We start from the raw sequence: 115,343 nt of genomic DNA on the forward strand, positions 1-115,343 counted from the left end.
AAGCTTACTCGTTCTACCATAATGAGCTGAAGATTTTTATTACCCTGCTGGGACGTCGTGGTTTTCAAATCGAAGGGCAGGAAGAGCTGTTCCTGCAGACGTTTCTGACAAAGCTTCGGGAAAATAACTTCCGTCGTCTGCTGGACGTATACGGTGATTTTATTCCTGAAGATGCACTGATTACAGAAGCGTTTGCTCGTTATGTCGATACGGTGGATGCCTCCAGTAAGTACGAGAGCGGTCACCTTGATTTCTTTGCAACGTATTTAAATCACAAAAACATTGCTGACTTTACGTGGACAAAGGGCCGGCTGAAGCGTAAGTTGAAGCAGTTCGATAAAGCGAGCCGTGAAGAAAACAAGCTGAAACAGCTGGAGCGGAAGCTGCAGAACATCAGCTGATCGGAAAACCTGCCAGCCGTGTGAACGGCGTGGCAGGTTTTTTCTGTGAACTAAGCATTCTCTTAGTTATAAAAACGATCTGATACACATTCCATTTTCTGTGTCTCTTTATGTTACGATAATAGCAGCGAAACAGGAGAGGATGACAGCTATGGGGAGTTCTATATTGTTTATCGGCGCCGGACGAATGGCAGAGGCCGTCATTGCAGGTATTGCAGCAGACCGCGAGTCTCCATTTGAGCGTATAACGGTTGCGAACAAATCAAATCAGGAGAAGCGTGACAGGCTTGCTGCGGAGTACGGTGTACATGCGACCGACGACTGGCTGCAGGTGATTCAGAACCACGACGTTATCGTTCTGGCAGCACCGCCTTCCGCACACGGTGATCTGCTGAATGCTGTGGCTCCACTGTGGAAAGGACAGCTGATTGTGACTCTTGCTGCTGGGATCGACCCGGAGTATATGGAAGCAAGACTCCCCGCTGAGGCACCAGTATGCTGGATCATGCCGAATACGGCGGCTCAAATAGGAGAGTCCATGACTACCTTCGTTTGTGGCAATGCGGTGACGTCAGCCCACCGGCCGCTGATTGAAGGACTGCTTCAGGCAATTGGTCCGGCAGAAGAACTGACGGCTGCGCAGGTTCATGAGCTGACTGCTGTCACAGGGAGTGCACCGGCTTTTATGTATTATATCGCCTCAGCTCTTCAGGAGGCGGCAGCAGCAACAGGCATTTCAGAGGAGCAGGCGCAAAGGCTGGTCGTGCAAATGATGAAAGGATCTGCCGCGATGCTTGCCACCGGCAAGGAACCAAAAGATCTGATGCAGCAGGTTGCCTCCCCGGGCGGCTCTACAGCTGAAGGCCTGCACGTGCTGGAAACGTATCACGTAGATCGTATTATTAAACAGGCGGTTGAAGCAGTCAACCGCCACGCAGGGGGGAATACGTAATATGCTGAAAACGCTTGAGGTCTCCACATCGTCCAGGGATGAAATTCTCGATTTAACTGGACGTGTTCAGCAGGTGATTGATGAATCAGGTATCGAAGAAGGACTTGTTTATATTCAATCTGCCCATACGACAGCTGGCGTCACGGTGAACGAGAACGCAGATCCGGATGTGAAAACGGATATGCTGAATCGATTCAATGACGTATATCCATGGGAGCATCCGCAGGACCGGCATATGGAGGGAAACACGGCATCCCATTTAAAAGTGTCAACGGTTGGAACGCTGCAAACGCTGATTGTCCATGAAGGCAGGCTGCTGTTAGGCACCTGGCAAGGTATTTATTTTTGTGAATTCGACGGCCCGCGCAAGAGAAACGTTCATGTGAAAGTCTCGGCAGGCTGATAAACAGGCAGGAGAGAAGGTCATTATGTCAGATCAACAGCTGATCCGGGGGACGATGGTGCTGACCGCAGGCATCTTTTTAACGAAGTTTCTCGGATTTATTTACATATTCCCATTCACGTATCTCGTTGGACACCAGGGGCTCGCACTGTATGCCTATGGCTATCTGCCTTACACGGTGCTGCTCAGCCTGGCGACACTCGGTATTCCGCTCGCGGTATCCAAGTTTGTTTCCAAATACAATGCATTAGGCGATTATCATACCGGTCAGCGGCTGTTAAAGTCGGGTTTGATCGTGATGAGTGTCACTGGTTTCATCGCCTTTCTGGCGTTGTTTTTTTCAGCAGAGGTCATTGCCAACCGAGTGCTTGACCCGGATAACCTTGAAGGAAATACGGTAGCAGATGCGGTGTTCACCATCCGGATGGTAAGTGCTGCCCTGCTCGTCGTGCCGCTTATGGCGATCATACGCGGGTTTTTCCAGGGAAATCAGTCGATGGGGCCGACAGCCGTTTCCCAGGTGATTGAACAGATCGTGAGAATCGTCTTTATCTTGATCCTTACGTATCTAATCCTCTACACGTTCGATGGACAGCTCGGTACGGCGATCGGCTTTGCTGTATTCGGCGCGTTTGCCGGTGCGCTCGGTGGACTGGCTGTTCTGCTCTGGTACTGGAAAAAGCGCTACGCTGGGTTGCAGGAAATGGTCAGCCGGAGCACGGTTGATCATAAGCTGCCGCTTGGAAAAATGTATCGCGAGCTGCTTCGGTACGCGCTGCCGCTCTCATTCGTAGGTCTTGCGATTCCCCTGTATCAGATGATAGATCTGTGGACGTTTAATCCGGCCATGATGGCAGCCGGCTATACCGATACACAGGCAGAAACGTATTTTGCTTCTTTCACACAGACCTCCCACAAGCTGATCATGATTCCGGTATCGCTTGCAACAGCGATGTCGCTGACGATTCTGCCGACGATTACGGCTGCCTACACGCAGAAAGATACCGAAAAACTGCAGAGAACCATCACGCAGACGTATCAGATCATTTTGTTTCTGACCGTTCCGGCAGCAGCCGGTTTGATGATTCTGGCAGTCCCGGCTTACGGCGCACTGTTTGCTGAAGAAGTAACCGCAGGGGCCTCCATCTTACGAAACTATGCACCTGTTGCCGTCTTTTTTGCCGTGTTTGCGGTGACGGCTTCACTGCTTCAGGGGATGGAGAAACAGCGGATGGCTGTCGTCTCACTTGCCGCAGGCCTGTTATTCAAGGTCGTGTTTAACAGCCTTTTCATCGGCTGGTTCGGACCAGAGGGCGGGGTCTATGCAACTTTCGGCGGGTACCTGCTTTCTGTGTGCATAAACATTTGGGCTATCGGATATTACGCCTCATTTGATTACAGGCTCGTCAGGAAGCGATTCCTGCAAGTATCGGTATATTCGCTGGTGATGGTGCTTGTCACCTGGTATATTTCATTCGGCCTGCAGCGCATCTGGCCGGTTACAAGCCAAGGAAATGGCCTGCTCGTTCTCGGTATATCGGTAACAGCGGGTATCATTGTTTATTTGAACCTGGCGTTTCGTTCAGGACTTGCGGGAAAAGTACTCGGTCATCGGTTTTCGATGCTGAATAAATAAGATGGGTAATCCAGTACGACAGGATCAGGCACACTCATTCTTAAGAGAGTGTGTACCGCCTGGTCCGTAACAGTTCAGGCTGCAGCGGGCGTGACCAAAAAGACAGTGCCGGAGATCGTAAAACGATCTCCGGCACTGTCATGCAGGCTGTCTGTATAAATACGCCTCTTACTGCATCAGTTTTGAACGGACTCCTGCGGTGTTTCACCAGGGACCCATGCTTCTGCCCAGGCCTGAATTTCATCGAGAGCAGGTTCAAGCGCTCTTCCTTTATCCGTAAGTGTATATTCTATGCGCACCGGCGTTTCCGGGTAGACGTGACGTTTGACGATTCCGATCTCTTCCAGCTGCTTCAGCCGGTCGACAAGCATTTTATCGCTCATATTAGGAATGTTGGATGATATATCGCGGAAGCGGGCCGGGCCGTGAAGCAGTACACGAATAATCAGACCGTTCCAGCGTTTACCGAGAAGTTGAAAAGCCGACTCAAACTTTGGGCACATCGCTAACTCTTCCATCAGATTCACCTCTCTTTATATGCTAAAGCATATACCTAAACAATTGTTTAACTATTATAACACATATCACCTTGCTGCGGAATAGAATGACAACAATGAACTTTTTTAAAGAAACAAACTTTTGTTTAATAACCGCTGTGTTGATTTGAAAGCGCGAAGCATTATGAGATTTCCTCTTTACCTGCCAAAGTACCTTTCGGGGGTAAAGGGCATCTGCTATAATGGGAGCATTGGACAACAGGGTGCAGAAGGGGGGCGGAACAGTGGAGGAAAGCAGATCGAAGCTTTACATAGACTGGTATTTAATTACGGCAGTCGTCATCATGACAGCATTTGGACTGATCATGGTTTACAGCGCGAGCTTCGTGCAGGGATATCAAAATTACGGCGACGTCACGTACTTTTTCGATCGGCATTTGATCTGGGTTGTGCTCGGAAGTCTCGGGTTCCTTTTTTTTATGTTTTTTCCGTACCGTCATTTCAGGCGTCTCGTTCCGTTTATTCTGCTTGCTTCTGTTGCGATGCTGATCATCGTGGCGCTTCCCGGCGTCGGTCATACTGTAAACGGTGCGACCCGCTGGATTGCGATCGGCGGCTTTACAATCCAGCCGTCCGAGTTTGTCAAGCTTGGGATGATTATTTACCTGGCATACATTTATTCACGGAAACAGTCGTACATTCACGATTTTAAGAGCGGCCTTTTTCCCCCGCTTGTGATTACGGCCGGGGTCTTTATATTAATTATGATGCAGCCGGACTTAGGCACGGGGACCTCGATCGTACTTGTGGCAGGTCTGATCGCTTTTTATTCGGGCGCCCGCTTCTTTCACATGATTTCGCTCGGGACGCTTGCAGCTGCTGGTTTGTATTATTACGCGAGTTCTGCTGAATACCGGATGAACCGGATTACCGGATTTGTGAACGCGTTTGAGCTGGAACAGTCTGACGGCTTTCAGCTGGTGCAGTCGTATATTGCGATTGCGCACGGAGGAATCACCGGTGCAGGCTTTGGTCAGAGTGTACAAAAGCTGTTTTACCTGCCGGAAGCCCATACCGATTTTATTCTCGCTATCGTAAGCGAGGAGCTCGGTTTTCTGGGAATTCTGCTCGCACTCGGCGGAGTCGGATTCATAATCGGGCGCGGCTTTTTGATCGGTGTTCGCTGCCGGGATACGTTTGGAAGTCTCCTCGCATTTGGTATCGTCTCACAGCTTGCTATTCAGGTGATATTTAACTCTGGTGCTGTCAGCGGCTTTCTGCCGATTACAGGAATCCCGTTTCCATTTTTAAGCTACGGCGGTTCATCACTTCTCGTCACGCTTGCAGGAATCGGCATTCTCGCCAATATTTCGAGAAAGACAGAAAAGGAACGGGAGAGTTATGCTTCCGATAATAAGGAAATGCACGACGAAGGAACATTAGCAAAGACTTCTGTTTCCCGGGGCGTGTAAGAGGGTGGAACTATGCAGGAACGAAAAAGTCCATTTCAACAGCTGGACTATACATTATTATTCTTTTTATTTGTTCTGATGTGTATCAGCCTTGTGGCGATTTACAGCGCTGCTACATCAGGACAGTACGGCGTGGCGCCGTCCTATTTCGTCCAGCGTCAGATCCTCTGGTTCTCGGTCGGAATGGTATTGATGATTTCGGCAATGGTGATCGACTATGATCTGTTTAAACATTTGTCTATACCGCTTTACGCGGTGAGCATGATTTTACTGGTCGCCACGCACTTATTTGGAATTGAAGTGAACGGCGCTCAAAGGTGGCTCGGCATACCGGGTGTGTTTACGTTTCAGCCGTCGGAATTCGTCAAGATTTTCATCTTAATCTCGCTGGCGCATCTGCTGTTCACGATTACGCGGGCACCCCGGCCGAAAACATTTAAATCAGACGTGATTGTTGTTGCCAAAATACTGGGTGTCGGGCTTCCGCCATTCGCGTTTATTCTGATTCAGCCGGACCTTGGAACAGCACTCGTCATCATGGCCATGATTGCGATTATGATTCTAATGGCAGGGGTCACTTTCCGGATGATTGGTCTGCTCGTAACGCTTGCAGTATCTGCGGTGGCAGGACTTGTCTGGCTTCATAACAATGCGTTTGAATTGTTTACCCAGGTCATCCGACCGCACCAGCTTTCCCGCATATATGCGTGGCTGGACCCTACAGCGAACATCGGCGGCGAAGGCTACCAGCTGTATCACGCTCTCCAGGGAATAGGGGCAGGTCAGCTTTACGGCAGCGGCTTCACTCAGGGAGTTAAATCACAGAGCGGTGTTATTCCGGAGCTTCATACAGATTTTATTTTCACGGTGATTGCCGAGGAGTTCGGATTCATTGGAGCTACTGTGCTGATGGTGATTTACTTTCTGCTGCTGTACAGGATGGTGTTGATCGCATTCACGTGCAACAATTCATTTGGGACATATTTAACGGCAGGTGTTGTCGGACTGCTCGTGTTTCAGATTTTCCAGAATGTCGGCATGACGATCGGCGTTGTTCCGATTACAGGGCTCGCACTTCCATTTATCAGCTATGGGGGAAGTGCACTCGTCACAAATATGCTCGCGATTGGTATTGTGCTGAATGTGAACATACGAACGAAGCACTACATGTTTGGCGAAGAAGAATAAGGAAAGGCAGAGGCTTCGGGGCGTTCCCTGGAGCCTTTAGCTCATCGTTATAGTAGGAGGGCAACACCATGAGAGCAGACAAACTGCTGGCTAATCTGGGGTACGGATCCAGGAAAGATGTAATAAAACTTTTCAGACAGAAAGCGTTAACTGTCGATGGAGAAGCAGTGACGAATGGAAAAACGCACGTGTATCCAGATAAACAGACGCTCGAAGTATTCGGAGAAGAGGTTACGTACAAAGAATATATTTATTTAATGATGAATAAGCCCGATGGTTTGTTATCGGCTACAGAAGATGCGGTGCAGGAAACTGTCGTGGATATTCTTGAGCCGGAGGACCAGCTGTTTGAACCGTTTCCAATTGGCAGACTCGACAAAGATACGACGGGCCTTCTGCTTTTGACGAATGACGGCAAATTGGCACACCGGCTTACCTCGCCGAAGCATAAAGTGGATAAAGAATACCGGGTGCACCTGGCCCGTCCTCTCTCCGCAGAAGGCGAACAACGCTTAAAAGAAGGGATGACGCTTGAAGACGGCCTCGAAACACAGCCGGCGCAGGTCAGCCGTACGGACGATCCACGCGTGATCTTTTTGACCATTCAGGAGGGCAAATATCACCAGGTAAAGCGAATGATTGCAGCCTGCGGTAGTCATGTCGAGGAGCTGGAACGGGTCAGAATGGGGCCGCTTGTTCTAGATGAGGACCTGGAACGAGGAGCATACAGAGAGCTTACGGACCAGGAGCTGGCCAGGCTGAAACGCTGAAGCTTTTACAGCTTTCAAATCAATGAACAAAAAAAAGAAGCTGCGCTCATATAACGCTGCTTCGAGGTATTCGAGATTACGATACTTTTGTTTTTTTACCGGTAGTCGTCCAGACCCCACGCTCAAGCGTGGTGACGAGACCGTTATATTCCAGCACGTTTAAGTCGCGCTGTATCGTTCGTTCTGTCGTGCCGAACTCTTCCGTGAGTTCTTTCGTCGTCACGTTTCCTTTCTGATTAATGTAGAGATACACAGATTTAATGCGAGTTAACATACGATCGGTTGACGGCTTCAAAAAACCACTCCTTCAAGTTTGTTACTCCAGTGTAAATCGCGGACACATCAAGCGCAGAAAGACCAGGAAGGGCTTCTACACGCTTACGTCCACACGTTTTCCGGCATAGGGATGAGGAGCCTCCTGGGCGGCGGAATCCAGTGCTTCAAGCATTTTCATGCTCTGAGCAGCCTGGGTGGACAGTGTGCTTTGCATCAGGCTTAAGCTTACGGTATGCTGAAGCTTGTTCGTCTGAGTGTTCACCATGGAAGATATATCCAATAGCTTTCCCCTCCTTTGACGTTTATTTTACCTAAAGTAATCTCTTACGTAAAGCGAATTGAATGTAAAATTCGTAAAACTTTCATGAACCGGACGTTAAACGTTCGGTTTTTATTGTGGGAATGCCGTGTTCGTTGACGTATACTGGTAATCGTCATGCAAAATACATAGAAAGTCAGGGATGTACTTATGAAACAACGTAATCCGGTTTTTCATATGAAAGGCTATTTCTTTTTCATTTATTTTGGATTTGGCGGGCTTTTTCCGCTGCTTACCGTATATCTGCAGGATGAGGTGCAGCTGAGTGGAGCGCAGATTGGTGTGATCACTTCCATCGGGCCGATCGTCATGATCCTGATCCAGCCGCTGTGGGGGATGCTGAGCGACTACACAAAGCGGCCGAAGCTGCTGTTAACTGTCGCCTCAATTGGAGCCGGTGTTTCCGGTTTTACTTATTTATTTGCTCAGGAGTACCTGATGTTCGTGCTTACGGCGTCAATGATCGCGCTTTTCCAAAGCGCACTCATTCCGCTTTCAGACAGCATTGCGATGAATTATACGAAGCGCGAGGGCGGAGACTACGGCCGGATCCGGATGTGGGGGGCTGTCGGATTTGCCGTTGCCGTATGGATTATGGGAAATGCCTCTGATCTGTTTGGTCTGGAAGTGATCTTTTATGGATTTGCTGTTGTTATGTTTGCAGGAGCTTTCTTTTCACGGCATATGCCGAACGAGGCAGGATCCGCGGTTGTTGATGTCCGGGGCGGACTGAAGCGGCTGATGAAAGTAAAAGGCTTTCCGCTGTTTTTAATTATTACGTTTCTCGTATACGGTCCGATTATGGCGAACAACTTTTACTTTGGTGTGCTGATTCAGTTTGCAGGTGGAACGCTTGCAGGGGTCGGCTTTGCATTCCTGCTGGCAGCAGGCAGCGAAGTGCCGTTTATGCGCTGGGCAGGAGCCTGGATACAGCGCCGCGGAATCCTGACGATTTTATTTGCGGCTGCCTTCATTTCCGGGGTGCGCTGGATTTTTTACTCCTTTGAGCCGGATCCTGTATGGATCTACGCCACAACGATCATGCAGGGCTTCAGCATCGGGCTGTTTGTACCTGCTGCACTGCAGTACGTGACAGACATAGCTCCAGCTGAAGTAAAAGCAACAGCAGTAGCTGTATACGCTGCTGTCGGAAACGGCGTCGGTGCCTTTTTCTTCAGTATGTCAGCGGGACTCCTAATCGACCTCCATTCCATTCTGGCAGTCTATTTATTTTACGGCATCATGACACTGTCTGGTGCACTGCTATTATTTCTGCTGGCATGGCGACAGCCGCACGTCGTAAAAAAAGAAACTGCATAACGGAAAAAGAAGAAATCCGGGCAGAAAGAAAAGGGAATCATCCGGGTTTAAGGACAACATCTGCGTCTGAACTTTAATTAAAGAAAGACTATAGAAAAAACCGGCGATCAAAAAATGATTGCCGGTTTTATTCATCATGTTCAGTCGAATTGAAACAAGTCTGTACTTAAATAGCGTTCACCGGTGTCACAGGCAATGGCAATGATAACATCGTCAGGACCAAAGTTTTTTGCCGTTTCCATTGCTGCATAGCAGGCTGCGCCGGAGGATGGGCCGACGAGAATGCCTTCTTCTCTTGCCAGTCCCCGTGCCGCTTCATACGCGTCTTCATCGGAAATTTGATGAATGCGGCCGTAAACCTCTTCGTTCAGAATGGGAGGAACAAAGCCTGGAGACGTACCGACAAGCTTATGCGGGCCGGGTTTGCCACCAGAAAGGACCGGTGATCCTTTCGGTTCTACGACATGAATTTCAATATCCGGATAAGATTTACGAAGCTCCTCGCCCGTTCCCGTGATCGTTCCTCCAGTACCTGATGTCGCTACAAATGCAGCGAATTGGCCATCGATCTGCTTCATTGCTTCTTCAATCTCCACAGCCGTCGTCTTTCGGTGCGCATCCGGATTAGCTCCATTTTCAAACTGCATCGGCATAAAGCCGTTTGGTATTTCTTCTGTCAGCTGACGAGCCTTTTCGATGGCGCCCGGCATTTTTTTATCTCCGGGTGTAAGAACGACTTCAGCCCCATATGCTTTTAAAAGGTTTATTCGCTCCTGTGACATCGTATCGGGCATCGTTAAAATAGCTCGATAGCCTTTTGCGGCCGCGTTCATTGCAAGACCGATGCCGGTATTGCCTGAAGTTGGTTCAATGATGACAGAGTCAGGATGCAGGATTCCGTCCTTTTCTGCCTGTTCAATCATATTGGAAGCGGCTCTGTCTTTAACGCTGCCGCTTGGATTCATGAATTCAAGCTTAAGATATACTTGTGCTCCATCAGCATCGGGAAGTCGCTGAAGCTTAACGAGAGGCGTGTCCCCGATCAGTTCATCCATATAGTTAACTACTCTGCTCAAGCCGGTTCACCCTTTCTAAAACGAAGTATTTTTATCAGTATGCTTACTCTATCAGTATAGCACAGCCACTCAGCGGGATAAATGCGGCCGTTCGGTGGAGGTTTTTCTGGCCCCTGAGAGAGGAATAGGAAAAACAGATGGAAGTGAAAGAGGTGAAAATCATGTCAGCGCATTATTTTCTCGGGTTTCATGCCGATATAACGGTCAGGGAGAAAGCCGTACAGATGCAGCATAAGCTGCAGGCAGCCGATTATTTCCGACACCTGACTGGTCCGCAGGATTTTCATGTCACGCTCCTTTTTTTGGGAGGCTGGGTGCAGGGCAGGAGGGAGAAGCTGTGGACACAATTACAGGATAAACAGCTGCCGGCTTTCTCACTTACGTTCAGCCGGTATGCTGTTTTTGGAAGATCCGAGAGGCCGCGAGTGCTTTTTCTGCGGCCAGATCCGGAAGGAGCTCTGGATGAGATCTACCAAACCGTGATCCGGGAAGCAGCCAGGCTCGACTTTCCCGTGCCTGCAAGAGGATATCACCCGCACCTGACGTTAGCCAAAAAAGCAGGAAAGCGTCCGTTTCCCGAACCGGTGTACGGCGATATGGAGCCGGTGACGATGCCGGTTCAAAAGTTAACGTTATATAAAGTCCGGCCTGAAAGCAATCCGCGTTACCAAGCCGAAAAAACAATCGATTTAGGTGAAAGGAGGTAAGCAGATGGCGCAGCTCGTCAAACTTGCTGATTACGTATCACGTTACGAAATAGACATTTACCGTTACCCGAGCCGCTATGTACGTTTAAAAAAAGAACGATGGCAGCGGATTAAAGCCGACTGGGAAGCAACGAGGCGTGAGGGAGAGGGACCTCTGTTTCAGCATTACGAAGAAAAAGGAGCATGGCAAAAAGCTCGTACGCTGTTTTCAAAAAGCTGGAAAAAGAGAACGCAGGAGGAGATGGACCTCCCGTCAAACTGGGAGCTCAGGCATCAGTCTGTAGAGGCTTTGCGGGAGCAGTTTGTCAGGGAATTGCTGTCTTTTCAGCTGAACTGGGCGAGTTCCACAGTATCAGAGATCTCGACAGTTCATCCGTCTCACCGGAAAGACTCTTTGCTGAAATGGTTTCTCACTGATTTTCCTGATACATTTTTTCTGTTCTACGAGCCGGTGCTGATCGCCGGACAGGCACCGGTTGAATGCGACACGCTGCTGCTGACGCCGAATGAGCTCTGGGTGCTTCACGTACTTCCCGGAGATGGAACGACCATATACTCCTCACAAGGAACACGCTACTGGGAAAAACGCGAAGGAGAAACCCGTGAGACGGTTTTACATCCTTCCTTATCCATACGCCGAACGGTAACGGTATTGCAAAATATTCTGAAGGGCAGCGGGATGAAACTGAAAACAGCCGTTATTTGTCCGGAAGGCTATATTGATACTGGAAAAAGCAGCAGGCTTGAATTTTATGACAGGCGGTCAATGTCCAAGTTTCAGGAGAGTCTCAGCAAAATGACAACGCCGATTAAAGCCGATCAGCTGAAGGCTGCAGAACAGCTGCTGGATGCAGGGCTGACCGTATCAGAAAACAGAATGGATGCCGAACCGGAAAATGCCGTTGATTCAGAAGAAGAATTCCGTTAAGATGAATAAGGCACTTACCAGTATGAAGGAGCGGAATCCTTTTGATGACATTTACAGCAATAACGTATATCCGCCGCGCCCCGGATTGGAACGGCGGCTTTGGTGTGGAACTGCTGATGGACGGAGAAGCATATTTTTATGAAAATATGCACGCGCTTCGGCAGTCATGTCATGACAACACTGTGTTTTTCATTTGCCCGCCGATGGCAGATGAAGAGTTTGACGAAATCAATGAGCACGTCATCAGAATGCAGGATGAACAATTTCCGGGCTGATCCAGTCTATGAATGACGATGACAAAAAGACCGGCAGGAAGCATTTTGCTTCCTGCTGGTTTTTTTCTGAAGTTTTACGCTTTTGGAACCGGAGACAGCCTCCAGATTTCTGAAGCATATTCGTGAATCGTCCGGTCACTTGAAAACTTTCCGGAGTGTGCGATGTTGATTGTGCTCATCTGCTGCCACTGCCGGTGATTCCGGTAGCGCGATTCCGCAAGTTCGTGCGCGTCGATATAGGAGTCAAAGTCTTTAAGCACGAAATACGGATCATTGTTATACATGATGTTATAGAAAATGTCTTTAAATTCAATCTCCTGCGAACCAAACTCTCCACCATAAAGCTGGTCCAGAATACGACGGATTCGATCATCTGCGTGATACATATCCTTTGCGTTGTATCCGCCGTTTGCATAGTAATCATGCACCTGCTCACTGGAAAGACCGAAAATGAAAATGTTATCACGGCCGACAAAATCGTTTATTTCAATGTTTGCGCCATCCATCGTTCCGATTGTCAGCGCACCGTTCATCATCATTTTCATATTGCCTGTTCCTGAAGCTTCTTTGCTTGCAGTGGAAATCTGTTCGCTTAGTTCCGCTGCAGGAATGATTTTCTCAGCAAGGCTGACATTGTAGTTTTCCAGGAAAATAACCTTCAGCCTGTCGCCAACTGCCGCATCATTGTTAACGATAGAAGCGACGTGGTGAATAAGCTTGATGATTTCCTTTGCCATATAATACCCTGGTGCGGCCTTAGCTGCGAAGATAAACGTACGCGGCGTCATATCCATCATTGGATTATCTTTCAGTTCGTTATAGAGGTAAATAACATGAAATATATTCATCAGCTGACGCTTGTATTCGTGAAGCCGCTTAATCTGTACATCAAAAATTGAATTCTCATTAACGGTGATCCCGGTCCGCTTGCGAATAAGGTCTGCGAGTGCTTTTTTATTTTCTTTTTTAACATCCGCAATTTTATCCAGAAATGGAGAATCATTTGAATAGCGGACAAGGGTGCTAAGCTTGGACGGCTGCTCCACCCACCCTCTGCCGATTGCATCTGTGATGAGAGACGAGAGCCCTGGATTCACCTGCAGCAGCCAGCGCCGATGCGTAATGCCGTTCGTTTTATTGTTGAACTTCTCAGGGAAAATCCGGTAAAAGTCATTCATTTCAGAGCGCTTCAGGATTTCTGTATGCAGCTTGGCAACACCATTGATGCTGAAGCTGCCGACAATCGCAAGGCGCGCCATATGGACCTGATCATCTGCGATGACAGCAACCCTGGGAATCAGGTCACGGAAAGCCGGCTTGTCATAATAGATGCCGAGACAGAAGCGTTCGTTGATCTCATTTATAATCATAAAAATTCGCGGGAGCAGGTTTTCCATCATGCTGACCGGCCATTTTTCCAGGGCTTCGCTCAGCGTCGTATGGTTCGTATAGGCAATTGTTTTAGTCGTGATATTCCACGCATCATCCCATGAGAAGCCTTCTTCATCCATCAACAGACGCATTAGTTCCGGAACAGCAAGAGACGGATGGGTGTCGTTAATCTGAATCACGGTTTTTTCATGCATGTTCTTTAACGATTTCGTACAGCGGGTTTTATGATCTCGGATGATGTTCTGGATGGTTGCGGACACGAGGAAATACTGCTGCTTCAAACGCAGCTCTTTTCCTTCATAACTCGAGTCATCAGGATACAAAAATCCGGAAATTTGTTCGACCGAATGCATGTGGTCAAGATGGTGGTAATATTTTCCTTCTGCATCAGCCAGAATGTCGGTGTTTTCAGGAGCGAGCTCGGCACTCCAGAGGCGCAGTGTGTTGACAACATCATTTTGATACCCGGCGACAGGTACATCGTAAGGGACAGCTTGAACTTCATCTGTGTCGTAATAGGAGAATTCAAGCGATCCATCGGAGCGTTTGTGAGGAATGACTTGACCGCCGAAATGAATCGTTAATGATTCATCTGCGCGGCGCGTTTCCCATGGGTATTCTTCTTTCAGCCAGTAATCCGGAAGCTCAACCTGGTTTCCATGAATGATCCGCTGCTCAAACAGGCCGTAGCGGTACCGTATTCCGCTTCCGTGGCCTGCGTATCTGAGCGAAGCAACAGAATCGAGAAAGCAGGCCGCAAGACGTCCCAGTCCGCCATTTCCCAGTCCTGCATCGTGCTCCTGGCCGTAAACAAGCTCCGGCTCAAAGCCGAGCTTTTTCAATGTAGTCGTACACGTGTCAAGCAGACCGCAGTTTTGCAGGTTGTTTTCCATGAGTCGCCCGATGAGAAATTCCATCGAAATGTAGTACATCTGACGTTCTTCCCGCTTATCATAATGCTTGCGGGTGTCCTGCCAGGAAGCGCTAAGCTGTTCCTGGACGATGGAAGCCACTGCATAATACATGTCTTTTTCGCTGGCTTCTTCTACTCCGGTTCCACGGAGACTGCGGAGCTTTTCCGTCAGTTGTTCTTCAAATGATTGCGTTGTAAGCACGATGGTTCCTCCTCTTTCGATTCCACGGCGCAAAGGCCGTATTGAGTTTACTCAGCGGACAGCAGCTGGTCGGCGCAGAGCGGTCAAGCAGCTCTGATTATCAAACGTTGTGATAAAAACATTCAGCAATACCGGAGATATAGCTTTAGCTTTCACCTCACGAGGGTACAAGCTCTGCGTAAACACCATTATAAAGCTTAGCTGAATCCTTCCAGCTGAAGCGGCTCTTATTGACATTTTTCAGAAGCGGCTTAAACAAATCTTCCCGATGGTATGCAAGAAGGGAATAACGCATTGCATACAGCAGTTCATGAGCATTGTAGTTTGCAAAGCTGAAGCCGTTCCCTTCGCCGGTTACTTCATTGAACGGGTGGACGGTATCTCGCAGTCCGCCGGTTTCACGGACAATCGGGATCGTCTTATACTGCAGGGAGATGAGCTGGGAAAGTCCGCAAGGCTCAAATTTTGACGGCATGATGAAGAAATCAGATGCTGCATAAATCTGGCGTGCAGCAGCTTCACTGAACTTCAGCTGCAGCGACATTTTATTCGGATATTTGTTGGCAAAATAAGCAAACGATTGTTCAAATGCATAGTCGCCGGTACCGAGCATGACAACCTGCACATTTTCCTGCAGAAACTCCTCCAGAATACGCTCCAGCAGATGGAAGCCTTTCTGTTCGACAAGTCTTGAAACGACTGCATACATAGGCACATCCGGATCTTCTGTCAGGCAGAGTTCACGCTGCAGAAACCGCTTGTTTTCCCGCTTCTTTGCACGGGAAGAGGTATACGGCGCGTAAATATACGGATCCTTTTGAGGATTGTATTCATCGGTGTCAATTCCGTTAATGATGCCAATCAGATCGACAGCCCGGTCGTTCAGGATGGAATCAAGGCCTTCGCTGTAGTAAGGCTGCTTGATTTCCTCTGCGTAAGAAGGGCTGACGGTTGTAATCTTATCAGCGTGAAAGAGAGCAGCTTTCATGCAATTAATCATCCCGTGCCATTCGAGACCGGCAAAGTGTTCCAGACCAATATTCATCAGATCGCTGAACGCTTCATGGGTCATCCAGCCCTGATATTGAATATTGTGAATCGTAAAGACGGTGCGGATATCCGTTCGCATAATGTTGGCGAACGCTACAGCGAGTCCTGTCTGCCAGTCGTGTGCATGCAGAATGTCAATGTCCCGGTCAAGCAGCGGAAGTGCTTCAATAACAGCCCGGCTGAAAAAGACGTAGCGTTCACCATCGTCAAAATAGCCGTAGACACCCTGGCGGCCAAAGTAAAATTCATTACGGATAAAATAGTGCGTCACACCGTCATGGTCAAGACGGTGAAGGGAAGCAGGCTGATTCCGCCAGCCGACCGGAACGGTGAAATCAGCTACTTTTTCCAGCTGATCTTTCCACTCAGCGTCCATTTCTTCATAAAGCGGCAGAATGACTCGCACTTCTGTTCCGCGTTCTTTCTCCAGTGCTCTCGGCAAAGAGCCGATCACGTCGGCAAGGCCTCCTGTTTTCATAAACGGGGTACACTCTGAAGCAGCAAAAAGTATCGTGCGCATGAAATGCTCTCCTCCTGATACGAATAAGTAATTGATAATGGACAGGAGCCGGCGGGCAGGGCCCGCCGGCTTTTCTAACAAATGTGTGACGGCTGACTCAAATGACAGGCGCACCGGGACGAAGTATGAAACAGCCTACGGTACGGCTTTGCTGATCAGATCTGCTTACGTTTTGCTACAACGAACGGCTTGTCTTTTGACCCGATAAACGTTTGACCGCTACTGATTCTGACGTCTTTGTCGAGAATGACGTTTTCCAGATGAACATCTTCCTCGATGATACAGCGCTGTAAAATGATCGAATTTTTAACGACAGCACCTTTCTTCACCTTTACACCTCTGAACAGCACACTGTTATGAACGTCGCCGTCGATCACGCTGCCGTTTGCCAGCAGAGAATCTTTGACGTCCGCGGTTTCGCGGTACTTTACGGGCGGTTCGTTACTGATTTTCGTACGGACATACTCGTTTTTAAAGAACAGCTCCCGGTACGGGTCCGGATCGAGCAGGTTCATGTTGTGCCGGAAAAAGCTTTCAATCGAATTCACAAAGAAGCTGTAGCCTTCATACTGATAATATTCGGCGTGCAGATCATGCAGATTTTCTTTAATCCCGTGAAAGAGAAAGTGGTCTTTATGAAATGCGATGCATTGATCGACGAGACGAAGCAGAACTTCTTTTTTGATAATATACACGTTCGTGAACGCATGCTTGTTTTCCTGGTCATTTGTCAGGTTTATCACCTGGCCGGCTTCATTTGTTTCAAGTCGGAGCTGAGGGACGTGTTCCGGAAGTGACTTGTCCAGCTGCACGCTGACCAGTGTTACATCGGCGCCAGTATCAAGATGATGCTGGAATGCTTCGTCGAAGTCAGTGTTCGCAACAAACTGGCTGCCGCTTACGAGCACGTGATCGGCTTTTGAGCGGTGAAAATAGTCGCGGTTGTTATGAAAATGACGAAGGTCCCCTCTTGAAATATCAGTCGGATCATTCCAGTCCGGGGGCAGAATGAACAGTCCGCCGTGACGTCGCGCCAGCTCCCAGTCGGCGCCGGTGCCGACATGGTCCATCAGTGACCGGTATTTCGTATTTGTAAATACTGCTACTTCCTCGATTCGAGTTTTAACCATATTGGAAAGCGTAAAGTCAATCAGCCGATAGCGGCCGGCAAATGGTGCAGCTGCTCCGCAGCGGAAGTAGGTAAGCTCTTCCAGAAAATCGTGTTCATGCTCCAGGTTTATGAGTCCCATCAGTGTATTCATCGGCACATCCTCCTTTAGGTTAACTGTTCCACGTATTCATCATTGATGACGACCGGTTCGGTTTCTTTCGTCCCGTCAATGACCGTATTATCAGGAATAACGACATTTTCCATGATAATCGCCCGTTCGATCGTGCAGTTTTTACCGATTTTCACGTGCGGGTGAATGATCGATTTATTGATAGTCGTGCCGGTTCCTACTTCCACACACTGGAATAAAATGGAGTTTTTCACCGTGCCGCTGATCCATGATCCAGAGTTAATCAGAGAATTTTCGACAACAGCCCGGCTGTCGAGAAACTGCGGCGGATAGTTGACGTCCTGAGAATACGTGCGCCATTCTTTGTTGTTGAGAGAGACCGATAAATCTTCTTCTAACAGGTCCATGTTGGCTTCCCAGTAGCTTTGAATGGTTCCGACATCTTTCCAGTAGCCTTCAAAGCGGTAGGCAAACATCCGCTTTCCGTCGTTTAGCATGGCAGGAATGATGTCTTTCCCGAAGTCGTGGTCGGAATCAGTTTGTTCTGCATCATCCAGCAGGTAGCTGCGAAGCGTTTTCCAGTTGAAAATGTAAATCCCCATCGATGCCAGGTTGTTTTTCGGCTCTTTCGGCTTCTCATCAAACTCATAGATTTCAAGGTTATCCTTCGTATTCAGGATCCCGAATCGGGATGCTTCCTCCCACGGAACTTCAATAACCGAAATGGTCGCGTCCGACTGCTTTTCCTCGTGATGCTGAATCAGGTCGTCATAATTCATTTGATAAATATGGTCGCCGGAAATAACGAGAATGTAGTCCGGATCGTACTGATCGATGTAATGAATGTTCTGGTAAATGGCATCCGCTGTTCCGGAATACCAGCTTCCGCCCCGTTTGGCCGTATATGGCGAGAGAATGGTCAGACCGTCAAACTGGCGGTCCATGTCCCACGGTTTACCGATTCCGATATGCTTGTGCAGGACGAGCGGCGAATACTGGGTCAGCACCCCGACCGTCTGAATACCGGAATTGGAGCAGTTTGACAGCGTAAAATCAATAATTCGATACTTACCTCCGAAAGGAACCGCGGGCTTTGCCAGGTCCTTTGTCAGCAGGCCGAGTCTTTTACCTTCTCCGCCGGCCAGCAGCATTCCTACACACTGTTTTTTCATGACAAATTCCTCCTCTTAGATAAAGCGTGCCTGTTTATTGTCTGTCAGGAATTTTCCCTGTACCTGATTAAGAACGGAGGGCAGCATGTGATTTCTTAAAGATGCTGACCGCAAATGGCGGTACTTTGACCTGTATATGCTGCGGCATGCTGTGCCACTGTTCAGGAAAACTGAAGTGCTTATCTTCATTTACCTGGCCGGAGCCTCCGTAACGGTCGAGATCTGAATTAAAAACCTCCTCGTACGTGCCTGGTTCCGGAACCCCGATTTTGTAGTCGTAGTGAACGACCGGCGTAAAGTTGCAGACAACGAGCAGCGTGTCTTCCGGATTGCGTGATTTACGCTGGAAACATATAACGCTCTGTTCACTGTTGTGCGGGTCGACCCATTCAAATCCTTTGCCATCGTGGTCCAGTTCATGAAGAGCAGGAAGCTCTTTATAAAGGTGATTAAGTTCCTTGACGTAGGACCTCATGGCGTCATGCAGCGGATAATCAAGCAGCAGCCAGTCAAGCCCTTCCTGATCACGCCATTCGGCATACTGAGCGAATTCGCCGCCCATAAACAGCAGCTTTTTACCGGGATGGGTCATTTTATAACCGTAAAGAAGACGAAGCTGGGCAAACTGCTGCCACTGGTCACCCGGCATTTTATCAACGAGCGCTTTTTTTCCGTGAACAACTTCATCGTGGGAAAGCGGCAGCACATAATTCTCACTGAAAGCGTACATAAAGGAGAATGTAAGCAGGTTGTGATGCCACTTGCGATAATAAGAGTCGTACTCCATGTATTTGAGCATGTCATTCATCCAGCCCATATTCCACTTGTAGTTAAAGCCAAGTCCGCCCGTATAAGTCGGAGCTGTGACAAGCGGTATGTCGGAGCTGTCCTCTGCCATCATGAGAGCAGTTGGATTGAAAGCGAAAACGGCTTCATTCAGTTTGCGCAAAAAGGCGAGCGCTTCCAGGTTCTCTTCGCCGCCGTACGTATTGTAAAGCTTCGGTTTGTCGTCTCCGCGGTCGAAGTTTAAATAAAGCATACTTGCCACAGCATCGACACGAATACCGTCGACATGGCACTCGTCAAACCAGAAAAGCGCATTGGAGACGAGAAAGCTCTGAATCTCCGGTCTGCCGAAATCAAACGTGAGCGTTCCCCAGGATGGTTTGTCGGCTTTTTCAATATCTGCATATTCAAACAGCGGCTCGCCGTCGAACATGCGCAGACCGTGGTCATCCCGGCAGAAATGGCCTGGCACCCAGTCCATAATCACTCCGATGCCCTGCTGATGGCACTCGTCAACGAACGCTTTAAATTCATTGGGGGTGCCATAGCGGCTCGTAACGGAAAAATAGCCGGTGATCTGATAGCCCCATGATAAGTCAAAGGGATGTTCAGCAAGCGGCATCAGCTCTATGTGGGTATAGCCCATTTCTTTGACATACGGAATCAGAAGCTCAGCCATTTCCTTATACGTATAAAGAGAACCGTCTTCTTTCTGCTTCCATGTTCCAAAATGAACTTCATAAATGTTGACAGGTTGTTCGTAGCTTGGGGTCTTTCCTTTTGAAGCCATCCATTCGTCATCATTCCACGAATAGTCGGCATAGTCATAAGGCACGACAGAAGCAGTAGCAGGTCGCAGCTCTGACTGGCGGGCAAATGGATCCGCCTTGAGACCGCTCCAGCCATTGTCGTGGCGAAGGGCGTACTTATAAGAAGAGCCGGCTTCTATGTCTTCAAAAAAACCGCACCATAAGCCAGCTTCCGAACATTGCTCCAACGGGTGGCTGTCCCAGTTCCAGTCGTTAAAGCTGCCGGTTACGCTGACCGAACGAGCGTGCGGAGCCCAAACGGCGAAACGGAAGCCTTCTCTGCCGTCGCTCTGGTGAGGATGGCAGCCGAGGATCCGGTGGGAGAAATAATTTGTACCCTGATGAAACAAATAGATATCGTCTTCAGTGATGAGATTCGGCATGCAGGGCATTCCTCCTTTCATAGAATCAACGCGTAAAAAACGCATATTACACTTATTCGATTTTAATAGGAAAAAGTCCTGTATGAATTTTGATTAAATTCAGAAAATTATTGAATGATCATTCATTTTATGCTTTGGCTTGAAACCTGTCCGAAAAGGGAATAGCATGGAACAGAATTCGAAGAGATGAGGGTGGGCAGCATGATGAAAGCATGGCTTGATGAACGTCACATTGTGACGATAGAAGCAGATCGTTTTGAGGACAGGGCAGAACTAATGTCGGAGAGCGGTCTTGTATACAGCTTGTATTATGAAAAGGCGCTTGATCATGAAACAGCCGTTTACCGCTGTAACGATCTGCTGCCTGTCGAACGCAGCATGCGAGTGAAGCTGGGAACAGGAGAAGCGCCGGTTTACCTGCGTCGTATCGTCAGGGACCCTGCATTTGATGCAGAATTTCCTGGAGATTTGGAGAAGCTTGGCGCTGTGCTTGAAAACGAGGTGACTGTTTTCCGGGTCTGGTCGCCGTGTGCTGACTCCGCTTCGGTGCGGACAGGCGGCACCAGGATGGAGATGACGATCAACGCGAATGGGACCTGGGAGGCGGTTGCAGACCGTGACCTTTCCGGCACTCCTTATTTATACGAATGTATCGTCCACGGCGAGGAGGTCGTAGCTGTTGATCCGTATGCCAAGGCATTGACTGCCAATGGCGAAGCAGCGGTCGTATATCACCCTGAGAGCCGGGAAAGCGCTCCGGCGCGTCCGTTTATAGAGCACACGCAGGACAGCATCATTTATGAGCTGCACATCCGGGACGCGACGATCCATCCCGACAGCGGGGTAACATGGAAAGGCAAGTATAAAGGATTGACGGAGCGGGGAACGGTGAACCGAAGCGGTGACAGCACCGGCTTGAGCTATATTAAAGAGCTCGGCGTCACCCATGTGGAATGTCTGCCGTTCAATGATTTTGCCCGGGTCGACGACAATCATCCGGACGATTATTACAACTGGGGCTATGATCCGCTTTTCTTTCAAGTACCCGAAGGAAGCTACGCGACGGACCCGCGGGACCCGTTCTGCCGGATACACGAGCTTCAGGAGATGATCGATGCTTTTCATGAAGAGGGGCTCGGCGTCATCGCGGATGTCGTGTTTAATCATGTGTTTATCCGGGAAGAGTCTTCGTTTGAAAAGCTGGTGCCAGGCTATTATTTCCGCTTTCATTTGGACGGATCGCCTAGCAACGGAACGGGAGTCGGAAACGATTTTGCGTCTGAGCGTCATATGGCGAGAAAGTTTATCCTGGATACGATCGATTACTGGCTTACGCACTTCCGCCTGGACGGCTTCCGGTTTGATTTAATGGGGGCGCTCGACAAACTGACAATGCGGCTGATATCGGCGCGCTGTCAGGAAGAAGAAGTGCCGGTTGTACTGCTTGGAGAAGGCTGGGATCTTCCGACAGCGCTTGCCTCCGATCAGAAAACGGTCAACACGCAGGCGGGAGATGTGCCCGAAGTCCGTTTCTTTAATGATTTTTTCAGAGATACCGTAAAGGGCGGATTGTTCGACTTTAATGACTTCGGATTTGTGAATGGGAAGGGGCGCTTTATTGAACGGATGCCTCAGCTCGTGAAAGGATCTGCCGATACGATGGAATGGGCGGAGCCGCACGTTTCTGAGGTGACACAGACGGTTAATTATGTGGAATGCCATGACAACCATACGCTTTGGGACAGGCTGCGACGATCGAATGAAGAAGAAAGCGAAGCAGACCGCAGAGCGATGCATGAGCTTGCAACGGCGCTTGTGATTATCAGTCAAGGCGTGCCGTTTCTGCATGCAGGCCAGGAGTTTTTCCGCACCAAATTCGGGGAAGGAAACAGCTACATTTCCGGAGACAGGATTAATCAGCTGGACTGGGAACGGCGGACGGAGTTTGATCCGCACATCGATACTGTCAAAGAATTGATCGCGGTCCGAAAGAAATATGGAGTCTTCCGGCTTCGCTCTGCTGAATCAGTCCGCAGCAGGCTTCATATGTTAAGTACGCCTGCTCCTGTGTTCGGTTTTCTGCTGCTTGCCGCAGAAGGAGATATTGCGTTTTACATTAATCCAACAAAGCGGCGCTATGAGCTCCAGCTTCCTGCTTCAGGGATCTGGAGACTGCTCGTATCGAATAAAAAGGTGGAGCGTGTTCCGCTCGAAGGGGAATTTATGCACCTGGAGCCGTATGAATTTATGCTCGTAAAAAAATCCCGTCAGTAGTTGAACAAACGGTAAAACTTATTTACAATGATATAAGGCTTTTCCTGCGCTTTTTGAGCGTAAGTACGGAATCGGATAAGGGTGAAACGATTGGAACATTTCAGCATGGGGGAAGGATGGCACCTGCGCCCCGCCGGTGGAGCAACCGGTGAAGCGTATGTGGCAGAACAGGGACAACAAAAAATATTCGTGAAACGTAATTCTTCACCGTTCCTGGCAGTCCTTTCAGCTGAGGGAATTGTTCCAAAGCTGCTGTGGACGAAGCGTCTTGAGAACGGTGATGTTATTACTGCCCAGCAGTGGATCAGCGGCCGGGAGCTTAAGATTGCGGAAATGAATCAATCCCGCGTAGCTGAGCTTCTCGCCAAAATCCACCAATCCCAGGAACTACTGGACATGTTTAAGCGAATGGGCAACCGTCCGCTTATTCCGGGCAACATTTTCCGGGCGCTGCAGACACACGTGCGTCATAAAGGCATGGACCAGGGCAGCTTGCAGCAGGCGTTGCAGCAGCTGGAAGTCAGATTCCCGAATCTGACAGAACAAGACTTTGTCGTCTGCCACGCAGACGTGCACCATAACAACTGGATAGAGGATGAGAAAGGGAATTTATTCCTGATCGACTGGGACGGAGCGCAGGTAGCAGACCCTGCGCTCGATTTAGCCCCGCTGCTTTATGCATATGTGCCGGAGGAGAGCTGGGAACTATGGCTTCAGGCATACGGTCGGACACCGGACAGCAGCATGTGGTACAGGCTGTGGTGGTACCGGATGGTGCAAAGCATTGAAAACGTCCTCTGGTACGATGAACGCGGAGAAGTGGAACAGGCCGCAAACTGGACCCGCAAAGTGGAACAACTTCTTCATAAAGGAAGCGGTGCCGGGAACTGAGTCCGGCGCTGCCTGAGGGCTTCATGACGCAACGTCGTCGTGAAGCCGTTTTACTGTTTATGTTGGAAAGGGCCGGAATCTATGCTGCGAGCAGGAGTTCCGCAGCATGATCATTAATTTATAAGGAGAGAAAACGATACATGAGACTGCGCAACAAACCATGGGCACCTGAGTATTTAAAGGAAAACAATGATATCGTCGTGGAGGAAGCTTCACGATGGAAGGGAAAATGGCATGATCATTTTGGCAACAATCATCCTCTCTATGTCGAAATCGGTTCCGGTAAAGGGAAGTTTGTAAACGAGCTGGCAGAAGCCAATCCGGATATAAATGTCATCGGTCTCGAACTCTATGAAAGTGTGATTGTAAACGGTGTGGAACGAGCCGTGGAAAATCGTAAACCGAACCTTCGTTTTTTACAGGAGAATGCTGCAGATTTGCCGCAAATGTTTGCTGCAGGAGAAATCGACCGCCTGTATATAAACTTTACTGACCCTTGGCCCAAAAAACGACATGCCAAGAGACGGCTGACGCATGAAGGATTTCTTGAGCTCTATCGAGAAGTACTACACAGAGAAGCAGAGATCCACTTTAAAACCGATAATCAAGGGCTGTTTGAATTTTCGCTGGAGTCGTTATCCAGTTCGGGAGCACAATTAAAAAATATCAGCCTGGACCTTCATCAAAGCGAAATGGAAGGGAACATCATGACTGAATATGAACAGAAATTTTCGCAGAAGGGGATGCGGATTTACCGTCTGGAAGCTCGGCTTCATCATGATTAATAAGGTGGGGAAAGCATGGCATTGGAACAGCTGAACGTTGGAAGTAATATCACGCTTACTTGGCTTGACGGCGGCGACACGTTTATGGATGGCGGCGCTATGTTCGGAGTTGTACCAAAACCGCTCTGGTCCAGGAAGTATCCTGTTAATGAGCGAAATCAGATTGAGCTTCGCTGCGATCCGGTACTCGTGCAGATGGATGAACAGATTCTGCTTATCGACAGCGGAATCGGGCGGGGCAGACTTTCTGAAAAAGCCCTGCGGAATTATGGTGTAACCGGAGAATCCAGGGTAGAGGAAAATCTCGCAGAGCTAGGCCTGACGCCAGCAGATATTACCGATGTTGTTATGACACACATGCACTTTGATCATGCGTGCGGACTCGTAGCAGAAACAGAAGAAGGGCCTGTTCCTGCTTTTCCAAATGCGGTGATTCACGTAAACGAAACAGAATGGGATGAGATGCGCAATCCGAATATGCGTTCCAAAAATACCTATTTCAAAGAAAACTGGGAGCCGGTTGAACAGCTCGTCCGTACATATACAGATACGCACGAGCCGGCACCGGGCGTACGCATGATTCATACAGGCGGCCACAGCGCAGGTCACGCGATCATTCGGATTGAAGGCCCTGACAGTGTGTTCTGGCATATGGCGGATATTATGCCGACGCACGCCCATCAGAATGCTCTCTGGGTGCTCGCGTATGATGATTATCCGATGGACTCGATTTACGCAAAGCAGAAATATGTAACGGATGCTCTGAAAGCAGGCGACTGGTTCTTTTTTTACCACGATTACAAATATCGTGCCATCCGCTGGGATGAAACGGGTAAAGAAGTGCAGGATGCGGTTAAACGGAAAGCAGCAGCCGAAAGTCCTTCCCGGCGTTAGCAGTTGAATTAGCGAGAAAGGCGCTCCAGGATCATTTGATCCTGGAGCGCCAGGCTGTTGAAAAAGTCTTACAACTTACATGTTTATTCGTTTGGTTGTATTTCCCCTCTGTTTACCGGCGGAAGCTTGCCGTGGGCTGGCCTTCAGCTATTTCTCAGGGTGACCCCTGTATGAAGGGGAAGAAAGGCACGTAGGATGGCGCGGCTTCACTCGGACACAGGCTTCTCGCGAGAAGCCTTTAAGACCCGGTCCGGCTCCGCTCGCGCTTTTCATGCCGTTCAAAATCGAACGGCTATGAGGCTTCACTCGGACACAGGCTTCTTACAAGAAGCCTTCAAGACCCAGTCCGGCTCCGCTCGTGCGTTGATGCCGTTCGCAGATCTGAACGGCACGGAATCTTCAGGCTGCGCGGCTTCCACTGGCATCTCCGCCGGACACATCGGGGAAACGGCTCTGCTTCGTGGAAAACAACGTCACAACAGGCAGACGCGACTGCTTTTTTACGTTTATCATGATTTCTAGGAAGTACGGACACCCCTGTTCAACATTGAAACGTCTCATCGGGAAAGTTCTATCCGTATGGAAGCCGATCGTGCATTCATAACCAGGCACTTGAAACGCACTGCCAGCTGCCGACATCGGAGGACCTCGACTCCAGGAGGATCAGAACGAGGCGAAGATCCAGCGCTTCCGGCAGCAGGAGGGAAAGCCGAGCCCGTTCCCTCCGGAAAGCGAGTGTCCGCAGATACAGGCAGATGCAACGTTATTCACTTAAAATGACTTTATCCACACTCTGGCGCTCCAGGATCATTTGATCCTGGAGCGCCTTTTTAAACGTGCCTATTCCTGTTTTTTGAAATCGAGAATGGAACCTGTTGCAGCATCAACGTGGAATTCGTATGCAAAAACCCCGTCTTCTTCCTCAATTGTTACGCCACCCCGGTAAACATCATATACGAGCTGATCTTTTTCATACCGCTCTGTAATCATGTGTACCCAGGAACCTTCAATTTTTCCGATATCGGCGGCCTTTTTTTTCACCAGCTTCAAGGCCTTTTCCGGTGCAAGAATCGTTTCTTTCTGATCCAGCGTGTTTTTCGCGATCATCGTGACGGCCACTCCGGCCCCCACTCCCGCAGCAAAGCGTTTCCAGCTCATGTTGAACACTCCTCTTCCTTCACATTCATTTCCTACAGTATAGCGAAAGTGAAGCTGGTTGCCAATGGAAATCAAAGCGGTTTCATGAAAAAAACGGCAGAGACAGCGATTTATTTCGAATAACGAAAAAAACTGGAATCCGTGCAGCTGCTCCGGTAAAATAGCAGGTGGAACCATAATAGAAAGGGAGTGCACGCATGCATAAGGATACATACCAGCTTTTCGAAACGTTGACTCAGCTTCCGGGTGCACCCGGCTTTGAACACGAAGTGCGCAGCTTCGTAAAAGAGGAACTTGGAAAATACAGTGATGAAGTCGTTCAGGACCGTCTTGGAAGCGTGTTTGGTGTGAAGCACGGATCGGAAGAAGATCCGCGCGTTATGGTAGCCGGACACATGGATGAAGTTGGATTTATGGTCACCTCCATTACTGACAAAGGGCTGATCCGCTTTCAAACGCTTGGCGGCTGGTGGAGCCAGGTGCTGCTTGCACAGCGCCTGCATATTATCACGGATAATGGACCGGTAACGGGTGTAATCGGATCAATACCACCACATCTTCTTGATGAGGCGAAGCGCAGCAAGCCGATGGAGATAAAAAACATGTATATCGATATCGGAGCTGATGATAAAGCCGACGCAGAGAAAATCGGCATCAAGCCGGGACAGCAGATTGTTCCAGTCTGTCCGATGGAAAAGCTCGCCAATGAGAAAAAACTGCTCGCTAAAGCATGGGACAACCGTTACGGTGTCGGGCTTTCGATCGAGCTGCTAAAGGAACTTCAGGGAGAAACGCTTCCGAATACGCTTTATTCAGGAGCGACAGTACAGGAAGAAGTCGGGCTGCGCGGTGCGCAGACAGCAGCTTCCATGATCCGCCCGGATATTTTCTACGCTTTGGATGCAAGTCCTGCAAACGATGCTTCTGGTGAGAAAGATGCATTTGGAAAACTTGGTGCAGGAGCACTGCTGCGCATTTTTGACCGGACGATGATCACTCATCGCGGCATGAGGGAATTCATCCTCGACACAGCCGAATCGAATAACATTCCGTATCAGTTCTTTATTTCACAAGGGGGAACTGACGCGGGACGCGTTCATATCTCCAATAACGGTGTTCCGTCAGCTGTTATCGGAATCTGCTCACGCTACATTCATACTGCTGCGTCGATGATGCACGTCGATGATTACGCTGCAGCGAAAGAGCTGCTCGTTAAGCTCGTAAAAGCAACAGACCGTACAACGATGCAGACGATCCGTGATAACGTGTAACCTGGAAATGAAAGCAGCCTGCTGCAGCATCTCGCTGCGGCAGGCTCTTTTTGATGCGCCGGGCTATTCCGTTTCGAAAATGTAGGACAAAGCCTGCAGCGCTTGCTCAGGTGTCTCAACAGTCACTTGTGCTTTTTCAGAGAGCTCTTTCAGCGCATGATGCAGCTTTTCCGGCCGCACGAGGATGAGCGGCTTGTTTAAAGCAATTGCCGCACCAGCATCCATCGCGCTGTTCCACTGACGGTATTCTTCACCGAAAAGCGCGAGAACGACGTCGGACCGGTTCAGCAGCACACGCGTGCGCAAGTTGTTCATCTGGGAAGCAGCTTCATCTTTTGCGATCTTATTTGGCTGCTCTCCCAGAATTTCTTCTCCGATATTGTCTGAGCGGCTGTGATTTTCCATTGGCCCGGTAAAATGAATCGGCAGTCCTTTTTCCTGAGCTTTTTCCTTCAGCTCACGCCGCCAGTCATCATGAATCTGTCCTGCAAGATAAACGGTGATCTCCATTATGAACACTCCTTCTAAAGAATGTAATGCCCGGTTGCAGGGGCTGTTTCTACTATCACCAAAAAGAGGCGGGTGTGTCAACTCATTGGAAATCATACGACGATGATTCGCCTTTTTCCGACAAATGTTACAAAAATGTTTCGCGTTTGTAACATAACTGTGATATGATTACGTAGGATTAAAAAGCCGGATTGATATCCGGTCCGTATAAAGCTGATGCGTTTTTTTCATGAAGACGTTTCAGGAGACTAATGAAACCGATTGTCTGGATTGGAGGAATTCCCGTGTGGTGGATGGGAAAACCAGCTGGCATTACGGCTGCCTGCATCCTGCTGGGTGCTTGCAGCTTAAGCGATGATCAGCTCTCTGAAAAAGCAGAAAAACTGCTTCAGGAAAAAGTGAAACAAGAACCGGAAGAGCCGACAGTTCATCAGGATGGGCTTTCTGTCTTTCTTCCTGATCAGGCGGAGATGGAGAAGAGCGGAAGCGCAGAGTTTCACATTAATGTGGAAGAGCAGATCTTCATTTTGAATCTGGATGGTTCAGAAGCTGATCAGGAAGATACCCTGATTCCTGAGAGAGAACCGCTTCTCGCCGAGGTTTCTCGTGAAGGGGTGGAAGAGGCCTTCTTTCACATTGCTCCATTTGACGGGGATGCTTATGAAGTGATGGTAGGTTCCGGAAGTGCGGAGATCTCAGGAGTCATGAGACTTCAGGATATTTCCGAGCAGGCAGGAATGATGTTTGATATCGTTCAGTCTGCCGAAAAGCATGATCATATAGGAAGAGGCATGACTCCCTCAGCAGGGGAGTGATGCCTTTTTATATCTGAGCGGTCCCCTTGACAAAACAGGTGTCAAGACATCATCATGAACAAATGATGGCACGGAGGCGGTTGGATCATGAAGCAATTTTTACATAAAAAAGGAATCGACTTATCATTCCGGACATATTTCATAACGGGATTAAGCTATATGGCACTGGGGCTGTTTTCTTCTCTCATAATCGGCTTGATTATGCAGACAGCAGGCGACGCTGCCGGCATTGGCTGGCTGGAGAATACCGGTACGCAGGCAATGGCCCTGGCAGGTCCTGCGATCGGTGCTGCTGTCGCATACGGATTAAAAGCACCGGGTCTGGTGTTATTTGCCGCTCTGTTTGGCGGAGCTGCCGGATACGATTTAGCTGGACCAGCCGGTGCATTTATTGCGGCTGTTGCAGCAGTGGAAGCAGGGAAACTGGTCTCAGGTGAAACGAAAATAGATATTCTGGTCACTCCGTTGGTGACGATCTGCACAGGCGCAGCCGCAGCCGCAGCAGTTGGTCCACCGGTCAGTGCACTGTTAACCGGCATCGGTCAGTTCATTATGTGGGCAACGGAACAGCAGCCGTTCATCATGGGAATGCTGATAGCAGCCGTGATGGGGCTGGCGCTGACTGCACCTATTTCGAGTGCTGCGATTGCAATTATGCTGCAGCTGGATGGATTAGCGGCGGGAGCTGCTGCAGTCGGCTGTGCGGCACAGATGATTGGTTTTGCAGTTATCAGCTTTCGTGAGAACAAAACAAGCGGACTTGTTTCACTTGGGATTGGTACGTCTATGCTGCAAATAGGAAACATCATGCGCAACCCGCTGATTCTGATTCCGCCGACGGCTGCGGGTGCGATGATCGGTCCGCTTGCAACAATGGTCTTTCTCATGGAGAATAACCCTGAAGGAGCCGGAATGGGAACGAGTGGATTTGTTGGTCAGATTATGACGTTTCATACAATGGGCTTCACCCAGTCTGTACTATGGTCCGTGCTTTTGCTGCATTTTGTGCTCCCGGCAGTCATCAGCCTGCTGCTGTCAGAGTGGATGAGGTATAAAGGGTGGATCAAAGCCGGAGATATGAAAATTGAACAAGCATAGGAGGCGTATTTGCTGTGAAGGAACTAAAACAGGAACACGAGATTCGAAACGTAATGAAAGAAGGAGAGACCGTCCTGATGTTTTCAGCCGGCTGGTGTCCGGACTGTACGGTAATCGAACCAGAGCTTCCTGAAGTTGAAGCACACTTTTCAACGATGAATTTTTATAAAATCGACCGGGATCTTCATCCTGATCTTGCAGGTGAGCTGAATATTATGGGAATTCCAAGCTTTGTGGTCTACCGCAATGGAACGGAATCAGGGCGATTCGTAAGCCGTGACCGCAAAACAAAAGATGAAATTATCCGGTTTTTGCAGGAAGTGTGAAGCCAGCCGGTAAAGCGTGTTAAAATGGCTTCAATGGAGGGATACGAACATGAAAACGATGGAGATAAAGCGTGCTCTGGAAAAAGAGCTGCAGCATGAGCATTGGACGACGTCATTTGACCGGGACCGGGAAACCTTCCGCATCGAAGACGACCGTGTCGGCAAAGGCATTACGGTCCGCTTAGGAAATGTAAAACAGGCATTCGAAAACGATTCGGAGGAAGCACTCGCTTCAACCGTTTCAAAAATAAAAGAGGGGATGCGGCTTCTCATAGAGCGAGTTGATTTAACTGGCAAAGAGAAGCAGATCTTTCCGGTACTCCGTACGCCGGACTTCGCTGAGGATCAGAATTTAGTTAAAGATGAGCATACGGCAGAAACGAGCGTATTTTATGCAGTCGATGAGGGCGAGTCGTATTCTTTAATTGATGAGAATATGCTCGCCTCGTCGGGCAAGACGGCCAAGGAAGTGCGTGAAGCCGCAATGTTCAACATCCGTTCATTAGCGACAGATATGAAGCAGGATACGGTTGCAGGGAACCATTTTTATTTTCTCCGTGCGGGAGACGGTTACGAAGCAAGCCGTATACTAAATGATCAGCTGCTTGAATCGATGAAGGATATGGCTAAAGGAGAACTGGCGGTAGCTGTGCCCCACCACGATGTGCTCATTTTTGCAGATATTCGAAATGAAGCCGGTTATGACGTACTGGCGCAGATTACGTTTCAGTTTTTCTCGGAAGGTCACGTGCCGTTGACTGCACTCCCATTTCTGTACGAGAACGGTGAATTAGAGCCGATTTTCATACTGGCTCAGAAAAAACCGAAGAGCACGAAAAAAGATGGATGATTTTTCAATGAATCATCCTGTATAGTTAGTGATGGAAAGGTAACTCATGCTGGGCACAGTCTGCGAGTTACCTTTTCCATATTTTACATAAAAGTCAGGTGAGCATAGTGAGAGACCCAAAGCATTATATAGATAAAATGAGAGAATGGATGTTTGGCATCGATGACCGGACAGAACGACCTCCGCGTGAATTTCAGAAGCTCAAGAAGCTGGAGAGAAGAAGCCAGATTCCAGAGCTTGGAGAAGTGAAAATGCAGCACTATTATCCAAAGGAGAAGCGCGGTGTGCGGGACGTCCCGGCAATGCCGCCGGAACGAAAAAAGTCAACGTCTGCGAAACCAGCGCCGAAAGCCAGGCCGAACCGCTCAGTAAAAGAGCCGGAAGCAAATAAAGAGACCCGCCGGCGTTCATCCGCAGCAGAGGAGCAGTCAGTCCCGAAGCCGCCTAAAAAACGTCCGGATGTATACAGCCGCGGTCCCTTTAAAGCCCAGGAGATTCCGTCGCCCATCTATGGTCTTCAGCTGCAGCGTGAACGCGTTAAAAGAAGGCGGGAAGCGCTCTACCCTCAAACGAATGAAGAGATCAGCGAAACTGAACCGCAAGCGCTTGAAAATCCGGAAGCACCTGAAGCAGTAAGGGCAACATTCGTTGCTCCTCCGGCAGAGGAGGATACAGCAGAAATTCCGGCAAGTGATTTTGAAAAACGTAATGAGAAAGAAGCGGCTGACACGAAGCCGGCCTCTGCAAGTGCTGGATTACACATTCCGGAACCGGAGACAGACGCTGCAGACTCAGAGCCGGAATCCCCTTCTGACGAAGCAGCGCTCGAGATAAACAGGGAGTTTCCGGAGTCTGAGAGTGAGTCGGTGGCAGAGCAGTCTGACTGGAAAGCAGAGCTTAGCGAGGAAGAAAACAGGCAGCTCCATGAAGCCGCTTCTTCGCCTCCTCCGCCACAACGCCGGCGCAAGCCGGAGGTTCAGTCAGTTTCGAAGCAGCCAGATAATGCCAAGGTTCCCTTTAACGTGATGATGCAGCCTTCTGATAAGCGGAAGGTTAAAAAGCAGGAAAAGAATTACAGCAAACCGGAACTGAACCTGCTGAGCATTCCGCCGAAACGGGATGCTGACCTGGACAGCTGGGCCAGCGAAACAGCTGAAAAATTAAATGAAACGATGGCATATTTCCGCGTCCGGGCTGAAGTCGTGACCTATACGTCAGGCCCTTCCGTTACGCGTTTTGAGCTGCAGCCGGAACCAGGAGTGAAAATCAATAAAATTGTTCAGCTGACAGATGACTTAAAGCGAAGCCTTGCAGCTACAGAAATACGGATTGAGGCACCAATTCCGGGCAAGACAACCGTAGGAATTGAAGTTCCCAATCCATCGGCAGTTCCTGTCATGCTTCGCACCATTCTGCGGGACAGCTCTTTCAGGGACGCTGCTTCTCCGCTCACGGTTGCGCTCGGGATGGACATTGGCGGCAATGCGATTACTACAGATATCGGTTCCATGCCGCACGGGCTGATTGCCGGTACGACCGGATCGGGAAAAAGTGTCTGTGTCAATTCGATGCTTTTAAGCCTGTTGTATAAAGCTTCTCCTGAAGAAGTCAGGCTGCTGCTGATTGATCCCAAAATGGTAGAGCTTGCACCATTTAATGACGTTCCGCATCTGGCAGCACCAGTTATAACGGATACAAAAGAAGCAACAGCCGCCTTGAAATGGGCTGTAGAAGAAATGGAAAGACGATATCAGCTGTTTGCAGCAACCGGCTCCAGGGATCTGGAACGCTACAACAGTAAAGCAGAAAAGAAGCTGCCGCGATTAGTTATTGTCGTTGATGAGCTGGCAGATTTAATGATGGTCGCTCCGCAGGAAGTGGAGGAGGCCATCTGCCGGATTGCCCAGAAGGCAAGAGCGTGCGGCATTCATCTGCTTGTGGCCACACAGCGCCCATCAGTTGACGTCATTACCGGCTTAATTAAAGCGAATATACCATCGCGGATTGCTTTCTCCGTCTCCTCTTCTGCAGATTCGAGAACGATTCTGGACAGTGGCGGAGCAGAAAGGCTGCTGGGAAAGGGCGATATGCTGTTCCATCCCAATTCGCTTCCAAAACCGATGCGAATCCAGGGCACTTTTGTAACAGATGAAGAGATTGACGGGGTTATCCGTCATACAGCTACCATGAAGAAGCCGGAACCGCTGTTTGACCCTGCTGAGATTCGCGAGCAGCAGGATACCGCATCGTCTGGCGATGACCTTTATGAAGAAGCTGTTTCGTTCGTTGCAGAGCGGCAGTCGGCCTCCACGTCCCTTCTGCAGCGCCGTTTTCAAATCGGCTATAACCGGGCTGCAAGACTGATCGATGACATGGAAGCCAAGGGGATTGTTTCACCGGCTAAAGGAAGCCGGCCGAGAGATGTTTACACGTCAGAAGTTTAATTCAGGATAGTGATTTTTTACGATATCAGCTTATGTACTGGATTATGTACAGACGGAAAGGGTATAGTAGAGGAAAGGTTGTACAGCCTTCCAACTGTACCCCTTTTTTATGAAACAGGGAACCGTGATCATGCAGGCGGCCTGAACGGCCGGCCCCTTGCTCCGTCTGAACAACCATCAGACAGGGAGGGGATCAGAATGCATCAGATTTTACTTGGACATCTCGTGGAACAGATTTCACCTGCGTGGCTGCATCTCCTGACAGAGGAGGAACGGACGAAAGATATTGTCCTGCGTCACGGAGTCGAACAAGTGAACGAAGAAGATGTGAAAGAGATCATGGAAGCAGTCATCTCAGAGAAAGCAGACAACACCCTGTACCATTAGATAAAAGAATCATTTAATGATGAAGAATGAGGAGAACTGGATTAATGAAAGAAATTACGTTAAAGCTGCGTGGAGAAATCGACCGCCTGACGAATAAAACGTTTAAGTTTGATGAACGTGTCGGAGAAGGCTGGTTCTCAGCAGTTTATTTTTTAAAAACAAAAGAAATTGCAGAAAAAGTCATTCCTGATAATGTAGTGACGATGCAGTTTTTTCAAAAACAGCATGCCGTACTGTGCGGAACGGATGAAGCAATAGCCCTTCTGCAGGAATTTGCTGTTGAGCCGGAATCACTGGAAATTCATTCGCTGGAAGACGGAGACAAGGTGGAGCCGTTTGAAACTGTCCTGACGATCACGGGACCCTATCAGCACTTTGGCTTCTTAGAAGGAGTCATCGACGGTATTCTCGCCAGAAGGACCTCAGTGGCGACAAACGTCTATGAGGTAGTAAAAGCAGCGAAAACATCGGGCACAGAGAAACCGGTTATTTTCATGGGAGACCGGGACGATCATTTCACCATGCAATCCGGTGACGGCTATGCAGCGTTTATTGGTGGTTCCAAAGCCCAGGCGACCCATGCGATGAATGAGTGGTGGGGCAAAAAAGGTATCGGCACGATGCCCCACGCGCTTATTCAGCTTTTTAAAGGGGATCTTGTTCAGGCAACGAAAGCGTATAAAGATACGTTTCCTGATGACGAACTTCTCGCACTCGTCGATTACAATAACGATGTTATTCAGGACTCGCTCAACGTAGCCAGGGAATTCGGCCGTGAGCTGAGCGGTGTCAGGGTAGATACTTCCAATCATATGGTGGACCGGTACTTCACGAGAAATCCGGACGTTCTCGGCAGCTTTGATCCCAGAGGGGTCAATCCGAAGCTGCTTTTTGCATTGAGAGAAGCACTCGATGCTGAAGGGTTTCATCATGTTAAGATTGTTGCTTCCGGCGGATTCGACGCTAAACGGATTACCAGGTACGAACGAGACGGTGTGCCGGTAGATATGTACGGAGTCGGCAGCAGTCTGCTTAAGGTGCACATCGGCTTTACAGGAGACAACGTCATATTAAACGGCGAGCCGCAGGCGAAAGAAGGCAGAAAATACAGGGAAAATCCGCGCTTAAAGAAAATAGAACTTCAGGCAGCGGATATCCGGAAATAAGGCCGCCGGTCGCCTCATATTGAGAAACAGTCGGGAGCTGTGCCTTCGGGACGGCTCTTTTTTCTTCACAACGTGTCTACATAGCTGGAAAGGAGGCGTGCAGCATGCCAGAACGCAAAGCCACATTTATGATTAATTTTGAGGAAATGAAGCGTGAGAAGCAGGAAGCCTATCACAGAGAAGCCGAGGATCTTTATGAACGGCTGTTTGAATTCGTCGAACGTGATTTAAATATGAGAGAAAAAGTCCGGGCCAAGCACATGTTTCGGGATCTCTGCGGCTTTGAAACAGATCGGGTGCTGACTCATGAAGAGGAGCTGCACGCCGAGCACTGGATGCTGTTTGATTACATTACGGTGATTGGCTCCCGCCCGTTTGATTTGTTTATACGCAGCCACAGTGCAGAATTGACGGCAAAAATGAAGGAAATTGCGGGGATGATGATGCTCATGCACCTTGCGCCTTACCGTGTGCTGCATACGTGCGGGACGGAACATCTTCTTTCACCATTTCAGGAAGAGCGGGAGATTGCCGTCAGGGCAGTCGGCAGCCCGCAGCAGGCAGAAGCAGGTGAACTGATTCTGGCAAGAGTTGCGCAGGTAGGTTTTGAGAAAACAATGATCGGGCCTTGTATCCGGATTAATCCAGACGATGAGGAAAAAGCACTTGAAAAACTCCGGTATTTTGAAGCGAAAGGGAGAAAATCCTACCATCGGTTTCTGAAGGAAACAGGCATATCGTTTCTGCAATACCGTCCGTAAAATGGCACATAGCGGGGATAGAGCCTGTCTGTTATAATGGGGAGATGAATCGCCGGAATCCCCGGCACCACGACTTATTCAAAATTCGGAGGCAGTTGGAAATGACAAACTATCATTTCATTGGAATAAAGGGCTCTGGCATGAGTGCATTGGCACAAATTCTGAGCGATATGAAAATGAACGTACAAGGTTCTGATGTGGAGAAACGTTTTTTCACGCAGATACCGCTTGAAAATAAGAATATCCCAATTTATCCTTTCCAGGCCGATAACGTGCAGGAAGGGCAGACAATCATAGCGTCACCTGCTTACAATGAAACAAATCCCGAAGTACAGCGGGCCGGAGAAAAAGACATCACGGTGCATTCTTATCCGGACTTTCTCGGGTCATTCATTAAACAGTTCACCAGCGTGGCAGTAACCGGATCGCATGGTAAAACAACAACGACGGGGCTTCTCTCCCATGTTCTTTCAGAAGCGAGGCCGACCTCGTATCTGATCGGAGACGGAACAGGTAAAGGAACGGAGAACAGTGAGTATTTCGCATTCGAAGCATGTGAATACCGTCGTCATTTTTTAAATTATTATCCTGATTACGCTATTATGACGAACATTGATTTTGATCATCCGGATTATTTCAAAGATGTCGATGATGTTTTCCAGGCATTTCAGGACATGGCTTCTCAGGTACAAAAAGCGATTATTGCCTGCGGTGACGATCCTCATTTGCAGCATCTGCAGGCAGGCGTTCCGGTTATCTATTACGGACTGTCAGAAGAAAGTGATTTTCAGGCTCGGGACATTAAAACAGATGCTGAAGGGACGCACTTTGACTGCTACGTGCGGCAGGAGCACTACGGCAGGTTTACGATCCCAGGCTACGGCACCCACCACGTGCTGAACGCGCTGGCGGTGATTGCGATCTGCCACTATGAACAGATTGAGAAGGAAACCGTGGCAGCTCAGCTTGCTACATTTTCAGGTGTGAAGCGCCGCTTTTCCGAAAAGCAGGCTGGCACGCAGATTCTTGTTGATGATTATGCGCACCACCCGACCGAGATTCGTGCGACGATCGAATCGGCAAAAAAGAAATACAGCGGCAGAGATGTCATTGCGATCTTCCAGCCGCACACGTTTTCCCGGACAGAAGCATTCTTGAACGACTTCGCTTCGGCTCTTGGAGATGCGGATCACGTTTATCTGTGCGACATCTTTTCGTCGGCCCGTGAGAAGAAGGCGGAACTGACCATACGGGATCTTCAGGACAAGATCTCCGGTGCACAGCTTTTAGAGGAGTCCGGAACGGAAGTGCTTATGCAGTATGATCATGCAGTCCTGCTGTTCATGGGTGCCGGGGACGTGCAGAAATTTCAGCGAGCTTACGAAGAAAAACGAATCAGCCAGGAAGGTGCTTTATAATTGGTATAAGAAAGCTTCCGTTCGTTTATGAACGGAAGCTTTAGGCTGTTGATAAAGTCAACTTGTTTACATGTTTATTCGATGGATTGTATTTCCGCTCTGTTTACCGAGCCTGCCGTGGGCTGGTCTTCAGCTCTTTCTCAGGGTGACCCCTGTATGAATGGAAGAAAGGCACGTAGGATGGCGCGGCTTCACACGGACACAGGCTTCTCGCGAGAAGCCTTTAAGACCCGGTCCGGCTCCACTCGCGCTTTTCATGCCGTTCAAGATCGAACGGCTATGAGGCTTCACTCGGACAGAGGCTTCTTACAAGAAGCCTTCAAGACCCAGTCCGGCTCCGCTCGTGCGTTGGTGCCGTTCGCAGATCTGAACGGCACGGAATCTTCAGACTGCTTGTTGCGCCTCCGCCGGACACATCGGGGAAACGGCTCTGCTTCTTGGAAAACAACGTCACACTAGGCAGACGCGACTGTTTTTTCCGTTTATCATGCATTCGATGAAGGACTGGCAGCTGCCGGCATCGAAGGATCTCGACTCCGGGAGGATCAGAACGAGGCGAAGATCCAGCGCTTCCGACAGCAGGAGGAAGCGGTTAGCTGAGCCCGTTCCCTCCGGAAAGCGAGAGTCCGCAGATACAGGCAGATGCAACGTTATTCACTTAAAATGACTTTATCCACACTCTGAAGCTTCAGTTCGTTTATGAACTGAAGCTTTTTCCTGGCAGTACACGTATACCTATTTGGCTATAAGCTGAATGCCGGCCTTCGTTTTCATGCTGGCAAACCTCTGATACGGTTATTTAAAAAAGACTGCCGGAGGAATGATACCTCAGACAGTCCCGGGAGAAGTTCTGTTACAGATACGGATTACTTCAGATTTTCCGGATTCAGCTGCTCCAGCTCGGGAACAGTGAATCGTCCGTCGCGCCGGATTACTTTGCCGTCAAAGGAAATGGTTCCGCCGCCGTACTCAGGGCGCTGAATGTTGACAATATCCCAGTGTACAGCAGAATCATTTCCGTTATAGGCATTTTCGTAAGCCTGACCAGGAGTGAAGTGGAAACTGCCGTCGATCTTTTCATCAAATAAAATATCCTGCATCGGATGCTGAATAAACGGATTCACGCCGATGGCAAATTCACCAATGAACCGTGCGCCTTCGTCAGTGTCGAGAATTTCATTCAGCTTTGTCGTGTCGCTGGAGGAAGCATCGACGATTTTTCCATTTTCAAACGTAAGACGAATCTGTTCAAACGTCGTTCCCTGGTAAGGAGAAGCTGTATTATAGGTGATCGTTCCATTCACCGAATCTCGGACCGGTGCAGTGTAAACCTCGCCGTCGGGAATATTCAGCCGGCCTGCACATTTGATCGCAGGAATATTGCTGATGGAAAAGCGGAGATCGGTGCCTTCTCCCTGAATGTGTACCTCATCGGTCTGGTTCATGCGGTCAACGAGAGCGTCCATTGCCTGATCCATTTTGGCATAGTCCAGGTTGCAGACGTTAAAGTAAAAATCCTCGAAAGCCTCCGTGCTCATGCCTGCAAGCTGAGCCATGGAGTCAGTCGGATAGCGAAGGACAACCCACTTCGTATGCGGTACACGGATCTTTCGGTGTACTTCTGTTCCGACGGTTTTCTGATGAAGCGCCATGTTTGCTGAAGGTACATCGGAAAGTTCGCTGATGTTATCTCCTGCCCGCAGTCCGATATAAGCGTCCATCTCCTTCATTACATGTGCTTCAAAACGAGCAGTCAGCTGCTGCTGTTCCTCAGTAGCTCCCATGAACAGGGAACGGTTTACATCATGCTCTTTCAGGGAAACAAAGGGTATAGCATGGACAGCGTATGCTTCTTCTACCAACGCCTTAACCAGTTCTTTTTGGAGGCCGAAATTTTCAATTAATACTTTCTCCCCTTTTTGAAGATCAGTGGAATACTGAATCAGATTCCGGGCAAGGGTTTGAATTCGTGGATCTCTCATGCTTACAGCACACTCCTTCACACTTCTAGTTTATGTATCCGTTTTCCATTCTACCGGCTGTGCTGAAAAAACACCAGTCAGCGCTGTTTTTCCGGGAGGATTTTGACAATTTATCTCGAATCTAGTTCAATAAGAGTTGGATACGGTAAAGTTAAACCGCAATCAGACAAGGAGGAACTAATTATGGAATGGCTCATGTATGTCAGCATTGCAATTGTTGCAGTTGCATTTGCACTTCTCGTTTTTTATCTCATCAAAACGCTGCAATCCTTGAAGGAAACGATGAACAACGTATCCAAAACAGTGGAAGACCTGCAAGGACAGGTGGAAGGAATCACGAATGAATCCACAAATCTTCTACATAAAACAAATGCGCTCGCCGATGATCTGCAGCGCAAATCGGATTCCCTGAATTCTGTGTTTGCAGCAGCGCAGGATCTTGGAGTGACGTTCCAGAATATGAATACGTCTGTAAAACGCGTATCCGATTCTGTATCGCGCACTGCCGATCAGCGTTCTGAACAAGTGGCGAAAGCTGTACAGTGGGGAAATGTAGCGCTTGAACTTTGGACGCGCTATAAAAAGCAAAAAGAAACAAACGTGTGATCATAAGTGAAGGAGGCTGTGCCGATGAGCGACGAAGGCATGAACGTAAAGGATTTTGTTATTGGTGCACTGGTAGGCGGACTGGCAGGAGCATCCGCTGCTTTTCTGCTCACACCAAAATCCGGACGTGAAATCCGGCGTAATATTAATACGCAGGCGAGGGAAAGCACGAGCAGTCTTGCTGATAAAATGAGGGATCTGTCGCGGTCCGTGCGGCGGGATATGAAAGAGCTGACCGATTCGGCAGACTATCTTATGGAGGATTTTGAAGGTTTGTCTGATGACATCGCCGCGTCTGTCCGTCAGGAAGTGGAAGATTTGCAGCGGTCCGTGGAACAGCTGATTCAGGAAGTTGAGGAACGTGAGAAGCAGAAGCGGGGAGGCTCCTTGTCATGACGTTAAAGAAGCTTGAAGATAACGAAACCCTCCGGACTCTTTATGAGCGGCCTGAGCCTTTTCTGATCTTTAAGCACAGTACGACCTGTCCGATCAGCTCGGAGGCCTGGAGTGAGCTTGAAGCGTATGCGGACGTTTCGGAAATTCCTATTTACTTTCTGCATGTGCAGGAGTTTCGTGACGGTTCTTCGGAAATTGCAGAGACGTACCATGTTAAACACGAATCTCCTCAGGCACTGCTTATTCACAATCAGCAGGTGCTGTGGCATGATTCACATTGGAACATCACGAAGGATAGCCTGCAGCAGGCTGAGGCCGGCGTACGCCGGTCGTGAATATAGTTACGAGAACATCCGCTGAATGATACTTCAGCGGATGTTTTACATGTTAAGGCCGCCGTATTATGGAAGCTTTGATGGTCTGTAAAAGAAAATAAAAAAAAGATTTTATCTTTCCTCAACCGTCAGAACCATTGGGGGAGAAGGGAATGACAGATATTTTGCCGCTTTAATGCTTAAAAGCGTTTAATTATTAAAGAAAAGGGGCTGACAAGCGGTTAACAATCGTTTATAATAATCATTAAATCTAAAGGAAGCACAAGCTTGGTGCTAATCACGAGAGGAGTTTTACAGAATGGGTAATGAACAGCTGGAAGAGCTTAGAAAACAACTAGATGAGGTGAACGATCAGTTATTTGAACTGATCACAAAGCGTGCCGAGCTTGCACAGGAAGTTGGACGGGTGAAAGCAGCTCAGGGTCTGAACCGTTTTGATCCGGTACGTGAACGAAAGATGCTGGACGCACTCGCAGCTAAAAATGAGGGTCCGTTTGAGACATCAACGATACAGCACATATTCAAAGAAATATTCAAGGCGAGCCTGGAGCTCCAGGAGGACGATCACAGCAAGGCGATGCTTGTATCCCGTAAGCGTAAGCAGGACGATACGATTGTAACTGTTAAAGGCGAAGCAATTGGAGACGGACAGCAGCGAATTATTGCAGGTCCATGCTCGGTCGAGAGCCGCGAACAAGTGGATCAGGTTGCCCAGACGCTGAAAAAGCAGGGAATTAAGCTGATGCGCGGAGGTGCATTTAAGCCGAGAACATCACCTTATGACTTCCAGGGACTTGGAATCGAAGGCCTTGAAATCCTTAAGGAAGCGGCTGACAAGCACGACCTCGCTGTAATCAGTGAAATCGTGACGCCGCATGATATTGAGAAAGCAGTGGATTACCTCGATGTGATTCAGATCGGTGCCCGAAACATGCAGAACTTTGAGCTTCTGAAAGCTGCCGGTAAAGTGGATAAGCCAATCCTCTTGAAGCGCGGCCTGTCTGCTACCCTTGCTGAATTTATCAACGCAGCTGAGTACATCCATTCTCAGGGGAACGGCAATATCATTCTTTGTGAACGAGGTATCCGCACGTACGAAACAGCTACTCGTAACACGCTGGACATTTCAGCAGTACCGATTTTGAAGCAGGAAACACACCTTCCGGTACTTGTAGATGTGACACACTCCACGGGTCGCCGTGATCTGCTTCTGCCGGCAGCAAAAGCTGCTCTTGCGATTGGAGCCGACGGAGTGATGACAGAGGTTCACCCCGATCCTGCAGTCGCACTGTCCGATTCTGCACAGCAGATGGACTTCCCGCAGTTTGATGAGTTCCTCAACAAGCTTGAAGAATCCGGTCTTTACAAGCGTGGGAGTGTAACAGCAAACTAAGAAACTTAGAAAGCGGACCAGTTACTTCTCCAATTCGGAGGAGGCGGTCCGCTTTTCCGTGCGTTTTCCTGAAAACAATGCATGAAAACGTGAATATTAATCGTAAATTATGTATAATAGCGGGTGCGGCAAAAGGGCCTTCCGAGTCAGGACTAATCATGTTTTTTCGGGAAAATAGCACCTTTATCTTCAGGAAGGAACGCAGGCTGTCGATATAATCTATAGTTTGCGCGCCTCCTGAAAGTATACTATGATTAGCGTATATTATGAAAACATGAAAGTAAGATTTTTCTATATACCGTAAGGAGGAAACAGCAAATGAATAATGTAACGATTTATGATGTAGCGAGAGAAGCAGGTGTATCCATGGCTACCGTATCACGTGTGGTGAACGGGAATCCAAATGTAAAACCAACGACCAGAAAGCGTGTCATGGAAGCGATTGAACGTCTCGGCTATCGGCCGAACGCTGTCGCAAGAGGACTTGCAAGCAAGCGTACGACGACAGTAGGGGTAATTATTCCTGATATTTCCAGTATCTTTTTCTCCGAGCTGGCTCGAGGGATTGAGGACATCGCAACAATGTATAAATATAACATTATCCTCAGTAACTCAGATCAGAACAAAGAAAAAGAAATTCATCTGATTAACACGATGCTGGAAAAACAGGTAGACGGCATAGTTTTCATGGGTGGAGAAATTACAAATGAACATGAAGAGACGTTCAAGCAGTCTCCGGTGCCAATTGTTCTTTCTGCAACCCTCGATGAGAAGCGGGAGCTTCCATCAGTGAACATTGATTACAAGCAGGCTTCCTATGATGCCGTATCAGCAATCCTGCGTCAGGGCCATAAACGTGTAGCTATGCTTACAGGGACGCTGGAAGATCCGATTAACGGCTACCAGAAGTTCTCCGGCTACAAAGAAGCGCTTCATGATGCTGGTATCGATCTTGACGACAGCCTCGTTGTGATCGGTGACTATACGCATGATGCCGGTGTCGATGCCATGGAGCAGCTCCTGAAGCTGGATGATCAGCCAACTGCTGTTTTCGCGAGCACAGATGAAATGGCGCTCGGTCTGATCCACGGTGCCCAGGATCACGGTAAGAGTGTGCCGGGTGATTTTGATATTGTCGGATTTGACAATACCCGTCTTGCTACGATGGTTCGTCCTACGCTTTCCACAGTCGTCCAGCCGATGTATGATATCGGCGCGGTTTCCATGCGTCTGCTTACGAAGCTCATGAATAAAGAAGAAGTAACAGAAAATGCAGTTGTACTGCCGCATCGTATTGAATACCGCCAGTCGACATCTTTCTCTGAAGACGAATAGATACTGATGAGCGGTCATCCGGCGGCAGCTGCAGCGTGGGGAGCGACTTATGAAAAAAACAGATTTACTCACACCGATCGGATTGTTTATCGGAATGACCGCCATGTTTTTAGCCATTTTTACGAGTACGGTCGGAGCGGGTAACCTGACAGATTTTCTGCAGGTTACCTCCATTCTGATTGTGCTCGGAGGCCTGACGGCTGCGATTTTCATCAACTTTTCCCTTGCAGATTTAAAGCTGATGCCCCGGGTCTTTAAGGAAGCATTTCAGACGCGCAACCATGATCTGAGATCGCTGATAGATACGTTCGTCGATCTGTCGACGAAAGCCCGCCGTGAAGGACTGCTCGCGCTTGAGGCAGGTCTTGAGGAAGTAGAGGATCCGTTCATTGAAAAAGGGGTCCTGCTTGCAGTGGACGGGATTGAACCAGACGTCATCAAAGATATTATGATGGCAGAAGTTGTCGCCATGGAGGAACGGCATCGGAAAGGCCGGCTCGTGATTGAGAAAGCTGCCGAGTACGCGCCTGCATGGGGGATGATCGGTACGCTCGTTGGGCTCGTCCTGATGCTCCAGAATTTAAATGATCCGACTACGCTTGGACCAAACATGGCTGTGGCTCTGTTAACAACGCTTTACGGCACGCTGCTGGCCAATCTTGTTTTCGGACCGATGGCGCATAAGCTTATGCTCAGCACGGAAGACGAAGTATTTGTAAAGCAGATCATCATTGAAGGGGTCATCGGCGTTCAATCCGGTCAAAATCCAAAAGTTCTGCAGGAAAAGCTTGCCGCCTTCCTGCCGGCGTCTTCGAAAAAGAAGGAAGAGGAAGCGCCGCTGGGGGAGCCGGTCTCAAATGAATAGGAGACGACGGGAAGAAGAGCGTGGAGCCCCGAAGTGGATGGTCACCTTTTCCGATATGATGACGCTGATCCTCGTCTTTTTTATTCTTTTGTTTTCCATGTCGGTAGTGGATGCTACCAAATTCAGGGCTATTGCAGATTCGTTTCAGGACCGGGCTGTATTTGATGGATTTCCTTCCGTATTGCCATTTGAAAGCCCGGCTGAAGAGCGGGAGCAGGAAGTAGAGCCGTCTGACGGTGAGATGGACCCGTTTGAGCCTTATGAGGAAATAGAGCAGGACGAGTTAAACGAGCAGCTGGATGAACTGCTCGAAGACGTGAATGAGTACTTAGAAGAAAATGAGTTCACTGAAGAGATTACGGCTTCGAGAGATGATCGAGGGGTCGTACTGGTTCTGCAGGAACAGGCTCTGTTTGCGACAGCCAGAGCAGATTTGATCGATGAGGCTGAGCCGTTTCTCGATAAAGTGTCAGAACTGCTTGACACGATACCAAATATGGTAAAAGTGGAAGGACATACAGACAGCCGGCCGATAAATACGATGCAGTTTCCATCCAACTGGGAGCTGTCCGGAGCAAGAGCAAGCAGCGTTATCCGCTACATCACGGAAGCGGGAGATCTGAATCCACAGCGTTTTATGGCGGCGGGCTACGGAGATACTCGTCCGGTAGCGCCGAATACGTCTGAAGAAAACCTGCAGCAGAACAGACGTGTTGTCATCGTTATTTCGGATCCGTCCTTTGATGAAGATGACCTTTATTAAACTGGACATCGGGTAGTGAATACGAAGAAAGAACGGTCACGCAGCGTGATAGTAAATGTTACAATGGAGTCAGCAGAGGCTGTCGTTCCGCTGCGGCGGACGGCAGCCTGTTTTGACGCATTTACAGAGGAGGGATCGCATGAAAATCGGATTGATCGGCGCAATGGAAGAAGAAATTGCCCACTTCATGCATCTGCTTACGATTGAAGAAAAGCACGAGCTTGCTAAAAATACGTATGCTATCGGCAAATTCGGTATGTGCGATGTTGTTCTGACGAAAGCGGGGGTCGGCAAAGTAAATGCTGCCGCTGCTGCTCAAAAAATGATTGATGTATTCGAGGTGGATGTACTGCTCTTCACCGGGGTGGCAGGCGCTGCGAATCCGGATTATGAAATAGGTGATGTCGTGATCAGCACCTCGTGCCAGCAGCACGATATCGAAGCAGAAGCTCTGGGCTTTCCCCGGGGAACGATTCCTATGTCAGAGACGCCTGCAGATATTCCAGCTGACAAAGCATGGCAGCAGAGGCTGCTTGATGCTGCGAATGAGCTGGAGGATGACGTTCACGTTTACTCAGGTAAAATTGTCAGCGGTGATCAGTTTATTGCGGACAAAGACAAAGTAGCTGACCTGAGGAAGACGTTTCAGGCCGATTGCGTGGAAATGGAAGGCGCGGCCGTGGCGCAGATCGCATGGATGCATGATGTGCCGTTCGTAGTCTTGCGTTCCATGTCTGATAAAGCAAATGGGGAAGCACCCGAAGCATTTCAGAAGTGGGTTTATGAAACAGCAGAACGCTCAGCAGCTATTATTTCCAGCGCGCTTACAAAGCTGTCATCTGAATTAGGCAGCAATCGGTAGCAGGAGCGTCTGTGGAAATGATGGCGGCTCTTAAAATAAAAAGCAGAAACCAACTCAAAGAAGTTGGTTTCTGCCAGAGTGTTGATAAAGTCATTTTAAGTGAATAACGTTGCATCTGCCTGTATCTGCGGACACTCGCTTTCCGGAGGGAACGGGCTCAGCTAACCGATTCCTCCTGCTGTCGGAATCGCTGGATCTTCGCCTCGTTCTGATCCTCCCGGAGTCGAGTTCCTTCGACGTCGGCAGCTGGCAGTACGGTTCATATGTGTGGTTAGGCCTGCACGATCGGCTTCCACACAGATTGAACCTTCCCTATGCGACGTTTCGATGTTAAATAGGGATGCCAGTCCTTCATCGAATTCATGATAAACGTAAAAAAACAGTCGTGTCTGTCTGTTGTGACGTTGTTCTCCAACAAGCAGAGCCGTTTCCCCGATGTGTCCGGCGGGGACGCCCGTGGGATCAGCGCAGTCTGAAGATGCCGTGCCGTTCAGATCTGCGAACGGCATCAACGCACGAGCGGAGCCGGACTGGGTCTTGAAGGCTTCTCGCGAGAAGCCTGTGTCCGAGTGAAGCCGTGCCTTTCTTCCCTTCATACAGGGTCGCCCTGAGAAATAGCTGAAGGCCAGCCCACGGCAGGCTCGGTAAGCAGAGGGGAAATACAATCAAACGAATAAATATGTAAGTTGAAAGACTTTTTCAACAGCCTGGCAGAAACCAACTCAAAGAAGTTGGTTTCTGCTTTTTTTATGAAAAGCCGGTCTGACTGCATAAAGGCTTGTTCAGTTTGCCGGCTACGTCTGTTTCGAAAGAAATTTCAGCGCCTGTTTAACAGTGCGGGCATTTTTCTGGTTAATCTCTTTGCGACGCGGAATTTCCGGATAGAGTCCTTTCGGGTCGTGCCAGGACTGAGGCAATTTTACAGGAGACTCTTCCTGCCATCTGGCGAGCCACTCGTCCGGAATCGGCTCATCGCGCAGGGCCGTCTGACCGCTCATTTCCATCCAGAGACTGCCCCACGCTCTTGGCACAACTCTCCAGATATCATAACCGCCGCCGCCGACTGCTACCCATCGGCCATCGCAGAATTCGTGTGCCAGGTCATGAGCAATCCGCGGCACTTCGTGAAAAAACTGCAAGGTTCCGCAAAGATGCGTGAGCGGATCAAAGTAGTGCGCATCTGCACCGTTTTGTGTCAATATGACATCGGGTTTGAATGTTTCAACGACACGGCGCATCACTTTCTCACATGCTTCGAGCATCGTATCATCTTCTGAGAAGGCCTCGAACGGTACGTTATAAGCGGTTCCGTAACCGTCTCCGTGACCGCGTTCTGATACGTGCCCGGTGCCTGGAAACAGAAAACGGCCGCTCTCGTGAAAGGAAAGTGTACAAACATTGGGGTCGTCGTAAAAAGCCCACTGCACACCATCACCGTGATGGGCGTCGGTATCGATGTAAAGCACTCTCGCCTGGTATTTCTTTTTCATATATTCAATCGCTATAGAACTGTCGTTGTAAATACAAAAGCCGGAAGCCTTGCCCCGGAAACCGTGGTGCAGACCTCCGCCAAGATTGAGGGCATGCTCATATTTATTTTCGAAAACAAGGTCAGCTGCCTGCAGTGTTCCTCCGACAAGCCACGATGCCGCGTCGTGCATCATCGGAAAGACAGGGGTGTCCTCAGTGCCAATACCGTACTTGGTAGTGAAGGACGACTTATGCTGTCCGTCTGTCGCACTCATCACGGCGGAAACAAAGTCTTCATCATGAAAGAGCAGCAGCTCATCTACGGTTGCCGTTCGGGCCGGAACAATGTCCGCTTCGTTCAAAGCTCCTGCTTTCATCAGCAGGTCATTTGTCATCGTAAGGCGCCGCTGGTTAAAAGGATGATCGTCGTGAAATTTGTAGCCGAGCTGCTCTTCGGAAAATACAAAGGCTGCTTCATGCTTCATAGTGTCATCTCCGGTTCTTCAGGCCAGATCAGTTCACAGCCGTTTTCTTTCAATGCCTGTGCAAAGCGTCCGGGATTCATCGTCTGCAGACGCATCACAATCCGCATTCTGCCATCTTCCGCTGGTATGACAAAAATACTGCGGATATTCTGAGCGTGTTCTTTCGCGATGGTCGTTACTTCAGCCAGCTTTCCACTTTTATCATCCACCTCGACTTCTACGCGGGAGGAGGGCCGGTCTGAGCCGGTAAGACGTACGAGTGTGCGGAGCAGGTCGGTATCTGTCAGAATACCAATGACGTTTTCATACGGATCAACAACAGGCAGACAGTGAATTTTATTTTCAAGCATCTGATGGGCGGCGTCTTCCACGAAATCGCCGGGCAGACAGGTATGTACGTTGCGGGTCATATAGTCAGAAACGCTGCCCGATTCTGCTCCGCGCACATCACGGTTGGAAAGGACTCCTTCAATTCCGTCCACGTCTACAACAGGGAGGTGGCGGACGTCGTGTTTCTTCATTTTTGCAGCTGCGACTGTTACAGATTCATCCGTCGTAATGGTTATCACATTTTTTTGCATGACTTCTTCTATTTTCATTGTCTGCACCTCCATCAATTAGATCATATAGCGATTCTGAAAACGGACGCGGTCAAACTCATGGACGGATTCCGTGCTTACCCGGCTCCCGACCCTTGCCATCAAACAATTGGCAGGGTGAGAAGTTATTTCCGGATCGTCCGTGGCATACCACATTAACCCTCCGGACTTCATCACTTTTTCCATGATATCGCGGTAATCCCAAATAGACAGGCCGGTCCCGCGAAGATCCCAGTGCCAGTAGTATTCCGTTGTAATAATGATATAATCCTCTACGGCATCGTCCATCATCGATACTTTTAAAATCTCTTTTGCAAGATTATGGCCCCGGTAATCCATGGAGACCTCGATTGCTCCGAGCTCGATCAGGTTATCGAAGCGGTACTGTGACCAGCGTTCCATTTCATCAGGGTATAAATAGACGGCGTACCCGACAATTTTGTTGTTTTCAATGGCTGCGATGATGCGGCTTTCCTCCAGCTTCGATACGTCGATCAATGCTTTTTTCTGCTGTTCGGGCTGCCGGAACGCTTTCAGCCCTTCATCAAATTCAGCCTGCTCAATCGTATCTGTACTAAGAGGGCCGGCGATCTGAAACTGTCGGTTTTCTTTACCCGTATGCGTGATAGAATGATACTTTTTCCGATGCTTCAAGGCCATCCCTACCTTCCATCTTAATATGTCTAATATACCATAGTCTGCCACTCAAACCTATGGATTTCATGGAAGCGTTACCAATAAGCTGCCTATAAAAATGGATATAAAAACTCCTGCCGGAAGGTGCGGCAGGAGTCTGGATTATACTATTCATTATTGTCTCCACTGTTATTTCCCGCCCCGTCATTATTTGCTGTATTATTGTTTGCTGTATTTGTTTCAGATTCGGCGTTATCAGGTTCTCCGCTGTTATTTCCACCACTGTTATCTTCAGCATTGTTCCCGCCATTGTTGCTTCCGGCTTCGTTACTGCTTTCATTGTTTCCGCCGGAAGAATTGTTCTCATTTGTGTTACTCTCTGAATCGTTTATATTACCGTTGTTACTGCTGCCTTCATCAGCGTTATTGGAACCGCTGCTGTTATTGTTCCCCTCATTGTTGCCGGAGCTATTACCGTTATTGGAATTGGAAGGGGGGGAGGCCTCATTATTCGAGGCCTCATTGTTTGAATCGTTGTTCCCGCCGCCATTGTTTCCATTACCGGAATTCGAATTTTCATTGCTGTCATTCGAATTGCCGTTTCCATTGTTATCAGAGCTGTCGTTATCACTGTTCGTATTGCTGTTGTTTTCATTGTTTGAATCATTGGTATTGTCCGTATTACTGTTATCATTATCGGAGCTGTTGTCGTTATTATTACTGTCATCGCTTTCGTTATTATCATCGTTATCGTTATTGCTGCTGTTGTTATTAGTTGAATCACTTTCATTATCTGTATCGTTATCTGCATTATCCGAGTCGCTGTTATCGTCCTCATCATTGTCTCCGCCGCTTGTCGTGCCGATCGTGACGGTTGAGCTTGCTGAAGATTCACGGCCGGCAACATCGACTGCGGTTACGTAATAGGCACCGCCGCTGCCGGAATACTCAAAGTCTTCATCCCAGCGGACGCTCGTTACTTCAGAAAAGTCTCCGTCTTCATTAGAAGCGCGATAGATACGATAGCCGACGACATCGCCTTCCTCATGCTCGTTCCACGTAACAGTATCGCCGCTGGTGCTGATCGACGGTGCTCCAGGAGTTCGTCCGTTATCCGGCGCTTCTTCATCTGTTGAGATAAGGTTGTCCCAGTCATCCGGAAGGTACTCAGACAGATCTTCATCTCCGAGATCAAAGAAGTCATCCCGGACCGACACCCCTTGACGAGTGAACTCAGACGGTGTGCTGTCGAGAGCCAGGTAGGTATCGCCATTAACGCGAACATAGTCGACTCGTTCCAGACTGTCATCCGTCTCATCCGGAACAAACTCTTCATTGAAGAGGTCGGTTGTAACAAAGCCGGCTTCTTCACAAAGGTCTGACGGAAGCATGCCCGTAATGCCGCAGATCGTTTCTTCCACGATGCCATCCGGACGCTCAAAGTCTTCTTCCGGAGCCATCAGATCCGGATCAACTTCATAGGCTGCGTTCGCCAGGTCTGCCCAGAGCATCTGCGTACGTGGACCGTAGCCCATGCCGTTATGTTCCTGCACGACACGGAACTGATCATCGTCATAGCCGATCCAGAGCCCCTGGGTGATGTGCGGATTCAAGCCGACAAACCAGGAATCCCGGAGTGCCTGACTCGTTCCGGTTTTTCCGGAAAGGTCAGATTCAAAGTCGAGGTAGCCCGGCAGGTTCGGTGCAGTACCGAGCCCGGATTCCATCACATCACGCATGACGTCTATCATCAGGTAGGCAGTCTGCGGAGAGACGACCTCGACTTCTTCTTCCGTGTCCTGTTCAAAGATTACGTTTCCTTCAGAATCCTCAATAGATGCAATCATGTGTGCTTCCTTACGGTTTCCTTCATTTCCAAATACGGAGTAGGCACTCGTGTTTGCCTCCACCGTCATACCCATCGTACCGAGCGGCGTTCCTTCATAAGGAAGGTTTTCGTCGTACATAAACCGCTCCAGTCCGTAGTTGATCATCGCTTCCCGGGCGAAGTCCTGGTCGACGCGGTGAAATTCGCGAACGGCAGGTACGTTTCGGGATCGGGAAAGTGCTTCTCTCGCCGTGATCATCCCGCTGTGATCGTCGTCAAAGTTTGTGACTTCACGGTCTTCTTCTGATTCGTATTCATACGGCGTATCCGGCGTGATAAAGCCCGGCTGTAAGTCGCCGGTTTCAAAGCCAAGAGCGTAGGTGAGCAGCGATTTCATTGTTGAACCAGTGTGGCGCAGTGCATTTCCTGTCGCGTGGTTGAACTGGCTCTGCTGGAAATCGCGGCCGCCGACGAAGCTGATGATCGCACCTGTCCGGTTGTCAATCAGCACAGAGCCGACTTCTTCCTGATAAGTAACCTCGACTTCTTCGCCTTCTTCATTTTCAACAATATCTGTACGGTCAGGACCGAAGTTTTCGTACTCGGCCACTGCTTCCTGCTGGGCATCGTATATGTCTTTATCAATCGTCGTATGAATCACATAGCCGTTTCGCTGCAGCGCTTCCCGTGCGGCTTCCCGGTAGTTGCTGCTTTGCAGCTGACGGTATTCCTCATCCTCAATGTCTTCCAGGACCACATCATCTTCTTCGAGCAGATGTTCAAAGATAACTTGTTCTGCACGGTCGCGCACGGTATCTACGATGAAAGGATATTCCTCATAACTCGATGGGGTAGGCCCGGTTAAGCTGTCTCTGATATCATAGTCGAGCGCCTCCTCGTATTCCTCATCCGTTATATAGCCGTGGCGGTGCATTCGGTTCAGCACTGTGCTCATTCGGTTTAAACCGGCTTCCATGTCTTCTTTCACTTCTCCGGAGCCGAGAAAAGGAGTGTAGGAGAATGGACTCTGCGGCATACCCGCGATAAATGCAGCCTGTGGAATGTTAAGCTCAGAAGAACTGACACCGAAAATGCCCTGAGCGGCAGCTTCTGCTCCGGCTACCTGGCGTCCGTTTGCATTTCTGCCGAATGGCACGATGTTTAAGTATGCTTCTAAAATCTCGTCTTTTTCCATAAACTGTTCGACCCGCATCGCGAGGAGAATTTCAGCAGCTTTCCGGTCATGCGTGACTTCACTCGAGAGCACCTGGTTTTTCACGAGCTGCTGGGTGAGTGTACTGCCGCCTGTCTGGGTGGCGGCGTTGGAAAAGTCCTGATATACTGCACGCATAAGTGCTTTCGGAACGATTCCGTCGTGCTCAAAAAAGTATTCATCTTCTGTTGCTATCACCGCATTGACGAGGTGATCAGAAATATTCTCCAGATCGACTTCACGTCTTTCCAGCGGAGACGGAAGGTCGCCCAGATATTCATCACCTGCAAAATAGACTTCCGTCGTTTCTTCATAATTAAATATATCAACTGAGAGTTCATCAACATCACGTACTGGTTCATCCTGAACCAGAGAAGCAAAGTAACCTGCACCTGCACCTCCGGCGAACGCTGCACCTGCCAGACCTAAAATAAAGAAGATAAGCAATAAATTCCAGAAAACAGCAGATGTAATACGTACGCCTTTCGTCACAGCGGCTGGTCCGTGGCTCCCGAAAAACCTGGTACGTGAAGAACGTTCTTCACTCACCTGAAAACCTCCTCGCGAAAACATTATCACTCCACATTATATCATACGGCTGCTGAACGCAAATAGGAGTCAAGCCTTAATTCCATAAAGGAGTCTCTTGACTTGGTATTTTGACTGTGCTATTAATAGGTAAGTCAACATGAAGAATTTCACGTAGAAGAGATAAAGTAGCGGGAAGGAACGTCTGCTTCAGAGAGCCGGTGGTGCTGGGAACCGGTGCAGACCCATCCGGTGAATTACGGTCTTGGAGTGGCTTTTCAGAAATGGAAGGCGCTGTCCCGGCGTTATCAGGGAAGAGTGGAAGAGCTGCGTGCTCTTCAACATGGGTGGTACCGCGTAATTTATACGTCCCTTGCTGATTTTCGGCAGGGGGCTTTTTTGTGCGCATCATGATGAAGGAGGAATGGGTAGTGACACTATTAGAAGATTTAAAGCATCGCGGTCTTGTAAACCAGATGACGAACGAAGAGGGATTAAAGGAATTGCTGGATAAAGAGCAGGTGAAGCTGTACTGCGGATTTGATCCGACTGGCGACAGCCTTCATATTGGACATCTCCTCACGATAATTACGCTGAGAAGATTCCAGCTGGCTGGCCATAAGCCGTATCCTCTCGTCGGAGGAGCTACCGGTCTCATCGGAGATCCGAGCGGAAAAAGCGTAGAGCGCACCTTAAATGAACAGAGCGTTGTAGAGGAATTCAGCGACAAAATTAAAGGGCAGCTGATGCGCTTTCTGGACTTTGAAGGCGATAACGCTGCAGAACTAATGAACAACTATGACTGGATCGGACAAATGAGCATTATCGATTTTCTGCGTGATACGGGGAAACACTTCGGTGTGAACTATATGCTTGCCAAGGAGTCTGTTGAAACACGGATTCAGAGCGGAATCTCGTTTACCGAGTTCACGTACCAGATTCTCCAGTCTCTTGATTTCTACCATCTATATAAAGAACACGGTGTAAAGCTTCAAATCGGAGGAAGCGATCAGTGGGGAAACATCACTGCAGGTCTTGAGCTGATCCGCAGAATGTACGGCAAAGAGGAAGAAGAGCGTGAAGCGGTCTTCGGATTTACCATCCCGCTCGTTACAAAAGCCGATGGTAAAAAATTCGGAAAAACCGAAGGCGGTGCTATCTGGCTTGATGCAGATAAAACTTCCCCGTATGAGTTTTACCAGTTCCTGCTGAATACGGAGGATTCTGATGTCATAAAGTTTCTTCATTACTTCACTTTCTTAACATCGGATGAAATCGATAAGCTGCAGACAGAGGTGGAGGAGCGCCCTCACGAACGAGCCGCCCAAAAGCGACTTGCTGAAGAACTCACAACATTCGTGCACGGAGCAACAGCGCTCAGCCAGGCGCAGAACATTACGAATGCACTGTTTGGCGGCGGTAGCTTGAAGGAGCTTTCGAAGGAGGAAGTGCTGCAAGGATTCAAGGATGTGCCTTCAGCGGATATCAGTGAAAATACGATGCCGCTCATTGATCTGCTGATAGCAGCCGGCATCGCACCATCGAAGCGTCAGGCGCGGGAGGACATTAAAAACGGGGCGATTTCTATTAACGGAGAACGCTGCCAGGAGCTCGACAAGGTGGTCGGAACTGAAGAAAAGCTGGAAAACAGCTTTACGATTATCCGCCGCGGAAAGAAAAAATTCTTTCTTATTAAATGGGTGTAAACGAAAGAAGCCGTCTCGATGCAGAGACGGCTTCTTTCCAGAGGGTTGATAACGTAATTTCAGGTGAATAACCTTGCATCTGCCTACACCTGCGGACACTCGCTTTCCGGAGGGAACGGGCTCAGCTAACCGCTTCTTCCTTTCGTAAGAAGCGCTGGATCTTCGCCTCTTTCTGATCCTCCCGGAGTCGAGATCCTTCGATGTCGGCAGCTGGCAGTCCGGTTGACACGCCTGGTGGTGGTTCACACGATCTTGTTCCATATGGATGGAACCTTTATATAGGCAACGCTTCGACGTCGAATAAGGATGCCAGTACGTCAACGTATCCACCAAAAAAGCCGCAGCGTCAGCGATCGGAACGTTTTTCTCCATCAAACAAACCCGTTTTCCCGTCGTGTCCGGCGTGCCCGTGAAAGCCGCGCTCTCCTTCCTGCAGACAGGTACCACCTGAGAAATAGCTGAAGACAAGCCCACGGCAGGCTTCCGCCGGTAAACAGAGGGGAAATACAATCAATCGAATAAACATGTAAACAAGTTGACTTGATCAACAGCCTGGAAAGAAGCCGTCTCGCTGCAGAGACGGTTTCTTTCATTTTTTAGGGAGGGAGCTGTTTCTGTGAATTCGTTAAGATCGAGTGTTAGAACACGTGCATGAGCTTCAGCCTATGATGTAAAAAACTAAAAAAAGACCCGGACAAACTAGTCCGGGTCGGGATGTTGAGGCTATTAACGGGAATACCACTCAACGATAAGCTGTTCATTGATTTCTGCAGGAAGCTCAGAACGCTCCGGCAGACGAGTGAACGTACCTTCGCGCTTTTCTTCATCAAACTCGAGGTAAGATGGAACGAAGTCGTTTACTTCAAGTGCATCCTTCACGGCATCCAGGTTCATAGAACGCTCACGAAGAGAGATCTTCTGACCAGGTGCTACGCGGTAGGATGGAATGTCTACGCGCTGGCCATCAACAGTCACGTGACCGTGGTTGACGAGCTGGCGTGCTGCACGGCGAGTGCGAGCAAGGCCGAGGCGGTAAACGAGGTTATCCAGACGGGATTCAAGCAGAATCATGAAGTTTTCACCGTGGATTCCTTCGCGTTTGCCGGCAATTTCAAAGAGCTTGTGGAACTGACGCTCGGTCATGCCGTACATGTGACGCAGCTTCTGCTTCTCCTGAAGCTGAAGTCCGTATTCTGTTACTTTCCTGCGGGAATTCGGGCCGTGCTGGCCTGGTCCGTAAGGGCGCTTTTGAAGCTCTTTTCCAGTACCGCTCAGGGAAATTCCGAGACGGCGGGAAAGCTTCCAGCTTGGTCCTGTGTATCGAGCCATAAATAGCTCCTCCTTTTTATTGAAAGAATGTTCGTGAAATAAACAGGTCGTAATCCCGAGTCCCAGCCATTTCATTTTAGGTATCTTCGCCTCGACAGCTAGAGGTTACACAATACCCCTCGACGTTCCGCGGGAATGAAATGAACTGAAAGCCGTTTACGCAGGCTGCCTTATTTGCACAACGTACAGTGTATAATGAAGCAGCCATTGTGTCAATAGTTTACTGCGAATGATCAGGCATTCCTTTCATAACGAAACATGTATCAGTCAGCACATAGTAACCGGCTGCATAAAGAAAAAAGACCCGGCTATACCGGATCTCAGGCTGTTGATAAAGTCTGACAACTTACATGTTTATTCTATTCGGTTGTATTCCACTCCGCTTCCCCACCCTGCCGTGGGCTTGCTTTCAGCCGATGAAGCGTTTTTCGTACAAACGTATGCTGCTTAGCGCAGCAAGTGATGGTCTGTAAGGAATTGCTGACTGAAAAACAACCTTGTGGCTGGTAAAAACTACACAACGCCCGGCAATTGTAACAGAACGCTCCATGAAACTAACTTAGCGGAGGTCAAACGTAACTTACGCACCTTAACAGACCGTTATAACGAATAAAACAACTTAAGCCGTCGCAAAAGTAACATAACGCGAAGGAATTCGAACAGTCGCTCACAACCACGGAGGCGATGATGTCGCTGGTTTATCCTGTCTGCGAAATCATTCAGCGGGGATGTCGCCTACAAATACTTTTCGAGAACGGCTGCGAAGGCTTCGATGCCTTTTTGATCCGTTTCGGTAAAGCGTGCTTTAGACGGGCTGTCGATATCGAGCACTCCGAAGATTTGTCCGTCCTTAAATAAAGGCACGACAATTTCGGAGTTGGAAGCAGCGTCACATGCGATATGACCCGGAAAGGCATGGACGTCTTCAATTCGCTGCGTCTTTTGTTCACTGACCGCCGTACCGCAGACGCCTTTGCCGTAAGCGATATGGACACATGCCGGCAGACCCTGGAAAGGTCCGAGAATCAAGGCATCGTTTTTCCATAGGTAGAAGCCGACCCAGTTGACATCATCTAGGAATTGATTTAACAAAGCAGAAGCATTGCTGAGATTTGCAGTAATATCCGTTTCGCCTTCGAGAAGTGCATCCAGCTGACGTGATAGCAGCGAATACTGCTCTTCAAGCGTGCCGGAAGGGGTAACAGCTTCAAACATGGGACATCATCCTTTTCAGATAAAGTATATGCCGAGCATTATAGCACAGGCTGATCAGCGCAGAAAAGGGCTGTGCTCAGAAAGAAAAGCGTCAACAGCAGCTCTAGAGGCGCCGACCTGGCTGCTTTTGTGGGCATCAGAACCATATACAAGCCGAACCGCTTTCGAACGAGCGTGTTTAAGTGCTTCCGGAGGAGGGTAGTGCTCCCCGCAGAGCGGCTTATAAAGACCGGCTGTGTTAACATCCAGAGCCAGATTCTGTTCCGCTGCTTTGTCAATCACTTCACAAATCCAGGGAAAATCGTCAAAGGTTCTTGGAAACTGCTTTTGAAATTTACGAACGAGCGTTATGTGCCCGAGCCGGGCAGGCTTCCACTTTCCCAGATCAGCAGCAGCAGATGAGAGAACCGTTTCGTAGTACAAGCGGTAGACCGCTTCCAGCGAACCGCATGCTGCAATCAGCTCAGCGAAAGTATCCTCATGGAAATCCATGCAGATGTAACCGGAGCTTATGCGAAGAAAATGAACCGACAAAATAGCATCGTCCAAATAGGGGCCTGTATCATTCAGTAAACGGGTGATCTCCTTTTCCCATCCCGCGATATAATCGACTTCCAGACCTGTCCGGATCTTCAGGTGCCCGTCATACTCCTTTTTCACGAGCCGGCACGCTTCCAGATAAGCAGGCAGGTCAGCATGCTGCATACTGCTGTCCTGATTAGGTACGGGATCATGAAAGCCTTCCGGAAGCGGAGCATGCTCCGTAAACGATATTTCGTCCAGGCCGGCCAGAAGCGCGGCTTCTGCATATTCATTCAGCGTGTCCGCAGATCCGTGCGGACAAAAGGGGGTGTGCATGTGAGCGTCGTGTTTGATGTGCAACAGGAAACATCCTTTCGTTTACAGGGTGTGCAGGTGCGGACAGCTGTTCGCGTTTTAGCACCTTCTTACATGAAAAGGATAAAAAAGGGAGATTAATTGAAAGAAATTGTGGAATAAGTTATTCCAAACGTTGTCTGTCATGATAAGATAGGAAAAGAAAGCTTTTGAATGTACTTATTATAGCATGACTATATACATATTTACTGCTGTCCGGACCGTTTAACGAACAGCAGCTTGGTGAAGGAGGGTTCTGATGAGCTATGTAATTTATGCAGTGATTGCGCTGCTCCTTGCAGGTATTATTTACGGGGCGCTGGCGCGCAGGAACATTTTTAAGGACGTGGACCGGCTTGGCGGACGAAAAGTGGAGCTGATGAACCGACCCGTAACCGAAGAGCTGTCAAAAATGAAAGGATTAAAGCTTTCCGGTGAAACGGAAGAACGCTTCAACGAGTGGCGGCGTGAGTGGGACGAAATTGTAACCGTCCAGCTTCCTGACATCGAGGAAAAGCTTTTCGACATTGAAGAAGCAGCCAACCGCTACCGATTTGGCCGAGCCCGTCAGCTGATCGGAGTTGTAGAAGAAGCGCTCACTGCAATTGAAAAACATATCAATGATCTGATTCATGAAGTGCATGAGCTTGTACATAGTGAAGAACAGAACCGGCATGATATTCAGCGTGTAGAAGAATACTACCAGGAAACGAAAAAGAAACTGTGGGTTCACCGGGGATCGCTCGGAACCGCTGCAGACCGCATCGATAGTGAGCTTGAAGCGGCCCACGGGAATTTTTCTGTTTTCCATGAGCAGACGGGAGAAGGTAATTATTTTCAGGCACGGGAAACGCTCCAGGGAGTGCGCGAGGCGCTGGATCGTATTAACAAACTGATCGATGAACTGCCTTCGCTGCAGCTGAAAGTAAAGCGGGACGTTCCCGCACAGCTGCGTGAACTTGGCGACGGTATAGCTGAAATGAAGGAACAGGGTTATCCGGTTGAACTGCTTGATCTTGAGCCGCTGCAAAAGGAACTTGAAACCAAATGTACCAATGCGGAAGAAGCGCTTGATGAGCTCGACGTTGCAAGTTCATCGGTACTGCTGGAAGAGGTAGAACAGGACCTCCAGCATATTTACGCAAGACTGGAAGAAGAAGCGGTTGCGCGTCAGGATGCTGAGACGTCTCTCCCGGAAACTGGTGCAAAGCTTGAAAAGGCAGGCTCACTGATTGAGGCGATGAAAGTAGAGCTTGAAACGGTACGGCTCAGCTATCAGCTTTCTGAGAAGGAAGAAGCGGAACTTGCAGCAAGTGAAAAGAAGTGGAAGGAACTTGTCTCCGCGTTTCGGGTGCTGGAAGCTTCGAAAGAAGAACGGAATCAATCCTTCTCTGCTATTCAAGAAAGATTAAAGGAGCTTGATGCGGAAATCGCGGAAGTTGAAGCCGCGCTGGCATCCATGAAAGAAAATCTCGGTCATCTTCGGGAAGATGAACTGAAGGCAGTAGAAACGGTTTCAGAAAAGCGCCGCTATCTCCGCGGTATTAAGCGCAGGGTGGAACGTTGTTCGCTGCCAAAAGTGCCGGATCTGACGAAGAATCAGCTGCTTGAAGCGGAAAAGCAGATTACGAGGGCAGAAGAGCAGCTGGAAGAAGCACCGCTTGTAATGGAGGACGTACGACAGGCCGTTTCAGAGGCCGCATCGGAGATCGATAAAGCCGCTGCGATGGTAGATAAGATGATTGCAGACGGAGAGCTTGCAGAGCGTGTTATTCAATACGGCAACCGCTACCGGACGCAACACGATGAGGTGCAGATTCTGCTGCTCCAGGCAGAAGACCGCTTTCGGCAGGGACATTATGAAGAAGCAGTTGAACTGTCCGTTAAAGGAGTCGAAAAAGTTGATAAGCAGGTGCTGGATAAAGTGAACGGAACGGCATCAGAACTGAACAGCAAAGCGGGCAATGCCTGATTGAAAAAGACCAGACAGGAGAATACACTCCCGACTGGTCTTTTTTGTACAATTCGGACCTGTATCCGTATTTTTACCTAATATTCACGTTAAAAATGTTCACTGTAGTTGATTTTATGCCGATAAGGGGTATAATAGTACTAAAATCATGTGAGGCGGAAGGACTGAAGCAGCGTGAAGAAGGAATGGTTGATTATCGGTGCCACCGGTGCAGTGTGTGCTGCGGTCTGGGGCGTCCTCCTGATGACCGTTTTAGAACCGGACGAATCTGAACAGACGGAAGCGTCCCTTTCAGAAGAAGAACAGTCACTCGTCGATTTTTACGCACACCAGGAAACAGAAGATCAATCAGCAGCAGAGCAGGACGAATCATCTGCATCAGAAGAGGAAAATCAACCAGCAGCAGAGCCGGACGAGCCATCTGCATCAGAAGAAGAAAATCAATCAGCAGAGGAAGCAGAAGTCGAACTGGAAGATGTGCCTGATCGGCTGATTGAAAAAATACAGGACCAAGGACTTGAAGTGAAAGATATTGAGGACGCTGCGCCGGATCAACGCATGTCCATTGACGACCTGCTCGCTTTTTTGGAGGAGCTCGAATCACTTGATTAACCGCAGTTCAATGTAAAAAAGAGTCACCTGGAGCATTCATGGTGATTAGAGACCCACGCTCAATTAGAAGCGTGGGTTCTTTATTGGTCAGTAACACAAAAAAATCCTGACATGGCGCTCAGACAAATGGTGGACATGCAGGGCACGGCGCCCTCCTGCAGGAAGCCTGATACTGGAGCATGTTCGCAACGGGTGATCAGAAGAAACCCAGGTTGACAGACACATCAGACGAAGCAAACGGGTGAAAAGGAGGACTGGAAAAGCAGGTCTATGTATGATAGGATTTTCCGGTGAATAATTGCACGGGAGGCCTCAGCAATCATGATATATCTGGATAACAGTGCAGCAACTATCCCGGATGAAGAAGTACTTAAAACATTTACTAAAGCATCCAGCGCATACTTTGGCAATCCTTCCTCTCTCCATAAGCTTGGGGGAGAAGCTTCAGCGCTGCTTGAAAAAGCTCGTGAAAAAGCAGCTGAACTGCTGGAAGCTGAACAGCATCAAGTGCTGTTTACTTCTGGTGCAACCGAATCGAATAATCTCGCTGTACAAGGAACGGCGTATGCGAGACAAAATCGAGGAAAGCACGTTGTTGTTTCTTCTCTCGAGCACCCGTCCATTTTGGAGGCAGTGGCTTATCTGGAACGTGAGGGGTGGGATGTGACCCGCGTTTCTCCGCAGATGAATGGTGACGTGACGGCGCAATCGGTAAAACGTGCACTTCGCGAAGATACCGTGCTCGTCTGCATGATGCACGTGAATAATGAAACGGGAGCGATCCTTCCGGCAGAGGAAGTCGGCCTTATGCTGAAGCGCTACCCCAGGATTCATTATCATGTTGATGCTGTTCAGGCCGTTGGGAAGATCCCGGTATCATTTCGAACAATCGGGGCAGACTCTCTTTCCATTTCCGCTCATAAAATTCACGGCTTAAAGGGGACAGGCCTGCTAGTTTACCGGGATACCAGAAACCTGACGCCTCTGTTTTTCGGCGGAGCTCAGGAATCCGGAATAAGAGCAGGAACAGAAAATCCTGCGGGCGCTGCTGCCGCGGTGAAAGCGCTGCGTCTTGCCGTGTCGAACCGTCCGGAACATGCTGCTCACATGCGGGACTTGAACGTACAGCTTGAAACATTTTTCAAGGAGCGGAAAGAAGTTGTAATAAATTCACCTGCTCAACGGGCTCCGCATATTATCAATGTGTCCTGTCCGGGCCGAAAAGCAGAAACCGTTGTCCATGCACTCGAGCAGAGAGAGATTTATATTTCGACGACGAGCGCCTGCTCCTCCAGAGTCTCAAACGAAAGCAGCGTACTGAAAGAAATGGGAGCCGACCAGTCTGTCGCAGAGAGCGCTGTAAGAATCTCGCTATCCGGAAGAACGACCGCCGAAGAAATCGGCTCCTTTATGAAGGCATGGGAGCAAACAGTGCCGGAAGTGACGCTGGCGAAAGGAGCAAAATAATGAAGCATGATGCGATATTAATCCGCTATGCGGAGCTCGCTATAAAAGGACGCAACCGGAAAAAATTTGAACGAAGACTGGAAAAAAATATTCAGCAGCTGCTGAAGCGTCGTTTTCCGGCAGCAAGAACCTCCAGGACGTTCGGCAGGCTGTTTGCAGAAACGAACGGCGAAGACAGCAAAGAGGTTCTGGAAGCACTTCGGCACGTGTTTGGAATATCTTCTGTCAGTCCGGTCGTTCGCACGGTGAATAGAGAGGCTGATATAAAAGAAGGGGCGGCGGCTGTCATTTCAGACGCACTCGCTCAAGGGAAGCGTTCATTCAAAGTGTCCTGCCGCAGAATTGACAAAACATTCCCGACTGGCTCTCAAGACATGAATCAGCTGATCGGCGCACACCTGCTCGGACAATTTCCAGAGCTTACGGTAGACGTGCACCATCCGGATGTGGAGCTGACAGTGGAAATCAGGCAGGAAGGAACAGCGATTACTGGTGAAAAGCTTAAAGGGGCAGGAGGTCTGCCGACCGGAACCGGAGGCCGTGCCATGCTGCTTTTATCAGGAGGAATCGACAGTCCGGTAGCAGGATTTGAAGCGATGAAACGCGGAGTGACGCTTGAAGCTGTACACTTTCACAGCCCGCCTTATACGAGTGTTCAGGCGAAGCAGAAGGTGGAGGATCTTGCTGCAGTTCTGTCTGCATTCGGAGGAGCGGTCAAGCTTCACGTCGTTCCGTTTACCGAAGCTCAGCTCGCTGTTCATCAGCAGGTTCCGGACAATGTAGAAATCACTGTGATGAGACGTTTTATGCTTCGCATCGCAGAGCAGCTGGCAGAAAAGGATGGCTTAAAAGCGCTGATCAGTGGTGAGAGTCTTGGCCAGGTCGCAAGTCAGACGCTGGAAAGCATGTACGCCATTAATCAGGTGACGACAATGCCTGTTCTCCGGCCCCTGATTACGCAGGATAAACTGGACGTTATCGAAAAGTCGCAACGGATCGGTACGTACGACATATCGATTCGTCCGTTCGAGGACTGCTGCACGATTTTTCTGCCGTCTGATCCAAAGACGAAGCCTAATGCTGAAAAAGTAGCCTATTATGAAAGCTTTCTTGCGATTGACGATATTGTAAACGACGCGGTTAAACGTACCGAAGTCCGCATCATTGATGGTCGGACACAACAAGATGAGGAGCTTGAAGACCTCTTGTAAGGCTATAAAGCAGCAGGCAGAATCTCCAGACATACAGGGGATTCTGTTTTTTTTAGCGCTGTGCATTATTATTAAAAAGCTTTTCATAAATGTGAAGCAGGGATACTGGAAGCATGAAGCGTACTCTAAAAATCGTTGTCGTTCGGGGTCCTGAATGGGCGCGCAGCCGTTGCCTTTTTATAATAAGCTGTACTTTGAGGGGAGGAGAGGTCTCTGAATGTGGAGGAGAAAAGGCCTTGCATGATAACGATACCTGCTTAAAAGAGGAGACTGCAATTTGCAGAAAGAAAGGTTCGTCTGAGTAGTTATAAGTCGGATCAAGACGAATCTGGAACAATGGAGTACTTGGGGCGGCTTTTTATCCGGACGTGATCAGACAGATCGGCGTTCGTTCGAGCCCTTTGCTGCACGGCAGAAGGAAAGAAGGCTTCTGCTTGCAGGAAAAGCTTTGGAAACGTCATAATAGGATAGTAAAGGAGGAAAGCGGAATGGGAACACTTTGGTTTGGCGGAACAATCATACCGATGACAGAGGAAGAGCGCAGGGAAGAGGCAGTTTTTACAAAAGACGGTTTTGTTGTGGCGCTGGGCTCTGAACAAGCACTTCGTTCAGAATTTGCATCATCCATCGACCGGGAAGTCGATCTGCGCGGGGGTGCGCTTTATCCAGGTTTTATCGACAGTCACCTGCACATGATCGGACACGGAGAAAAATTGCTGAAGCTCGACGTTTCATCTGTTACGAGCCTTGATCAGCTGAAAAGGCTGCTCGAGCAGCAGGCATCAGCAGTTCCTGAAGGAGAATGGGTGCTGGCAGAAGGCTTTAACGAAAATCTGTATGAAAACCGGACAGTTCCGGACAGGCTGTTTCTGGACGACATATCTGTTACAAAACCGATTATGATTACGCGGGTATGCAGACATGCGATGGTGGTGAATACGGCTGCTCTGCAGCTTGCTGGTATTTCCAGAGGAACAGAGTCTCCGTCCGGAGGCAGAATTGAACGGTGGGAAGACGGAGAGCCGACTGGTTATCTGCACGATCAGGCGCAGGAGCTGATCAAGCCTTATCTGCCGAAGATCGACCGGGACTATGTGAAACGGGCGTTGGAAACATCGCTCGCCGATTTGTATCAGCATGGGTTTACAGGCGGGCATACAGAGGATTTGTTTTATTACAATAAACCGGAGGAAACAGCTTCTGTTTTTCGGGAAGTCATTGGCTCTCACCGAAAATTCCGCACGAATCTGCTGGTACATCATGAGGCTGCTGACGTGATTGATACGTTTCCGGATTCGGAATTTCTCAAGCCAGGCTCTGTAAAGCTGTTTGCTGATGGTGCGCTCGGAGGGAGAACGGCGCTGTTAAAGGCTCCCTATTCTGATGCGGATACGACCGGAGTGGCGATACATACACCGCAGCAGCTGGAGTCAATTGTGAAAAAGGCGAGAGCCATTCAAATGCCGGTGGCAGTGCATACGATCGGCGATGAGGCATTGGAGATGGCGGTGACGGCAATTGAAAACCAGCCTCCGCCACCGGGGAAACGGGATCGGCTGATTCATCTGCAGGTAACGACACCCGAACTCCGCAGCCGTCTGAAAAAGCTCGATGTCGTACTTGATATCCAGCCGCGCTTCACGGCGTCTGATTTTCCGTGGGTCATGGATCGTCTCGGACAGGATCGGCTGCCGGACTCCTTTGCGTGGAAAACACTGCTGGAGGACGGGCTGGTTTGTGCCGGAGGATCGGACGCTCCGATTGAACCGGTCGATCCACTGCTCGGCATTCATGCAGCTGTCACGCGCCGTCGTCCGGAAGAAGACCATGACGGCTGGCTCCCTGATCAGAAGCTGACGCTTTTTGAGGCGCTGCGTCTGTTCACCTCGGGAAGTGCTGCTGCAGTCTGTGAAGAAGATGTGGCAGGGATCGTGGAGCCGGGGTACCGGGCTGATTTTACTGTCCTCAGCAGGGATTTGTCTCTGCTGGAGCCGAATGAGTGGCTGCACGCTGAGACAGTGATGACAGTCGTGGATGATACGATCGTCTATCATCGTAATCAGGAGCTCGTCGAACAACGATAACCCCGCATCTGCAAAGCAGAGCGGGGCCGGAAGCCAGCTTAAAGAAAGCTGCGCTTTACTTTATGGTAGAAGAGATTGTCTTTCATACGAAGCGTTTTGACGACTCGGTCGGATACCTTTACGTGCAGCTCATGACTGTGCCGGATGCCCATCGCTTCATTGTCGATGCCGACGATCGGATGGTCGTTGCCATCCTGCACAATTTTAAGCGTAAGCTCTCGTTCTTTCCCCATCACGAGCGGAGAACCAAGCGTACGGTAGCGGTTGTTGTTGACGGAAGCCATTTCCGTCAGCTGCATGGAAGGAAGCTTAGGGTCTACGATAGCGCCCCCGAGTGATTTGTTGTATGCAGTGCTTCCCGTAGGCGTGGAGACGAGAAGCCCGTCGCCGCGGAAGGTTTCAAAGTAAAGACCGTCCACATAAACATCAATGACAAACGTCTTAATAATGTTCGAGCGGATGGACAATTCGTTCAGGCAGTGAAACTTTTGCCCGTCGTCAGTCGTAACTTCCAGTGTCGGGTAGCGCAGTACTTCCACCATGTCAGACTGCATCGCAAGTTCGATGCGGTCCGGATCGTGAATACTGAAGTCGGTATAAAAGCCGAACTCTCCGTCATTGACGCCGATATAAAGCGCGTCTTCCCGGAAGCCGGTCTTTTGAAGCGCCTGCAGAAATGTTCCGTCACCGCCGAAGCTTGCAATGATGTTGGCATCTTTCGGGTGATCGACAAGCTTGAACCCGTATTTCCGGCCAAGTTCGCGGAACTCAAGTATTTTTTGTTCGATTTCTTCTGTTTTTTTGGAAAACAGATAGACATTTTTGCGGTCTGTCATAGCGTAAGCCACCCTTTCTGATTCCAATCAGGATACGTACATGTTTATTCTACCAAAACAGACAGAACCGCGCAGTAAGGAAGAAAAACAACAATAGAGGAGGAGTACATAATGAATGCAAAACGCTGGATTGCACTCGTAGCTGTATTAGCGATTATTGCGGTATCAGGGGCGGTCAGTCTCGTTACCTCACCTGCTGATACAGATGATTTTGCAGGAGGATTTCCCGGTTTTTCCGAAGAACCGGTTCAGGAACGGCTCGTAGAACAAGGAACAGATGAAGGGAAAATTGCGGTTATCCGTCTTGAAGGCATAATCCAGGCCGGGGGAGATGCCCTTTTCGGTGGCGGATATAACCATCAGCTTCTGCTCGATCAGCTTGACCATGCAGCACGTGATGCGTCGGTTGATGGTATTGTGCTGCGTGTAGACACACCCGGGGGAGGCGTCGTGGAAAGCGATGAAATTCACGACAAAATCGTAGAAGTACGTGATGAATACGCGAAGGATGTTTACGTCTCAATGGGCGGACAGGCTGCAAGTGGCGGCTACTATGTAGCTGCGCCCGCAAACCGCATTTATGCGAACGGACAGACCATTACGGGCTCACTGGGAGTTATCATGCAGTCGATTAATTTTGCGGAGCTCGCAGATGAGCTCGGTATCAGTGACCAGACGATTAAAAGCGGGGAGTTTAAAGATATTATGTCGGCTACTCGTGAGATGACCGACGAGGACGAAGAAATTCTTCAGTCGATCGTGGACGATGCGTACGAGCAATTTCTGGGAGTGATTGAAGACGGCCGCGATTTGAGTCGCTCAGAAGTTGAGGAGCTCGCTGACGGACGTATTTTTACAGGCAATCAGGCTGTTGAGAACGGGCTGATTGACGATCTCGGAAACCTGGAAGACGTGATTGAGGACATGAAAGCAGATATCGGCCGTGACACGGATGTTGTCGAATACGAGCAAGGATTCGGATTTGGCTCCTTTTTCGGCTTAACGATGGACCAGCTGTTTGAACAGCGCCAGCTGAATCAGCTGACGGAATGGCTGCAGCAAAATCAGGGCGGCAGACTCCTGTATCTCTATACGAATTGAGGTGAGCAATCATGAATGAAAGTGTGGAATCAACAGAAGCAATCGAAACGGAACGAATAAAAGAAACTAGCGAAGCGCCGGCCGCTCAAGCTGTAGACTATATGCAGGCAGGCTTCTGGATCCGCTTATGGGCGTACACCGTTGATATTATCGTAACGTTTTCTGCAGGTGCAGCTGTCACGGGACTATATATGGCAGTAACAGGAACCGATTTGACGATTCTTACGTTCAGCGTAAGCGGCATTCTGTCCGGAATGGTCACGTTTTTATATTTCATCCTGCTTACCAAGTATTTCGGGAGGACGCTCGGCAAGCAGCTGTTCGGTCTGCGGGTCGTATCCTACAGGAAGGAAGAAATGTCCTGGATGGATGTGTTATTCCGGGAATTTGTCGGCCGGTTTCTGCACCGGTTTCTCGTTGTCACGAATGCACTGTACCTTGTCGTTGCGTTTCATCCGAAAAAACGAGGAATCCATGATTTTCTCGGAGATACGGTTGTGGTGATGGAAAAACGAGCCATGGTAACGGTGCCGGAACGTGCTGAAAAAGAACCGCAGCAATTGGAAAGTTCACCAAGCGTATGATAGAGTAGGATCGTAAACGAATGAAATGAAAGGGTGGATAACGATGGGAATTACGTTCAAGGATAAGCCTGTTACACTCAGCGGAGAACAGCCGCAGACGGGGGAGAAAGCTCCTTCATTTACCGTGCTTGGAACCGATTTATCTGAGGTGACATTCGAAGCAGGAACGAAAACGCTCATCAGTGTTGTTCCGTCCATTGATACGAGTACGTGCGATAAGCAGACCCGAACATTCAATGAAGAAGCGGCTGCAGTCGATAACGCAGAAATCTGGACGATCAGCGCGGACCTGCCATTTGCTCAGCGCCGGTGGTGCGCAAATGCCGGGCTCGAGGGGGCTCACATTTATTCTGACCACAAAACGCTTGATTTCGGAATGGCCTACGGCCTGGTAATCGAAGAGCTTCGGCTCCTGTCACGAGCAGTATTTGTCGTCGATAGCTCCGGAACGATTGTTTACAGTGAAGTTGTCGGAGAAGTAAGCGGTCACCCGGATTATGAAAAAGCAGTTGAAGCATTGAAGCAAGCTGAATAAGGCCCTGAGCCTCAGCGAACAGGATACAGTGGGAACGGAGCTGACCGGTGATTGCCGGGTCAGCTCCGTTCTGTTACGTCGTATTCTGTCCGAAACTGAACGCTGCCGGAATAGCAGCATGTTGAAAGAAGGCGTTTTAGGTGAGATGGATACACCCATACTTATACATGATTTATACTCCGGTGATCGCGCTGTATCTGCTTGTGGTTTTTACCGGAAATCCGCTGCTGGACTGGCTGCTGGCACCCGCCGCGGTAATTCTGCTGCTCTTATCTTATCCAGGAGCGCCGCGCCTGTTCAAAGTTCTCGGTGCCGGATTTATGGGAGCGGGAGCTTTTTTTCACTGGTACGCCGGCGGCTCGCTGTCAGAAGTTCCGTTTCTTCTGACTGATAACTATGGGCTGCTCGCGCTCCTCCTTATGCTTCCGTGGATGAAAAGCGTCGTGGAGAGCGGAAAGTTTGACCGGAAAATTGCTGAACTGCTTCGTGTGAATGCTGACAGTCTCGGCAATTTGTATCCTCGAAGCTTATTTACATCGGTTATTTTGACGGCCTTTTTAAACCTTTCTGCTGCCCCGATTTCACAGGGCGTGCTGCGAAAGAATCTAGCTTCTTTGCCGATGCGGCTTCGGAACACGTTTATCAGCAGAGCAACGCTGCGGGGAAATGCGCTCGCTCTTATTTGGAGTCCGCTTGAAGTTCTGATCGCACTAACGATATTTATTACCGGCACTGCGTATCTGGAGCTTTTGCCGTGGCTTTTACTGATTGCGCTGCTCATGTTTTGCGGGGATGCGTTGTGGAACTATTTTCGCTACCGAAAGGAGCCGCTCGATCAGGAGGGAATGGTGTCGCTTGACTGGAGCGGCTGGAAACGGCTTGTTGGCAGCATGGCCCACTTATTCGCCGCGCTCAGCGTTTTTCTGGCAGCTGTTATTATTATGGGAAACGTGACCGGCTTTGACTTTATTCTGACCGTCACGCTGCTGATTTTTCCGTTTGCCTTCTGCTGGTCCGTGTTTTTGCGGAGGCGCCGCCGATTTCTTCGTATTGGCTGGCAGACGTGGAAAGAGAAAACAAATACAATGCAGCACTTTTTTGTTTTGTTTCTGACTCTCTCCTTTTTTGCTTCTGCGCTTGAACAAACAGGGCTGCTGGAGATGCTGGAAGCTCCTGTCATGTATGTGCAGGATTACCCGATTCTCGTCTTTATGCTGATTCAGGCCAGCTTCGTGTTTCTCAGTCTCTTCGGCGTTCACCCCATTGCCACAATCGGAATTCTCAGTTCACTAAGTCCGCTGCTGATGAGCGTGATCAGTCCGCTTAGCCTCTCGATTATTTTGATTACGAGTTCGATCGCAACATTGACTGTCAACACGTACGGCTTGTTTGTACAAATTACCTCCGCCAACCTTGGAGAGAATCCGTACCGAATATCCTTGCACAATCTGGGATTCGCCGGAGCCTTTTTTATCGTCAGTATTTTCGTTGCTTATCTGGTTCTGTAAAAGGTGTTTCGGTTTTCGGACAGATTATTATCTGCTAAGCTGTATGGTTGGAAATGACTTTAGGAAAGAAGGGATGGCCAATGCAGGAGTCAACAAAAACGGAAGCTTATTTTCAAGTGCTTGACCAAGGAGCAGAAAAGATTCGAAGTATAGAAGATAATCTCTATATAGAAGCGCTCGGAACGATGGGAGAAATGTTGTTTCAGCGGGATTTCACACCTGCCGGAGAAGATCTGCGATTAGAGCTGGAGCAGTCAGCAGCTTCGCTTCCAAAAGAAATGCACCGGGAAGAAGTCCGAAGAGCGATTCAGCTAGCCGTTTTGAAAGGCATGAAAGAAGCGGTTCAGCCGCACCACGCCATGACGCCGGATGCAGTAGCGCTTTTTATGGGTTACTTGACGAATCTGCTGCTGAAAAAAGAAGAAGGAAAACCGGTATTGCTTGACCCGGCAGTGGGCAGCGGGAACCTGATGACAGCTGTGCTCAATCAGTTGTCTGAAGATGCTCATTTTGTTGCGGCAGAACCTGATGAAACCCTGCTGAAACTCGCTTTCATGAACGCCAACCTGCAGGAGCATGAAGTGGATCTGTTCCATCAGGACAGCGTGGCTTCACCGCTTCTCGATCACGCAGACGCTGTCGTATGCGATCTCCCTGCAGGGTATTATCCCGATGATGAGACCGCAGCAGGATTCAAGGTTAAAGCAAAAGACGAAAAAACGTATGTGCATCATCTGCTGATTGAGCGGTCTATCCGCCACGTTAAGGAGGGGGGCTTTCTCATTCTGCTCGTTCCGAATCAGCTGTTTCAGTCTGATCAATCTGCCGGGCTCCAGGAGATGATACGGGAGCAGGCCCACATTTATGCCGTACTGCAGCTGCCTGAAACGATGTTTAAGACGCGTAGTTCCGGGAAAAGTATGTTGATCCTGCGTAAGAAAAAGGATGGAATTATACCACCATCGCAGGCGCTGCTTGCTGAAATGCCGTCATTCACAAAAGAGGCTGCCCTAGCCGACATGATGAAGCGGATATCCGGATGGATTGAAGAGAACGTTCACGGATGACTGTATCAGTGCAGAATGAATTTAATATAGTATAGATTTTAATACAGCTAAGTAAACCCTTTCATTTCAGTGTTTATGAAATGATATTGTGTTACAATTCTGTTTATATATTTAATTAGCACAGAGGTTGCATTCTGCTCTGCACAGTGTTTTAATTATGGTTGACGAACAATCGTATACACTCGATGAAGGAGCGATGAACAGATGTCGAAAATCATGGCGATCAACGCCGGCAGCTCATCTTTGAAGTTTCAGCTGCTGACAATGCCTGAAGAGACGGTCGTAACAAAGGGCCTTGTGGAACGAATTGGAATGGATGACGCTGTATTTGCTATAGAAGTAGACGGAGAAAAGAAAAAAGAAACAACGTCGATCCCGGATCACGCTGAAGCAGTCCGACTGCTGCTAGATAAGCTGACCCGCTATCGCATTATTGCTTCTCTGGATGAAATTGAAGGAATCGGTCACCGTGTTGTGCACGGGGGAGAGAAATTCAACGATTCCGTCTTTATCACAGATGACGTAATCCAGGGTATTGAGGATGTGTCAGAGCTTGCACCGCTGCACAACCCGGCAAACCTTACCGGCATCCGGGCTTTTCGTGAAGTCCTGCCGAACGTCCCTGCAGTTGCGGTGTTCGACACGGCTTTTCACCAGACAATGCCGGAAGAATCCTATCTTTACAGCCTCCCTTATGAATACTATGAAAAGTACGGTATTCGTAAATACGGATTTCACGGAACCTCTCACAAGTATGTGTCTGAGCGTGCATCGGAAATGCTCGGACGTCCTGTAGAAAACCTGCGCCTTATTTCCTGCCACTTGGGCAACGGCGCATCGATTGCTGCGATTGACGGTGGAAAATCCATTGACACATCTATGGGCTTTACACCGCTTGCAGGTGTTACGATGGGGACGCGTTCCGGAAATATTGACCCGGCCTTGATCCCATACATTATGGGAAAGGCAGATCTGAGTGCTGAAGAAGTAATGAACGTACTGAACAAACGCAGCGGCATGCTCGCATTGTCCGGTTTTTCCAGCGACCTGCGGGATATTGAGCTTCAGGCTTCAGATGGAAATGAACGAGCTAAGCTGGCGCTGGATGTCTTCACCTCCCGTATTCATAAATATATCGGTTCTTACGCAGCTCGTATGCACGGGCTCGATGCGGTTATTTTCACAGCAGGAATTGGTGAAAACAGTGACGTCATTCGTGCACAGGTGCTGAAAGGCCTCGAATTCATGGGCATTTACTGGGACCCTGCATTGAATAAAACCCGCGGGGAAGAGGCGTTTATTAATTATCCGCATTCTCCGGTAAAAGTGCTAGTTATTCCTACAAATGAAGAAGTGATGATTGCACGCGACACGCTGCGACTTGCTCAATAGACTGCAAAAATCTGTTTACAGCCGTTCCGCTCTCGGAACGGCTTTTTGATTGAAGCCAATGATGAAAAAGAATATGACATTTGTCATATGATCGGCCTGACAGCTGTGTCTACCTTATGTGTTTCTCCGAGTGTAAACTGACATTACAGAAACAAACAACTGGAGGAATCATTATGAGCCGGCAACAGCTAGCAGAACTTAAAAAAAGCGTCGCACCATTCGCAGCTTCCGATACAAAAAAAAGCATTTGGCAGATCGTTAATTCGATTGTTCCGCTTCTCCTGTTATGGTATGGAGCATACGTAAGCCTGTCTGTTTCCTATTGGCTGACTCTGCCGATTCTAGTCGTAGCAGCAGGATTTGTCGTCCGGACATTTATTATCTTTCACGATTGCACACACGGCTCCTTTTTTAAAAGCGCAAAAGCAAACAAGGCGGTCGGATTCCTGACAGGTGTTATCACTCACTTCGCCTTCGAAAAGTGGAAGCGCAGCCATACGATTCACCATGCGACGAGCGGTAATCTGGATAAGCGCGGCACGGGAGACATATGGATCATGACAGTAGAAGAATACGCTGCAGCCAGATTCTTGCAGCGCATGTCCTATCGCCTTTACCGCAACCCGATTGTCATGTTCGGACTCGGTCCAATTTTCCTCTTTCTCGTGGATAACAGGTTCAATCGTCGCGGCGCAAAGAAAAAAGAGCGCTTGAATACTCACCTCATTACAGCGACAATTGCGGTCATCTACGCACTGCTTATTTGGGCAGTCGGCCTTCAAGCGTTCCTGCTCATTCAGCTGCCGATCCTCTTCATTTCCGGAGCTCTCGGTATTTGGCTGTTTTATGTACAGCATCAGTTTGAAGATTCGTATTTTGAAAATGAATCAGAGTGGGACTTCGTTAAAGCGGCAGTCGACGGCAGCTCTTATTATCAGCTGCCGAAAGTGGTGCAGTGGCTTACTGGTAACATCGGCTACCATCATGTCCATCACCTCAGTCCGAAAGTGCCAAACTACCGGCTTGAGCAGACACACGAGAACACGGCGCCTCTGCAAAAGGTAACCACTATCACGCTTTGGACGAGCCTGAAAGCCGTTAACTTCAGACTGTATGATGAAAAGAACAAGCGATTCACCGGATATGGAGCAGCTAAAAAATTAAGAGCTGTCCCGACAAAGGTCAGCCCACCTTCAAAAACTCAAAAGGGAGCATAACTGGTAAGAAGCCGCCTGTTCGAATGGCGGCTTTTTTCAATGATCAAAAACGATATGCATGTCCAGTGCTCCCGGCAGGACCAGCTTTTTGATACAATAAGAGAAGAGCTGTTTTTTACAGCCGTGTGGGAGGATGGATGCATTCGCGACCCATGACGAACGATCGGAAGAGGTGCCCGCATGAAAAACTGGTTTCACATATTTCCGCAGCATACTGGCTTAAGTTTATATGCCTGGATCATTTTCTGTCTGCTGCCTTTTTATTTCGTAATCGCCAATTCGGCTCCGCGGGAGATCGTTGCAGGTGTTCTGATGATTATGATCTTTTTTGCTGCCTATCGCTTTTCCTTCGTGAAAAGAGGCTGGATTGTTTATGCAGCTGTCGGGATTGAATTAGCCGTCAGCATCGGGATGACTCTTTATTTCGGATACATCTATTTCTTTTTGTTTCTCGCTTTCTTTATCGGCAATATCACGCAGCGCCGCGAATTTGTACTCCTCTACATCCTGAACGTTACGGCAGGCGTTTCATCTGCCGCATTCGGTTTTTATATTCAAAGTGAAATTTTTATGATGCAGCTCCCGTTTATTGTAATCAGTCTGATCGGCATCCTGCTGCTTCCGTTTACGATTTATTTGCGTAAAAAGCAGGAGAAGCTGGAGGGGGAACTGAAGGACGCTAATAAAAAGATTTCCCAGCTTATCGTGATGGAGGAACGTCAGCGTATTGCAAGGGACCTGCATGATACGCTCGGTCAAAAGCTGTCACTGATTGGACTTAAGAGCGACCTTGCAGAGAAGCTGATTGACATTAACTCGCAGGAGGCTAAAAAAGAGGTCGGGGATATTAACCGCACGGCCCGGCTTGCACTAAAAGAAGTGCGGGAACTCGTCTCAGATATGCGCGGGACTCGGCTCAGCGAAGAGATGCGGCACGTTCAGGAGATACTGGAAATAGCCGGGATTAACCTTCACGTAACCGGCAGTCCGGAACTGAAAGAAGTACCGCTGCTCGCAGAAAATACGCTCAGCATGTGCGTAAAAGAAGCAGTGACAAATATTGTGAAGCACAGCAGCGCGACGCTGTGTGAGATTGACATATCGGATTCAGCAGGAGAAATCATGGTGAATGTGAAAGACAATGGAAGCGGATTTTCCCTTCACACCGTGCAGCTGAATGAAAGTGGCATTCAAGGTATGAAGGAACGACTCGAATTTGTAAACGGCACGCTGGATATTGAGTCGAAGAAAGGTACAAGCTTGTTCATGCGGATTCCGCGGATTGTTCAGCCGATCAGAAAGGAGAGGCAGCTATGATACGAATCGTGCTCGCAGAAGATCAGCAGATGCTGCTTGGTGCGCTGGGGACGCTGCTTGGTCTGAAGGAGGATATGGAGGTTGTTGGAAAAGCGGGTAACGGGGAAGAAGCGGTGGATATGGTACGCCGGCTCAATCCGGATGTCTGTATTATGGATATCGAAATGCCTTCCAAGACAGGGCTGGATGCTGCAGAAGAGTTGATAAATCATCCGTGCCGCATCATCATTCTGACAACCTTTGCCCGCTCGGGTTATTTTCAGCGTGCAAGAAAAGCCGGAGTCAGCGGTTACTTGCTTAAGGACAGCCCAAGTGAGGATCTGGCTGACTCCATCCGTACGATTATGAACGGCCGCAAAGTATACGCACCGGAGCTGATTGATGTTGCATACAATACACCTAATCCTCTGACGGAGAGAGAGAAGGAAGTGATGAAGCTGGTGGCGGAAGGACAAACGACGAAGCAAATTTCAGCAGCGTTGTATTTAACAAACGGTACAGTCCGAAACTATATTTCTTCGACGCTGGACAAGCTGGAAGTATCCAACCGAATCGCGGCTGTCACATTGTGCAAAGAAGAAGGGTGGCTGGACTAGCCGGACTACACATGGAAACCGCCTGCGGATATGTCCGCAGGCGGTTTCAGTTTAAATGTTATCAGCGTCCGTCTGTAGCGTTTTCGGTACGGACGATTAATACGTCGCATTTTGCATGGCGTGTAATGTGTTCGGATACACTTCCGATCAGAAACCGTTCTACCGCGTTCAGACCTGTGGCACCAGTAACGATTAAGTCAACTTCATGTTTTTTGGCAACATCTTTCGCAATTTTAACTTTAGGAGAACCGTAATCCAGAATCAGAGTGACATCAGTCAGTCCCTGGTCTTCAGCAAGCTTCTTGTATTCATTCAGCATATCTTTGGCGTACTGCTCTGCTTCGGAAAAGATCGTGCGGTCATAATGCTCGACTGAAGCGAATGTCCTCGTATCAACAATGTGTGCAAGTAAGAGCTTGGCTTCGTGATCTTTCGCCAGAAGGGCCGCTTTGCGAAAAGCCCGCTTTGCTTCATCAGAGCCATCAACAGCAACGAGAATGTTAGTATAACGAACAGACATTGGTAACGCCTCCCATTTCCCAAAGTGCCGGTTTACCCGGTTATATTGTCATTCTACCATACTTATTCCCGAAAATATGGAATGAAAACGCATTATCGACTTCTTTAATGCTTCGCAGTTGAGAACAAAGACGGATTCAGCCACAATAGACATATAACAATGCGAAGGTGGTTTTGGAATTGCGGCATGCTATTATTACGGCTGGAACGAAAGGTCTCGGCAGAAAGATGACGGAAACAATGCTGAAGGCCGGCTATGCAGTAACCGTGAATTACCGTTCTGACATAGAGGCGGTGCGTGAAAGACAGCAGGACTGGCTGGACTATGAAGACAGAATTCAGTTTGTTCAGGGCGACGTTCAGAATAAAGAGGATCTGAACCGTCTTGCAGACGAAGGGCTGAAGCGGTTTGGAAGAATAGATGTCCTACTCCTCAATGCAGGTCCTTATATTTTTGAGCGGAAGGCGCTTGCTGACTATGAGGACAGCGAATGGCATGAAATGATTAACGGTAATTTGAATGCAGCTTTTTATCTGCTGAAAAAAGTGATACCTGTTATGCGCAGCCAGCAGTTTGGCCGGGTGGTTACATATGGCTTTCAGGGAGCCGATCATTCGCCGGGCTGGCTGTTCCGGGCAGCTTTTGCAGCGTCAAAAGCAGGACTTGCTTCTTTAACAAAATCGCTGGCAATTGAAGAAGCGCCGAACGGCATCACGGCTAATATGGTATGCCCAGGTGAAATTCTGGATGAGATGAAGGAAAGCTCCATTTCGTATTCACGCAGTCAGCCTGATGAGAAAACGCCGGTCGGACGGAGTGGCACCGGAGAAGATATCGCGCGCACGGTCATGTTTCTCTTAGATGAAAAAGCAGACATGATAACCGGCAGCGTTATTGAAGTAACCGGAGGACTGGACGTTCTTCATAAGCACCGGTCCTAGGCAATTGTTCTGTGCAAACTGAAAAGCCGCTTTTACGAGGCGCCGGAAAGTTAAGAAACCCATGCTTTTTTACCAGCATGGGTTTTTGTGTGGGAAAATCAGCTGAACCTCCTGCAAAGGGCCTTTATTCGGCTTCGGACCTTTTAGACAACGGTTAAACTGACCGGAGTTTTGGTGAGGGTGACGGCTCCGTCTTCGGTAAGCAGAACGTCGTCCTCGATTCTTACGCCAATTTTACCTGGAATATAAATGCCAGGCTCAATTGTAAACGTCATGCCCGGTTTTAACAGGTCGTTATTATTTGCGTGCATAGACGGCAGTTCATGAACATCGATTCCGATTCCGTGTCCGATCCGGTGAGGGAAGTACTCGCCGTAGCCTGCTTCTTCGATGACCGAGCGGGCTGTGTGATCAAGCCTGCCGATTGTTTCGCCGGGAGCCGCAGCGCTCAGAGAGGTTTGCAGTGCGCGGAGGACTGTTTCATAGACGCGGCGGCTTTCTTCATCAGGTTCCCCGAAAAAGACGGTCCGTGTAATGTCGGAGGCGTACCCTTTCCACATCACTCCAAGGTCAAACAGAACGCTGGATCCTTTTTGAAGCGGGGTGCTCCCTGGAACACCGTGCGGGTCGCCTCCGTTCCCGCCGAACAATACCATCGGCTGAAAGGACATTTCCCGGACGCCCTTTTTTTTCAAGGCGTATTCAATGGCGGCCACGACTTCGACCTCCGTGATCCCTTCCTTCAATGCTGCAATTCCAGCTGCAATCCCCTGATCAGCGAGAGCCGCCGCCTCTTTCATATACGATTGCTCCTCAGCTGACTTGATGAGACGACTTCCGGTCAGAAGCCCATCTGCTTCAACCAGCTGTGAATCCGGCGCAATACGCTGCCATTCCTTCAGCCTGCTCCAGGAAATTCCGCTTTCAAGCGCAATGGTCTGCATCGCGATCTGTTTTTTAGATAGATACTGCTGCAGCTTTTCCCACGGATTTTCGGTGTCACTGTAGCCGATGATGGGAGCATCGATTATTTTTTTAATCTGATTGATTTCCATAGCAGGACAGATAACGAGCGGGTCTGCCTCTGCAAACAGCAGCACGGCGAGAAGCCGTTCATGCGGATCGGCATCAAAACCGCTTATGTAAAATACGTTCGGTCTGGACTGGGCCATGAGTACGTCGATTTTTTCTTCTCTCATTTTCTGTTGTAGCGTTTCTGCTCGTGTCAACTGTAATCACTCCTTTATGGGATCTGCACTCAGTTTAGCATAAAGGAGGTGCTCGTAAGGGGAGAGAAGCTGTTTAAGGATTTCAATGCATATTAAAGGAACTGAACGGGTACGGGATAGAGGAAAATATAAAGGAGGAGCGATCGCAGATGAAAGTATCTTATCATGGACATTCCGTTGTAAAAATTGAAACGAACGGCACGAACATTCTCATTGATCCGTTTATTACCGGTAACGGGCAAACCGACCTGGAAGCGGACAATACGAAGGCTGACGTTATTCTGCTCACCCACGGTCACAACGATCACGTAGGAGATACGGTTGATATTGCCAAACGAAACGATGCCCTCGTAGTAGCGCCGTTCGAGCTGGCGACCTACCTTGGCTTTCAGGGTGTTAATGCACATCCGATGCACATCGGCGGCAGTCATGAATTTGCGTTTGGCACAGTGAAGCTGACGCAGGCGTTCCACGGTTCTGCGTATACAGAAGAAGAAAACCAGCGCATCGTGTATACAGGTATGCCGGCAGGGATTTTATTTTCGGCTGAGGGTAAGACCATCTATCATGCCGGAGATACCGGACTCTTTTCAGATTTAAAGCTGATTGGAGAGCGTAACCGTATTGATCTCGCCTTTTTGCCGATCGGCGATAACTTTACGATGGGACCGGAAGATGCTGCAACAGCGGCTGAATGGATTCAGGCCTCTCATGTCGTTCCGGTTCACTACGATACGTTCGACGTAATTAAACAGGATCCACAAGCATTCGTTGATCTCCTGTCTGTGAAAGGAAGCGTCATGAAAGCAGGAGATTCTCTCGATCTTTAAGTTAAAGAAGCACTCTAAACAGGAGCAGCCCGGCGATTGTTTCGCCGGGCTGCTCCTTCATAGTATGCACGTTACGGATACAGCTCGTTTCCAGATTCCATAAAGATCATGACTTCTTCATTATAGGCATTGGCGATGGAGATGCTGTTGCCTTCGTCGGCAGCGTTATTGTACTCTTCTTCCAGCAGAGGATAGAGCTCCTCCCATATTACACTCCGTTCGATGTGATCACGGTCGAACTCAAGAAAGAACTCTTCGGGACTCATATCAAGCGCTTCAGCCATGCCTTGCACAGAAGCGGGCATGTTACCTTCATAAAGATCCATGTTATACAAGGCGTGGCTTTCGACCATTTCCTCTGTGACTTCCACCTCATAGGCAATCATGGCATATTCGCGCCATAAAGTTTCAAACTCACTTCGCTCATGGGCAAACAGCAGAATGTCTTCCGGTGACCAGGATTCATTGTATTCATAGCGTTGAATGTAATAGCGAATAAACCAGCGTTCTAGCTGCGCATCAAGCCGTTGAGAAGGTGCGGCAGTTTCTGCAAACAGGTCAAGCGCTTCGTTGGTCATACGTTCATAGTGCCCGGCAGTAAAACTGACTTCCTGATCGCCAAAAATAAGCTCTACCGTGCCATCTTCTTCAGCAGGTACAGCCTCCGGCGACTCATTGGTGCATGCTGCGGCCAGTAAAAGCAGCAAAAGAGCTGTCAGGATTCTCATAACGTTTCACCCATTTCTGTTCAGACACTATTTTCCCACTCTTCTTATACCCTGAACAATGAGAAAAATATCGTTAATTGTCAAATATAGTGTGAAAATAGTGAGAAGAGTTTAAGAACGGGATGTGCAGGCATCAGAAAGCGTCCGAAATCACTCGTGCAGATGTTGGCAACGCTCCAGCAAAGTCATTCAGCAAATTGCTGCCATTCTTCTCCTGCTCTGCCTTGAACTCCCGCTCCGGGGAACGTATACTTGTAGTAGTACAGAGTTAATCATAAGATGTAAACAGTTTTGAAATAAAGGATGTGCGCCTGCGATGACAAAGCACGAACAGATACTACAGTTTATACGATCGCTGGAAGTAGGCAATAAAATTTCGGTCCGCCATATCGCAAAGGAGCTTCACGTCAGTGAAGGAACCGCGTACCGTGCGATTAAAGATGCTGAAAATCAAGGGATGGTAAGCACGATTGAACGTGTGGGCACGATTCGGATTGAGAAAAAGCAAAAAGAAAACATTGAGAAGCTGACGTATGCAGAAGTCGTCAATATTGTCGAAGGAACGGTTCTCGGGGGCCGTAACGGACTTTATAAAACGCTGAACAAGTTCGTGATCGGAGCGATGAAGGCAGAAGCGATGATGCGCTACGTGGAGGCAGGAAACCTGCTGATTGTCGGCAACCGGGATAAAGTACATCATATGGCACTGGAGGCTGGCTCGGCAGTGCTTGTAACCGGCGGATTTGACACGGCGGAGGAAACGAAGCAGCTGGCAGACAGGCTGAACCTCCCGGTGATATCGACGAGCTATGACACGTTTACCGTAGCGACGATGATCAACCGCGCTATTTATGACCAGCTGATCAAAAAAGAAATTATCGCCGTCGAGGATATTTTGATTCCGCTTGAGAAAACCGATCATCTGACGCTGCATCATACAGTGGAAAAATATCAGAACCTGAATAATCAGACCGGCCACAGCAGGTATCCTGTCATTGACGAAAATGGAAAGCTCCAAGGCATTGTAACGGCAAAAGATATTATGGGAACAAGTCCGTTCACAGATATTGAAAAAGTGATGACGAAGCAGCCGATAACGGTGACGAGGCAGACATCAGTCGCTTCTGCTGCGCACATGATGGTATGGGAAGGGATTGAAATGCTTCCTGTGATCACTTCATCCAAGCAGCTGCTTGGAATTATCAGCCGGCAGGACGTGTTAAAAGCGCTGCAGATGATACAGCGTCAGCCGCACGTTGGTGATACGATCGAAGATTTAGTTACGCGCCACCTGGAGGACGTGTCTGATAGCCGGACAACGTTGTATAAGCTTGAAGTGACGCCGCAGATGACGAACCATCTCGGAACGATTTCCTACGGTGTTATTACAACGATCGTGACGGAGGCATCCAGCCGGGTGCTTCGTAAATATAAAAAAGGCGACCTTGTCGTCGAGAATATGACCGTTTTTTTCATGAAGCCGGTGCAGATTGATGCCAAAATTGAAATCAGGCCGCGCGTGCTGGAAGTTGGCCGTAAATTCGGAAAGGTCGACGTCGAACTGTATCACAATGAGCAGATAGTCGGCAAAGCCATGCTGATGGCACAGCTGCTTGATCGTTAGACGTCATGAAAAAACCTCCATGACGTGTTGTCATGGAGGAGCTTTCAGGCTGTCTGCTGCTTTTCTTCTTTCGCAAGCGGACTGAAGTGACGGTGCTGACGGGAGCCGAAATAAATGTTTGCTGCTCCAAGCGCGGTGAAAATAAGGCCGATTACGGCAGCTGTAGTCGTCTGATAATTGATATACGCGTTAACACCGAAAGACAAAACAAAGATACCGAGTGAAATAGACGCTTTCGCACCGTATAACTGGCGCTGGGCCGGCCCGTAGCCTCGTGACTGAAAAACTTTGAAATATACGAACGCGATCAGAGAAAAAACGATCACCATCGGAAAAATAATCATGATGCATACTCCTTTACATACTTATAGCCTTCGTTCATTGTACCGGAGCACAAGGGAGGGCGCAACAAACAACGGGAGGGAATCCAGTGACAAAACAAGTAATTTTTAATATTTGGGATACGATTGAAAAAGCAGAACGAATTATCATTCACCGGCACGTCCGGCCGGACCCGGACGCGGTCGGCTCCCAGGCCGGCCTTGGTGAACTGATAAGGGAAACATTTCCGGATAAAACCGTGAAGCTCGCCGGAGAAGAAGAGCAGTCGCTTACATTTCTTTCCGGCATGGATAAGCTGGAGGCAGAGGACTATCGGAACGCACTCGTCATCGTAACGGATACAGCTAACCAAGCGAGGATTGACGGTGACATTCCGGAATCAGATACGCTGATTAAAATCGATCACCATCCGGAAGTGGATCCTTACGGTGACATTCAGTGGGTGAATACGAAAGCAAGCTCCACCTGCGAAATGATTCACAGGCTTGCAGCCGTAACTGGTATTAAAGTGACAGCGCGTGCAGCAAGACTTTTGTTTGCAGGAATGTCAGCAGATACCGGAAGATTTCGGTTTTCCAATACAACGCCCGAAACGTTCAGAGCAGCAGCTTCGCTGAGTGAGCATCCGTTTGACCGGCATTCTTTGTACAATGAAATGGATGTGACAACACTGCCGATGCTTCGCCTGCAGGGGTATGTCCTGCAGGAGGTGGAGGTGACGGATGAAGGGGCCGCCAAAGTTTATCTCACGCGTGAACGAATGGAAACATTTGGCGTCACATCGAAGCAGGCAGCGTCAATTGTAAACTGCTTCTCCAATCTGGAGGGACTCAGGGCGTGGGTGTTTTTTGTGGAAGAGGAAGATCAGATTCGTATGCGCATCCGCTCAAAAGGACCGGAGATCAATAAGCTGGCCGAAAAGTACCGCGGCGGCGGACATCCGATGGCCTCGGGAGCAAGTGCATTCAGCTGGGAAGAAACAGATTCCTTTTTTGAAAAACTGCGTCACGTATGCCGTGACAGCGAAGCGACCAATCAGACATAAGCGACTGCTTCAGCAGGCACCGGAGACTTGACTCCAGGTGCCTGTTTTTTTCAGGAGACCCTCTGCTGCGGAAGTGAGGTTAACGAGGCATCAGGCGAACGCTTGCAAATCGATTTCCGGACGAGCAGAATAGAATAAGAATCTATCGGGTGATTACTTCTGTCGAAAAGAACAAATGTTCGTGTATACTGAAAGCAACCAAGGCCGTTTTAAACGGGGAAAGGAGAAAGAACATGACGTTTCCTCATCTTCACGTACATAGTGAATACAGTCTGCTGGAATCGGCGGCACGAATCCATGATTTGGTTAGGAAAGCAGCTGCGATGCATATACCGGCACTCGCTTTAACGGATAAAAATGCGATGTACGGCGTTCCGGCATTTGCTGAAGCCTGCGATAAAGCAGGGATCCGTCCGATCATCGGTGCAGAATTGGATTATGTAAACGATGCAAGTCTGATTGTGCTCGCGAAAACAGCGCGGGGGTACCGCGGACTCGTCCGGCTCGTCAGCCGGGTTCAGCTCTCAGCTAAACCGCTTGATTATGCAGATCTGGAAACAATTGAAGAGTGTGTGATCATTCAGCCGCTGCATGAAGGGCCTGTTCCGTCTCTTCTTGCCGAAGGAAAAACAGAGGCAGCGACCGAACTGCAGCGCCGCTTTCATGACCTCCCAAGTGACGTATATATTGAAGTGCGTAATCATTATACGAAAGCAGACAGGCAGATGCTGCTCGAGCTGAGAAAATGGCTTCAGAGCTGCCCGGCTGCGATTATTGCAAGCAACCACGTACACGCCGTGGAACGGGAGGAAACAGACGTGCTCCCTGTGCTTCAAGCCGTTAAGCAAGGATCGCTGCTGTCTGAAACAGAGCCGGCACCAGGGTTTGAGGAAGGCTATCTCAAATCCCGCACGGAAATGGAAGAAGCCATGAAGGGCTGGGAGCATGCATTGACAGCAGCTGAAGAAATCGTCAGTGAATTTGCGGATAGTCCGGTGCCGGAACCGGAACAGCACCTGCCTGCCTATCCGTCTGATATTCCGGCGGATAAGCTCCTTAAGCAATGGTGTACCGAAGCACTTGACAGATTGTATGCAGAGCGCAGACAGGAAGCAGAAACAAGGCTTGACTATGAGTTAGCCGTCATCTCGGAGATGGGATTTTCTGATTATTTTTTAATCACTGCTGATTTTATGCGCTTTGCCAGAGATAACGCTATCCGTACCGGTCCCGGGCGTGGATCGGCTGCCGGGTCGCTGACCGCTTATCTGCTGCGGATCACCGATGTCGATCCCCTGGGCTACAACCTGCTTTTCGAACGATTTTTAAATCCTGACCGGGTTACGATGCCTGATATTGATATTGACTTTGCGGATTCCGATCGCGACAGGGTTATTCAGTACGTAGCAGAAAAATACGGCAGAGAGCACGTTGCACAGATTGTTACATTTGGCACGTTTGCAGCTAAAGCAGCCCTGCGGGATTCCGGCAAGGCATTGGGTGTTGATCCGTATGCGATTGACCGCGCCGCAAAGCTTGTGCCTGCCAAACCGGGGGTTACGCTGGCCGAAGCCTTTCAGCAGAAGCAGCTGCAGGCGATGCAGGAAGAGAACAGCCGCTGGTTTCACGTTGCTGTCCGGATGGAAGGACTGCCTCGTCATACATCGGTGCATGCAGCCGGCATCGTCATGAGCCGGGAACCGCTGACAGAGCTTGTGCCGCTGATGCAGGGACACGACGGACTCGTGCTGACCCAGTATCCGATGGGCGATCTGGAACGGATGGGCCTGTTAAAAATGGACTTTCTCGGACTGCGCAACTTGACCTTGCTCGACCGGCTGGAGGAGCTGTCCGGGCTTTCTGCCTCAGACGCACCGCTTGACGATCGGGCCGTTTATGAGCTGCTGAGCCGCGGAGATACGTCGGGTATCTTTCAGCTTGAATCAGAAGGAATGCAGCGGGTTTTGAAAAAACTGAAGCCGACAAGCTTTGAGGACATTGTAGCTGTAAATGCCCTCTACCGGCCAGGTCCGATGAAATACATCCCGGACTACATCGATGGAAAGTACGGGCGCAAGCAGATCCACTATATTCATTCCGATTTGGAGCCCGTGCTGAAGCAGACGTACGGGGTGATTATTTACCAGGAACAGATTATGCAGATCGCCTCGATCATGGCAGGATATTCGATGGGGGAGGCAGACCTGCTGCGTCGGGCTGTGAGCAAGAAAAAACGGGAGGACCTGGAAGAAGGGCGCAAAGGCTTTTTGAAAGGTGCGCGTGAAAAAGGCTACAAAGACGCTGAGGCAGAGGCTGTTTATGATTTGATCGTCCGCTTCGCTGACTACGGCTTTAACCGCAGTCACGCTGTAGCCTACAGCTTTATCGCTTATCAGCTTGCCTACATGAAAGCGAGGGCACCGGAGGCGTTCTATACCGCGCTCATGGAAAGCGTCACCCATGACAAGGAGAAACTCGCCTTCCTCATTCATGAAGCGAAGCGGGCCGGGATCCGGGTGCTCCCGCCCTCCGTTCAGCAAGGCGGTGCTGCGTTTCGTATGGAAAACGGTGCTGTCAGACTCGGACTGCACGTGCTGCGTCATGTGAACGCACGCGCTGCACTGTCTGTTGAAGAAGCAAGAAAACAAGGGCCGTTTGAAAACTTGTTTGACCTTTGCGCACGTGTTCCCGTTATCCACCGGCAGCGACGCTTTTTTGAAGCGCTGATCGGAGGTGGGGCACTCGATGATTTCGGCAAAAACAAAGCGGTGCTCCTTGCAACTCTTGATGATGCCCTGCATTACGCCGAGCAGGAAGACAAGACGGCTGAACGAGGAGAAGCGTTGTTTGCCGATGAGGAAATCGACACTTCTTACAGAGAAGCAAAGCCGATGCCGCGCACGCAGGAGCTGCAGCTTGAAAAAGAGATGGTGGGCTGCTATATCAGCGGGCATCCCCTTGAAGAAGCGGCGGAACTGCTGGACAAGTACGGAAGAACGGTCAGTGCAGAAGCGGTCCAGCTAAAGCATAAAACGCCGGTCCGGATGGCGGGAATCGTGATGTCCATCAGACAAATTCAGACAAAAAAAGGAAAACAGATGGCCTTTATGGAATTAGAAGATGAGACGGGAACAATCGATGTGACCGTTTTTCCGGAAGCCTACAGCAGCTGCCAGCTCAAGCTTCAAAAACAGGAAAAACTGTTTATTGAGGCTGTGATAGAGGAATATGAGGGAACGAGAAAGGCGATTTTGAAAAAATGCATCCTCATTGATGAGCTGATGGACAGGCAGAAAGCGCATGAGAAAGAAACGTTGTATTTGTATATTACACCGGAAGCAGAGCGCAGGAGCCTCGACAGGGTGAAGGAACTGCTCGAGGACACCCCGGGCAGTATTCCGGTCGTGCTGAAATACGGGGCAGCCGGAGAGATCGTCCGCCTGTCTGAAATGTGGAACGTGAAGCCGGATGAGCGTCTGGTGGACCGCCTCGGTGCCCTGCTTGGAAAAAAACATGTCTTTCTGAAAAGACCGAGGGTGTAACGTACTGGAGAATCTGCTATAATTAGTGATGGCTCATGGTGGTCAGACCACCTGGAATTGGATCTTGATACAGAGGAGAGTGGCGACTGTGCCTACATTGAGAGAAGAAGCACTGCATATGCACCGCGTGAAAAAAGGGAAAATCGAAACAACTCCGAAAGTGCCGGTACGAAATGCCGGCGACCTTTCACTGGCTTATTCCCCGGGAGTGGCGGAGCCTTGTAAAGCGATTTTTGACGATCCTCAAAGTGTATATGACTATACGGTAAAAGGAAATATGGTAGCAGTCGTATCCGACGGAACGGCTGTGCTCGGTCTCGGGAATATCGGACCGGAGGCGGCAATGCCCGTTATGGAGGGAAAGGCAGTCCTGTTTAAATCGTTTGCAGGAGTCGATGCGTTTCCAATTTGTCTCGATACAAACGATGTGGATGAAATTGTGCGCACGGTTAAGCTGATGCAGCCGACTTTTGGCGGCGTTAACCTGGAGGACATCGCAGCACCGCGCTGCTTTGAAATCGAGGAGCGCCTGAAGCGGGAAATGAATATTCCGGTCTTTCATGACGATCAGCATGGAACAGCGATTGTGACAGCGGCAGGACTTGTGAATGCACTGAAAATCAGCGGCAAAGCAATGAAAGAGATCCGCGTTGTAATCAACGGCGCCGGAGCAGCCGGTATTGCGATTATGAAGCTGCTTCAGAGCATGGGCTGCAAGGATATTATTCTGTGTGATTCCAAAGGTGCGATCTATGAAGGGCGTCCTTACGGCATGAATGATCTGAAGCACGAAATTGCTCAGGTAACTAACAGCCAGCACCTCGACGGCAAGCTGGGTGAAGTGATTGCAGACAGCGACGTATTTGTCGGCGTATCTGTCGAAGGAGCACTGACAAAAGAAATGGTGGAAAGCATGAACGCGGACCCGATTATTTTCGCTATGGCAAATCCGGTGCCGGAAATTATGCCGGAGGAAGCGAAGGAAGCCGGTGCAAGCGTGATCGGTACCGGGCGGTCTGACTTTCCGAATCAGGTTAACAACGTTCTGGCATTCCCTGGTATTTTCCGGGGTGCACTCGACGTCAATGCGACGCATATCAACGAAGAAATGAAAGTAGCAGCAGTTAAGGCGATTGCCGATCTCGTAGCTGACTCCGAACGGCACGCAGATTATGTCATTCCTGCTCCGTTTGATAAGCGGGTGGCCCCGGCAGTAGCGAAGGCTGTCGCTCAGGCAGCGATGGAAACCGGCGTGGCAAGGCGCCAGGTCGATGCGGAAGAAGTAGCGGAGAAAACCCGCCGCCTGACGATGATTGAGCACGATGCCTGATCACCTGCTGAAGCTGTCCCCGTTCCGGCGGACAGCTTCTTCGCCATTTAAGGGAAGGAGGCTGGCAGTTTGACAGCAGGATCGAAAGTTTACGTTCGTATACTGGAACATATTGAAACGATGATTATGCAGGGAAATCTTGAGGCCGGAGACCGGCTGCCTTCCGAGCGTGAGCTTGCAGAACGGCTTCAGGTAGGGCGTTCGTCTGTAAGAGAAGCGTTCCGCGCACTTGAACTGCTCGATCTGATCGAGACGAGAAAAGGAGAAGGAACCTTTCTCCGTCAGGCCGGAAGTCATCGTCTCGCCGAAATTCTTGCCGGCTTCTTTTTAAAGGATGCAAAAGCCCGTCAGGATCTTGCCGAAACGAGGCGGATTCTGGAAGTAGAAGCAGTGAAGCTTGGCTGTGAGCGGGCAGAGCCTGAAGAGCTTGATGAACTTCAGAAGCTCGTGTATTCCTCGATAGAAATGTCGCAGGAAGGGTATTTTATTGACGAAGACATACAGTTTCATAAGTCACTCGTCGCATTAAGTAAAAACAGGCTCCTGCTCAACATTTGGCGCCCGCTGGTGGAATACAGCCGGGAGGCGTTAAAGCAGTCGCTTTCCAGAGAAGGACGGACGGTTCACGCCTGGGAGGAACATCGCGAAATTCTGGACGCAGTACGTGAAAAAGACAGCAGCCGGGCAGCTGATGCACTGAACCGGCATTTAAGTAACAGCCGGTTTTAACCGGGTATGAGGAGGAATCAATATGATACGAGATTTGTTTTCAAAAAAAGGCCGTAAAGCAAAAGTGCCGTCCAAAAAAGGCAAAAATGATGTACCGGAAGGGATCATGGCGAAATGCCCGGAATGCCGGTCCATTTCTTACATAAAAGAACTGCGCAAAAACGATATGGTATGCGACCAGTGCGGCTATCATCATCGTCTGACGGCGGGAGAGCGACTTCACTGCACAATCGACGAAGGCTCGTTTGAAGAATTTGATGCCGGCATGATTGCAAAAGATCCGCTCGGCTTCCCTGAATATAAAGAGAAATCACAAAAAGACCGGGATAATTCCGGGCTTAATGAGGCGATCGTAACCGGCCGCGCAAAAATTGAAGGCAGAACGGTTATCATCGGCGTCATGGACGCTGGATTCCGCATGGGTTCTATGGGGTCTGTCGTCGGTGAAAAAATCGTGCGTGCCTGTGATCAGGCTGTTGAAGAAGGCGTTCCGCTGCTGTTGTTTGCTGCTTCCGGCGGGGCACGCATGCAGGAGGGTGTTGTCAGTCTGATGCAGATGGCGAAGACGAGCACAGCCCTTCAGCGCCTGGCTGAGGCGGGACTGCCGTTTATAAGTATTATGACGCATCCTACAACTGGTGGAGTTTCTGCAAGCTTTGCTTCATTAGGAGACATCAATCTGGCAGAACCGGGAGCACTGATCGGCTTTGCCGGACGGCGAATCATTGAACAGACGATCCGCCAGAAGCTGCCGGACGATTTCCAGACAGCTGAATTTCTGCTCGAGCACGGGCAGCTGGACAAAGTCGTCCACCGCCACGATATGCGGGGAACGCTGAGCCTTCTGCTCGCCGTTCATAAACCAGCAGGAAAGGAGCGTGGCTGATATGGCTGAGCACCTGTCATTTGAAAAGCCGATTATTGAACTGCGTGCAAAAATAACCGAACTGAAGCAATTTACAGCTGAAAAAGAAATTGATTTAAGCGGGGAAATCGAGAAGCTTGAAAAACGTCTGGAGCAGTTGGAAGAAGATATTTATGGGAACATGAAGCCATGGGACCGTGTCCAGCTGGCACGTCACTCGCAGCGCCCGACTACGCTCGACTATATTAACCAGCTCTTTACAAGCTTTATGGAGCTTCACGGAGACAGGCTGCACGGTGATGATGCGGCGATCGTCGGTGGTGTTGCCATGTTTGAAAACAAGCCGGTAACGGTAATAGGCCACCAGCGGGGAAAAGATACGAAGGAAAATATCAGGCGCAATTTCGGTATGCCGCATCCGGAAGGCTATCGTAAAGCACTCCGGCTGATGAAGCAGGCCGAAAAGTTCAATCGTCCCGTCGTATGCTTCATTGATACAAAAGGAGCTTATCCCGGTATGGCGGCTGAAGAACGCGGACAGAGTGAAGCAATCGCCCGAAATCTGCTGGAAATGGCCGGTCTCAAGACACCTGTTATCTGTATCGTTATAGGTGAAGGCGGAAGCGGGGGGGCACTCGCGCTTGGAATCGGTGACCGGCTTTACATGCTGGAGAACTCTACGTATTCCGTCATATCGCCGGAAGGAGCTGCGGCACTGCTCTGGAAGGATGCAGGGCAGGCTAAACGGGCAGCAGAGACGATGAAAATCACTGCTCCGGATTTGTATGAGCTTGGTATTATCGACAGCGTGATCCCGGAAGTGCGCGGAGGGGCGCACCGTGATTTACACGCACAAGCGGAATCGATCCGCAGGGTGCTGGGGGAAAGCCTTCAGGAATTGCAGAATCTGGATAAAGACGCGCTGATCCGGCAGAGACATGAAAAATTTAATCGCATCGGAGAGTTTGCCGATGTAAACGATGCCATTACTGAAGAATAGGGATTTATGTCGAAACCCCGCTGTGATGCAGGCTCCAGTCGTCGTCTGATGTCTATTGTGTTTGAAAATCGAAAATGGTATTTTTAACTCATGCAACGAATATGATGCTTAAGGACGAGGTGAATGCAGTCGATGAAACGTATTGGAGTATTGACCAGCGGCGGGGACTCACCCGGCATGAATGCCGCGATCCGCGCGGTGGTACGAAAAGCGATTTATCACAACCTGGAAGTATTCGGAATTTACTACGGCTTCCAGGGACTGATTAATGGAGATATTGAAAAACTTGAGCTCGGGTCTGTCGGGGATATTATCCACCGAGGCGGAACGAAGCTGTACACAGCACGCTGTGAAGAGTTCAAGACAAAAGAAGGTCAGCTTAAAGGAATCGAGCAGCTGAAAAAATTCGGGATCGAAGCTCTCGTCGTTATTGGCGGAGACGGTTCGTTTCAAGGTGCAAAAAAGCTTGCGGAGCACGGTTTCCCAACGATTGGTGTACCAGGGACGATCGACAACGACATCCCCGGAACAGACTTTACAATCGGTTTTGATACGGCACTGAATACGGTTATTGATGCTGTCGATAAAATCCGCGATACCGCTACTTCCCATGAACGTACGTATGTGGTGGAAGTAATGGGACGCGATGCCGGTGATCTGGCTCTTTGGGCGGGACTTGCAGACGGTGCCGAAACGATTATGATTCCAGAAGTGAACGAAAACATGGAAGAGATTGTAAAGCGCCTGAAGCGCGGTCATGACCGCGGAAAGAAGCACAGCATCATCCTTGTAGCAGAGGGAGTCGGATCCGGTGTGGATATCGGCCGTCAGATTAAAGAAGCAACCGATCTGGAAACGCGTGTCACGGTTCTCGGACACATCCAGCGCGGCGGTTCACCGACGGCGCAGGACCGGGTGCTCGCAAGCCGCCTGGCAGCGAAAGCAGTAGAGCTTCTGCTCGTTGGAGAAGCAGGTCAGATGGTAGGAATTGAAGACAATAAGCTTGTTTATCATCCAATTGACGATGCGCTTGCCAAGAAGAAGACGCTCGATCAGGAAATGTACCAGCTTTCGAAGGAACTTTCTATTTAAACGAACACGGTGCCAAGCACCCGGCTGGGACGCCTTCAGGGCGGTCCTGGCTTTTGTATGGGCAGCCCCCACAATCGAAGGAGGAACAAACGTATGCGTAAAACAAAGATTGTATGTACGATCGGACCGGCCAGTGAATCAAAGGAAAAGCTTGCTGAACTGATTGATTCAGGTATGAACGTAGCTCGTCTTAACTTTTCACACGGTGATTTTGAGGAGCACGGTGCCCGTATTGAAAACATCCGTGAAGCTGCCAAAGCTGCAGGAACGGACACTGCTATTCTTCTTGATACGAAAGGACCGGAAATCCGTACCCAGACAATCGAGGGCGGATCGGTTGAACTGGAAAAAGGCCAGACGCTGCGCGTTTCCATGGAAGAAGTAACGGGGAACAACGAAGTTATTTCCATTACGTATCCGGGACTTGTCAACGACGTGCACACCGGCTCAAAGCTGCTGCTTGATGACGGGCTCATCGAGCTGCTCGTCACAGAAGTAAAGGAAACAGAGCTTATTACCGAAGTGCTGAACAGCGGCGAACTGAAGAACAAAAAAGGCGTAAACGTTCCAAACGTAAGCGTGAACCTGCCTGGTATTACAGAAAAAGATGCAGCGGATATCGAATTCGGTATCGAGCAGGACGTTGATTTTATTGCAGCTTCATTCGTCCGTCGTGCATCTGACGTACTGGAGATCCGGGAGCTGCTTGAAAAGCATCATGCCGAGCACATTCAGATTATCCCAAAGATCGAAAACCAGGAAGGCGTCGACAACATTGAAGAAATTCTGGAAGTATCCGACGGGCTGATGGTTGCCCGGGGAGATCTCGGTGTGGAAATTCCGTCTGAAGAAGTTCCGCTCGTTCAGAAAGATCTGATCAAACGCTGCAACCGGCTCGGTAAGCCGGTTATCACGGCGACACAAATGCTGGACTCCATGCAGCGCAACCCGCGTCCGACGCGTGCGGAAGCATCCGACGTGTTTAACGCGATCCTCGATGGAACAGATGCGATCATGCTTTCCGGTGAAACGGCAGCAGGTCTGTATCCGGTTGAGTCCGTGCAGACGATGCAGAACATCGCCCTTCGTGCAGAAACAGCGATGAAGCATGAAGATGCGCTCCGCCGCATTACGAAGGAAAGTGACCGCACGATTACAGAGGCGATCAGCCAGTCAGTGGCCCATACAGCGCTGAACCTGGAAGCTTCTGCTATCCTGACTGCTACGCAAAGCGGTCATACGGCACGCATGATATCCAAGTATCGTCCGGAATCGGTTATCATTGCTGTAACGAGCAGTGCACGAGTCAGCCGGGCACTGTCACTCGTCTGGGGTGTTCACAGCCAGATCGGTCAGCCCGTCAGCTCAACGGATGAAATGCTGCAGCTTTCTGTTGATGAAGCACTTAAATCCGGTCACGTGAAAAACGGTGATCTTGTTGTAATTACGGCAGGTGTACCGGTAGGCGAGCAGGGCACAACGAACCTGCTTAAAGTGCACGTCATCGGTGAAGTAGTTGCTCAAGGCCAAGGAATCGGGCGTAAAGTGACGAAAGGAGCCGTTATTGTCGCAGATACAGCCGAGGAAGCGATCAGCAAAATGAAGCAGGGAGATATCCTTGTAACCAACGTTACAGACCGTGACATGATGGAAGCATTTGAGAAAGCGGCAGCCGTGATTACAGAACAGGGCGGCCTGACGTCGCATGCGGCTGTAGTCGGCCTCAACCTTGGTATACCGGTAGTCGTCGGAGTGGAAAATGCACGCGCTTCTTTCCGTGACGGAGACGAAGTTACCGTAGATGGCACGCAAGGAAAGATTTACAAAGGCTCTGCGAGTATTCTATAATAGAGACAGCGAGCAGGTTATTCAGACGTGAAAAAGAGCTTGGCTCTTTTTCATGTCTTTTTTCAAAGAGTGGCTCGTAGGAAAGGAAGGAATCGCTGTGAAGAAACTTCTGCTGTTACTGCTGATTGTCGTACCAACGCTTGAAATGATCGTGATTTTGCTGTCATGGAACTTCATCGGCTTGTTTTGGACGATCATATTGATTATTCTGACCGGGGTGCTTGGTGTGTGGCTTGCCAGAAGAGAAGGACTGCAAGCAATCCGAAAAGCACAGCTCCGATCTTCACAGGGGCAGATACCAGGCAGTGAAATTCTGGACGGGGTTTGTATCCTGATCAGCGGTATCCTACTTCTTACGCCAGGTTTTATAACCGATACTCTTGGTTTTTTACTGCTCATTCCGCAGACCCGCGAAATGTTTAAAGCACTGCTTCAGCGTATGTATGAGCGCATGATCCAGGCCGGAAATGTTTATGTTGTCAATACTCAGAACGGCAGACGATAGCTGCTGAAACCGCCTCGAAGGCGGTTTTTTTCTGGGCAGAGAAAGGGGAATCTACGATGAATCAGGCGCTGATTTTTATGCTGCTGCTGTTAGCAGTCGGCTTTTTTGCCCGTAACGTGACGCTCATGACGGCAGTAGCCGTCCTCCTCATCCTGTATTACGGAGGTATGTCAGGAAGCGTGCTTCCGTTTTTGCAGGAAAGAGGCATTCAGATCGGAGTGACGATTATTACAATCGCTGTCCTCGTACCTATTGTGACAGGCGAGATAGGACTTCAGGACTTACGGGAGGCGATGGGCTCATCCTATGCCTGGATTGCCTTAGTCTCAGGTGTGTTTGTCGCTGTTATTGCATCGAACGGAATTGACCTGCTGCAAAGCGACCCTCATATCACGACGGCGCTCGTATTTGGTACGATTCTTGCGGTCGCCCTGTTTGGAGGCGTCGCCGTTGGACCGGTCATCGGTGCAGGAATTGCTTATCTGGCGATGCGGGCTGTTCAGTTTTTCTCCGGATTGATCGGTTGAGCCGGGGATCTGTATTTATACACATTGAGGTATAATCGTGCAATTGTGAGCCGGAACAGGAAACGTTCTGCACCGTCTTCTAAACGGAAGGCTACTGCGACGGTTGTCGAAAACTGTATGAATCTTCTTGTCGATTTCAGAACTTTTCGATTCACAAAAATACGAAAAATGGTATAATAGGAATCGTGACACTGCCAAATACATAGAAGAAATGGTTTGGTTTCTGCGGTTAATGTTTTTCGTAACCGCTTTCTATTATCCAGGAAAGCCGGACGAAAACGCACGCCGGCTGCTTCCTTTGTTCAACCCGGGCTTGGCCCGTATTTTGTGTGTAAAGGAGAGATAGCATGAGTCAGACTAAAGGGTTAGAAGGTATTGTTGCAACGCAGTCGCAGGTCAGCTCCATCATTGACGGGGTTTTGACATACCACGGCTACAATATTGACGATCTTGCGGACAACGCATCATTTGAGGAAGTTGTCTACCTGCTCTGGAACAATCGTCTTCCGAATAAAGAGGAACTGGATGCATTTGCCAAAGAGCTTGCCCAGGCTTCCAAAGTACCGGATGCCGTGCTGGATCAGCTGAAGTCATTTCCGATTGACAAGGTGCACCCGATGGCTGCCCTCCGTACGGCGGTTTCCAATCTTGCACTGTTTGATGAGGAAGCAGATGAGATGGAAGAGGAAGCAAACCGCAGAAAAGCAGTAAAACTCCAGGCACAGCTTCCAACAATCGTTACAGCATTCTCGCGTATCCGTCAGGGCAAAGAGCCGGTCGCTCCGAAGCCGGAACTAAGCTTTGCTGCGAATTTCCTTTACATGCTGAACGGAGAAGAGCCGGATGAAATTTCTGAGAAGGCCTTCAACAAGGCGCTCGTACTTCACGCCGATCACGAGCTGAATGCATCTACATTCACTGCCCGCGTCTGCGTAGCGACGCTTTCTGACGTCTATTCCGGTGTAACAGCTGCAATCGGCGCCCTCAAAGGCCCGCTGCACGGCGGAGCAAATGAGCGCGTAATGGCGATGCTGAACGAGATCGGCGACGTCGATAACGCGGAAGCTTACATCAAAGAAGCTCTCGCCAATAAAGTGAAAATCATGGGCTTTGGTCACCGCGTTTACAAAAACGGCGACCCTCGAGCCAAGCACCTGCGTGAAATGTCCCGTCAGCTGACGGAAATCACCGGGGAGTCCAACTGGTATGAGATGAGCGTTAAAATTGATGAAATCGTGACAAATGAAAAAGGACTGCTTCCAAACGTTGATTTCTATTCGGCATCCGTTTACCACAGTCTTGGCATTGAGCACGATATTTTCACGCCGATCTTTGCAGTAAGCCGTGTGTCCGGCTGGCTGGCTCATATTCTTGAGCAGTATGCAGACAACCGCCTCATCCGTCCGCGTGCAGAATACACCGGACCGGATAAACAGGAATGGATACCGCTCGAGAAACGATAATCGCATAAAGGCGGCGGGGCTGTATCGATACAGCCCTGTCCTTTATGATATATTTGTGAAGGAACGAACTATATTTAGGAGGTTTTTTACGAATGGCTGGAGAAAAAATTACGGTAACAAATGGAGAACTGAACGTACCTGCTAAACCGATTATTCCTTTCATTGAAGGAGACGGTATCGGTCCTGATATTTGGAAGGCTGCTTCCAGAGTTATTGAAGCTGCAGTAGATAAAGCATATAACGGTGAAAAAGCAATTGAGTGGAAAGAAGTGCTTGCAGGTGAAAAGGCACATACCCAAACTGGCGAATGGCTTCCGGAAGAAACGCTTGAAACCATCCGCGAATACATGATCGCAATTAAAGGTCCTCTGACGACGCCAATCGGCGGCGGCTTCCGTTCCCTGAACGTGGCGCTTCGTCAGGAGCTTGACCTGTTTGCATGCGTACGACCGGTACGCTGGTATGAAGGTGTACCTTCTCCAGTAAAGCGTCCGGAAGATACAGATATGGTTATTTTCCGTGAAAACTCGGAAGACATCTATGCGGGTATTGAATTCCAGGAAGGAACAGACGAAGCGAAAAAGCTGATCAGCTTCCTCCAGGATGAAATGGGCGCAACGAAGATCCGTTTCCCGGAAACGTCCGGAATCGGCATCAAGCCTGTTTCCAAAGAAGGCACAGAGCGTCTCGTACGTTCTGCGATTCAGTATGCGCTTGATGAAGGCCGTAAGAGCGTTACGCTCGTGCATAAAGGCAACATCATGAAGTTCACTGAAGGTGCCTTCAAAACGTGGGGCTATGACCTCGCTGAACGCGAATTCGGCGACAAAGTCTTCACATGGGCTGAGTATGACCGCATCGTAGAAGAAAAAGGCAAGGACGCTGCCAACGAAGCGCAGGATCAGGCAGAAGCTGCCGGCAAGATTATCATCAAGGATTCTATTGCAGACATCTTCCTGCAGCAGATTCTGACTCGTCCGAAAGAATTTTCTGTTGTGGCGACGATGAACCTGAACGGGGACTATGTTTCCGACGCACTTGCTGCACAGGTTGGCGGAATCGGAATCGCACCTGGTGCGAACATTAACTATGACTCCGGCCATGCAATCTTTGAAGCAACGCACGGTACTGCACCGAAGTATGCGGGTCAGGATAAAGTGAATCCTTCTTCCGTACTTCTTTCCGGTGTGCTCATGCTCCGCCACCTCGGCTGGGGAGAAGCTGCCGACATGATCGAAAATGCAATGGATAAAACAATTGCAGAAAAAACGGTAACGTATGACTTCGCGCGCCTGATGGACGGTGCTCAAGAAGTGAAATGCTCCGAGTTTGGTGACGCACTGATTAAAAACCTGGGCTGATCGGACGAACGATTTCCGGCAGCACGCGAAGCCTCTGCATGATAAACATGAACGTGTCTCCTGTCTGGCCGGCAGGAGCGCGCTCCTTTGAGGCTGTCTCGCATGCTTATACGAGACAGTCTCTTTTGATCGTAAGCTAGATTATTTCCGGAAGGGTGTGGCGATATGGCTACAATTAAACGCAGAAAAATCACCGTTGTCGGCGGCGGGTTTACCGGTACGACGACAGCTCTTATGACAGCACAAAAGGAACTTGGAGACGTGGTCCTCGTTGATATTCCCGATAATGAAGGACCGGTGAAGGGCAAGGCGCTCGATATGCTGGAGTCAGCACCCGTTCAAGGCTTTGATGCCAAGGTGACAGGTACGTCCGACTACGCAGATACCGCTGACTCTGATATTGTCGTCATCACAGCTGGTATTCCGCGCAAGCCAGGGATGAGCCGCGATGACTTGATCAGTACGAATGCTGGCATTATGCGCAGCGTAACGAAAGAAATTGTCCGCTATTCGCCGGAGTGTCTGATTATCGTGCTCACAAATCCTGTTGATGCGATGACGTATGCGGTGTATCAGGAATCCGGATTCCCGAAAAACCGCGTTATCGGGCAGTCGGGTGTACTGGATACGGCAAGATTTAACACGTTTATTGCCGAAGAGCTGAACGTTTCTGTCGAAGATGTGCGCGGCTTCGTTCTCGGCGGGCACGGGGATGACATGGTGCCGATGCTTCGCTACAGCTCGGTCGGAGGTATCCCGGTTGAAAAACTTATTGCTCCTGATCGTCTGGAAGCGATCGTCGAACGAACGAGAAAAGGCGGGGGCGAAATTGTGAGTCTCCTTGGAACCGGCAGCGCCTACTACGCTCCGGCAGCAGCCATCACTCAGATGGTCGAAGCGGTGCTGAAGGATAAGAAGCGCGTTCTTCCTGCGATTGCGTATCTGGAAGGGGAATACGGCTACAGCGATATGTATCTCGGTGTACCGTGTATGCTTGGCGGAGCCGGTCTCGAAAAAGTATTCGAACTGGACTTAAACGAGGAAGAGAAAAAACAGCTGGACCAATCTGCCGAATCCGTCAAAAACGTCATGAAAGCACTGTAGCACTAAGCTCTGGGCATACTTCGAAACGACATTATAAGACCAGTCAGGAGAACATGCTGACTGGTCTTAACCTGTTTGTTATGTAAAAAAAATGTTTGATTAATCGGTTGTTAATGTTTTCCCTTCATTTGTTCAGCATAACGATGCTTTGCATTGATCTTCTGGCGGTATGCGAAGAAGTGATGCATGAAATCCAATAAAAATGCATCAAAAATGACTTTTTCAACAACCTGAGGCTTCTGACAAAAAGCATTTTAAATTCAGTCCGGCTCCGCGCGTAAGTTCCGCGTTCCGAGAGGCATAGGAATAATCATGAAAAGCTGTGCCGGATTAAGCTGGTCTGGTATACTGATGTTGTAAGCGCTTTCTGAAGCGGAGTACGATGATGGAAGGGGACGATCAATATGTTTTCAAAACGAAAAAAGCTTGGGAAAACGCTGAAAGAGCTGCAGGAAGGCTCCTCGGTTTCAAAGGAATTTGACATAAAAGATAAGGATATTCTTTTATACCTCGGCTTCAGTGACGATGCCAACCCGATTTACATCCAGCATGACTATGCTTCCCGGACGCCTTACGAGAGGCCGATCGTTCCTCAGCTGATGCTGATGGGGTTCGTTACTTCTCTCATTTCAACCGGACTGCCGGGACCGGGATCGGTCATTCGCGAGCAGCAGCTGGCTTTTCCGAAGCCGCTGTATCACTATGGAAAACTGAAGCTCACGCTGACGGTGGAAAAGCTGAACAGAGAAAAGGGCACGGCGCTTATGACGGTTGATGGAAGGGATGAGTATGACGACTCGATTATCCTGGGAACGATAGACGTCACTCCGCCTTATCCATGGAAGCCGATGACGGAGCAGGCAGGTACGTTTGAAAACTTTTAGGTAAACTGGCAGGGAGCAAACAGCTTCCTGCTTTTTTCATTCAACGGCTTTTCGGAAAATAAGCGTGAGCTGCTTTGAAAAAGCGAGGGGAACTGCAGAAAGTTTTTTACACACGGATGAAAATGTTTACTTTTACAGGTGAAATCGTTAACCTTACTCCGGAAAGCTTCCATTTCAGCATCAAAAGTGTTAGCATCGGCCGGCAGCTTTTCACGAGCATCAATACAGGACTGCTGTATCGAAAAAGAACATCATTTGCATCAGAAAACGTTCAACTCTCGCACTAAAAACGCCAGCTTTACCAGCGGACGATCGAGTATATTTTAAATGCGGTCCGCAAGAACAGGACGGCTTTATCTGCCGTTTAAGGCATACATCCATTTGGTGTCGCTTACGACGGCTGCTTGCAGCGCATACTTTTTCAATCAGCAGACACAGGCTTCTTGTCATCCGCACAAAGTATAGTAAGATAAAGGAAGAAGCAGTTTGCGATTTTATCTGCCGGCCTGAATCAGGGGTCAGGACCGGCAACAGGGAGGATGACACATGGCACAGCGCCTGCTGGTGGTGGATGATGAAGAATCAATCCTGACTTTGCTGCAATTTAATCTGGAGCAGGGTGGATTTGAGGTAACGACCGCAATGGATGGAAAGGAAGCGCTCGAAAAGGCGCTTGACGAACAGTTTGACTTAATTGTGCTCGATTTGATGCTTCCGGGAATGGACGGCATGGAAGTATGCAAAGAGCTCCGGCAGAGCAAAATACAGACGCCGATCCTGATGCTGACGGCAAAGGGCGATGAGTTTGATAAAGTGCTTGGACTTGAGCTGGGAGCTGATGATTACTTAACAAAACCGTTCAGCCCGCGAGAAGTGACGGCGAGAATTCGTGCGATTTTGAGAAGATCGCAGTCGGCTCCTGTGGAAGAAAAGCGAAAGGAAAACAAGCTGAAAATCGGTGATGTGGAAATATTTCCGGACAATTATGAAGTGTTTCTGAAGGGACAGGCACTTGAGCTGACGCCAAAGGAATTTGAACTGCTGCTGTATTTAATAAACAACCGCGGCCGTGTTTTGACGCGGGATCAGCTGCTGAATTCCGTCTGGAACTACGACTTTGTCGGAGATACGAGAATCGTCGATGTGCATATCAGCCACCTGCGCGAAAAAATAGAGCCGGTGACAAAAAAGCCGGTTTACATTAAAACAGTGAGGGGCCTCGGATATAAAATGGAGGATCCGTTCCTGGATGAATAGCTATCGTTTCAGACTGATTGTGCCGCTGTCGCTTATTATTCTTGCGGTATTAGCCAGTCTTGGCGCCCTCCTGGGACCGTTCATTCAGGACTTTTACCAGGAGCGGATGAATGAACGGGTTCAGAAAGAAGCAGCCGTCGTATCCTATGCGGTCGCGCAAAGCGATCCTGCTTCAGGCGGCGACTTTCAGGAGGTCGTTGCAGAGCTCTCCGAACGTCTCGGTGCCCGGATTACGATCGTTGCCACAGATGGCACCGTGCTTGCTGAAAGCGCGGAGGACCCGGAAGTGATGGAAAGCCACGCGGACCGGCCGGAGATCATTGGAGCGAGAGAAGGCTCTGAAGCATTTGAAGTACGGTACAGTGACACCGTTGAACAGGAGCTGCTTTACTATGCAGAGCCGCTTATCGTAAACGGAGAAGATATTGGATTTTTAAGGCTGGGACTGGAAATGAGTGAGCTTAATGACGTTTACCAGAATGTCTGGCTGCTCTTATTCGTTTCCTTTTTTATAGCCTTTATTATTATCGTTCTATTTGCTACGAAGCTTGCAAACCAGCTGATTAAGCCGATTGAAGACGCCCGCCGTGTTGCGAACGAACTGGCGAGAGGGAACTATCAGGCAAGAACGTATGAAGGGCTGCACCTGGAGACTGGGGAACTGAACCGATCGATTAATGTACTGGCTGAAAATCTGGATCAGATTACAAAAACATATGAGAATCAACAGGAGCGACTGGAAACGCTGATTGAGAACATGGGGAGCGGTCTTGTCCTGATTAATTCCAAAGGTGATATTACGCTCGTCAATCGTTCATGCGGAGAATTGTTTGAAGAGGACACGGACCGCTGGCTGAACAAGCTGTACTACAATGCGATCGACCGGAAGTCCGTAATCCGCTTCGTTCAGGAGCTGTTTCTCGTTGAACGGCCGCTCCGCCGTCAGATTAAATGGCCGGTAGGCATCTACATCCGCCACTTTGATGTGCACGGCGCTCCAATTATCGGCCATGACGATGAACTGAAGGGAGTCGTGCTCGTCTTCCATGATATTACGGAGCTGAAAAAGCTGGAGCAGGCTCGGAAAGACTTCGTTGCGAACGTTTCCCATGAGCTGAAAACGCCGGTTACGTCGTTGAAGGGCTTTACGGAAACGCTCCTTGACGGCGCGATGCATGACGATGTTCTGCGTGAAAAGTTTTTAACGATCATCTCAAAGGAATCAGTCCGGCTGGAAGGGTTAATCACTGACCTGCTGGAGCTTTCCAAAATAGAAGGCGAGCATTTCGAACTGAACTGGGACGAGGTGGATCTTGGCAGGATGATCGAGGACACAACGATGATGCTGAATGAAAAAGCAGCAGCTAAAAATATGACAATCCACACAAAGTGTGACGGAGATATTATCGTGCCTGCAGACGGAGCCCGCCTGAAGCAGGTGCTGATCAACCTCGTGAATAATGCGATCGTATACACACCGGAAGGCGGAGATATTTACGTCCGTGTTTACGGCCAGACGGAAACGGTCGTACTGGAAGTGTCCGACACCGGGATTGGTATTTCGAAAAAAGAAATTCCGCGTATATTTGAGCGGTTTTACCGGGTGGACCGGGCACGCAGCCGGAATTCAGGCGGCACGGGTCTTGGCCTGGCAATCGTAAAACACTTAGCAGAAGCCCATCATGCAAGGCTTTCTGTCGACAGTAAACCCGGAAAGGGGACGACATTCCGGCTCGTATTTAAGCGCCAGCCGTTTGAGGATCAGGGGTAACTTTACAATTTCTTTACATGAGCTTAAAACACGCTTAGTATTCACGCGCTATACTCAGAAGTGTGAACTGCTTCATGTACTGTCTGCTGTCCCCGCAGCAGCGGTATATGATACATCCCCTTTTGCGGACCGGAAGCCCTCCCCTGAGCTTCCGGTCCTTTTCTGTATAAATACACGAAAGTACGTTCGTTTTTTCGCTCTCGGTTTGTGTCATGTCCCGGCATTCATGCTAAAATAGCAGAAGAAAGTAATTATGAAACCGGGGTGGATGGAATGACAAACAAACTAGTGCTAGTAGACGGAAACAGTATTGCATACAGGGCTTTCTTTGCGCTGCCCCTGTTGAATAACGATAAAGGCGTATACACAAACGCAGTATACGGATTTACAACGATGCTGCTGAAAGTACTGGAAGAAGAGAAGCCGACTCACCTGATGGTCGCCTTTGATGCCGGTAAGACGACGTTTCGCCACGATACGTTTAAAGAGTACAAGGGCACGCGCCAGAAAACGCCGCCGGAGCTTGCTGAGCAGCTTCCGATTATGCGGGATTTGCTAAATGCGTTTCGCATTCCGTATGAGGAAGTGGAAAACTACGAAGCGGACGATATTATCGGAACGCTTGCGGTAAAAGCTGCCGGTAAAGGCTGGGAAACAAAAATTTTTACGGGAGATAAAGACCTGCTTCAGCTCGTCGGAGAGCATGTGCAGGTCGCATTGACGCGTAAAGGCATCACGAATGTGGATACATATGACCTGGAGGCGCTTGATGAAAAATACGGCCTTGCGCCGGAGCAGATCATCGACATGAAAGGCCTGATGGGCGACAGCTCCGATAATATTCCCGGGGTGCCTGGAGTCGGAGAAAAGACAGCACTGAAGCTGCTTGCTGCGCACAAAACGGTCGAAGGCGTGTACGAAAATCTGGATCAGGTTTCCGGAAAAAAAATGAAGGAGAAGCTGGAAGCAAATGAAGAGCAGGCACTCATGAGTAAAAAGCTTGCAACCATTCTGACAGAAGCGCCGATTGAAACAAATGTCGAAGATCTCCCGGTTCAGGAAGCAGATCAGAGTGCGCTTGCTGCATTGTTTAACGAGCTCGGCTTTCAATCGCTCTTAAACCGCATAGGAGCAGAAGCGGAAACGAAAGAAGACCTTAAAGATCTGGAAGTGATTATTCCGGAGGAGCTGACAGATGAGGTGCTGACAGAGGAATGCGCCCTCGTCGTAGAATCACTGGAAGACAACTATCATCATGCGGCGATCATTGGAGCAGCTGCAGCGAATAAAAACGGCGTGTACTACCTGAAGCCGGAGATGCTGCAGGACCCGGTCTTTCAGGAGTGGGCTGCCGATCCGGAAAAGAAGAAATGGGTTTTCAATGCCAAGCGTGCTGTTGTCAGCCTCGGCTGGGAGGAAATTAAGCTCGACGGTGCCGGATTCGATGTGCAGATGGCTTCTTATCTGCTCGACCCGGGAGCTTCTTCCCACGACATGGCGGATATCGCGGAGCGGAAAAGCGGTCTGCAGGTTCAGCACGATGAAGTCGTCTACGGAAAAGGCAAGAAACAGCAGGTTCCGGAAGAAGAGAAGCTAAGCCAGCATCTAGGAAGAAAAGCAGCTGCTCTGCTCGAGCTGAAGCCGGCGCTTGAAAACGAACTCTCCGAAAACGAGCAGCTTGAGCTGCTGATTGAACTGGAAATGCCGCTGTCTGTCATTCTAGGACGGATGGAGCAGCACGGGGTTGCGATCGATAAAGGAGAGCTTGAAGATCTTGGAAAAAGCCTGACCGAGCGGCTGGACGCGATTGAAGCGAAGATCCATGATCTGGCCGGTACGACGTTTAACATTAATTCGCCAAAGCAGCTTGGAGAAATTCTGTTTGAAAAGCTGCAGCTGCCGCCGATTAAAAAAACGAAAACGGGGTATTCAACGTCAGCGGATGTACTTGAAAAACTGCAGGATTCTCATGAGATCATTCCGGAAATTCTCCTGTACCGCCAGCTCGGCAAGCTGAATTCGACGTATATCGAAGGCCTGCTGAAAGCAGTCAATGACAAAACCGGACGCATTCATACGATTTTCAATCAGGCGCTGACACAGACCGGCCGGCTCAGTTCGACGGAACCAAACTTGCAGAATATCCCGATCCGTCTTGAGGAAGGCCGTAAAATCCGTCACGCTTTCGTACCGACCCGTGAAGAATCTGTGATTCTCGCAGCCGACTATTCGCAAATTGAACTGCGGGTGCTTGCTCACATTTCGCAGGATAAGAATCTGCTTCACGCATTTCAGGAAGACATGGATATTCATACAAAAACGGCAATGGACGTTTTCGGAGTCTCCGCGGACGAGGTGGACGGAGGCATGAGGCGAACGGCCAAAGCCGTCAACTTCGGTATCGTCTATGGAATCAGTGACTACGGACTTTCCCAGAGTCTGGGCGTGACGAGAAAAGAAGCGCAGTCGTTTATCGACAAGTACTTTGAGAGTTATCCTGGAGTAAAAGACTATATGGATACCATCGTTGAACAAGCGAGGGAAAGCGGGTATGTCACGACGATGATGAACAGACGACGCTATCTGCCTGAAATTACGAGCCGGAACTTTAACCAGCGCAGCTTTGCGGAGCGGACAGCGATGAACACACCGATTCAGGGGAGTGCCGCTGACATCATTAAAAAAGCGATGGTGGACGTGGATGCAGCGCTGGAGGAATCACGCCTCGAGGCTGTCATGCTGCTGCAGGTGCACGATGAATTAATCTTTGAAGTTTCTGAATCACAGGCCGACGAGCTGTCAGAGCTTGTCAGCCGGGTGATGGAATCGTGCGTCGAACTCGACGTACCATTAAAAGTGGATGCGGACTACGGAAAGACATGGTACGACGCGAAATAGCGCGGCCAGGCTGAAAGGAGTGTTCACATGCCGGAACTGCCGGAAGTGGAAACAGTCAGACAAACATTAAATCAACTGATAAAGAAAAAGACAATTGAAGACGTCGTGATTACACTGCCGAGAATCATTCAGAAGCCGGATGATGTGGAGGCATTCCGGACGATGCTGCAGGGACAGACGTTTCACCTGGTTGAGCGGCGAGGGAAATTTCTGCGTCTGCTGCTGGATGACTACGTGCTCGTGTCGCATTTGCGTATGGAAGGCAGATACGGCATGTTTGAAAAAGAGGATCCGGTCGATAAGCACACCCACGTCCGCTTTGTCTTTACAGATGGAAGCGAGCTCCGCTATACGGATGTGCGTCAGTTCGGAACGATGCATATTTTTGAAGCAGGCACGGATTTGACAGAGCTTCCTCTCCGGCAGCTCGGGCCTGAGCCCCTGGAGAAAAATTTTACGCCAGACGTTCTGAAAGGCAGATTGAAATCTTCCCGTGCGGTAAAAACGCAGCTGCTGGATCAGACGAAGCTAGTAGGACTTGGCAATATATACGTAGATGAGGCCTTGTTCTCAGCCGGTATTCATCCGGAGACGGTTTCATCGGAATTATCGGATGAGCAGATCAGACGGCTGCACAAATGCATCGTCAGAACGCTGGCAGACGCTATTGCTGCTGGAGGCTCTTCAGTTAAATCCTATGTAAACGGTCAGGGTGAAATGGGGATGTTTCAACAGCAGCTTAACGTGTACGGAAGAAAAAATGAGCCGTGCAAGCATTGCGGGGAACCGATTATCCGTTTCACCGTCGGCGGGCGCGGGACGCATATCTGTCCCCGCTGCCAGCCTGCAAGGGAGGTTTCCCGATGAAGCTTGGACTTACAGGCAGTATTGCAACAGGCAAAAGCACCGCTGCCGGCTTTTTCCGCGAGGAAGGCTGCCCGGTGATTGATGCCGATATCATTGCGAGAGAAGTTGTTCAGCCGGGTACACCGGCATTAAATGAAATTAAAGCTGCTTTTGGCAGCTCTGTCATCGCTGCAGATGGAACATTGGACCGGGAAAAACTTGGCTCCGTTGTATTCAGTGACCCGGCGAAACGCGAGCAGCTCAATGCGATCGTTCATCCTGTCATCCGCCGCGCGATGAAGCAGCAGGCCGATGAAGCGGAGGCTGAACACGAGATCGTCGTTCTGGACATCCCGCTATTATTTGAGAATGAGCTGTTTTACTTAGTTGATAAAACAGCCGTCGTTTATGTACCGGAGAAGACGCAGCTGGAGCGACTTATGAAGCGAAACGGTTATTCAGAGCAGGAAGCTCGCAGCCGGATGGAGTCGCAGCTGTCGATTGAAGAAAAAAAGAAACGGGCAGATTTCGTCATTGCAAACTGCGGTTCGGAACAGGAAACTGCGCGTCAGGTGAGCGAGCTGATCGAAATGCTTCTCCAGAAACAATGAAGCAGCAAGTGCATATAATGACTGCCTGGACATGTCGACGGTCCAGGCTTTCTGCTGCAGCAGTGAGCTAGAAGTAGCGTAAAAAGATTTGATAGGAATAAAGGAAAATGCGTTGGCGTATTGTATAATGAAAGAAATCGGTTCGCTTTTAAGAACTGTAGCTGTTTTTTGTTCGTTATTAGTGAACGTGTGGGCGATGCTGAACATCTGAATGATTTGAATGGAGGCGAGACGTATGTTCGAACTGACAAATCATTTTCCGCATGACTTGTTTTATGATGCCCGGGCTCCGTTTTTATCGTTGTATCAGGCGACCGAAAGAGCCGGAAGAGAAAAACAGTCTAACGCTGTCGTATTCCGCAACATGCTGAAAGACCTCGATCGGAAGCTCAGGGAGGGTTATCCGCACGTAAAAGCAGATGAACTCGTTAAACCGCTTCGTGCCATTGCAGAGGACAGACATTTTTGGCGAACGATTCCTGAAAGCATTGCTGTATTTGCAGCAGAAGGACGCTGCGTGGTGTACCAGCTTGAGCGGCCTGTGAAGTCGATGTCAATCGTTTCCGAGCGGCCTTTTATCAGCCCACTGATCCGCGTATTTCAATCTGCAGATGACTATCAGCTGCTCGGCCTCACGAAAGACACGTTCCGCCTGTATCAAGGCAACCGCTACGGTCTGAAAGAAATAACGCTACCTGAAGACATTCCGAAAACAAAAGAGGAAGTAGTCGGCGATGAGAAAAAAGAGTCGCATCTTGACCAGGTTTCACTGAGCGGTGGAAATGCGGCGTACTTTGGACAAGGCGGACGGAAAGATGAAATGGATAAAGATACGGAAAAGTTCTTCCGCTACGTTGACCGCTATGTAACCGATCATCATTCACACAAAACGAGGCTGCCGCTCATGCTTGTATCTGTCAACGAACATCACGGCTTGTATCATAAAGTGAGCAGCAATGCTTATCTTATGGAAGAAGGTATAAAAAGCGATATCAATTCCCTGGAGCTTGGAGAATTGACAAAACGGGCATGGAACATCGTTGAACCGGTCTATCTGGAGAAAACGAAAAAAGCCGTCGATGCTTTTGAAACGGCCCGGGCTCATGGCAAAGGCTCTTCCCACTTAGAAGAAATCGCACTTGCTTTAACGGAAAACCGCCTTGCCCGTCTGCTGATTGAAGACGGTAGGCACGTTGCCGGTCATATTGATGAACTGACCGGTGAGGTCAGCGGAGCAAGAACAGAAGAACGGCAGGCCGGAGATATTTTGGGCGATCTTACCGAGCTTGCATTCCGGCGGCATATAGCGCTCATTGTGTTACCAAAAGAACGGATGCCGGTTACCACGGGAGCAGCAGGCATCTTTCGATAACTGCCTGAAAGCTCAGAAGCACAGCGCTTCTGAGCTTTTTTGATGCTTCTAATGAGGACCAGTTTAGCAATCCGGAACGATTTATGTGGGGCACCTGCCTTAGAGGCAGGAAATCTTTTGTAATTAATAAAAATAGATAGTATCTTTTTTGGTTAATGTGCTATACTATATCCATGAAAACGCTTATATAATATAGCACATTAGCTTGGGAGGGGTATTGTATGATACGAGTAGCAATCAATGGGTTTGGCAGAATTGGACGGATGGTGTTTCGCAAGGCGATGATGGATGAGAAGGTGGAAATCGCAGCTGTGAACGCAGGATATCCGGCGGAGACGCTCGCTCATCTCGTAAACTATGATACAGTACACGGTACATTTAAAAAGCGGGTGGAAGCCGTTGATGGAAAGCTGATCGTCGATGGAAAGCAGGTTGAGCTGGTCAATTCACGCGATCCGCTTGAACTTCCGTGGAAAGAGCTTGGTATTGATATCGTACTGGAAGCAACGGGAAAGTTCCGTGAGAAGAAAGAAGCAGAAAAACATATGCAGGCAGGTGCAAAAAAGGTGATCATCACGGCGCCGGGTAAAAATGAAGATGTAACGATCGTGTACGGCGTTAACGAGGAAGACTATGATCATACGAATCATCACGTACTTTCAAACGCCTCCTGCACGACGAACTGCCTCGCTCCGGTGGTAAAAGTGTTACATGAAGAGCTCGGCATCGTTTCAGGAATGATGACGACGGTGCATTCTTACACGGGCGATCAGCGTAATATCGATAACCCGCATAAAGATCTTCGCCGCGCACGTGCTTGCGGCCAGTCCATCATACCGACAACAACCGGAGCAGCAAAGGCCATCTCCTCCGTGCTTCCGGAAATGGAAGGGAAACTTCACGGACTGGCTCTGCGTGTGCCGACACCAAACGTGTCGCTCGTAGACCTTGTCATCGATGTAGAGCGCGATACATCCGTTGAGGAAGTGAATCATATTCTGCGGGAATCCGGAATGAACGGCATGTCCGGCATTATCGGCTATACGGATGATCCGCTTGTATCAGTCGATTTTAACGGTGATGCACGCTCTGCCATTATCGACGGTCAGTCTACGATGGTCGTCAATGATCGTCAGGTGAAAGTACTCGCCTGGTACGATAACGAATGGGGCTACTCCTGCCGCCTTCTTGATCTCGTCTACTACGTAGGCAGCTACCTGAATGCGGACCGCAGCACATACGCTTCCTAATACAATTTGAAACTGCCGCAGCCCGGGCTTCCTCCGGGGCTGCGGCATTCTTCATGCCTGCTGTTAATTATAGTTAATTGCCCCGTATTATCGGCTTTGGACAGCTGGAAGAAGCGGTAAAAAATGATTGCATTATTGTTGTAAAAAACGTATACTAACTTTCGTAAACTTCGCTTAGTTTGATTATTAAAGGGTTAGGACCTCACCGGACTAACTTTCCCCCCAGTAATCCAGGATTAAGTGATCGATTAACAGCTTTGATATTGAAGAAGGGGGATTTTGCAATGGATACAATGGGAAGACATGTAATTGCAGAACTATGGAAATGTAACATCGAAAAGCTGAATGATATGGCGTTTATTGAACGGACGTTTGTTGATGCTGCTCTGGAAGCAGGAGCAGAAGTAAGAGAGGTGGCTTTTCACAAGTTTGCCCCTCAGGGTGTCAGCGGAGTCGTCATAATCAGCGAATCACATTTGACGATTCACAGCTTTCCGGAGCACGGTTATGCAAGTATTGATGTGTATACGTGCGGGGACCGGATTGATCCGAACGTGGCGGCCGATTTTATCGCGAATGCCCTCGGCGCCGGACGATCGGAAGTTGTCGAAGTGCCACGCGGTATCGGACCGATTGAAGTCATGCAGAAATCAGGAGAGGGTTCTTATAGCAGCACCTCTTCGTAAAATAGCAGTTTAAAACAAGAGCCGCTCCCGACTAATCATCCGGAGCGGCTTTTCGTTTTGATGACCAGTGCTCATACACGCGGCTTCAGGCTGCGGGGAAAGATTCCGGAGCCGCACAGAGACTGCGGGCACCTCCGTTTCAGACGGTCTATCATATTCGATTGAATCAGCCGCTGTTTCTTGCTATTCTTAAAGAAGGCGAGGTGCATACAAATGGGAATCAAACAGACATTGCAAAAAGCATTCAGTACCAGAACAGAGACAAATGAAAAGCATCCGGATGAAACGCTGCAAACCCATTACTATAAAGCGATGAGAGACAAAGTGATGTCGGAGCTGCAGACGATGTTTTCCCAGAAGCAGGGATATACAGTCAGTTCGGTTTCGGAAGAGCACGGGGAAATTATCGTGAACACGACTTCCGGAAAGAAATATTTTATTGTTATTACTGTGATCATGGTGCGTCCGTACCGAACAGCAGTTGATTTTGCTGTCAATACGGATACCGTCCTGTTTACAGACTTCGGTAGCAGCGCCAAGATGGTGCGGAGCCTTTACAAAGAACTGAACAGCAGGCTTACGTTCGTCGGCACTGCGCTCGGAGATGAACTGAGCAGATAAAGTGAGGTGTCCGCCATGATTTGTCCGCACTGTTCTCATAATGGAACAAAGGTGCTGGATTCTAGGCCAAGTGACGAAGGAAGAGCGATCCGGCGCCGTCGCGAATGTGAAGCTTGCGGCTACCGCTATACGACGTTTGAGCGGGTCGAAAAAACACCACTGATCGTTGTGAAGAAAGATGGAAACCGGGAGGAATTCAGCCGAGAGAAGCTGCTTCGCGGTCTGGTACGTGCATGCGAAAAGCGTCCGATTCCGCTTGAGCGTCTGGAACAGCTGACGACAGAAGTGGAAAAAGAAATGCGAAACCGCAGCGCTCCGGAAATCAGCAGCAATGACATTGGCGAATATGTCATGCAGCATCTGGCTGATATTGACGATGTGGCTTACGTGCGGTTTGCCTCTGTCTACAGGCAGTTCAAGGACATCAATGTATTTGTGGACGAATTGAAGGATCTGATCAACCGGGAAAACAAATGATCGTAATCACCGGGGCTGTCCCTGTCTGTTTCGGGGCGGCTCTTTTCTATGGAGGGATGACCACATGCGCTGGCAGGATATACAGCCCGCTACACCATTTTCTGCCGTTATGTCCGCAGCGGTGCCGGACGAACGCATTCGCTCACTGACACTTTTGTATCAGCCGCTTATCGGTCCTGTCGCATACAGCTTGTATATGATGCTCGCTTCAGAGATCAGTATGAGCGCTGATTTAGCTATCACCGGCACGCATAAGCAATGGATGACGCATACCGGACAGCCGCTGCCTATGCTTGCTGATGAGCGCAGAAAGCTTGAAGCGATGGGGCTTCTGGAAACATTTAAAAAAGAGGAAGACGGGGACAGCGTTTATTTGTATGAACTCAAGCAGCCGCTGTCGCCTGCCGATTTTTTCGCTGATGATTTGCTGAGCGTTTATTTGTACAATCGAATCGGCAGCCGAGAGCGGTATCGAAGACTGCGGGAGTCATTTGCCGTACACCAGGCAGATAAAAGCGGCTATGAGAAAGTGACACAGGGGTTTGATCAAGTTTTTACCTCGATTCATCCATCGGAAATGCGGAGTACATCAGGTGAAATGGCGGATGCAGTTTCTTCTGCCTCGATCCTGCAGGGGAGCGGTGAGGAAGCATCCTACGACTTTAGCAGAGAGGAACTGACGCTCGAGGAGATCGCTGCGCACCTTCCGCCGTTCGTTAAGCGGGAGGAACTGTATACGGATGTCAATGAAACGTGTATACGACAGATCGCTTTTCTGTACCGATACAGCGCAGAGGAAATTGCCTACCTGATTCAGGATGCGATGTTTCATACGGATCACCTGGAAGTGAAAGAGCTGCGGGAGGCCGCAAAAAGACGCTACCGCCTCCAGGAAAACGGCAGACCGCCGATGCTCGGCATGCGCAGCCAGCCGCCGCAGCTGCGGACCGTCAACAAAGAACCGGCTACCGATGAAGAACGACAGATTCAGTATTTCGAAACGACGTCTCCTCTGGAATATCTGCACTCCTTAAGCGACGGGGCAAAAGTATTTCCAGGCGATGTAGACATTATTGAAGAGCTGATGTCCGATTACGGGCTGCCAGCAGGTGTCGTCAACGTTCTGATCGACTATCTGTATATAGTCAATAACGGCAATCTGGCGAAGGGGCTCGCCTTCAAAATAGCTACGCAGTGGAAGCGGAAGAAAGTAAAGACAGTAGCGGATGCGATGGCACTGGCCAAGCAGGAGCATGAGAGCCGTAAACACTACGAGCAGAATCAGAAGCAGCCTCAAGGAAAACAAGGGAAACAACAGATCAGACAGCCGCTTCCGAAATGGATGCAGGAGCCCGAAGCTGAAACAGAACAGGATGAAGAGTCGCTGCAGCGGGCAAGACAGGAAGCAGAAAAATATAAAGCGCTGCTGCGTGAAAAAAAAGAAAAGAGAGGAGGGTAAGCAATGGACCCGATTAACCAGTCACTGCGCCGGTTTGGCGACGGGCGGATTCAGGAACGCCTTAATAAGCTGATGCAGGAAGTGACGGCTGACAGCAGAGTCGCGTCGTTTCTACAGGGGCATCCCGAAATTGGCCGGGAGGCCGTTGAAAGCGGCCTGAATGACCTGTATCAGTATAAGGAGCAGTGGCACAATTGCGACCACTGCCCTGGACTTGCGGCATGTCCCAACGTTATGCAGGGCTATCAGCCGCAGCTCAATGAAGTGCGTGGACGGATTCACCTGTCCTATCAGACATGTCCGCTGAAACGGCGGGATGATGAACGGAAAAAGCATGAATCCTTTATGAAAAGCCTCTATTTACCGAAAGATATGCTGACAGTGACGTTTGAGGATTTCGAATCGGATACGGAGAAGCGGACGGATGCCTACGTGAAAGCACTGGCCTTCTGTACAAATACGGTTCCCGGTGAAACGGCAATGGGGCTGTATATTCATGGTCCGTTCGGTGTCGGCAAGACATTTCTCGTCAGTGCGATTGCCAACGAATTTGCGGATCAGGAAGTGGAGACGATGCTCGTGTATACGCCTGATTTTCTGCGGGAGCTTAAAAGCGGTATTGCAGACGGCTCCTACCAGGAAAAGCTTGATAATGTGAAGAGGGCCCGCGTCCTCATTCTCGATGACATTGGAGCGGAAACGATGACGCCCTGGGTCCGTGATGAAGTATTTGGGTCGCTGCTCCAATTCCGAATGATGGAGAAGCTTCCGACTGTCTTCACCTCCAACTTCAGCCTCGATGATCTTGAACTGCACTTCGCTTCCACCCAGACTCGGGGAGCGGAAAAGGTTGATGAGCTGAAAGCAAGACGGATCATGGAGCGCATCCGCCACCTGACCGACGAAATCCCGATGAGCGGACGCAACAGACGAACCGATTAACCGGTTTTGAAAGAAAAGGGGAAGCTGTCTGATTTTCAGGCAGCTTCTTCAGAGTGTGGATAAAGTCATTCTAAGTGAATAACGTTGCATCTGCCTGTATCTGCGGACACTCGCTTTCCGGAGGGAACGGGCTCAGCTAACCGCTTCCTCCTGCTGTCGGAAGCGCTGGATCTTCGCCTCGTTCTGATCCTCCTGGAGTCGAGGTCCTCCGATGTCGGCAGCTGTTAGTGCGTTTCAAGTGCCTGGTTATGAATGCACGATCGGCTTCCATACGGATAGAACTTTCCCGATGAGACGTTTCAATGTTGAACAGGGGTGTTCGTACTTCGTAGAATTCATTATGAAAGTACAAAAAGCAGTCGCGTCTGTCGTGACGTTGTTTTCCACGAAGCAGAGCCGTTTCCCCGATGTGTCCGGCGGAGACGCCAGTGGAAGTCGCGCAGCCTGAAGATTCCGTGCCGTTCAGATCTGCGAACGGCATCAACGCACGAGCGGAGCCGGACTGGGTCTTGAAGGCTTCTTGTAAGAAGCCTGTGTCCGAGTGAAGCCTCATAGCCGTTCGATCTTGAACGGCATGAAAAGCGCGAGTGGAGCCGGACCGGGTCTTAAAGGCTTCTCGCGAGAAGCCTGTGTCCGAGTGAAGCCGCGCCATCCTACGTGCCTTTCTTCCCTTCATACAGGGGTCACCTTGAGAAATAGCTGAAGGCCAGCCCACGGCAGGCTCGGTAAACAGAGGGGAAATACAACCAAACGAATAAACATGTAAGTTGTAAGACTTTTTCAACAGCCTGAAGAAGCTGTCTGATTTTCAGGCAGCTTCTTCTTTGTACCTCGAGGTGCCCGGCTGTTGACAAGGGCAGATGGGCCTTTTCAGACACAGACTGTTCATGATTTCAGTAGAACGGTTTCTTTTTGACCCCCAGAGAGAATGTGGTACGATAGGACAAGAGCCTGAAAGTTATGAATGGGGGATTCCTTAATGAGTATCGATGATATTCTGGAACGCTCTCGGAACGGAGAGCGTATTACTGTAGAAGATGCCATCCGCCTTTACGAGTCTGATGAAGTAGAGAAGATGGGAGAACTTGCGAACGAGAAAATGAAGAAGTGGCATCCGGAGCCGGAAACCACTTTCGTTATCGGACGCAATGTAAACTATACGAACTTTTGCGACACATACTGCCGTTTTTGCGCGTTTTACCGTCCTCCGAATGCAAAGGATGGCTATACGCTGGATAATGAAGTCATTTTCGAAAAGATTCAGGAGACGATCGATGTCGGCGGGACCGAAATTTTAATGCAGGGCGGAACAAACCCGAACCTGCCGTTCAGCTATTACACAGATCTGCTTCGTGAAATCAAAAAGCGTTTCGATATTACGATGCACTCCTTTTCACCCGCAGAAATTTATAAAATGGCTGACGTTTCCGGTCTTTCTGTTGATGAGGTGCTGAAGCAGCTCAAAGAAGCAGGACTCGATTCTGTTCCGGGCGGTGGCGCTGAAATTCTTGATAACCGCACGAGACGCAAGATCAGCCGGCTGAAAGGAACATGGGAGCAGTGGATTGACTGCATGAAAGCAGTGAAACGTGCCGGCATGCACGGTACTGCTACGATGGTCATCGGCTTTGGCGAATCAATGGAAGAGAGAGCACTTCATCTGCAGCGCGTCCGCGATGCGCAGGATGATGCCGACTGCTTCCTCGCCTTTATTTCCTGGACGTTCCAGCCGGAAAACACGAATATGAAAGGGGAAAAGGTGACGCCGCGAGACTACTTGAAAAACCTCGCGATTTCCCGAATTTTCCTCGATAATATTCCAAACTTCCAGTCGTCCTGGGTCACGATGGGGCCGGAAGTCGGCAAAACATCCCTGTCTTACGGCTGTAATGACTTCGGCAGCACGATGATTGAGGAAAATGTCGTTTCTGCTGCAGGCGCGACGTATAAAGTGGACACGAACCTGATCCTCCGTCTGATCCGCGAA

At 49.4% G+C, this 115,343-nt stretch carries 105 protein-coding genes and 1 other annotated feature (2 of these 106 only partly in view); of the genes, 79 read left to right on the forward strand and 26 right to left on the reverse strand.

The features are described from left to right. The 4 genes from HCN83_RS04980 to HCN83_RS04995 all read left to right on the forward strand — a co-directional run. Positions 1–401, forward strand: partial view of a hypothetical protein gene (locus HCN83_RS04980; RefSeq protein WP_168005224.1) — the 3' portion only. The gene continues 292 nt to the left of window position 1, outside the view; only the last 401 of its 693 coding nucleotides appear in the window; its start codon lies off the left edge, out of view; the stop codon is at positions 399–401. 142 nt (positions 402–543) lie between these two features. After that, the gene (proC, locus tag HCN83_RS04985) at positions 544–1,353 is read left to right on the forward strand and encodes a pyrroline-5-carboxylate reductase (protein ID WP_343033653.1); all 810 of its coding nucleotides are present in this window, start codon (positions 544–546) and stop codon (positions 1,351–1,353) included. Position 1,354: 1 nt separating this feature from the next. Continuing rightward, complete coding sequence (locus HCN83_RS04990; RefSeq protein WP_168005226.1) at positions 1,355–1,756, forward strand: secondary thiamine-phosphate synthase enzyme YjbQ; 402 nt, start codon at positions 1,355–1,357, stop codon at positions 1,754–1,756. 25 nt (positions 1,757–1,781) lie between these two features. Continuing rightward, entirely contained in the window at positions 1,782–3,392 is a 1,611-nt protein-coding gene (locus tag HCN83_RS04995) for a putative polysaccharide biosynthesis protein (protein ID WP_168005227.1), read from the forward strand. Positions 3,393–3,568: 176 nt separating this feature from the next. Here the strand turns inward: HCN83_RS04995 and HCN83_RS05000 are convergent, their stop codons facing one another. Beyond that, entirely contained in the window at positions 3,569–3,910 is a 342-nt protein-coding gene (locus HCN83_RS05000; RefSeq protein ID WP_168005228.1) for a winged helix-turn-helix transcriptional regulator, read from the reverse strand. A gap of 263 nt (positions 3,911–4,173) precedes the next feature. Between HCN83_RS05000 and ftsW the strand changes: the two genes are divergently transcribed. The 3 genes from ftsW (at position 4,174) to HCN83_RS05015 (ending at position 7,319) form a co-directional block, all read left to right on the forward strand. After that, positions 4,174–5,361, forward strand: coding sequence for a putative lipid II flippase FtsW (gene ftsW, locus HCN83_RS05005; RefSeq protein ID WP_343033654.1), 1,188 nt, complete (start codon positions 4,174–4,176; stop codon positions 5,359–5,361). A 12-nt stretch (positions 5,362–5,373) separates the two neighbouring features. Then, the gene (rodA, locus tag HCN83_RS05010; protein WP_168005230.1) at positions 5,374–6,549 is read left to right on the forward strand and encodes a rod shape-determining protein RodA; all 1,176 of its coding nucleotides are present in this window, start codon (positions 5,374–5,376) and stop codon (positions 6,547–6,549) included. Between the two features lie 68 nt (positions 6,550–6,617). Then, a complete protein-coding gene (locus HCN83_RS05015; protein WP_168005231.1) occupies positions 6,618–7,319 on the forward strand; it encodes a pseudouridine synthase in 702 nt (233 codons plus the stop codon). A 76-nt stretch (positions 7,320–7,395) separates the two neighbouring features. On the opposite strand, the gene HCN83_RS05020 is transcribed toward HCN83_RS05015, so the two are convergent. Continuing rightward, the gene (locus HCN83_RS05020; RefSeq protein WP_168005232.1) at positions 7,396–7,614 is read right to left on the reverse strand and encodes a DeoR family transcriptional regulator; all 219 of its coding nucleotides are present in this window, start codon (positions 7,612–7,614) and stop codon (positions 7,396–7,398) included. Between the two features lie 75 nt (positions 7,615–7,689). Beyond that, positions 7,690–7,875, reverse strand: coding sequence for a putative motility protein (locus HCN83_RS05025; RefSeq protein ID WP_168005233.1), 186 nt, complete (start codon positions 7,873–7,875; stop codon positions 7,690–7,692). Between the two features lie 189 nt (positions 7,876–8,064). Between HCN83_RS05025 and HCN83_RS05030 the strand changes: the two genes are divergently transcribed. After that, the gene (locus tag HCN83_RS05030) at positions 8,065–9,234 is read left to right on the forward strand and encodes an MFS transporter (protein WP_168005234.1); all 1,170 of its coding nucleotides are present in this window, start codon (positions 8,065–8,067) and stop codon (positions 9,232–9,234) included. A gap of 140 nt (positions 9,235–9,374) precedes the next feature. On the opposite strand, the gene cysK is transcribed toward HCN83_RS05030, so the two are convergent. Continuing rightward, positions 9,375–10,289 (reverse strand): cysteine synthase A, encoded by a 915-nt coding sequence (gene cysK, locus HCN83_RS05035; protein WP_168005332.1) that lies wholly within the window; start codon positions 10,287–10,289, stop codon positions 9,375–9,377. 182 nt (positions 10,290–10,471) lie between these two features. On the opposite strand from cysK, the gene thpR reads away from it, so the two are divergent. Genes thpR through HCN83_RS05050 form a run of 3 tightly spaced genes read left to right on the forward strand, consistent with a single transcriptional unit; the run spans position 10,472 to position 12,220 of the window. Further along, positions 10,472–11,017, forward strand: coding sequence for an RNA 2',3'-cyclic phosphodiesterase (thpR, locus tag HCN83_RS05040; RefSeq protein WP_168005235.1), 546 nt, complete (start codon positions 10,472–10,474; stop codon positions 11,015–11,017). A gap of 4 nt (positions 11,018–11,021) precedes the next feature. Then, positions 11,022–11,945 carry a hypothetical protein gene (locus tag HCN83_RS05045; RefSeq protein ID WP_168005236.1) on the forward strand — a complete coding sequence of 308 codons (924 nt, stop codon included), beginning with the start codon at positions 11,022–11,024 and terminating at the stop codon, positions 11,943–11,945. Positions 11,946–11,986: 41 nt separating this feature from the next. Next, complete coding sequence (locus tag HCN83_RS05050) at positions 11,987–12,220, forward strand: hypothetical protein (RefSeq protein WP_168005237.1); 234 nt, start codon at positions 11,987–11,989, stop codon at positions 12,218–12,220. A gap of 74 nt (positions 12,221–12,294) precedes the next feature. Here HCN83_RS05050 and HCN83_RS05055 read toward each other — a convergent pair whose 3' ends face one another. From HCN83_RS05055 to glgB, 5 genes are all read right to left on the reverse strand, one after another. Next, on the reverse strand, positions 12,295–14,730 hold the full coding sequence (locus HCN83_RS05055) for a glycogen/starch/alpha-glucan phosphorylase (protein WP_168005333.1): 2,436 nt from the start codon (positions 14,728–14,730) through the stop codon (positions 12,295–12,297). Between the two features lie 154 nt (positions 14,731–14,884). Further along, on the reverse strand, positions 14,885–16,297 hold the full coding sequence (glgA, locus tag HCN83_RS05060; protein WP_168005238.1) for a glycogen synthase GlgA: 1,413 nt from the start codon (positions 16,295–16,297) through the stop codon (positions 14,885–14,887). Positions 16,298–16,452: 155 nt separating this feature from the next. Then, a complete protein-coding gene (glgD, locus tag HCN83_RS05065; RefSeq protein ID WP_168005239.1) occupies positions 16,453–17,559 on the reverse strand; it encodes a glucose-1-phosphate adenylyltransferase subunit GlgD in 1,107 nt (368 codons plus the stop codon). Between the two features lie 14 nt (positions 17,560–17,573). After that, the gene (locus HCN83_RS05070) at positions 17,574–18,710 is read right to left on the reverse strand and encodes a glucose-1-phosphate adenylyltransferase (RefSeq protein ID WP_168005240.1); all 1,137 of its coding nucleotides are present in this window, start codon (positions 18,708–18,710) and stop codon (positions 17,574–17,576) included. A 67-nt stretch (positions 18,711–18,777) separates the two neighbouring features. After that, the gene (glgB, locus tag HCN83_RS05075; protein ID WP_168005241.1) at positions 18,778–20,688 is read right to left on the reverse strand and encodes a 1,4-alpha-glucan branching protein GlgB; all 1,911 of its coding nucleotides are present in this window, start codon (positions 20,686–20,688) and stop codon (positions 18,778–18,780) included. A gap of 201 nt (positions 20,689–20,889) precedes the next feature. On the opposite strand from glgB, the gene pulA reads away from it, so the two are divergent. The 5 genes from pulA to HCN83_RS05100 all read left to right on the forward strand — a co-directional run bounded on the left by pulA (position 20,890) and on the right by HCN83_RS05100 (position 26,054). Next, on the forward strand, positions 20,890–22,962 hold the full coding sequence (gene pulA / locus HCN83_RS05080; protein ID WP_168005242.1) for a type I pullulanase: 2,073 nt from the start codon (positions 20,890–20,892) through the stop codon (positions 22,960–22,962). Between the two features lie 81 nt (positions 22,963–23,043). Next, on the forward strand, positions 23,044–23,853 hold the full coding sequence (locus HCN83_RS05085; protein WP_343033656.1) for a phosphotransferase family protein: 810 nt from the start codon (positions 23,044–23,046) through the stop codon (positions 23,851–23,853). Between the two features lie 140 nt (positions 23,854–23,993). Beyond that, a complete protein-coding gene (gene trmB / locus HCN83_RS05090; RefSeq protein WP_168005243.1) occupies positions 23,994–24,638 on the forward strand; it encodes a tRNA (guanosine(46)-N7)-methyltransferase TrmB in 645 nt (214 codons plus the stop codon). A gap of 21 nt (positions 24,639–24,659) precedes the next feature. Next, positions 24,660–25,532: a YtnP family quorum-quenching lactonase gene (locus HCN83_RS05095; RefSeq protein ID WP_425483589.1), complete on the forward strand. Its 873-nt coding sequence runs from the start codon at positions 24,660–24,662 to the stop codon at positions 25,530–25,532. A 366-nt stretch (positions 25,533–25,898) separates the two neighbouring features. Continuing rightward, the gene (locus tag HCN83_RS05100) at positions 25,899–26,054 is read left to right on the forward strand and encodes a hypothetical protein (RefSeq protein ID WP_168005245.1); all 156 of its coding nucleotides are present in this window, start codon (positions 25,899–25,901) and stop codon (positions 26,052–26,054) included. A 318-nt stretch (positions 26,055–26,372) separates the two neighbouring features. Here the strand turns inward: HCN83_RS05100 and HCN83_RS05105 are convergent, their stop codons facing one another. Next, on the reverse strand, positions 26,373–26,690 hold the full coding sequence (locus tag HCN83_RS05105) for a PepSY domain-containing protein (RefSeq protein WP_168005246.1): 318 nt from the start codon (positions 26,688–26,690) through the stop codon (positions 26,373–26,375). A 197-nt stretch (positions 26,691–26,887) separates the two neighbouring features. Between HCN83_RS05105 and HCN83_RS05110 the strand changes: the two genes are divergently transcribed. Beyond that, positions 26,888–27,961: a M42 family metallopeptidase gene (locus HCN83_RS05110; protein ID WP_168005247.1), complete on the forward strand. Its 1,074-nt coding sequence runs from the start codon at positions 26,888–26,890 to the stop codon at positions 27,959–27,961. A gap of 63 nt (positions 27,962–28,024) precedes the next feature. Here HCN83_RS05110 and HCN83_RS05115 read toward each other — a convergent pair whose 3' ends face one another. Then, positions 28,025–28,471: a YtoQ family protein gene (locus HCN83_RS05115; protein ID WP_168005248.1), complete on the reverse strand. Its 447-nt coding sequence runs from the start codon at positions 28,469–28,471 to the stop codon at positions 28,025–28,027. A gap of 251 nt (positions 28,472–28,722) precedes the next feature. Between HCN83_RS05115 and HCN83_RS05120 the strand changes: the two genes are divergently transcribed. The 9 genes from HCN83_RS05120 (at position 28,723) to murC (ending at position 37,736) form a co-directional block, all read left to right on the forward strand. Beyond that, the gene (locus tag HCN83_RS05120) at positions 28,723–29,286 is read left to right on the forward strand and encodes a hypothetical protein (RefSeq protein ID WP_168005249.1); all 564 of its coding nucleotides are present in this window, start codon (positions 28,723–28,725) and stop codon (positions 29,284–29,286) included. A gap of 87 nt (positions 29,287–29,373) precedes the next feature. Continuing rightward, a complete protein-coding gene (locus HCN83_RS05125; protein ID WP_168005250.1) occupies positions 29,374–30,384 on the forward strand; it encodes a PTS transporter subunit IIC in 1,011 nt (336 codons plus the stop codon). Between the two features lie 14 nt (positions 30,385–30,398). Further along, the gene (locus tag HCN83_RS05130) at positions 30,399–30,710 is read left to right on the forward strand and encodes a thioredoxin domain-containing protein (RefSeq protein ID WP_168005251.1); all 312 of its coding nucleotides are present in this window, start codon (positions 30,399–30,401) and stop codon (positions 30,708–30,710) included. Positions 30,711–30,759: 49 nt separating this feature from the next. Next, the gene (locus tag HCN83_RS05135) at positions 30,760–31,560 is read left to right on the forward strand and encodes a DUF1444 family protein (protein ID WP_168005252.1); all 801 of its coding nucleotides are present in this window, start codon (positions 30,760–30,762) and stop codon (positions 31,558–31,560) included. Between the two features lie 137 nt (positions 31,561–31,697). Then, positions 31,698–34,004, forward strand: a complete 2,307-nt coding sequence (locus HCN83_RS18580) for a DNA translocase FtsK (protein WP_168005253.1) — start codon at positions 31,698–31,700, stop codon at positions 34,002–34,004. 198 nt (positions 34,005–34,202) lie between these two features. Continuing rightward, entirely contained in the window at positions 34,203–34,391 is a 189-nt protein-coding gene (locus HCN83_RS05145; RefSeq protein WP_168005254.1) for a hypothetical protein, read from the forward strand. A 44-nt stretch (positions 34,392–34,435) separates the two neighbouring features. Beyond that, positions 34,436–35,557: a nicotinate phosphoribosyltransferase gene (locus tag HCN83_RS05150; protein ID WP_168005255.1), complete on the forward strand. Its 1,122-nt coding sequence runs from the start codon at positions 34,436–34,438 to the stop codon at positions 35,555–35,557. A gap of 104 nt (positions 35,558–35,661) precedes the next feature. Continuing rightward, positions 35,662–36,318, forward strand: a complete 657-nt coding sequence (locus HCN83_RS05155; protein WP_168005256.1) for a hypothetical protein — start codon at positions 35,662–35,664, stop codon at positions 36,316–36,318. A 101-nt stretch (positions 36,319–36,419) separates the two neighbouring features. Further along, entirely contained in the window at positions 36,420–37,736 is a 1,317-nt protein-coding gene (gene murC / locus HCN83_RS05160; protein ID WP_168005257.1) for a UDP-N-acetylmuramate--L-alanine ligase, read from the forward strand. An 866-nt stretch (positions 37,737–38,602) separates the two neighbouring features. Here the strand turns inward: murC and HCN83_RS05165 are convergent. Next, positions 38,603–39,718 carry an aminopeptidase gene (locus HCN83_RS05165; RefSeq protein ID WP_168005258.1) on the reverse strand — a complete coding sequence of 372 codons (1,116 nt, stop codon included), beginning with the start codon at positions 39,716–39,718 and terminating at the stop codon, positions 38,603–38,605. A gap of 183 nt (positions 39,719–39,901) precedes the next feature. Here HCN83_RS05165 and HCN83_RS05170 point away from each other — a divergent pair, with 183 nt between their 5' ends. From HCN83_RS05170 to HCN83_RS05205, 8 genes are all read left to right on the forward strand, one after another. After that, entirely contained in the window at positions 39,902–40,324 is a 423-nt protein-coding gene (locus tag HCN83_RS05170; protein ID WP_168005259.1) for a DUF948 domain-containing protein, read from the forward strand. Between the two features lie 24 nt (positions 40,325–40,348). Next, the gene (locus tag HCN83_RS05175; protein WP_168005260.1) at positions 40,349–40,720 is read left to right on the forward strand and encodes a YtxH domain-containing protein; all 372 of its coding nucleotides are present in this window, start codon (positions 40,349–40,351) and stop codon (positions 40,718–40,720) included. After that, on the forward strand, positions 40,717–41,055 hold the full coding sequence (gene ytxJ, locus HCN83_RS05180) for a bacillithiol system redox-active protein YtxJ (protein WP_168005261.1): 339 nt from the start codon (positions 40,717–40,719) through the stop codon (positions 41,053–41,055). Before HCN83_RS05175 ends, ytxJ begins: the two co-directional genes overlap by 4 nt. Positions 41,056–41,353: 298 nt before the next feature. Further along, a complete protein-coding gene (locus HCN83_RS05185; RefSeq protein WP_168005262.1) occupies positions 41,354–42,448 on the forward strand; it encodes a bifunctional 3-deoxy-7-phosphoheptulonate synthase/chorismate mutase in 1,095 nt (364 codons plus the stop codon). Positions 42,449–42,766: 318 nt separating this feature from the next. Next, complete coding sequence (gene ccpA / locus HCN83_RS05190) at positions 42,767–43,783, forward strand: catabolite control protein A (protein ID WP_168005263.1); 1,017 nt, start codon at positions 42,767–42,769, stop codon at positions 43,781–43,783. A gap of 49 nt (positions 43,784–43,832) precedes the next feature. Next, positions 43,833–44,648: a flagellar motor protein MotP gene (gene motP / locus HCN83_RS05195; RefSeq protein ID WP_168005264.1), complete on the forward strand. Its 816-nt coding sequence runs from the start codon at positions 43,833–43,835 to the stop codon at positions 44,646–44,648. Continuing rightward, the gene (gene motS / locus HCN83_RS05200) at positions 44,641–45,411 is read left to right on the forward strand and encodes a flagellar motor protein MotS (protein ID WP_168005265.1); all 771 of its coding nucleotides are present in this window, start codon (positions 44,641–44,643) and stop codon (positions 45,409–45,411) included. The genes motP and motS overlap by 8 nt, the downstream gene beginning before the upstream one ends. Positions 45,412–45,550: 139 nt before the next feature. Next, a complete protein-coding gene (locus tag HCN83_RS05205; RefSeq protein WP_168005266.1) occupies positions 45,551–46,273 on the forward strand; it encodes a 5'-methylthioadenosine/adenosylhomocysteine nucleosidase in 723 nt (240 codons plus the stop codon). A gap of 161 nt (positions 46,274–46,434) precedes the next feature. Here the strand turns inward: HCN83_RS05205 and HCN83_RS05210 are convergent, their stop codons facing one another. The 5 genes from HCN83_RS05210 to HCN83_RS05230 all read right to left on the reverse strand — a co-directional run bounded on the left by HCN83_RS05210 (position 46,435) and on the right by HCN83_RS05230 (position 53,053). Then, complete coding sequence (locus tag HCN83_RS05210) at positions 46,435–46,782, reverse strand: hypothetical protein (RefSeq protein ID WP_168005267.1); 348 nt, start codon at positions 46,780–46,782, stop codon at positions 46,435–46,437. A gap of 285 nt (positions 46,783–47,067) precedes the next feature. After that, on the reverse strand, positions 47,068–48,228 hold the full coding sequence (locus HCN83_RS05215; protein WP_168005268.1) for an acetoin utilization protein AcuC: 1,161 nt from the start codon (positions 48,226–48,228) through the stop codon (positions 47,068–47,070). Then, positions 48,225–48,827 (reverse strand): CBS and ACT domain-containing protein, encoded by a 603-nt coding sequence (locus HCN83_RS05220; RefSeq protein ID WP_168005269.1) that lies wholly within the window; start codon positions 48,825–48,827, stop codon positions 48,225–48,227. Before HCN83_RS05220 ends, HCN83_RS05215 begins: the two co-directional genes overlap by 4 nt. Before the next feature lie 18 nt (positions 48,828–48,845). After that, positions 48,846–49,481 (reverse strand): GNAT family N-acetyltransferase, encoded by a 636-nt coding sequence (locus tag HCN83_RS05225; protein WP_246238096.1) that lies wholly within the window; start codon positions 49,479–49,481, stop codon positions 48,846–48,848. Positions 49,482–49,630: 149 nt separating this feature from the next. After that, positions 49,631–53,053: a transglycosylase domain-containing protein gene (locus HCN83_RS05230; protein ID WP_343033657.1), complete on the reverse strand. Its 3,423-nt coding sequence runs from the start codon at positions 53,051–53,053 to the stop codon at positions 49,631–49,633. A 145-nt stretch (positions 53,054–53,198) separates the two neighbouring features. Beyond that, positions 53,199–53,409, forward strand: a binding site (T-box leader). 54 nt (positions 53,410–53,463) lie between these two features. On the opposite strand from HCN83_RS05230, the gene tyrS reads away from it, so the two are divergent. Beyond that, positions 53,464–54,738 carry a tyrosine--tRNA ligase gene (gene tyrS, locus HCN83_RS05235; protein ID WP_168005336.1) on the forward strand — a complete coding sequence of 425 codons (1,275 nt, stop codon included), beginning with the start codon at positions 53,464–53,466 and terminating at the stop codon, positions 54,736–54,738. 726 nt (positions 54,739–55,464) lie between these two features. On the opposite strand, the gene rpsD is transcribed toward tyrS, so the two are convergent. The 3 genes from rpsD to hisJ all read right to left on the reverse strand — a co-directional run bounded on the left by rpsD (position 55,465) and on the right by hisJ (position 58,140). After that, positions 55,465–56,067 (reverse strand): 30S ribosomal protein S4, encoded by a 603-nt coding sequence (gene rpsD, locus HCN83_RS05240; protein WP_168005271.1) that lies wholly within the window; start codon positions 56,065–56,067, stop codon positions 55,465–55,467. A 735-nt stretch (positions 56,068–56,802) separates the two neighbouring features. Further along, complete coding sequence (locus HCN83_RS05245) at positions 56,803–57,282, reverse strand: GAF domain-containing protein (protein WP_168005272.1); 480 nt, start codon at positions 57,280–57,282, stop codon at positions 56,803–56,805. 54 nt (positions 57,283–57,336) lie between these two features. After that, positions 57,337–58,140, reverse strand: a complete 804-nt coding sequence (hisJ, locus tag HCN83_RS05250; protein WP_168005337.1) for a histidinol-phosphatase HisJ — start codon at positions 58,138–58,140, stop codon at positions 57,337–57,339. Between the two features lie 277 nt (positions 58,141–58,417). On the opposite strand from hisJ, the gene HCN83_RS05255 reads away from it, so the two are divergent. From HCN83_RS05255 to HCN83_RS05275, 5 genes are all read left to right on the forward strand, one after another. Further along, a complete protein-coding gene (locus HCN83_RS05255; RefSeq protein WP_168005273.1) occupies positions 58,418–60,130 on the forward strand; it encodes a septation ring formation regulator EzrA in 1,713 nt (570 codons plus the stop codon). A 174-nt stretch (positions 60,131–60,304) separates the two neighbouring features. Continuing rightward, positions 60,305–60,742, forward strand: coding sequence for a hypothetical protein (locus HCN83_RS05260; RefSeq protein ID WP_168005274.1), 438 nt, complete (start codon positions 60,305–60,307; stop codon positions 60,740–60,742). Positions 60,743–61,063: 321 nt separating this feature from the next. After that, positions 61,064–62,209, forward strand: a complete 1,146-nt coding sequence (locus HCN83_RS05265; protein ID WP_168005275.1) for a cysteine desulfurase family protein — start codon at positions 61,064–61,066, stop codon at positions 62,207–62,209. Then, positions 62,209–63,420, forward strand: coding sequence for a tRNA uracil 4-sulfurtransferase ThiI (thiI, locus tag HCN83_RS05270; protein ID WP_168005276.1), 1,212 nt, complete (start codon positions 62,209–62,211; stop codon positions 63,418–63,420). The genes HCN83_RS05265 and thiI overlap by 1 nt, the downstream gene beginning before the upstream one ends. A gap of 488 nt (positions 63,421–63,908) precedes the next feature. After that, positions 63,909–65,504 (forward strand): amidohydrolase, encoded by a 1,596-nt coding sequence (locus tag HCN83_RS05275; RefSeq protein WP_168005277.1) that lies wholly within the window; start codon positions 63,909–63,911, stop codon positions 65,502–65,504. 38 nt (positions 65,505–65,542) lie between these two features. Here HCN83_RS05275 and HCN83_RS05280 read toward each other — a convergent pair whose 3' ends face one another. Further along, complete coding sequence (locus HCN83_RS05280) at positions 65,543–66,340, reverse strand: NAD kinase (protein WP_168005278.1); 798 nt, start codon at positions 66,338–66,340, stop codon at positions 65,543–65,545. A gap of 111 nt (positions 66,341–66,451) precedes the next feature. On the opposite strand from HCN83_RS05280, the gene sppA reads away from it, so the two are divergent. The 9 genes from sppA (at position 66,452) to HCN83_RS05325 (ending at position 75,657) form a co-directional block, all read left to right on the forward strand. After that, positions 66,452–67,441, forward strand: coding sequence for a signal peptide peptidase SppA (sppA, locus tag HCN83_RS05285; RefSeq protein WP_168005279.1), 990 nt, complete (start codon positions 66,452–66,454; stop codon positions 67,439–67,441). Between the two features lie 11 nt (positions 67,442–67,452). Continuing rightward, positions 67,453–68,025 (forward strand): RDD family protein, encoded by a 573-nt coding sequence (locus HCN83_RS05290; RefSeq protein ID WP_168005280.1) that lies wholly within the window; start codon positions 67,453–67,455, stop codon positions 68,023–68,025. Positions 68,026–68,068: 43 nt separating this feature from the next. Next, the gene (gene tpx / locus HCN83_RS05295) at positions 68,069–68,560 is read left to right on the forward strand and encodes a thiol peroxidase (protein WP_168005281.1); all 492 of its coding nucleotides are present in this window, start codon (positions 68,069–68,071) and stop codon (positions 68,558–68,560) included. A 140-nt stretch (positions 68,561–68,700) separates the two neighbouring features. Then, a complete protein-coding gene (locus HCN83_RS05300) occupies positions 68,701–70,068 on the forward strand; it encodes a hypothetical protein (protein ID WP_168005282.1) in 1,368 nt (455 codons plus the stop codon). Positions 70,069–70,148: 80 nt separating this feature from the next. Next, the gene (locus tag HCN83_RS05305) at positions 70,149–71,135 is read left to right on the forward strand and encodes a class I SAM-dependent methyltransferase (protein WP_168005283.1); all 987 of its coding nucleotides are present in this window, start codon (positions 70,149–70,151) and stop codon (positions 71,133–71,135) included. Between the two features lie 204 nt (positions 71,136–71,339). Further along, positions 71,340–72,527: an acetate kinase gene (locus HCN83_RS05310; protein WP_168005284.1), complete on the forward strand. Its 1,188-nt coding sequence runs from the start codon at positions 71,340–71,342 to the stop codon at positions 72,525–72,527. Positions 72,528–72,700: 173 nt separating this feature from the next. Then, positions 72,701–73,744 (forward strand): fatty acid desaturase, encoded by a 1,044-nt coding sequence (locus tag HCN83_RS05315; protein WP_168005285.1) that lies wholly within the window; start codon positions 72,701–72,703, stop codon positions 73,742–73,744. Positions 73,745–73,924: 180 nt separating this feature from the next. Then, positions 73,925–75,061 (forward strand): sensor histidine kinase, encoded by a 1,137-nt coding sequence (locus HCN83_RS05320; RefSeq protein WP_168005286.1) that lies wholly within the window; start codon positions 73,925–73,927, stop codon positions 75,059–75,061. Further along, positions 75,058–75,657, forward strand: a complete 600-nt coding sequence (locus tag HCN83_RS05325; RefSeq protein WP_168005287.1) for a response regulator transcription factor — start codon at positions 75,058–75,060, stop codon at positions 75,655–75,657. The genes HCN83_RS05320 and HCN83_RS05325 overlap by 4 nt, the downstream gene beginning before the upstream one ends. 61 nt (positions 75,658–75,718) lie before the next feature. On the opposite strand, the gene HCN83_RS05330 is transcribed toward HCN83_RS05325, so the two are convergent. Further along, the gene (locus HCN83_RS05330; protein WP_168005288.1) at positions 75,719–76,177 is read right to left on the reverse strand and encodes a universal stress protein; all 459 of its coding nucleotides are present in this window, start codon (positions 76,175–76,177) and stop codon (positions 75,719–75,721) included. 179 nt (positions 76,178–76,356) lie between these two features. Between HCN83_RS05330 and HCN83_RS05335 the strand changes: the two genes are divergently transcribed. Then, positions 76,357–77,118 carry an SDR family oxidoreductase gene (locus HCN83_RS05335; RefSeq protein ID WP_168005289.1) on the forward strand — a complete coding sequence of 254 codons (762 nt, stop codon included), beginning with the start codon at positions 76,357–76,359 and terminating at the stop codon, positions 77,116–77,118. A gap of 143 nt (positions 77,119–77,261) precedes the next feature. On the opposite strand, the gene HCN83_RS05340 is transcribed toward HCN83_RS05335, so the two are convergent. After that, positions 77,262–78,347 (reverse strand): M24 family metallopeptidase, encoded by a 1,086-nt coding sequence (locus HCN83_RS05340; RefSeq protein ID WP_168005290.1) that lies wholly within the window; start codon positions 78,345–78,347, stop codon positions 77,262–77,264. Between the two features lie 149 nt (positions 78,348–78,496). Between HCN83_RS05340 and HCN83_RS05345 the strand changes: the two genes are divergently transcribed. Continuing rightward, the gene (locus HCN83_RS05345; protein ID WP_168005291.1) at positions 78,497–79,177 is read left to right on the forward strand and encodes a metal-dependent hydrolase; all 681 of its coding nucleotides are present in this window, start codon (positions 78,497–78,499) and stop codon (positions 79,175–79,177) included. Between the two features lie 71 nt (positions 79,178–79,248). On the opposite strand, the gene HCN83_RS05350 is transcribed toward HCN83_RS05345, so the two are convergent. Next, entirely contained in the window at positions 79,249–79,905 is a 657-nt protein-coding gene (locus HCN83_RS05350; protein WP_168005292.1) for a hypothetical protein, read from the reverse strand. 316 nt (positions 79,906–80,221) lie between these two features. Between HCN83_RS05350 and HCN83_RS05355 the strand changes: the two genes are divergently transcribed. Beyond that, complete coding sequence (locus tag HCN83_RS05355) at positions 80,222–81,529, forward strand: DRTGG domain-containing protein (protein WP_168005293.1); 1,308 nt, start codon at positions 80,222–80,224, stop codon at positions 81,527–81,529. A gap of 44 nt (positions 81,530–81,573) precedes the next feature. Here HCN83_RS05355 and HCN83_RS05360 read toward each other — a convergent pair whose 3' ends face one another. Next, positions 81,574–81,873, reverse strand: a complete 300-nt coding sequence (locus HCN83_RS05360; RefSeq protein ID WP_168005294.1) for a YtpI family protein — start codon at positions 81,871–81,873, stop codon at positions 81,574–81,576. A gap of 86 nt (positions 81,874–81,959) precedes the next feature. On the opposite strand from HCN83_RS05360, the gene HCN83_RS05365 reads away from it, so the two are divergent. The 26 genes from HCN83_RS05365 to dnaI all read left to right on the forward strand — a co-directional run bounded on the left by HCN83_RS05365 (position 81,960) and on the right by dnaI (position 113,356). After that, a complete protein-coding gene (locus HCN83_RS05365; protein ID WP_343033658.1) occupies positions 81,960–82,916 on the forward strand; it encodes a bifunctional oligoribonuclease/PAP phosphatase NrnA in 957 nt (318 codons plus the stop codon). A gap of 233 nt (positions 82,917–83,149) precedes the next feature. Next, the gene (gene dnaE / locus HCN83_RS05370) at positions 83,150–86,458 is read left to right on the forward strand and encodes a DNA polymerase III subunit alpha (protein WP_168005295.1); all 3,309 of its coding nucleotides are present in this window, start codon (positions 83,150–83,152) and stop codon (positions 86,456–86,458) included. 118 nt (positions 86,459–86,576) lie between these two features. Beyond that, positions 86,577–87,788: an NAD(P)-dependent malic enzyme gene (locus HCN83_RS05375; protein ID WP_246238103.1), complete on the forward strand. Its 1,212-nt coding sequence runs from the start codon at positions 86,577–86,579 to the stop codon at positions 87,786–87,788. A 69-nt stretch (positions 87,789–87,857) separates the two neighbouring features. Continuing rightward, positions 87,858–88,517: a FadR/GntR family transcriptional regulator gene (locus tag HCN83_RS05380; protein WP_168005297.1), complete on the forward strand. Its 660-nt coding sequence runs from the start codon at positions 87,858–87,860 to the stop codon at positions 88,515–88,517. Between the two features lie 22 nt (positions 88,518–88,539). After that, positions 88,540–89,403 carry an acetyl-CoA carboxylase, carboxyltransferase subunit beta gene (gene accD / locus HCN83_RS05385; RefSeq protein ID WP_168005298.1) on the forward strand — a complete coding sequence of 288 codons (864 nt, stop codon included), beginning with the start codon at positions 88,540–88,542 and terminating at the stop codon, positions 89,401–89,403. A gap of 1 nt (position 89,404) precedes the next feature. After that, positions 89,405–90,382 (forward strand): acetyl-CoA carboxylase carboxyltransferase subunit alpha, encoded by a 978-nt coding sequence (locus HCN83_RS05390; RefSeq protein WP_168005299.1) that lies wholly within the window; start codon positions 89,405–89,407, stop codon positions 90,380–90,382. A 132-nt stretch (positions 90,383–90,514) separates the two neighbouring features. Continuing rightward, positions 90,515–91,474 carry a 6-phosphofructokinase gene (gene pfkA / locus HCN83_RS05395; RefSeq protein ID WP_168005300.1) on the forward strand — a complete coding sequence of 320 codons (960 nt, stop codon included), beginning with the start codon at positions 90,515–90,517 and terminating at the stop codon, positions 91,472–91,474. A gap of 93 nt (positions 91,475–91,567) precedes the next feature. Then, positions 91,568–93,322, forward strand: coding sequence for a pyruvate kinase (gene pyk / locus HCN83_RS05400; protein WP_168005301.1), 1,755 nt, complete (start codon positions 91,568–91,570; stop codon positions 93,320–93,322). Positions 93,323–93,419: 97 nt separating this feature from the next. Next, entirely contained in the window at positions 93,420–93,827 is a 408-nt protein-coding gene (locus tag HCN83_RS05405) for an FxsA family protein (protein WP_168005302.1), read from the forward strand. Positions 93,828–93,883: 56 nt separating this feature from the next. After that, positions 93,884–94,354 (forward strand): DUF441 domain-containing protein, encoded by a 471-nt coding sequence (locus HCN83_RS05410; protein WP_168005303.1) that lies wholly within the window; start codon positions 93,884–93,886, stop codon positions 94,352–94,354. A 347-nt stretch (positions 94,355–94,701) separates the two neighbouring features. Beyond that, positions 94,702–95,817 carry a citrate synthase gene (gene citZ / locus HCN83_RS05415; RefSeq protein WP_168005304.1) on the forward strand — a complete coding sequence of 372 codons (1,116 nt, stop codon included), beginning with the start codon at positions 94,702–94,704 and terminating at the stop codon, positions 95,815–95,817. A gap of 92 nt (positions 95,818–95,909) precedes the next feature. Beyond that, positions 95,910–97,178 carry an NADP-dependent isocitrate dehydrogenase gene (gene icd, locus HCN83_RS05420; protein WP_168005305.1) on the forward strand — a complete coding sequence of 423 codons (1,269 nt, stop codon included), beginning with the start codon at positions 95,910–95,912 and terminating at the stop codon, positions 97,176–97,178. A gap of 165 nt (positions 97,179–97,343) precedes the next feature. Beyond that, entirely contained in the window at positions 97,344–98,282 is a 939-nt protein-coding gene (gene mdh / locus HCN83_RS05425; protein WP_168005306.1) for a malate dehydrogenase, read from the forward strand. A gap of 404 nt (positions 98,283–98,686) precedes the next feature. Beyond that, a complete protein-coding gene (locus HCN83_RS05430; protein ID WP_168005307.1) occupies positions 98,687–99,166 on the forward strand; it encodes a MaoC/PaaZ C-terminal domain-containing protein in 480 nt (159 codons plus the stop codon). A gap of 546 nt (positions 99,167–99,712) precedes the next feature. Continuing rightward, on the forward strand, positions 99,713–100,423 hold the full coding sequence (locus tag HCN83_RS05435; protein WP_168005308.1) for a response regulator transcription factor: 711 nt from the start codon (positions 99,713–99,715) through the stop codon (positions 100,421–100,423). Further along, positions 100,416–102,194, forward strand: a complete 1,779-nt coding sequence (gene pnpS, locus HCN83_RS05440) for a two-component system histidine kinase PnpS (protein ID WP_168005309.1) — start codon at positions 100,416–100,418, stop codon at positions 102,192–102,194. Before HCN83_RS05435 ends, pnpS begins: the two co-directional genes overlap by 8 nt. A gap of 273 nt (positions 102,195–102,467) precedes the next feature. After that, on the forward strand, positions 102,468–105,092 hold the full coding sequence (gene polA / locus HCN83_RS05445; RefSeq protein ID WP_168005310.1) for a DNA polymerase I: 2,625 nt from the start codon (positions 102,468–102,470) through the stop codon (positions 105,090–105,092). Positions 105,093–105,119: 27 nt separating this feature from the next. Then, the gene (mutM, locus tag HCN83_RS05450; RefSeq protein WP_168005311.1) at positions 105,120–105,959 is read left to right on the forward strand and encodes a DNA-formamidopyrimidine glycosylase; all 840 of its coding nucleotides are present in this window, start codon (positions 105,120–105,122) and stop codon (positions 105,957–105,959) included. Continuing rightward, entirely contained in the window at positions 105,956–106,549 is a 594-nt protein-coding gene (gene coaE / locus HCN83_RS05455) for a dephospho-CoA kinase (protein ID WP_168005312.1), read from the forward strand. The genes mutM and coaE overlap by 4 nt, the downstream gene beginning before the upstream one ends. 235 nt (positions 106,550–106,784) lie before the next feature. Continuing rightward, entirely contained in the window at positions 106,785–107,921 is a 1,137-nt protein-coding gene (locus HCN83_RS05460) for a hypothetical protein (protein ID WP_168005313.1), read from the forward strand. Between the two features lie 221 nt (positions 107,922–108,142). Then, the gene (locus HCN83_RS05465; RefSeq protein ID WP_168005314.1) at positions 108,143–109,171 is read left to right on the forward strand and encodes a glyceraldehyde-3-phosphate dehydrogenase; all 1,029 of its coding nucleotides are present in this window, start codon (positions 108,143–108,145) and stop codon (positions 109,169–109,171) included. A gap of 284 nt (positions 109,172–109,455) precedes the next feature. Beyond that, a complete protein-coding gene (gene speD, locus HCN83_RS05470) occupies positions 109,456–109,857 on the forward strand; it encodes an adenosylmethionine decarboxylase (protein ID WP_168005315.1) in 402 nt (133 codons plus the stop codon). Positions 109,858–110,070: 213 nt separating this feature from the next. Further along, entirely contained in the window at positions 110,071–110,478 is a 408-nt protein-coding gene (locus HCN83_RS05475; protein ID WP_168005316.1) for a DUF1499 domain-containing protein, read from the forward strand. A 15-nt stretch (positions 110,479–110,493) separates the two neighbouring features. Continuing rightward, positions 110,494–110,955 carry a transcriptional regulator NrdR gene (nrdR, locus tag HCN83_RS05480; protein WP_168005339.1) on the forward strand — a complete coding sequence of 154 codons (462 nt, stop codon included), beginning with the start codon at positions 110,494–110,496 and terminating at the stop codon, positions 110,953–110,955. A gap of 64 nt (positions 110,956–111,019) precedes the next feature. Next, positions 111,020–112,414, forward strand: coding sequence for a replication initiation and membrane attachment family protein (locus tag HCN83_RS05485; RefSeq protein ID WP_168005317.1), 1,395 nt, complete (start codon positions 111,020–111,022; stop codon positions 112,412–112,414). Positions 112,415–112,417: 3 nt separating this feature from the next. Then, entirely contained in the window at positions 112,418–113,356 is a 939-nt protein-coding gene (gene dnaI / locus HCN83_RS05490) for a primosomal protein DnaI (RefSeq protein WP_168005318.1), read from the forward strand. Between the two features lie 136 nt (positions 113,357–113,492). On the opposite strand, the gene HCN83_RS05495 is transcribed toward dnaI, so the two are convergent. Next, positions 113,493–113,837 carry a hypothetical protein gene (locus tag HCN83_RS05495; RefSeq protein ID WP_168005319.1) on the reverse strand — a complete coding sequence of 115 codons (345 nt, stop codon included), beginning with the start codon at positions 113,835–113,837 and terminating at the stop codon, positions 113,493–113,495. A 498-nt stretch (positions 113,838–114,335) separates the two neighbouring features. Between HCN83_RS05495 and mqnC the strand changes: the two genes are divergently transcribed. Beyond that, a protein-coding gene (gene mqnC / locus HCN83_RS05500) for a cyclic dehypoxanthinyl futalosine synthase (RefSeq protein ID WP_168005320.1) crosses the window boundary here: on the forward strand, positions 114,336–115,343 show its 5' portion. It continues 99 nt past the right edge of the window; the window shows 1,008 of its 1,107 coding nt (coding positions 1–1,008); the start codon lies at positions 114,336–114,338; its stop codon lies off the right edge, out of view.

It is taken from the genome of Alkalicoccus luteus, from assembly GCF_012034335.1.
Taxonomy (GTDB): Bacteria; Bacillota; Bacilli; order Bacillales; family Salisediminibacteriaceae; genus Alkalicoccus; species Alkalicoccus luteus_A.

Coding starts and splice junctions, on each gene's coding strand:
- proC (WP_343033653.1), top strand. CDS start 544: ATGACAGCTATGGGGAGTTCTATATTGTTTATCGGCGCCGGACGAATG.
- HCN83_RS04990 (WP_168005226.1), top strand. CDS start 1,355: ATGCTGAAAACGCTTGAGGTCTCCACATCGTCCAGGGATGAAATTCTC.
- HCN83_RS04995 (WP_168005227.1), top strand. CDS start 1,782: ATGTCAGATCAACAGCTGATCCGGGGGACGATGGTGCTGACCGCAGGC.
- HCN83_RS05000 (WP_168005228.1), bottom strand. CDS start 3,910: ATGGAAGAGTTAGCGATGTGCCCAAAGTTTGAGTCGGCTTTTCAACTT.
- rodA (WP_168005230.1), top strand. CDS start 5,374: ATGCAGGAACGAAAAAGTCCATTTCAACAGCTGGACTATACATTATTA.
- HCN83_RS05015 (WP_168005231.1), top strand. CDS start 6,618: ATGAGAGCAGACAAACTGCTGGCTAATCTGGGGTACGGATCCAGGAAA.
- HCN83_RS05030 (WP_168005234.1), top strand. CDS start 8,065: ATGAAACAACGTAATCCGGTTTTTCATATGAAAGGCTATTTCTTTTTC.
- cysK (WP_168005332.1), bottom strand. CDS start 10,289: ATGGATGAACTGATCGGGGACACGCCTCTCGTTAAGCTTCAGCGACTT.
- thpR (WP_168005235.1), top strand. CDS start 10,472: ATGTCAGCGCATTATTTTCTCGGGTTTCATGCCGATATAACGGTCAGG.
- HCN83_RS05045 (WP_168005236.1), top strand. CDS start 11,022: ATGGCGCAGCTCGTCAAACTTGCTGATTACGTATCACGTTACGAAATA.
- glgA (WP_168005238.1), bottom strand. CDS start 16,297: ATGCGCACGATACTTTTTGCTGCTTCAGAGTGTACCCCGTTTATGAAA.
- glgD (WP_168005239.1), bottom strand. CDS start 17,559: ATGAATACACTGATGGGACTCATAAACCTGGAGCATGAACACGATTTT.
- HCN83_RS05070 (WP_168005240.1), bottom strand. CDS start 18,710: ATGAAAAAACAGTGTGTAGGAATGCTGCTGGCCGGCGGAGAAGGTAAA.
- glgB (WP_168005241.1), bottom strand. CDS start 20,688: ATGCCGAATCTCATCACTGAAGACGATATCTATTTGTTTCATCAGGGT.
- pulA (WP_168005242.1), top strand. CDS start 20,890: ATGATGAAAGCATGGCTTGATGAACGTCACATTGTGACGATAGAAGCA.
- trmB (WP_168005243.1), top strand. CDS start 23,994: ATGAGACTGCGCAACAAACCATGGGCACCTGAGTATTTAAAGGAAAAC.
- HCN83_RS05100 (WP_168005245.1), top strand. CDS start 25,899: ATGCCGTTCGCAGATCTGAACGGCACGGAATCTTCAGGCTGCGCGGCT.
- HCN83_RS05105 (WP_168005246.1), bottom strand. CDS start 26,690: ATGAGCTGGAAACGCTTTGCTGCGGGAGTGGGGGCCGGAGTGGCCGTC.
- HCN83_RS05110 (WP_168005247.1), top strand. CDS start 26,888: ATGCATAAGGATACATACCAGCTTTTCGAAACGTTGACTCAGCTTCCG.
- HCN83_RS05115 (WP_168005248.1), bottom strand. CDS start 28,471: ATGGAGATCACCGTTTATCTTGCAGGACAGATTCATGATGACTGGCGG.
- HCN83_RS05120 (WP_168005249.1), top strand. CDS start 28,723: ATGAAACCGATTGTCTGGATTGGAGGAATTCCCGTGTGGTGGATGGGA.
- HCN83_RS05125 (WP_168005250.1), top strand. CDS start 29,374: ATGAAGCAATTTTTACATAAAAAAGGAATCGACTTATCATTCCGGACA.
- HCN83_RS05135 (WP_168005252.1), top strand. CDS start 30,760: ATGAAAACGATGGAGATAAAGCGTGCTCTGGAAAAAGAGCTGCAGCAT.
- HCN83_RS18580 (WP_168005253.1), top strand. CDS start 31,698: ATGAGAGAATGGATGTTTGGCATCGATGACCGGACAGAACGACCTCCG.
- HCN83_RS05145 (WP_168005254.1), top strand. CDS start 34,203: ATGCATCAGATTTTACTTGGACATCTCGTGGAACAGATTTCACCTGCG.
- HCN83_RS05150 (WP_168005255.1), top strand. CDS start 34,436: ATGAAAGAAATTACGTTAAAGCTGCGTGGAGAAATCGACCGCCTGACG.
- HCN83_RS05155 (WP_168005256.1), top strand. CDS start 35,662: ATGCCAGAACGCAAAGCCACATTTATGATTAATTTTGAGGAAATGAAG.
- murC (WP_168005257.1), top strand. CDS start 36,420: ATGACAAACTATCATTTCATTGGAATAAAGGGCTCTGGCATGAGTGCA.
- HCN83_RS05165 (WP_168005258.1), bottom strand. CDS start 39,718: ATGAGAGATCCACGAATTCAAACCCTTGCCCGGAATCTGATTCAGTAT.
- HCN83_RS05170 (WP_168005259.1), top strand. CDS start 39,902: ATGGAATGGCTCATGTATGTCAGCATTGCAATTGTTGCAGTTGCATTT.
- HCN83_RS05175 (WP_168005260.1), top strand. CDS start 40,349: ATGAGCGACGAAGGCATGAACGTAAAGGATTTTGTTATTGGTGCACTG.
- ytxJ (WP_168005261.1), top strand. CDS start 40,717: ATGACGTTAAAGAAGCTTGAAGATAACGAAACCCTCCGGACTCTTTAT.
- HCN83_RS05185 (WP_168005262.1), top strand. CDS start 41,354: ATGGGTAATGAACAGCTGGAAGAGCTTAGAAAACAACTAGATGAGGTG.
- ccpA (WP_168005263.1), top strand. CDS start 42,767: ATGAATAATGTAACGATTTATGATGTAGCGAGAGAAGCAGGTGTATCC.
- motP (WP_168005264.1), top strand. CDS start 43,833: ATGAAAAAAACAGATTTACTCACACCGATCGGATTGTTTATCGGAATG.
- motS (WP_168005265.1), top strand. CDS start 44,641: ATGAATAGGAGACGACGGGAAGAAGAGCGTGGAGCCCCGAAGTGGATG.
- HCN83_RS05205 (WP_168005266.1), top strand. CDS start 45,551: ATGAAAATCGGATTGATCGGCGCAATGGAAGAAGAAATTGCCCACTTC.
- HCN83_RS05210 (WP_168005267.1), bottom strand. CDS start 46,782: ATGCCGTTCGCAGATCTGAACGGCACGGCATCTTCAGACTGCGCTGAT.
- HCN83_RS05215 (WP_168005268.1), bottom strand. CDS start 48,228: ATGAAGCATGAAGCAGCCTTTGTATTTTCCGAAGAGCAGCTCGGCTAC.
- HCN83_RS05220 (WP_168005269.1), bottom strand. CDS start 48,827: ATGAAAATAGAAGAAGTCATGCAAAAAAATGTGATAACCATTACGACG.
- rpsD (WP_168005271.1), bottom strand. CDS start 56,067: ATGGCTCGATACACAGGACCAAGCTGGAAGCTTTCCCGCCGTCTCGGA.
- HCN83_RS05245 (WP_168005272.1), bottom strand. CDS start 57,282: ATGTTTGAAGCTGTTACCCCTTCCGGCACGCTTGAAGAGCAGTATTCG.
- hisJ (WP_168005337.1), bottom strand. CDS start 58,140: ATGCACACCCCCTTTTGTCCGCACGGATCTGCGGACACGCTGAATGAA.
- HCN83_RS05255 (WP_168005273.1), top strand. CDS start 58,418: ATGAGCTATGTAATTTATGCAGTGATTGCGCTGCTCCTTGCAGGTATT.
- HCN83_RS05265 (WP_168005275.1), top strand. CDS start 61,064: ATGATATATCTGGATAACAGTGCAGCAACTATCCCGGATGAAGAAGTA.
- thiI (WP_168005276.1), top strand. CDS start 62,209: ATGAAGCATGATGCGATATTAATCCGCTATGCGGAGCTCGCTATAAAA.
- HCN83_RS05275 (WP_168005277.1), top strand. CDS start 63,909: ATGGGAACACTTTGGTTTGGCGGAACAATCATACCGATGACAGAGGAA.
- HCN83_RS05280 (WP_168005278.1), bottom strand. CDS start 66,340: ATGACAGACCGCAAAAATGTCTATCTGTTTTCCAAAAAAACAGAAGAA.
- sppA (WP_168005279.1), top strand. CDS start 66,452: ATGAATGCAAAACGCTGGATTGCACTCGTAGCTGTATTAGCGATTATT.
- HCN83_RS05290 (WP_168005280.1), top strand. CDS start 67,453: ATGAATGAAAGTGTGGAATCAACAGAAGCAATCGAAACGGAACGAATA.
- tpx (WP_168005281.1), top strand. CDS start 68,069: ATGGGAATTACGTTCAAGGATAAGCCTGTTACACTCAGCGGAGAACAG.
- HCN83_RS05305 (WP_168005283.1), top strand. CDS start 70,149: ATGCAGGAGTCAACAAAAACGGAAGCTTATTTTCAAGTGCTTGACCAA.
- HCN83_RS05310 (WP_168005284.1), top strand. CDS start 71,340: ATGTCGAAAATCATGGCGATCAACGCCGGCAGCTCATCTTTGAAGTTT.
- HCN83_RS05315 (WP_168005285.1), top strand. CDS start 72,701: ATGAGCCGGCAACAGCTAGCAGAACTTAAAAAAAGCGTCGCACCATTC.
- HCN83_RS05320 (WP_168005286.1), top strand. CDS start 73,925: ATGAAAAACTGGTTTCACATATTTCCGCAGCATACTGGCTTAAGTTTA.
- HCN83_RS05325 (WP_168005287.1), top strand. CDS start 75,058: ATGATACGAATCGTGCTCGCAGAAGATCAGCAGATGCTGCTTGGTGCG.
- HCN83_RS05330 (WP_168005288.1), bottom strand. CDS start 76,177: ATGTCTGTTCGTTATACTAACATTCTCGTTGCTGTTGATGGCTCTGAT.
- HCN83_RS05345 (WP_168005291.1), top strand. CDS start 78,497: ATGAAAGTATCTTATCATGGACATTCCGTTGTAAAAATTGAAACGAAC.
- HCN83_RS05350 (WP_168005292.1), bottom strand. CDS start 79,905: ATGAGAATCCTGACAGCTCTTTTGCTGCTTTTACTGGCCGCAGCATGC.
- HCN83_RS05355 (WP_168005293.1), top strand. CDS start 80,222: ATGACAAAGCACGAACAGATACTACAGTTTATACGATCGCTGGAAGTA.
- HCN83_RS05360 (WP_168005294.1), bottom strand. CDS start 81,873: ATGATTATTTTTCCGATGGTGATCGTTTTTTCTCTGATCGCGTTCGTA.
- dnaE (WP_168005295.1), top strand. CDS start 83,150: ATGACGTTTCCTCATCTTCACGTACATAGTGAATACAGTCTGCTGGAA.
- HCN83_RS05375 (WP_246238103.1), top strand. CDS start 86,577: ATGCACCGCGTGAAAAAAGGGAAAATCGAAACAACTCCGAAAGTGCCG.
- accD (WP_168005298.1), top strand. CDS start 88,540: ATGATACGAGATTTGTTTTCAAAAAAAGGCCGTAAAGCAAAAGTGCCG.
- HCN83_RS05390 (WP_168005299.1), top strand. CDS start 89,405: ATGGCTGAGCACCTGTCATTTGAAAAGCCGATTATTGAACTGCGTGCA.
- pfkA (WP_168005300.1), top strand. CDS start 90,515: ATGAAACGTATTGGAGTATTGACCAGCGGCGGGGACTCACCCGGCATG.
- pyk (WP_168005301.1), top strand. CDS start 91,568: ATGCGTAAAACAAAGATTGTATGTACGATCGGACCGGCCAGTGAATCA.
- HCN83_RS05410 (WP_168005303.1), top strand. CDS start 93,884: ATGAATCAGGCGCTGATTTTTATGCTGCTGCTGTTAGCAGTCGGCTTT.
- citZ (WP_168005304.1), top strand. CDS start 94,702: ATGAGTCAGACTAAAGGGTTAGAAGGTATTGTTGCAACGCAGTCGCAG.
- icd (WP_168005305.1), top strand. CDS start 95,910: ATGGCTGGAGAAAAAATTACGGTAACAAATGGAGAACTGAACGTACCT.
- mdh (WP_168005306.1), top strand. CDS start 97,344: ATGGCTACAATTAAACGCAGAAAAATCACCGTTGTCGGCGGCGGGTTT.
- HCN83_RS05430 (WP_168005307.1), top strand. CDS start 98,687: ATGTTTTCAAAACGAAAAAAGCTTGGGAAAACGCTGAAAGAGCTGCAG.
- HCN83_RS05435 (WP_168005308.1), top strand. CDS start 99,713: ATGGCACAGCGCCTGCTGGTGGTGGATGATGAAGAATCAATCCTGACT.
- pnpS (WP_168005309.1), top strand. CDS start 100,416: ATGAATAGCTATCGTTTCAGACTGATTGTGCCGCTGTCGCTTATTATT.
- polA (WP_168005310.1), top strand. CDS start 102,468: ATGACAAACAAACTAGTGCTAGTAGACGGAAACAGTATTGCATACAGG.
- mutM (WP_168005311.1), top strand. CDS start 105,120: ATGCCGGAACTGCCGGAAGTGGAAACAGTCAGACAAACATTAAATCAA.
- coaE (WP_168005312.1), top strand. CDS start 105,956: ATGAAGCTTGGACTTACAGGCAGTATTGCAACAGGCAAAAGCACCGCT.
- HCN83_RS05460 (WP_168005313.1), top strand. CDS start 106,785: ATGTTCGAACTGACAAATCATTTTCCGCATGACTTGTTTTATGATGCC.
- HCN83_RS05465 (WP_168005314.1), top strand. CDS start 108,143: ATGATACGAGTAGCAATCAATGGGTTTGGCAGAATTGGACGGATGGTG.
- speD (WP_168005315.1), top strand. CDS start 109,456: ATGGATACAATGGGAAGACATGTAATTGCAGAACTATGGAAATGTAAC.
- HCN83_RS05475 (WP_168005316.1), top strand. CDS start 110,071: ATGGGAATCAAACAGACATTGCAAAAAGCATTCAGTACCAGAACAGAG.
- nrdR (WP_168005339.1), top strand. CDS start 110,494: ATGATTTGTCCGCACTGTTCTCATAATGGAACAAAGGTGCTGGATTCT.
- HCN83_RS05485 (WP_168005317.1), top strand. CDS start 111,020: ATGCGCTGGCAGGATATACAGCCCGCTACACCATTTTCTGCCGTTATG.
- dnaI (WP_168005318.1), top strand. CDS start 112,418: ATGGACCCGATTAACCAGTCACTGCGCCGGTTTGGCGACGGGCGGATT.
- HCN83_RS05495 (WP_168005319.1), bottom strand. CDS start 113,837: ATGCCGTTCGCAGATCTGAACGGCACGGAATCTTCAGGCTGCGCGACT.